At 70.7% G+C, this 115,343-nt stretch carries 88 protein-coding genes, 4 tRNA genes and 1 pseudogene (2 of these 93 cut by a window edge); 65 read left to right on the forward strand and 28 right to left on the reverse strand.

Annotation, left to right across the window (positions count from 1 at the left end; genetic code table 11):
* A protein-coding gene (gene pepN, locus ACFY2Z_RS21250) for an aminopeptidase N (protein ID WP_390745664.1) crosses the window boundary here: on the reverse strand, positions 1 to 2,559 show its 5' portion. 27 nt of this gene lie to the left of the window's left edge; only the first 2,559 of its 2,586 coding nucleotides appear in the window; it begins with the start codon at positions 2,557 to 2,559; its stop codon lies off the left edge, out of view.
* A 158-nt stretch (positions 2,560 to 2,717) separates the two neighbouring features.
* Between pepN and ACFY2Z_RS21255 the strand changes: the two genes are divergently transcribed.
* The gene (locus ACFY2Z_RS21255; RefSeq protein ID WP_390745665.1) at positions 2,718 to 3,380 is read left to right on the forward strand and encodes a DsbA family protein; all 663 of its coding nucleotides are present in this window, start codon (positions 2,718 to 2,720) and stop codon (positions 3,378 to 3,380) included.
* Positions 3,381 to 3,434: 54 nt separating this feature from the next.
* On the opposite strand, the gene ACFY2Z_RS21260 is transcribed toward ACFY2Z_RS21255, so the two are convergent.
* From ACFY2Z_RS21260 to ACFY2Z_RS21300, 9 genes are all read right to left on the reverse strand, one after another.
* The gene (locus ACFY2Z_RS21260; RefSeq protein ID WP_311696989.1) at positions 3,435 to 3,659 is read right to left on the reverse strand and encodes a hypothetical protein; all 225 of its coding nucleotides are present in this window, start codon (positions 3,657 to 3,659) and stop codon (positions 3,435 to 3,437) included.
* 154 nt (positions 3,660 to 3,813) lie between these two features.
* Positions 3,814 to 4,455: a superoxide dismutase gene (locus ACFY2Z_RS21265; RefSeq protein ID WP_311696988.1), complete on the reverse strand. Its 642-nt coding sequence runs from the start codon at positions 4,453 to 4,455 to the stop codon at positions 3,814 to 3,816.
* Between the two features lie 141 nt (positions 4,456 to 4,596).
* Positions 4,597 to 5,973 carry an amino acid permease gene (locus ACFY2Z_RS21270; RefSeq protein WP_390745666.1) on the reverse strand — a complete coding sequence of 459 codons (1,377 nt, stop codon included), beginning with the start codon at positions 5,971 to 5,973 and terminating at the stop codon, positions 4,597 to 4,599.
* 120 nt (positions 5,974 to 6,093) lie between these two features.
* The gene (locus ACFY2Z_RS21275; RefSeq protein WP_390745667.1) at positions 6,094 to 6,987 is read right to left on the reverse strand and encodes a TauD/TfdA dioxygenase family protein; all 894 of its coding nucleotides are present in this window, start codon (positions 6,985 to 6,987) and stop codon (positions 6,094 to 6,096) included.
* Positions 6,988 to 7,018: 31 nt separating this feature from the next.
* A complete protein-coding gene (locus ACFY2Z_RS21280) occupies positions 7,019 to 8,368 on the reverse strand; it encodes an LLM class flavin-dependent oxidoreductase (RefSeq protein WP_390745668.1) in 1,350 nt (449 codons plus the stop codon).
* Positions 8,365 to 9,099 carry an ABC transporter ATP-binding protein gene (locus ACFY2Z_RS21285; protein ID WP_390745669.1) on the reverse strand — a complete coding sequence of 245 codons (735 nt, stop codon included), beginning with the start codon at positions 9,097 to 9,099 and terminating at the stop codon, positions 8,365 to 8,367. Before ACFY2Z_RS21285 ends, ACFY2Z_RS21280 begins: the two co-directional genes overlap by 4 nt.
* A complete protein-coding gene (locus ACFY2Z_RS21290) occupies positions 9,075 to 9,923 on the reverse strand; it encodes an ABC transporter permease (protein WP_390745670.1) in 849 nt (282 codons plus the stop codon). The genes ACFY2Z_RS21285 and ACFY2Z_RS21290 overlap by 25 nt, the downstream gene beginning before the upstream one ends.
* Positions 9,920 to 10,993, reverse strand: a complete 1,074-nt coding sequence (locus ACFY2Z_RS21295; protein WP_390745671.1) for an ABC transporter substrate-binding protein — start codon at positions 10,991 to 10,993, stop codon at positions 9,920 to 9,922. Before ACFY2Z_RS21295 ends, ACFY2Z_RS21290 begins: the two co-directional genes overlap by 4 nt.
* Positions 10,994 to 11,273: 280 nt before the next feature.
* Positions 11,274 to 12,482, reverse strand: coding sequence for an ROK family protein (locus ACFY2Z_RS21300; protein WP_390745672.1), 1,209 nt, complete (start codon positions 12,480 to 12,482; stop codon positions 11,274 to 11,276).
* A gap of 468 nt (positions 12,483 to 12,950) precedes the next feature.
* Here ACFY2Z_RS21300 and ACFY2Z_RS21305 point away from each other — a divergent pair, with 468 nt between their 5' ends.
* Entirely contained in the window at positions 12,951 to 13,532 is a 582-nt protein-coding gene (locus ACFY2Z_RS21305; protein ID WP_390745673.1) for a biotin transporter BioY, read from the forward strand.
* Positions 13,533 to 14,083: 551 nt separating this feature from the next.
* Here ACFY2Z_RS21305 and ACFY2Z_RS21310 read toward each other — a convergent pair.
* Positions 14,084 to 15,559: an amino acid permease gene (locus ACFY2Z_RS21310; protein WP_390745674.1), complete on the reverse strand. Its 1,476-nt coding sequence runs from the start codon at positions 15,557 to 15,559 to the stop codon at positions 14,084 to 14,086.
* 274 nt (positions 15,560 to 15,833) lie between these two features.
* Between ACFY2Z_RS21310 and ACFY2Z_RS21315 the strand changes: the two genes are divergently transcribed.
* Together ACFY2Z_RS21315 and ACFY2Z_RS21320 are read left to right on the forward strand one after the other, a co-directional pair.
* Positions 15,834 to 16,319, forward strand: coding sequence for a ribose-5-phosphate isomerase (locus tag ACFY2Z_RS21315; protein ID WP_311696978.1), 486 nt, complete (start codon positions 15,834 to 15,836; stop codon positions 16,317 to 16,319).
* 110 nt (positions 16,320 to 16,429) lie between these two features.
* Positions 16,430 to 17,239, forward strand: a complete 810-nt coding sequence (locus tag ACFY2Z_RS21320) for an Fpg/Nei family DNA glycosylase (RefSeq protein ID WP_390745675.1) — start codon at positions 16,430 to 16,432, stop codon at positions 17,237 to 17,239.
* A 61-nt stretch (positions 17,240 to 17,300) separates the two neighbouring features.
* On the opposite strand, the gene ACFY2Z_RS21325 is transcribed toward ACFY2Z_RS21320, so the two are convergent.
* Positions 17,301 to 18,530, reverse strand: a complete 1,230-nt coding sequence (locus ACFY2Z_RS21325) for a GNAT family N-acetyltransferase (protein ID WP_390745676.1) — start codon at positions 18,528 to 18,530, stop codon at positions 17,301 to 17,303.
* Positions 18,531 to 18,680: 150 nt separating this feature from the next.
* Between ACFY2Z_RS21325 and ACFY2Z_RS21330 the strand changes: the two genes are divergently transcribed.
* On the forward strand, positions 18,681 to 19,862 hold the full coding sequence (locus ACFY2Z_RS21330; RefSeq protein ID WP_355912113.1) for a PP2C family protein-serine/threonine phosphatase: 1,182 nt from the start codon (positions 18,681 to 18,683) through the stop codon (positions 19,860 to 19,862).
* A gap of 148 nt (positions 19,863 to 20,010) precedes the next feature.
* On the opposite strand, the gene ACFY2Z_RS21335 is transcribed toward ACFY2Z_RS21330, so the two are convergent.
* Positions 20,011 to 21,180, reverse strand: coding sequence for an acyltransferase family protein (locus ACFY2Z_RS21335; RefSeq protein ID WP_390745677.1), 1,170 nt, complete (start codon positions 21,178 to 21,180; stop codon positions 20,011 to 20,013).
* A 554-nt stretch (positions 21,181 to 21,734) separates the two neighbouring features.
* Here ACFY2Z_RS21335 and ACFY2Z_RS21340 point away from each other — a divergent pair.
* Positions 21,735 to 21,929: a hypothetical protein gene (locus ACFY2Z_RS21340; RefSeq protein WP_026178055.1), complete on the forward strand. Its 195-nt coding sequence runs from the start codon at positions 21,735 to 21,737 to the stop codon at positions 21,927 to 21,929.
* Between the two features lie 323 nt (positions 21,930 to 22,252).
* On the opposite strand, the gene ACFY2Z_RS21345 is transcribed toward ACFY2Z_RS21340, so the two are convergent.
* Positions 22,253 to 22,323 (reverse strand) — tRNA-Gly (locus ACFY2Z_RS21345).
* A gap of 152 nt (positions 22,324 to 22,475) precedes the next feature.
* Here ACFY2Z_RS21345 and ACFY2Z_RS21350 point away from each other — a divergent pair.
* From ACFY2Z_RS21350 to clpX, 5 genes are all read left to right on the forward strand, one after another.
* A tRNA-Pro gene (locus ACFY2Z_RS21350) sits at positions 22,476 to 22,552 on the forward strand.
* A gap of 202 nt (positions 22,553 to 22,754) precedes the next feature.
* Positions 22,755 to 24,140 carry a trigger factor gene (tig, locus tag ACFY2Z_RS21355; RefSeq protein ID WP_390745678.1) on the forward strand — a complete coding sequence of 462 codons (1,386 nt, stop codon included), beginning with the start codon at positions 22,755 to 22,757 and terminating at the stop codon, positions 24,138 to 24,140.
* A gap of 390 nt (positions 24,141 to 24,530) precedes the next feature.
* Positions 24,531 to 25,142, forward strand: a complete 612-nt coding sequence (locus tag ACFY2Z_RS21360; protein ID WP_311697028.1) for an ATP-dependent Clp protease proteolytic subunit — start codon at positions 24,531 to 24,533, stop codon at positions 25,140 to 25,142.
* Positions 25,143 to 25,298: 156 nt separating this feature from the next.
* Complete coding sequence (locus ACFY2Z_RS21365; RefSeq protein WP_311696969.1) at positions 25,299 to 25,979, forward strand: ATP-dependent Clp protease proteolytic subunit; 681 nt, start codon at positions 25,299 to 25,301, stop codon at positions 25,977 to 25,979.
* Positions 25,980 to 26,161: 182 nt separating this feature from the next.
* Positions 26,162 to 27,448 (forward strand): ATP-dependent Clp protease ATP-binding subunit ClpX, encoded by a 1,287-nt coding sequence (gene clpX / locus ACFY2Z_RS21370; protein WP_150478206.1) that lies wholly within the window; start codon positions 26,162 to 26,164, stop codon positions 27,446 to 27,448.
* A gap of 124 nt (positions 27,449 to 27,572) precedes the next feature.
* Here the strand turns inward: clpX and ACFY2Z_RS21375 are convergent, their stop codons facing one another.
* Positions 27,573 to 28,529 (reverse strand): hypothetical protein, encoded by a 957-nt coding sequence (locus tag ACFY2Z_RS21375; protein WP_390745679.1) that lies wholly within the window; start codon positions 28,527 to 28,529, stop codon positions 27,573 to 27,575.
* Positions 28,530 to 28,665: 136 nt separating this feature from the next.
* Between ACFY2Z_RS21375 and ACFY2Z_RS21380 the strand changes: the two genes are divergently transcribed.
* The 12 genes from ACFY2Z_RS21380 to ACFY2Z_RS21435 all read left to right on the forward strand — a co-directional run bounded on the left by ACFY2Z_RS21380 (position 28,666) and on the right by ACFY2Z_RS21435 (position 46,938).
* On the forward strand, positions 28,666 to 31,290 hold the full coding sequence (locus tag ACFY2Z_RS21380; protein ID WP_390745680.1) for a valine--tRNA ligase: 2,625 nt from the start codon (positions 28,666 to 28,668) through the stop codon (positions 31,288 to 31,290).
* Positions 31,291 to 31,393: 103 nt separating this feature from the next.
* On the forward strand, positions 31,394 to 32,902 hold the full coding sequence (locus tag ACFY2Z_RS21385) for a bifunctional folylpolyglutamate synthase/dihydrofolate synthase (RefSeq protein ID WP_390745681.1): 1,509 nt from the start codon (positions 31,394 to 31,396) through the stop codon (positions 32,900 to 32,902).
* Positions 32,903 to 32,907: 5 nt separating this feature from the next.
* The gene (locus ACFY2Z_RS21390) at positions 32,908 to 33,267 is read left to right on the forward strand and encodes a DUF4233 domain-containing protein (protein WP_390745682.1); all 360 of its coding nucleotides are present in this window, start codon (positions 32,908 to 32,910) and stop codon (positions 33,265 to 33,267) included.
* Between the two features lie 97 nt (positions 33,268 to 33,364).
* On the forward strand, positions 33,365 to 33,778 hold the full coding sequence (gene ndk, locus ACFY2Z_RS21395; RefSeq protein ID WP_390745683.1) for a nucleoside-diphosphate kinase: 414 nt from the start codon (positions 33,365 to 33,367) through the stop codon (positions 33,776 to 33,778).
* 364 nt (positions 33,779 to 34,142) lie between these two features.
* Positions 34,143 to 35,162, forward strand: a complete 1,020-nt coding sequence (locus ACFY2Z_RS21400; RefSeq protein ID WP_234515679.1) for a rod shape-determining protein — start codon at positions 34,143 to 34,145, stop codon at positions 35,160 to 35,162.
* Positions 35,163 to 35,295: 133 nt separating this feature from the next.
* On the forward strand, positions 35,296 to 36,255 hold the full coding sequence (mreC, locus tag ACFY2Z_RS21405) for a rod shape-determining protein MreC (RefSeq protein ID WP_390745684.1): 960 nt from the start codon (positions 35,296 to 35,298) through the stop codon (positions 36,253 to 36,255).
* 24 nt (positions 36,256 to 36,279) lie between these two features.
* Complete coding sequence (gene mreD, locus ACFY2Z_RS21410; protein ID WP_390745685.1) at positions 36,280 to 36,948, forward strand: rod shape-determining protein MreD; 669 nt, start codon at positions 36,280 to 36,282, stop codon at positions 36,946 to 36,948.
* Between the two features lie 139 nt (positions 36,949 to 37,087).
* Positions 37,088 to 39,343: a penicillin-binding protein 2 gene (gene mrdA / locus ACFY2Z_RS21415; protein ID WP_390745686.1), complete on the forward strand. Its 2,256-nt coding sequence runs from the start codon at positions 37,088 to 37,090 to the stop codon at positions 39,341 to 39,343.
* Complete coding sequence (gene rodA, locus ACFY2Z_RS21420; RefSeq protein WP_390745687.1) at positions 39,340 to 40,539, forward strand: rod shape-determining protein RodA; 1,200 nt, start codon at positions 39,340 to 39,342, stop codon at positions 40,537 to 40,539. The genes mrdA and rodA overlap by 4 nt, the downstream gene beginning before the upstream one ends.
* Positions 40,540 to 40,952: 413 nt before the next feature.
* Positions 40,953 to 42,491, forward strand: coding sequence for a CHAD domain-containing protein (locus ACFY2Z_RS21425; RefSeq protein WP_390745688.1), 1,539 nt, complete (start codon positions 40,953 to 40,955; stop codon positions 42,489 to 42,491).
* A gap of 129 nt (positions 42,492 to 42,620) precedes the next feature.
* Positions 42,621 to 44,591 carry a TIGR03960 family B12-binding radical SAM protein gene (locus ACFY2Z_RS21430; RefSeq protein ID WP_390745689.1) on the forward strand — a complete coding sequence of 657 codons (1,971 nt, stop codon included), beginning with the start codon at positions 42,621 to 42,623 and terminating at the stop codon, positions 44,589 to 44,591.
* A gap of 613 nt (positions 44,592 to 45,204) precedes the next feature.
* The gene (locus ACFY2Z_RS21435; RefSeq protein ID WP_390745690.1) at positions 45,205 to 46,938 is read left to right on the forward strand and encodes a restriction endonuclease; all 1,734 of its coding nucleotides are present in this window, start codon (positions 45,205 to 45,207) and stop codon (positions 46,936 to 46,938) included.
* A gap of 104 nt (positions 46,939 to 47,042) precedes the next feature.
* Here the strand turns inward: ACFY2Z_RS21435 and ACFY2Z_RS21440 are convergent, their stop codons facing one another.
* Both ACFY2Z_RS21440 and ACFY2Z_RS21445 read right to left on the reverse strand, forming a co-directional pair.
* A complete protein-coding gene (locus ACFY2Z_RS21440; RefSeq protein ID WP_390745691.1) occupies positions 47,043 to 47,294 on the reverse strand; it encodes a hypothetical protein in 252 nt (83 codons plus the stop codon).
* Positions 47,295 to 48,272: 978 nt separating this feature from the next.
* A complete protein-coding gene (locus ACFY2Z_RS21445) occupies positions 48,273 to 48,968 on the reverse strand; it encodes a DUF899 domain-containing protein (RefSeq protein WP_390745692.1) in 696 nt (231 codons plus the stop codon).
* A 712-nt stretch (positions 48,969 to 49,680) separates the two neighbouring features.
* Here ACFY2Z_RS21445 and ACFY2Z_RS21450 point away from each other — a divergent pair.
* The 5 genes from ACFY2Z_RS21450 to obgE all read left to right on the forward strand — a co-directional run bounded on the left by ACFY2Z_RS21450 (position 49,681) and on the right by obgE (position 57,406).
* On the forward strand, positions 49,681 to 50,457 hold the full coding sequence (locus ACFY2Z_RS21450) for a TIGR03936 family radical SAM-associated protein (RefSeq protein ID WP_390745693.1): 777 nt from the start codon (positions 49,681 to 49,683) through the stop codon (positions 50,455 to 50,457).
* A 260-nt stretch (positions 50,458 to 50,717) separates the two neighbouring features.
* Positions 50,718 to 54,917 (forward strand): ribonuclease E/G, encoded by a 4,200-nt coding sequence (locus ACFY2Z_RS21455; protein ID WP_390745694.1) that lies wholly within the window; start codon positions 50,718 to 50,720, stop codon positions 54,915 to 54,917.
* Between the two features lie 333 nt (positions 54,918 to 55,250).
* A complete protein-coding gene (gene rplU, locus ACFY2Z_RS21460) occupies positions 55,251 to 55,571 on the forward strand; it encodes a 50S ribosomal protein L21 (protein ID WP_030749991.1) in 321 nt (106 codons plus the stop codon).
* Positions 55,572 to 55,585: 14 nt separating this feature from the next.
* Positions 55,586 to 55,840 (forward strand): 50S ribosomal protein L27, encoded by a 255-nt coding sequence (rpmA, locus tag ACFY2Z_RS21465; protein ID WP_311699018.1) that lies wholly within the window; start codon positions 55,586 to 55,588, stop codon positions 55,838 to 55,840.
* Between the two features lie 129 nt (positions 55,841 to 55,969).
* Positions 55,970 to 57,406 carry a GTPase ObgE gene (obgE, locus tag ACFY2Z_RS21470; RefSeq protein WP_390745695.1) on the forward strand — a complete coding sequence of 479 codons (1,437 nt, stop codon included), beginning with the start codon at positions 55,970 to 55,972 and terminating at the stop codon, positions 57,404 to 57,406.
* Between the two features lie 129 nt (positions 57,407 to 57,535).
* Here obgE and galE read toward each other — a convergent pair whose 3' ends face one another.
* Complete coding sequence (galE, locus tag ACFY2Z_RS21475) at positions 57,536 to 58,504, reverse strand: UDP-glucose 4-epimerase GalE (RefSeq protein ID WP_390745696.1); 969 nt, start codon at positions 58,502 to 58,504, stop codon at positions 57,536 to 57,538.
* 260 nt (positions 58,505 to 58,764) lie between these two features.
* On the opposite strand from galE, the gene ACFY2Z_RS21480 reads away from it, so the two are divergent.
* Genes ACFY2Z_RS21480 through ACFY2Z_RS21490 form a run of 3 tightly spaced genes read left to right on the forward strand, consistent with a single transcriptional unit; the run spans position 58,765 to position 65,047 of the window.
* Entirely contained in the window at positions 58,765 to 61,023 is a 2,259-nt protein-coding gene (locus ACFY2Z_RS21480) for a CDP-glycerol glycerophosphotransferase family protein (RefSeq protein WP_390745697.1), read from the forward strand.
* Between the two features lie 8 nt (positions 61,024 to 61,031).
* Positions 61,032 to 63,905, forward strand: coding sequence for a CDP-glycerol glycerophosphotransferase family protein (locus tag ACFY2Z_RS21485; protein ID WP_390745698.1), 2,874 nt, complete (start codon positions 61,032 to 61,034; stop codon positions 63,903 to 63,905).
* Complete coding sequence (locus ACFY2Z_RS21490; RefSeq protein ID WP_390745699.1) at positions 63,902 to 65,047, forward strand: glycosyltransferase family 4 protein; 1,146 nt, start codon at positions 63,902 to 63,904, stop codon at positions 65,045 to 65,047. The genes ACFY2Z_RS21485 and ACFY2Z_RS21490 overlap by 4 nt, the downstream gene beginning before the upstream one ends.
* A gap of 191 nt (positions 65,048 to 65,238) precedes the next feature.
* On the opposite strand, the gene ACFY2Z_RS21495 is transcribed toward ACFY2Z_RS21490, so the two are convergent.
* The 4 genes from ACFY2Z_RS21495 to ACFY2Z_RS21510 all read right to left on the reverse strand — a co-directional run bounded on the left by ACFY2Z_RS21495 (position 65,239) and on the right by ACFY2Z_RS21510 (position 72,172).
* Positions 65,239 to 67,443, reverse strand: a complete 2,205-nt coding sequence (locus ACFY2Z_RS21495; RefSeq protein WP_390745700.1) for a trypsin-like serine protease — start codon at positions 67,441 to 67,443, stop codon at positions 65,239 to 65,241.
* Between the two features lie 79 nt (positions 67,444 to 67,522).
* Positions 67,523 to 68,062, reverse strand: coding sequence for a hypothetical protein (locus ACFY2Z_RS21500; protein WP_390745701.1), 540 nt, complete (start codon positions 68,060 to 68,062; stop codon positions 67,523 to 67,525).
* A gap of 290 nt (positions 68,063 to 68,352) precedes the next feature.
* On the reverse strand, positions 68,353 to 68,742 hold the full coding sequence (locus tag ACFY2Z_RS21505) for a hypothetical protein (protein ID WP_390745702.1): 390 nt from the start codon (positions 68,740 to 68,742) through the stop codon (positions 68,353 to 68,355).
* Between the two features lie 85 nt (positions 68,743 to 68,827).
* Positions 68,828 to 72,172, reverse strand: coding sequence for an ALF repeat-containing protein (locus ACFY2Z_RS21510; RefSeq protein WP_390745703.1), 3,345 nt, complete (start codon positions 72,170 to 72,172; stop codon positions 68,828 to 68,830).
* 525 nt (positions 72,173 to 72,697) lie between these two features.
* Between ACFY2Z_RS21510 and proB the strand changes: the two genes are divergently transcribed.
* From proB to ACFY2Z_RS21535, 5 genes are all read left to right on the forward strand, one after another.
* Entirely contained in the window at positions 72,698 to 73,855 is a 1,158-nt protein-coding gene (gene proB, locus ACFY2Z_RS21515; protein ID WP_390745704.1) for a glutamate 5-kinase, read from the forward strand.
* Positions 73,856 to 73,998: 143 nt separating this feature from the next.
* Positions 73,999 to 74,484, forward strand: coding sequence for a hypothetical protein (locus tag ACFY2Z_RS21520; RefSeq protein WP_390745705.1), 486 nt, complete (start codon positions 73,999 to 74,001; stop codon positions 74,482 to 74,484).
* A gap of 61 nt (positions 74,485 to 74,545) precedes the next feature.
* Positions 74,546 to 75,832, forward strand: a complete 1,287-nt coding sequence (locus ACFY2Z_RS21525) for a glutamate-5-semialdehyde dehydrogenase (protein ID WP_388966676.1) — start codon at positions 74,546 to 74,548, stop codon at positions 75,830 to 75,832.
* A gap of 94 nt (positions 75,833 to 75,926) precedes the next feature.
* The gene (locus tag ACFY2Z_RS21530) at positions 75,927 to 76,550 is read left to right on the forward strand and encodes a hypothetical protein (protein ID WP_390745706.1); all 624 of its coding nucleotides are present in this window, start codon (positions 75,927 to 75,929) and stop codon (positions 76,548 to 76,550) included.
* Between the two features lie 100 nt (positions 76,551 to 76,650).
* A complete protein-coding gene (locus ACFY2Z_RS21535) occupies positions 76,651 to 77,718 on the forward strand; it encodes a hypothetical protein (protein ID WP_390745707.1) in 1,068 nt (355 codons plus the stop codon).
* Between the two features lie 112 nt (positions 77,719 to 77,830).
* Here ACFY2Z_RS21535 and ACFY2Z_RS21540 read toward each other — a convergent pair whose 3' ends face one another.
* Entirely contained in the window at positions 77,831 to 79,003 is a 1,173-nt protein-coding gene (locus tag ACFY2Z_RS21540) for a M48 family metallopeptidase (protein ID WP_390745708.1), read from the reverse strand.
* A gap of 151 nt (positions 79,004 to 79,154) precedes the next feature.
* Between ACFY2Z_RS21540 and ACFY2Z_RS21545 the strand changes: the two genes are divergently transcribed.
* The 10 genes from ACFY2Z_RS21545 (at position 79,155) to ACFY2Z_RS21590 (ending at position 84,677) form a co-directional block, all read left to right on the forward strand.
* The gene (locus tag ACFY2Z_RS21545) at positions 79,155 to 79,307 is read left to right on the forward strand and encodes a hypothetical protein (protein WP_390745709.1); all 153 of its coding nucleotides are present in this window, start codon (positions 79,155 to 79,157) and stop codon (positions 79,305 to 79,307) included.
* A 200-nt stretch (positions 79,308 to 79,507) separates the two neighbouring features.
* On the forward strand, positions 79,508 to 79,663 hold the full coding sequence (locus ACFY2Z_RS21550) for a hypothetical protein (protein WP_355919806.1): 156 nt from the start codon (positions 79,508 to 79,510) through the stop codon (positions 79,661 to 79,663).
* Positions 79,664 to 79,745: 82 nt separating this feature from the next.
* The gene (gene nadD / locus ACFY2Z_RS21555; protein ID WP_390745710.1) at positions 79,746 to 80,408 is read left to right on the forward strand and encodes a nicotinate-nucleotide adenylyltransferase; all 663 of its coding nucleotides are present in this window, start codon (positions 79,746 to 79,748) and stop codon (positions 80,406 to 80,408) included.
* A 16-nt stretch (positions 80,409 to 80,424) separates the two neighbouring features.
* A complete protein-coding gene (locus tag ACFY2Z_RS21560) occupies positions 80,425 to 82,197 on the forward strand; it encodes an LCP family protein (RefSeq protein ID WP_390745711.1) in 1,773 nt (590 codons plus the stop codon).
* Positions 82,198 to 82,305: 108 nt separating this feature from the next.
* On the forward strand, positions 82,306 to 82,764 hold the full coding sequence (rsfS, locus tag ACFY2Z_RS21565; RefSeq protein ID WP_390745712.1) for a ribosome silencing factor: 459 nt from the start codon (positions 82,306 to 82,308) through the stop codon (positions 82,762 to 82,764).
* Positions 82,761 to 83,429, forward strand: a complete 669-nt coding sequence (locus tag ACFY2Z_RS21570; RefSeq protein ID WP_390745713.1) for a histidine phosphatase family protein — start codon at positions 82,761 to 82,763, stop codon at positions 83,427 to 83,429. The genes rsfS and ACFY2Z_RS21570 overlap by 4 nt, the downstream gene beginning before the upstream one ends.
* A 120-nt stretch (positions 83,430 to 83,549) precedes the next feature.
* Positions 83,550 to 83,622 (forward strand) — tRNA-Ala (locus ACFY2Z_RS21575).
* 419 nt (positions 83,623 to 84,041) lie between these two features.
* Positions 84,042 to 84,215, forward strand: a complete 174-nt coding sequence (locus ACFY2Z_RS21580; protein WP_390745714.1) for a hypothetical protein — start codon at positions 84,042 to 84,044, stop codon at positions 84,213 to 84,215.
* Positions 84,216 to 84,218: 3 nt separating this feature from the next.
* Positions 84,219 to 84,452, forward strand: a complete 234-nt coding sequence (locus tag ACFY2Z_RS21585; RefSeq protein WP_016643127.1) for a hypothetical protein — start codon at positions 84,219 to 84,221, stop codon at positions 84,450 to 84,452.
* 152 nt (positions 84,453 to 84,604) lie between these two features.
* Positions 84,605 to 84,677: transfer RNA gene (locus ACFY2Z_RS21590), tRNA-Ala, on the forward strand.
* Between the two features lie 220 nt (positions 84,678 to 84,897).
* On the opposite strand, the gene ACFY2Z_RS21595 is transcribed toward ACFY2Z_RS21590, so the two are convergent.
* The gene (locus ACFY2Z_RS21595; RefSeq protein ID WP_390745715.1) at positions 84,898 to 86,511 is read right to left on the reverse strand and encodes an NADH-ubiquinone oxidoreductase-F iron-sulfur binding region domain-containing protein; all 1,614 of its coding nucleotides are present in this window, start codon (positions 86,509 to 86,511) and stop codon (positions 84,898 to 84,900) included.
* On the reverse strand, positions 86,512 to 87,801 hold the full coding sequence (locus ACFY2Z_RS21600) for a cytochrome b/b6 domain-containing protein (protein WP_390745716.1): 1,290 nt from the start codon (positions 87,799 to 87,801) through the stop codon (positions 86,512 to 86,514).
* Between the two features lie 473 nt (positions 87,802 to 88,274).
* Between ACFY2Z_RS21600 and leuS the strand changes: the two genes are divergently transcribed.
* From leuS to holA, 8 genes are all read left to right on the forward strand, one after another.
* Entirely contained in the window at positions 88,275 to 91,211 is a 2,937-nt protein-coding gene (gene leuS, locus ACFY2Z_RS21605; RefSeq protein ID WP_390745717.1) for a leucine--tRNA ligase, read from the forward strand.
* A 189-nt stretch (positions 91,212 to 91,400) separates the two neighbouring features.
* Positions 91,401 to 92,162 (forward strand): hypothetical protein, encoded by a 762-nt coding sequence (locus tag ACFY2Z_RS21610; protein WP_390745718.1) that lies wholly within the window; start codon positions 91,401 to 91,403, stop codon positions 92,160 to 92,162.
* A 72-nt stretch (positions 92,163 to 92,234) separates the two neighbouring features.
* Positions 92,235 to 93,080, forward strand: a complete 846-nt coding sequence (locus ACFY2Z_RS21615; protein WP_390745719.1) for a DegV family protein — start codon at positions 92,235 to 92,237, stop codon at positions 93,078 to 93,080.
* 105 nt (positions 93,081 to 93,185) lie between these two features.
* Positions 93,186 to 94,265: a helix-hairpin-helix domain-containing protein gene (locus tag ACFY2Z_RS21620; RefSeq protein ID WP_390745720.1), complete on the forward strand. Its 1,080-nt coding sequence runs from the start codon at positions 93,186 to 93,188 to the stop codon at positions 94,263 to 94,265.
* Positions 94,262 to 96,790 carry a ComEC/Rec2 family competence protein gene (locus tag ACFY2Z_RS21625; protein WP_390745721.1) on the forward strand — a complete coding sequence of 843 codons (2,529 nt, stop codon included), beginning with the start codon at positions 94,262 to 94,264 and terminating at the stop codon, positions 96,788 to 96,790. The genes ACFY2Z_RS21620 and ACFY2Z_RS21625 overlap by 4 nt, the downstream gene beginning before the upstream one ends.
* Positions 96,791 to 97,258: 468 nt before the next feature.
* A complete protein-coding gene (locus ACFY2Z_RS21630; protein ID WP_390745722.1) occupies positions 97,259 to 98,098 on the forward strand; it encodes an arylamine N-acetyltransferase in 840 nt (279 codons plus the stop codon).
* 123 nt (positions 98,099 to 98,221) lie between these two features.
* Positions 98,222 to 98,467, forward strand: coding sequence for a hypothetical protein (locus ACFY2Z_RS21635; protein ID WP_390745723.1), 246 nt, complete (start codon positions 98,222 to 98,224; stop codon positions 98,465 to 98,467).
* 119 nt (positions 98,468 to 98,586) lie between these two features.
* Positions 98,587 to 99,576: a DNA polymerase III subunit delta gene (gene holA, locus ACFY2Z_RS21640; protein ID WP_390745724.1), complete on the forward strand. Its 990-nt coding sequence runs from the start codon at positions 98,587 to 98,589 to the stop codon at positions 99,574 to 99,576.
* Between the two features lie 323 nt (positions 99,577 to 99,899).
* On the opposite strand, the gene rpsT is transcribed toward holA, so the two are convergent.
* Positions 99,900 to 100,166, reverse strand: coding sequence for a 30S ribosomal protein S20 (gene rpsT, locus ACFY2Z_RS21645; protein WP_311698394.1), 267 nt, complete (start codon positions 100,164 to 100,166; stop codon positions 99,900 to 99,902).
* Positions 100,167 to 100,520: 354 nt separating this feature from the next.
* Between rpsT and lepA the strand changes: the two genes are divergently transcribed.
* The 5 genes and pseudogenes from lepA (at position 100,521) to ACFY2Z_RS21670 (ending at position 108,648) form a co-directional block, all read left to right on the forward strand.
* Entirely contained in the window at positions 100,521 to 102,389 is a 1,869-nt protein-coding gene (lepA, locus tag ACFY2Z_RS21650) for a translation elongation factor 4 (RefSeq protein ID WP_390745725.1), read from the forward strand.
* A 236-nt stretch (positions 102,390 to 102,625) separates the two neighbouring features.
* Positions 102,626 to 104,500, forward strand: coding sequence for an AMP-dependent synthetase/ligase (locus ACFY2Z_RS21655; RefSeq protein ID WP_390745726.1), 1,875 nt, complete (start codon positions 102,626 to 102,628; stop codon positions 104,498 to 104,500).
* Between the two features lie 251 nt (positions 104,501 to 104,751).
* The gene (locus ACFY2Z_RS21660) at positions 104,752 to 106,692 is read left to right on the forward strand and encodes a SpoIIE family protein phosphatase (RefSeq protein ID WP_390745727.1); all 1,941 of its coding nucleotides are present in this window, start codon (positions 104,752 to 104,754) and stop codon (positions 106,690 to 106,692) included.
* Positions 106,693 to 106,737: 45 nt separating this feature from the next.
* Positions 106,738 to 107,970 (forward strand): radical SAM family heme chaperone HemW, encoded by a 1,233-nt coding sequence (gene hemW, locus ACFY2Z_RS21665; protein WP_390745728.1) that lies wholly within the window; start codon positions 106,738 to 106,740, stop codon positions 107,968 to 107,970.
* Positions 107,971 to 108,052: 82 nt separating this feature from the next.
* A pseudogene (locus tag ACFY2Z_RS21670) lies at positions 108,053 to 108,648 on the forward strand (Uma2 family endonuclease).
* Here the strand turns inward: ACFY2Z_RS21670 and ACFY2Z_RS21675 are convergent.
* Positions 108,626 to 109,435, reverse strand: a complete 810-nt coding sequence (locus tag ACFY2Z_RS21675) for a DUF3097 domain-containing protein (RefSeq protein ID WP_390745729.1) — start codon at positions 109,433 to 109,435, stop codon at positions 108,626 to 108,628. The pseudogene ACFY2Z_RS21670 and the gene ACFY2Z_RS21675 sit on opposite strands and share 23 nt — an antisense overlap.
* 46 nt (positions 109,436 to 109,481) lie before the next feature.
* Positions 109,482 to 110,216 carry an MBL fold metallo-hydrolase gene (locus ACFY2Z_RS21680; RefSeq protein ID WP_390745730.1) on the reverse strand — a complete coding sequence of 245 codons (735 nt, stop codon included), beginning with the start codon at positions 110,214 to 110,216 and terminating at the stop codon, positions 109,482 to 109,484.
* 188 nt (positions 110,217 to 110,404) lie between these two features.
* On the opposite strand from ACFY2Z_RS21680, the gene hrcA reads away from it, so the two are divergent.
* The 6 genes from hrcA to ACFY2Z_RS21710 form a co-directional block, all read left to right on the forward strand.
* Positions 110,405 to 111,421: a heat-inducible transcriptional repressor HrcA gene (gene hrcA / locus ACFY2Z_RS21685; protein ID WP_390745731.1), complete on the forward strand. Its 1,017-nt coding sequence runs from the start codon at positions 110,405 to 110,407 to the stop codon at positions 111,419 to 111,421.
* Entirely contained in the window at positions 111,422 to 112,558 is a 1,137-nt protein-coding gene (gene dnaJ, locus ACFY2Z_RS21690) for a molecular chaperone DnaJ (RefSeq protein ID WP_390745732.1), read from the forward strand.
* Between the two features lie 204 nt (positions 112,559 to 112,762).
* Positions 112,763 to 113,839 carry a nitronate monooxygenase gene (locus ACFY2Z_RS21695; RefSeq protein WP_390745733.1) on the forward strand — a complete coding sequence of 359 codons (1,077 nt, stop codon included), beginning with the start codon at positions 112,763 to 112,765 and terminating at the stop codon, positions 113,837 to 113,839.
* Positions 113,836 to 114,573, forward strand: coding sequence for a 16S rRNA (uracil(1498)-N(3))-methyltransferase (locus ACFY2Z_RS21700; protein WP_390745734.1), 738 nt, complete (start codon positions 113,836 to 113,838; stop codon positions 114,571 to 114,573). Before ACFY2Z_RS21695 ends, ACFY2Z_RS21700 begins: the two co-directional genes overlap by 4 nt.
* A gap of 16 nt (positions 114,574 to 114,589) precedes the next feature.
* Positions 114,590 to 114,982 carry a VOC family protein gene (locus ACFY2Z_RS21705; protein ID WP_390745735.1) on the forward strand — a complete coding sequence of 131 codons (393 nt, stop codon included), beginning with the start codon at positions 114,590 to 114,592 and terminating at the stop codon, positions 114,980 to 114,982.
* A gap of 85 nt (positions 114,983 to 115,067) precedes the next feature.
* Positions 115,068 to 115,343, forward strand: partial view of a hypothetical protein gene (locus ACFY2Z_RS21710; RefSeq protein WP_390745736.1) — the start only. Its footprint extends 291 nt past the window's final position; only the first 276 of its 567 coding nucleotides appear in the window; the start codon lies at positions 115,068 to 115,070; the stop codon falls past the right edge of the window.

Genomic DNA, 115,343 nt, shown 5'->3' on the forward strand with positions numbered 1-115,343 from the left:
CTGGCCGCGCAGGGCGCGCGCCAGGTCGTCACGTGCCTCCAGGACCAGCCTGCGCAGCGCGGGCGGCGCGTCCTCGTGCGCCGAGAGCCACGCGTCCGTCGCGGCGAGCGTCTCCGGTGAGTCCTGGAACACCGGGAACAGGCCCCTGACCACGTCCATCCCGATCTGGATGGACCGCTCGGCCCACACCCGCTCGATCGCCTCGAAGTACTTCGCCGTGTACGGCGCGAGCAGCTCCCGCTGCGAGGGCTGGAGGAAGCCCGCGATGGTCGCCTCCACGAGGGCGTTCGACAGCGTCTCCGACTCGACGACCTGCGCCCACGCCTGGGACTTGACCGCCGCCGAGGGACGCGCGGCCAGGCAGCGCACCTGGTGCCGCTTCCCGGAGGCCGTGTCGTCGCGGGCCAGCTCCGCCGCGAGCACCGACTCGTCCACCGCCCCGTGCGCGGCCAGCGGTCCGAGGAACGCCCAGCGCAGCTCCTGGTCCACATCCAGACCGTCGATCTGCGCCGTGCCGTCCAGCAGCGCCCGAAGCAGCTGCAGTTCGCTCTCGTCGCCGGCCACCGTCGCGAAGAACCGCGCCCAGGTCAGCTGGTGCTGACCGCCCGGCTCCGCCTGCCGCAGCTCGCGCAGCGCGCCCTGGGCCAGCAGCCGCTCGCCCGTCGTGCGCCACTCGGGCGCCGCGTAGTGCGTCAGCGCCGACTGCGCCCAGTTGTGGAGCATCTGGAGCACACCGATGTCGGACTCCCGGCCGGCGAACCGCAGCACCAGGCCGACGAAGTCCCGGGCCGGCAGCAGCGCGTCCCGGGTCAGGTTCCACAGCGCCGACCAGCACAGCGCCCGCGCGAGGGGGTCGGTCAGGGAGCCGAGCCGGTCCTTCAGGGTCGCGAGCGAGGTGTCGTCGAGGCGGATCTTGCAGTACGTGAGGTCGTCGTCGTTGACGAGGACCAGCTCCGGGGCCTCGGCGCCCGCCAGTTCACCGACCACCGTCCGCGGACCCTGGACGTCCACCTCGGCGCGCGCGTACCGCACGAGCGCGTCTCCCTCGGTGCGGTACAGGCCCACCGCGACCCGGTGCGGCCGCAGTTCGGGGTGTGACTCGGCCGCCTCCTGGAGCACGGACAGCTCGGCGACCCGGCCGTCCGTGCTCAGCAGCACCTGCGGGGTCAGCGAGTTGACGCCCGCCGTCTGGAGCCAGGAGCGCGCCCAGGCCGTCATGTCCCGGCCGCTCGTCTCCTCCAGGACCGACAGCAGATCGCCGAGACGCGTGTTGCCGTAGGCGTTCCGCTTGAAGTAGCGCCGTGCGCCCTCCAGGAAGGCGTCCCGGCCCACGTACGCCACCAGTTGCTTCAGCACCGAGGCGCCCTTGGCGTAGGTGATGCCGTCGAAGTTGAGCTTGGCGTCCTCCAGGTCGCGGATGTCCGCGGTGATCGGGTGGGTGGACGGCAGCTGGTCGGCGCGGTACGCCCAGGCCTTGCGGTTGTTGGCGAAGGTGATCCAGCCGTCGGTGAAGCGGGTCGCCTCCACCAGCGAGAAGGAGCCCATGAAGTCCGCGAAGGACTCCTTCAGCCACAGGTCGTCCCACCAGACCATGGTCACCAGGTCGCCGAACCACATGTGGGCCATCTCGTGCAGGATCACATTGGCCCGGCGCTCGTACGACGCCTGGGTGACCTTGCCGCGGAAGATGTACTCCTCGCGGAAGGTGACCAGGCCCGGGTTCTCCATCGCGCCGAGGTTGTACTCGGGCACGAAGGCCTGGTCGTACTTCCCGAAGGGGTACGGGTAGTCGAAGTGGTCGTGGAAGAAGTCCAAACCCTGCTTGGTGACGAGGAAGACGTCGTCCGCGTCGAAGTGCTTGGCCAGGCCCTTGCGGCACATCGCGCCGAGGGGGATCTCCAGCGTCGTGCCGTCGGCCAGGGTGCGGGCGTAGGTGTCCGTGACGTAGTGGTACGGACCCGCCACGACACAGGTGATGTACGTGGAGATCGGCTTGGTCTCCGCGAACCGCCACACCCCGTCGTGCTGCTCGCCGGCGCCGTTGCCCCACACCGTCCAGCCCTCGGGTGCGCGCACCTCGAAGCGGAAGGGGGCCTTGAGGTCGGGCTGTTCGAAGTTGGCGAAGACGCGGCGCGAGTCCGCGGGCTCGTACTGCGTGTACAGGTAGACCTCGCCGTCCTCCGGGTCGACGAAGCGGTGCATGCCCTCACCGGTGCGGGAGTAGGCGCACTGGGCGTCCACCACCAGCTCGTTCTCCGCCGCCAGGTCCTCCAGGAGGACGCGGGTGCCGTCGAAGACCTCGCCGGGGTCGAGGTCCTTGCCGTTGAGCGAGACGGCGGTGACGCTCGGGGCGATCAGGTCCGCGAAGCTCGTGGCGCCCGGCTCGGCGCAGCGGAAGCGGATCGTGGTGACCGAACGGAACGTCCGGGGCTCGCCGTCCGCGCTGCCGGGTGCCTCGCCCACGGCGGAGCGCAGGTCGAGCGATACGTCGTACCCGTCGACGGAGAGCAGGGCGGCCCGCTCCCGGGCCTCGTCGCGGGACAGGTTCTCACCGGGCACGGGGGGCACTCCCTGGGTCGGCTGGGTCGTCGGACAAGGACCGATCCTGCCATGTGCCCCTGACACCGGGCACCGGGGCGCACCTCATGAGCACTTGCGGGAATGGGCGGGGCGGCCTGTGATGTTGCCCGGTAAACGACCGCGTTCCTAGGAGAGTCATGTCCGAGACCGTGACCGCTTCCGGCAAGACCCCCGTCGACTTCTGGTTCGACCCGCTGTGCCCCTGGGCCTGGATGACCTCCCGCTGGGTCCTGGAAGTGGAGAAGGTCCGGGACATCGAGGTCCGCTGGCACATCATGAGCCTCGCCGTGCTCAACGAGGACAAGCTGGACCAGCTGCCCGAGGAGTACCGGGACATGCTGGCCACCAAGGCGTGGCAGCCGGTGCGCGTGGTGACCGCCGCCTGGCAGAAGCACGGCGACGACGTCCTCGGCCCGCTGTACACGGCCCTCGGCACCCGCATCCACAACCAGGGCGAGGGCCCGACCCTTCAGGCCATTGCCGCGGCGCTCGACGAGGTCGGCCTGCCCGCGGACCTGATCGACTACGCCGAGCAGGAGGACTTCGAGTTCGACGCCGAGCTGCGCGCCTCGCACAAGGAGGGCATCGAGAAGGTCGGCCAGGAGGTGGGCACCCCGGTGATCGCGGTCCCGGGTGCCGACGGCGAGCAGATCGCCTTCTTCGGCCCGGTGGTCACCCCGGCCCCCAAGGGTGAGGACGCCGCGAAGCTGTGGGACGGCACGCTGGCGGTCGCCTCCGTCCCGGGCTTCTACGAGATCAAGCGCACCCGGACGCAGGGCCCGGACTTCAGCAACCTGTAGGACACCCGGTGCGGGCCCCGGGGCGTACGGCTCCGGCGGCCCGCACCGCTGTGTTCACTCCAGGACGGGCACCCGGATGGGCCGGGCGAAGGGCTTCTTGTTCCCGCCGGTGCGCAGGTTGCGGCACTGTTTGCCGCTCTCGGTGTCCAGTACGGCCTCGCACATCCGGAACTCGCGCACGGCCGCGCGGCCGAGCCGCTCCTCGAGCCAGGACTGCTCGGCACGGTTGAGCTCGCGATGGGGCTGATCGGTGTCGCAGGTGAAGCAGTACATCGGCATTCGGCCACCATGCCCCGGAGCCCCCGCTACCGGAAGACCCCCCGCGAGTCATTCCCCCACAGGGGGCGCTCCCACTCGCGGGGGGTCTTCCTTTTATCCGCCTGCCGGTGAAACGGTGAGAAGACGATCACGGGCAGGACGCTTCACCCCGCCCTCAGGGGGCGAGCAGCAGCACATCGGCCCGGGACCTGGCCGCCGCGTACCGACGGGCCACGTCCTGCCAGTTCACGACCTGCCACATGGCCTCGATGAAGTCCACCTTCTGGTTGCGGTACTGCAGATAGAAGGCGTGCTCCCAGGCGTCGAAGACCAGGATCGGGGTGGCCGCCTGGCCGACGTTGCCCTGGTGGTCGTAGACCTGCTCGACGATCAGCCGGCCGCTGAGCGGCTCATGGGCCAGGACGCCCCAGCCCGAGCCCTGCGTGGTGGCGGCGGCCTTGGACAGCTGCGCCTTGAACTGCCGGTACGAACCGAACGACTCGGTGATGGCGTCGGCCAGCTCGCCCACGCCGTCCTGCTCCAGGGGCTCGCCGCCGCCGTCACCGCTCATGTTCTGCCAGTAGATCGAGTGCAGGATGTGGCCGGAGAGGTGGAAGGCCAGGTTCTTCTCCAGGCCGTTGATCGAGGCCCACGCTTCCTTGTCCCGTGCCTCGGCGAGCTGCTCCAGGGTGTCGTTGGCGCCCTTCACATACGCCGCGTGGTGCTTGTCGTGGTGCAGCTCGATGATCTCGGGGCTGATCACGGGGGCGAGCGCGGAGTAGTCGTACGGCAGCTCGGGCAGCGTGTAGACGGGCATGGGTCCTCTCCGTACCTCTTATTGCAACTAGCTTGCAAGTACACGCTAGCAACAAAAAGGACCGGGCGGGGCCGGGGAGGGCAACAAGAAGGCCCCCACGTGTCGACGTGGGGGCCTGCTCGGCCGGAGGAGGGGACGGCGTCAGCCTCGGGCGCGAGCCCGCTGCCGGGCGTAGCCCAGGACGGCCAGGAACAGCGTCATGCCGCCCGTCGAGTACAGCTGCACCCGGGTGTCCGACTGCCGGGCCATCAGCACGAAGATCGCCGTCATGCCCGCCAGCGCGACCCAGGTCAGCACCGGGAACGCCCACATCCGCACGACCAGCCGCTCGGGCGTCTCCCGCTCCAGACGCCGGCGCATGCGCAGCTGCGAGACCGCGATGAAGAACCAGACGACCAGGATCACCGCGCCGATCATGTTCAGCAGCCAGGGGAAGACGTCGTTCGGCCGCCAGTAGCTGAGGACGACACAGCCGAAGCCGAACAGCGACGAGGTCAGCACGGCGGCCCTGGGCACCCCGCCGGAGACCCTGCCCAGCGCCTTCGGGCCCTGACCGCGCTGCACCAGCGAGTACGCGATACGCGAGGAGCCGTAGATGTTGGCGTTCATCGCGGACAGCAGCGCGACCAGCACCACCACGCTCATCAGCCGCCCGGCGCCCGGGATGCCCAGGTGGTCGAGGGCCGCCACGTACGGGCCCTTGCCGACGACCTCCTTGTCGTGCCACGGGACGAGGGTGACGATGACCGCCATGGAGCCGATGTAGAAGAGCGCGATGCGCCACATCGCCGTACGGACCGCGCCCGCCACGCCCCTGACCGGGTCCGGGGACTCCGCCGCGGCGATGGTGACGGTCTCCAGACCGCCGTACGCGAACACCGACGCGAGCAGTCCGATGACGAAGCCCTGGCTGCCGTGGGGCAGGAAGTCGCTGAGGTTCGAGGCGCCCGGGGAGTCGGTACCGGGCAGCACCCCGGCGATCGCCAGCCCGCCGAGCACCAGGAACAGGCTGATCGCGCCGACCTTGAGCGCCGCGAACCAGAACTCGAACTCGCCGAAGTTCTTCACCGCGGCCAGGTTCGCGCCGCAGAAGACCACCATGAACAGCGCCACCCACGCCCACTCGGGCGTCCCCGGCAGCCAGCCGGTCACGATCTTCGCGGCGCCGATGCCCTCCAGGCCGACGGCCGTGCACAGCAGCACCCAGAACGACCAGCCCGCGGTGAAGCCCGCCCAGGGGCCGATCGCCCGCTCGGCGTGCGCGGAGAAGGAGCCCGAGGACGGATGGGCGGCCGACATCTCGCCGAGCATCCGCATCACCAGCATGACGAGCAGACCGGAGACGGCGTACGCGATCACGATCGACGGGCCGGCGGCGGCGATACCCGCGCCCGAGCCCACGAACAGGCCGGCGCCGATCACACCGCCGAGGGCGATCATCGACAGATGGCGCTGCTTCAGTCCGTGGGACAGGGAGACGCCGGTCTCCGGTGGTGTCTCGACTGTGGTGTGGGGCATGGGCGCCTAGTCCAATTGCAAGAGTCGGGCAAAAACCCCCACAGTCTGGGCAGCCTCTCCGCTCCGGCGAAGAGGCTGCCCACTATCCGGACGTCGACCGTACGGAAGGTGAACCCCCCGTTACGCGGCGATCGGCGTGTAGTGCGAGGCGTCCCCCTCGATCACATAGCTCTCCTTGCCCTCGACGCCGACCGGGATGTCACCGGCGACGGTCACCCGGTTCAGCCGGCGCGGCAGGCCGTCGTAGTTGTCGATGGCGTAGTGCTGGGTGATGCGGTTGTCGAACAGCACGAGCTGGTTCTCCGACCAGCGCCAGCGCAGGATGTTCTCCGGCCGGGTGACATACGCCTGGAGCAGGTCCAGGATCCTGCGGGACTCGGGCACCGACAGGCCGACGATCCGCTGGGCGAATCCGCCGATGAACAGCCCCCGCTCGCCGGTCAGGGGGTGGACGCGCACCACCGGGTGGGCGGTGCGGTACCTGATCGACGTGAACTGGGCGCGCTGGGCGGCCTTCTCCTCGTCGATCGCCTCGTCCGGCACCGCGTAGTCGTAGTCGTTGGTGTGCTCCGCCCACAGCGTGTCGGCGAGGCGGCGCAGGGGTTCCGGCAGGTCGCGGTAGGCGGCCGCGGCGTCGGCGATCAGGGTCTCGCCGCCGTACGGCGGGATCGTGAGCGAGCGCAGGGTGCTGGCCTGCGGCGGGTTGAGGACGAAGGTCACATCGGTGTGCCAGTGGTTGGCGCGGCCCCGCTCGCTGTCCACGGGCAGCACGTTCGGGGCGCCCTCGACGGCGGGCACCGTCGGGTGGGCGGTGGTGAGGTCCCCGAAGTGGCGGGCGAACGCCTGCTGGCCCTCGTCGTCGAGGTTCACCTCCTCGAAGACGAGCGCCTTGTGGATGTTGAGGGCCTCCCGGACGGCGGCGGCCGTCTCCTCGTCGAGGGGCTTGGAGAGGTCGACGCCGACGATCCGTGCGCCGATGTTCGCGGTGACCTTGTGGATCTCGATGGTCGGCATGGCTGGTCCTTCCGGACGGTGGTGAGTGCGGTCAGGCGGTGGCGAGGGCGGAGGTGCGGTCGGTGACGTACCGGTTGGCGGGCCGCGGGAGGCCGTAGCGCTCCCGCAGGGTCCGGCGGGGGCCGTACTCCGCGCGGAGCAGGCCGCGGGCGCGCAGGAGCGGGACGACGTGTTCGACGAAGGCCTCCAGACCGGAGGGCAGCAGCGCGGGCATGATGTTGAAGCCGTCGGCCGCGCCCTGGGTGAACCATGTCTCGATGGCGTCCGCGACCTGCTCGGGCGTACCCGCGAAGGTGAGGTGCCCGCGCCCGCCGCCGAGCCGTCCGATCAGCTGCCGTACGGTCAGCCGCTCGCGCCGGGCAAGCTCCACCACGAGCGTGTAGCGGCTCTTGGCGCCCTCGATCTCGCTCTCGGGCGGGAGGCCGGAGGGAAGTTCGGCGTCCAGGTCGAGGGTGCCGGGCTCCAGACGCAGCAGGTTCTCCAGCCGGTCGCGGCCGTGTTCGTGGACGATGTGCTCCTCGAGCACCCGCTCGTTCGCCCGCGCCTCGGCCTCCGTGGAACCGAGCACCGGGACGATGCCGGGCAGCACCTTGATGTGGTCCGGGTCCCGGCCGGCCGCCCCGGTGAGGGACTTGAGACCGGTGTAGAAGGCCTGCGCGCCGGCGAGCGTCTGCTGGGCGGTGAACACCGCCTCCGCGTACCGGGCCGCGAACCGCTTGCCGTCCTCGGAGGAGCCCGCCTGCACCAGCAGCGGGTACCCCTGGGGTGAGCGCGGCACGTTGAGGGCGCCCTCGACGCTGAAGTACGGGCCCCGGTGCCGCGGCGGATGGAGCTTGGCGTCGTCGCCCCACACGCCCGCCGCCTTGTCGGCGACGATCAGGTCGTCCTCCCAGCTGTCCCACAGCTTCAGCGCCACGTCGAGGAACTCGGCGGCGCGGGCGTAGCGGTCGGCGTGCGCGGGCTCGTGCTCGACACCGAAGTTGCGGGCGGCCTCGGCACCGGCGGTGGTCACGATGTTCCAGCCCGCCCGGCCGCCGCTGAGGATGTCCAGCGAGGCGAGCCTGCGGGCCAGGTTGTAGGGCGCGTTGTACGAGGTGGACGCCGTGGCGATCAGCCCGATGTGCTCGGTGGCCGTCGCGAGGGCGGTGAGCAGCGTGAGGGGCTCCAGGGCGCCGGAGGGGCGCTGGGCCACACCGCCCCACAGCTGGGGGCTGTCCGCGAGGAACAGCGAGTCGAAGGTGCCGCGCTCGGCGATCCGGGCGAGACCGACGTAGTGATTCAGGTCCACATGCGCGTGCGGGTCGCTCTCCGGGAGCCGCCAAGACGCCTCGTGGTGGCCGGTGTTCATCAGGAACGCGTTGAGATGCAGCTGACGGGTCATGCGGGATCCTCCGTGACGCCCAGTGCGGCGAGCAGCCGTTCCCGGTACGCGCCGAGAAGCGGATCCCGGTACGAGCGCGGATGCGGGCGGTCGATGGTCAGGTCGAGGCCGATCCGGCCCCGGTCGAGGACGAGGACACGGTCGGCGAGCACGATCGCCTCGTCCACGTCGTGGGTGACGAGCAGCACGGACGGCCGGTGGCGCTGCCACAGCTGCCGCAGCAGGCCGTGCATTCTGAGCCGGGTGAGGGCGTCCAGCGCGCCGAACGGTTCGTCGGCCAGCAGCAGTTCGGGCTCCCGGACCAGCGAGCGGGCGAGGGCCGCGCGCTGCGCCTCGCCGCCGGACAGCTCGCCCGGCCAGGCCCGCTCCCGGCCGCCCAGGCCCACTTCGGCGAGGGCGGCCCGGCCGCGAGCGGCGGCCTCCTTGCCGTCCGTGCCCAGCAGGACGTTGTCCAGCACCCGCCGCCAGGGCAGCAGCCGTGAGTCCTGGAAGACCACGGAGACCCGCTCCGGCGCGGTGAGCCCGCCGCTGCCCTCGACCTCGTGGTCGAGTCCGGCGATCGCCCGCAGCAGGGTGCTCTTGCCCGAGCCGCTGTGCCCGAGCAGGGCGGTGAACTGGCCGACGGGCAGATCGAGATCGACGGCGTCGAGGACCGTGCGGCCGTCGTACGACCGGGTCAGGCCCCGGATCCGGACGGCCGGCCGGGTCAGCTGCTCAGTGTGCGTCGCCATGACAGCACCCTCCGTTCGACGATGCGGACCGCGCTGTCGGAGGCCAGGCCGAAGATGCCGTAGATCGCCAGGCCGACGAGGATGACGTCCGTCTGGCCGTAGTTCTGGGCCTGGTACATCAGATAGCCGAGGCCGCTGGTGGCGTTGATCTGCTCCAGCACCACCAGACCCAGCCAGGAGCCGGTCACGCCGAGCCGCAGCCCGACGAAGAAGCCGGGCAGTGCGCCGGGGATCACGATCTGGCGGATGAACCGGTACCGGGTCAGGCCCTGCACCTCGGCGAGTTCGACGAAGCGGCTGTCGATGCCGGACAGCGCGGCGTGCGTGTTCAGATAGACCGGGACGTAGACGACGATGGCGATGATCGCGATCTTGAAGGTCTCGCCGATGCCCAGCCAGAGGATGAACAGCGGGATCAGACCGAGGGTCGGGATCGCCCGGTTGAGCTGCACGGTCCCGTCGATCAGCGCCTCACCGGTCCGGCTCAGCCCGGAGGCGAGCGCGAGCAGCACTGCGGCGGTCAGTCCGAGCGCGAAGCCGTAGGCGGCCCGCCGCAGCGAGGTCAGCACATCCGTGGAGAGCGTGCCGTCGGTCCACAGACGGACCCCGGTCCTCAGCACCGTCCAGGGGGCGGGGATCGCCGCAGGGTCCAGCTGTCCGGCGGCGGAGGCGGCGGCCCACAGGGCGAGCAGGAGCAGCGGGCCGACGAGACGGGCGGCGGGCAACGGCCTGCCGGGGGCGAGACCGCGGCGCCTGCGCCGCGCGGGCGGAGCCGAGGGCGGCGCCGGGGCCGTGGCCGTGGTCGTCGTGGTCACGGCGCTCACCTCCGGTACTCCGCGGACACGGCCTTCGCCGCGAGGCCCTCGAAGCGCCGGTCGAAGAGCGAGCGCACGTCGAACTTCTTCACGAAGCCGCCCTCCGCCAGCAGATCGGCGGTCTCCTGCTCCCAGGTGATCGCCTCGTCCCAGCTCGGCGGGAACAAGGGCTTGTTGGCGAGCCTGGTGATGGACTCGGCCTGGGCCAGGGTCAGGTTCTGCGTCCCGACGTAGAACTCCCGGTTCCAGACGTCCGGGTGCTCCCACTGCCACACCTGGCCCTTCGCCCACTGCGGGATGTACGCGGCGATCGCGGCGGCCTTCGCGGGGTCGTTCAGCACCGAGGCGGGTGCCCACAGCAGATTGAGCAGGTCGACCACGTCGGTGGGGACGGTCCGGGCGCCCTTGGACGCGTAGAGCTTCAGATACGCCGGTGCCTGGCTGTTGGCGAGCGGGGCGATGTCCACCTGGCCGGACTGCAGCGCGGTGAGGAACTGGTTGCTGGTGAGCGGCACCAGCTGGGCGTCGTCGTATTTCAGCCCTGCCCGCTTCAGCGCGCGCAGCAGCACGACTCCCTGCGCCTGCCCCTGGGAGAAGGCAAGCTTCTTTCCCTTGAAATCCGCGACCGTGCGGATGTCGCTGCCGGGCTTCGTGGCGAAGAGATAGTTGGGCTTGCGGGTGATGTCGATCGCGACGATTTTCGCGTCGAAACCCTGATAGTGCGCCTGGATCGGCGGGATTCCCGCGTTGTTGGCGAGGTCCAGCGACCTGGCGCGGAAGGCGTTGATCACGTCCGGCCCCGCCCCGATGTTCACCCAGCTCGACACGGTGAAGGGCAACGCGGACAGGTGCGCCAGTTCGAACTGCAGTTGCTGGACGTTCTGGAACGAGGCGATCTTCAGGCTCGTACCGGCCGGGACCCGGTCCGCGAGCGGGGCCGAGGAGGCCCCGGCCCTCGAGGTCCCGGCCGCGGCGCCGCTTCCCGCGCAGCCGGTCAGCCCGGCGGCACCGGCGGCGAGACCGAGCACAGAGGTGAGGAACAGACGCCGGTCGACACCGGACGCGGGCGGAGCAGGCATGGGAGGACTCCCTGGTTCACAGGACAGGCGTGACGTGACAGAGGAATTCCGGGCTCGGCAGAGCCCGGAAAGGGAAATCGCGGGGAGCGAGGAGAAGGTGAAGCGATGCGAAGGAAAAGCAAAAGGGGATGAAGGCGCCGCAGGGCATCGCCTGACGAGACGTCAGGGTGTCAATGTGTCAGCAACAAAGGGTGCGACAGATCATGCGCGGGCTCATGAACACGATGCTCCCGGCCCCGAAGAGGCCTGTCAACATTCCGAGTTTCTGAATTAATTCCGCTCAGGTGGAAGCGCCCAGCGGATCCCGGTAGAGCACGTCCAGGGCGACCGAGCCGCCCGCCACGGCCAGCACGGAGTCCGGGAAGCTCGTCGGCAGGACGGCCGCCGCCCGGTCCGTCCCGACCGCCTCCCGCAGCGCCGAGAGACAGTCCTCCCGGTGCATCACGCCTACCTCGGTGACCACGACCGTCTCCGGATTGAGCACGTCGAGCAGCAGCCCCGCCGCCCGCCCGGTCGCCCGCGCCCGGTCCACCAGCAGGCGCCCGGCCACCCGGTCGCCGGCCGCCGCGGCGGCGACCACGTGCATCGGGTTCGCCCCGTCGATGACACCCGCCTCCCGGGCCCGCCGGCACAGCGTCCGCTCGCTCAGCTCGACCTGGAGGCAGCCGACGCGTCCGCAGTCGCACGGCTCGGTCCCGCCCGGTACCGGCAGATGAGAGATCGCCCCGGCCTGGGAGCGCGGCCCGTAGTGCACCTGGCCGTGGGTGGCGAAGGCCGCGTCGACCACGTTGCCCACGAACAGATGCAGCACGCTGCGGCTGCCGCGCGCCCGCCCGAACAGCCGCTCCCCGTTGACCAGCGCCCGCGCATGCCCGTCGACGTGCACCGGCAGTCCGGTGGCGGCGCCGAGCACCTCCCGCACGGGCACCTCCCGCCAGCCCAGCAGCGCGTGTTCGACGATGGTCCCCGAGTCCCGGTCCACCCAGCCGCCGGCCGCCAGCCCCACCCCCAGGGGCGTGCCCGCCCCGCTCTCGGCGAGCAGCGCCCGCAGCCCGTCGGCGGCCCGCGTCAGCACCCGGTCCGCGTCGGTGTGCTCGTGCGCGATCCGCCGCTCGATCAGCACCCGCCCGCGCAGGTCCAGCAGGGCCACGGTGGTGTACGGCACCGCCACATGCACCCCGCCCACCACGAACCGGGAGTCGTCCAGGTCGACCGGTACGTGCGGACGGCCCACCCCGCCCGAGCGCCGGGGCGCCGCCGCCTCACGGAGCAGCCCGATGTCGGTGAACCGGGCGCAGTAGTCCGTCACCGACGCGGGCGACAGCCCGGTGAGCCGGGCGATGGTGCTGCGCGCCACCGGGCCGTGTTCCAGCACCGACCGCAGGACGACGCTCGCGTTCGTCCGGCGCCGGTCGCGGTCGGCGGCACGGGGCACGGGGGAGGGGGCGGGGGCGGGGGCGGGGGCGGGGAGGCTTGCGGTTCGGGGCATGGAGGCTTCCTCAGGGAACGGGTCCGACACTGCGCCGATTTCGAACGCTGGAGGCGCCGGAGCCGCTCCGCCCGCCTCACAGCAGGGGGCGACAGGTGGCCGTGCCCTGGCGTCGCAGGTCGACATAGCGACGCGACGTGAGATTCCGGGCCTGGGCAACCATGGGCTCGAAGCTAGCAAAACGGTTCACCACTGCCCAGACGGCGACCGACGGGCGAGACGGAAGCTCTGAGGAGGCGCCATGCGGTTGGTGGATCCCTACAGTTGCCCTCGGTCCGGCCTCACCGGAGTCACCGCCGTCACCTCAGTGACCGGAATCACGCCGTATCGCGTGTAAGCCCCAGCTTTTGTCGACAGCCCACCAACTCCCGGATCCGGCCTTTGTCGAGCGCTGACGGTGATCGGCTCCCCGGCCCTGGGATAGCGTCACCGTGTCCCGAACCGTCCCCACCGCCGGAGTGAGTTCTCATGAGCACCGCCACCGCCACAGTTGCCCGCCCCGGCGAGGTCCTCGCCGACCTGCTGCCCGCCTCCCGGGTGCGTGACGTCGCCCTCGTGGTCGGCGGTGCCGCGCTCACCGGGCTCGCCGCGCAGCTCTCGGTGCCCGTGCCGGGCTCCCCGGTGCCGGTGACCGGACAGACCTTCGCCGCGCTGCTCGTGGGCACGGCGCTCGGCGCCCGCCGCGGCTTCCTGTCGCTCGCCCTGTACGCGCTGGCCGGTGTCGCCGGCGTGCCGTGGTTCGCCGGTGGCGGATCCGGTGCCGCCGCCCCGTCCTTCGGCTATGTCCTCGGCATGCTGCTCGCCTCCGCCGTCGTGGGCGCCCTGGCCCGCCGCGGCGCCGACCGCTCGGTGCTGCGCACGGCCGGCGCGATGCTGCTGGGCGAGGCGATCATCTACGCGATCGGCGTCCCGTACCTGGCGCTGGCCACCGGCATGTCCGCGACCGCCGCGATCGCGGCCGGGCTCACCCCGTTCCTGATCGGCGACGCCCTGAAGGCCGCCCTGGCGATGGGCCTGCTGCCCACCGCCTGGAAGCTCGTCGGGAAGTGACGTAACCGCACCATCCGAGACCTGCGGTACAAGGGCCGGGCAGCACGCCCGGCCCCTGCGCTTTTCCCGGCCCCGTCCGCCGAGCCGCGACTACGGCCTGTCGGAGTCACGCCACTCGCGGCGGTACATCCCGTAGACAGCCCGGAACACTCCGGCTGAAACGGGCGGCACCGGTGAAATCCCACCGGTGTGCCACCGCGGCGACGGGAAGCCCCGAGGCCCGCCTGCGAGACAGCTCCCGCCGGCACGCTTCCAGGCGGCGCCTCTGGAGGCCAGCGGCTGACAGTGGCCTCCTCGCGCGCACACGGCAGCTCGTCGCACAGGGCGACGAGGACGAGTACGTAGTGGTGAAGCGGTTGGACAGCGGAGGCGCCCACCTGTACCGGATCCATCCGAAGCCGGGGTCACTCCCGTGGCCAGTCGCGGAAGAAGCTTCAGCCGGACGGCTGAGAACCGGATGCCGACACCCTCGGATCAGGCACCCGGAAGCACAGAAGGGCCCCGCGGCCTTGCGCCGCGGGGCCCTTCCCTTCGCTCAGCTCACCTGCCGGTCAGGCACCGACCTCGGCGCGCGCCTGCTCCGCGTCCACCGCGCTCTCGGCGGTCCGGCCGCCGCGCAGCTTCTCCTTCACCACGGCGACCACGAGCACGACCGCCGCCACCAGCAGCGACAGCAGCACCGTCTCGCGTCCGTCGTGCTCGGTGTCGGTCAGCATGTAGCCGAGGACGAACACGATCAGTGCGGCAGCGGCCCAGGTCAGGTAGGGGTACAGCCACATCTTCACGACGAGCTTCTCCGGCGCCTCACGCTGGATGATCTTCCGCATCCGCAGCTGCGAGAAGCAGATCACCAGCCAGACGAACAGGGCGACCGCACCGCTGGAGTTCACCAGGAAGAGGAAGACGGAGTCCGGGAACTTGTAGTTGAAGAACACCGCCAGGAAGCCGAAGAGGACGGAGACGACGATCGCCGCCATCGGCACGCCACGGCGGGTGGTCCGGGCGAAGGCCTTCGGCGCGTCGCCGCGCTGGCCCAGCGAGAAGGCCATGCGGGAGGCCGTGTAGAGCCCGGAGTTCAGGCAGGACAGCACCGACGTCAGCACGATGAAGTTCATGATCTCGCCGGCGTGCGCGATCCCGAGGGAGTCCAGGGCGGCGACGTACGAGCCCTTGTCCTTGATCGACGGGTCGTTCCACGGCAGCAGGGAGACGACGACGAGGATCGAGCCCAGGTAGAAGACGCCGATGCGCCAGATGATGCTGTTGGTCGACTTGGTCACCGCGCGCTGCGGGTCCTCGGACTCGCCGGCCGCCAGCGTGGCGATCTCGCTGCCCATGAAGGAGAAGACGACGAGCAGGACACCGGTGAGGATCGCGCCGGGACCGTGCGGCAGGAAGCCGCCGTGGGAGGTCAGGTTGCCGAAGCTCGCCTTGTCGCTGTGCACGCCCGGCAGCACACCGAAGATGGCGAGGGCGCCGACCACGATGAAGGCACCGATCGCCACGACCTTGATGCCGGCGAACCAGAACTCGAACTCACCGTAGGAGCCGACGGAGACCAGGTTGGTCGCGGTCAGCACCATCATCACGATGAGAGCCCAGCCCCACTGGGGCACGGCGGGGATCCAGCTCTGGAGGATCTTCGCGCCCGCGGTGGCCTCCACGGCCAGCACGACCACCCAGAAGAACCAGTACAGCCAGCCGATCGAGAAACCGGCCCAGCGGCCGAGGGCGCGGTCCGCGTGCGCGGAGAAGGAGCCGGAGGTGGGGTTCGCGGCGGACATCTCGCCCAGCATGCGCATCACCAGCACCACGAGCGTGCCGACGAGGGCGTAGGAGAGCAGGATGCCGGGGCCGGCGGTGGCGATTCCGCTACTGGATCCGACAAACAGGCCGGCGCCGATGACACCGCCGATGGCGATCATCGACAGATGACGGTTCTTGAGTCCGGCCTGGAGGCCGCCGCCGGGTTCTCCGGCGGCGCCGGTGGCATTTCCGGCCTTTGTGGGGGTCGGCTGCGAGGTCATGAAGGATATTTCCTTTGAGCCGGGTGTACGGGGATGTGGGGGACACACACCCGTACGTGTACGGGCCCCGTACGGGGCCGGGGGGCGCCGAGAGTACGGGGGCTCATACGAGCGGTGTACGAGCCGGTCCAGTGAATCGGAGGCGAAGAAATTCGGAAACCTTTGAATCCGTATTGTTACTTGAGGTTTTCTTGAGCTTCAATGGTGTAGCTCACACGTATTTCGCCCGGAACCCGGCGAAGCCGACCGACGGCGGGCGTGACACACTCGGACCATGCGCGTGTATCTCGGCTCCGACCATGCCGGCTTCGAACTGAAGAACCACCTCGTCGAGTGGCTCAAGTCCGCCGGCCACGAGCCCGTCGACTGCGGGCCCCACATCTACGACGCCCAGGACGACTACCCGCCGTTCTGCCTCCGCGCGGCGGAGCGCACCGCGGCCGACCCCGGTTCCCTCGGCATCGTGATCGGCGGCTCGGGCAACGGCGAGCAGATCGCCGCGAACAAGGTGAAGGGCGTCCGTGCGGCCCTCGCCTGGAGCGAGGAGACGGCGTCCCTCGGCCGCCAGCACAACGACGCGAACGTCGTCGCGGTGGGTGCGCGCATGCACACGCAGGACGAGGCGACGAAGTTCGTCGAGACGTTCCTGGCCACGCCGTTCTCGGGTGACCAGCGCCACGTGCGGCGCATCGACATGCTCTCGGACTACGAGACCACGGGCGACCTGCCGCCGATCCCCGCCCACCACCCGCAGGACTGACCGTCCGCCCGCCCGGCGTCCGGGGTGCCTGAACCGGGGGCCGGGGTGCCCCCGTGGCGCCCCGGCGTCCGGAGTGCCGGCGTACCGATGATCTGAAAGGTGGGGCAAGCGTGCCGGAGGGGCACACGATTCACCGGCTGGCCGAGGACTACGCGGCACGGTTCGCGGGCGGCCCCGTCGCCGTCTCCAGTCCCCAGGGCAAGTTCGCCGACGCCGCGGCCCTGCTCGACGGCGCCGCACTGCACACCGCCGACGCCCATGGCAAGCACCTCTTCCTCGGCTTCCGCGGCGGCGACTGGGTGCACATCCACCTCGGCCTGTTCGGCAAGGTCGCCTTCGGCGACGCCCCCGCGCCCCCGCCCACCGACACGGTCCGCCTCCGCCTCGCGAACCCCGCCTCGTACGTCGACCTGCGCGGCCCGACCACCTGCGCGCTGATCACGGACGAGGAGAAGGGCGCGCTGCACGCCCGCCTCGGCCCCGATCCGCTCCGCGACGACGCCGACCCCTCGGCCGCCTACCGCCGCGTCTCCCGCAGCCGTACGACCATCGCCGCCCTGCTCATGGACCAGAAGGTCATCGCCGGAGTCGGCAACGTCTACCGGGCCGAGGTCCTCTTCCGGCACGGCATCGACCCCTACCGCCCCGGCAAGGACATCTCCCCGGCCGAGTGGGACACGATCTGGGCCGACCTCGTCGGTCTGATGCGTGAGGGCGTCCGCGACAACCGCATCGACACCGTCCGCCCCGAACACGCGCCTGAGGCCATGGGCCGCCCGCCGCGTGTGGACGACCACGGCGGCGAGGTGTACGTGTACCGCAGGGCGAACCTGCGCTGCCATGTCTGTGGGGGCGAGATCCGCACCGCCGGTCTCGCCGCCCGCAATCTCTTCTGGTGCCCGGGCTGCCAGAAGGGATAGCCGCCCGGCCGGGGCCCGACCCAGCGCCGCGCGCACCGCGTGCGGCAGGTCGTGGCTCCGGTCAGAAGCCGTGCGGCAGCCAGGGCGCCACCGGGGAGCCGAACGCGAGCGACGCCTCCGCCAGCGCCCCCGGCCGCAGCTCCCGCACCCGTCCGGCCGCCGCCAGCGCCGTGAGCGACACCCCGCCCAGATACGCCGACCCCAGCTCCCGCACCGACAGCGCGAGATCGGCGGCGTCCCTCGTCCGCGCACAGGACGCGCCGTTCGCGTCCCCGACGAGCCGCCAACGCCCCTCGTTCCACGGGCAGAAGGCGTCCGCCACCTCGAACACCACGTCCACCGGCGCCTGATACGTCCGCGCCTGAAGCGCGGCCCCGACGTCGGCGAGCCGTACATAGAGCCCGTCCCGCAGCTGCGGCGTGCACCGCCGGATGTCGGACACCAGATGCTGCCAGGCCTCGTCCACCGGGCGGCCGCGCACCGCCAGCGTGGTCGTCAGATCGATGCCGAACAGGAAACGCCACAGCGCCGCGCCCGTCGCCGGATCGAGCGCGGCCAGATCCGACAGCGTGACCGTGCCGTTGTGCCCGGTGGCCCCCCAGCCGAGCCGGGTGCGGAAGCGCGCGTAGCCCGTGGTCTCGCCGTCCCGCTCGGCGACCACACACTGCAGCGCCGACGCGCCGTCCCGCTCGCCCGGCGGGTCGAGCAGCGCCACCCGCTCCCAGCCGGGCTGCCGCGCCAGCATGCCCGGGCGGCCGGGCACCAGTCCTGCGTACACCGCCTCGCACGCGTCGAGGGCGTCGGCGGGCGCCGCGTACCGCAGTCGTACGTCATCCGTACCGGGCGGAACGGACAGTTGCACCCGACTCGTGTCGATCTCCGCGCGGAGCTGCAAGGTCCCGACGCCGTACCCGAACCTGCCGTAGATCGCCGGCTCCGACGCGGTCAGCACCGCGAGCGGCTCGCCCCAGTCACGGATGTCGTCCAGCTGCCGGCGCATCATCGCCGTCAGCACCCCGCGTCGGCGGTGCGTCGCCGCGACGCTCACCATCGTGATGCCCGCCGTCGGGACCGAGGCGCCGCCGGGGACCGTGAGGCGGAATCGATACGCCCCCGCCGTGCCCACGCACACCTTCTCGTCCCATGCGCCCAAGGAACGTCCGAAATCAGAGAGTTCCTTTGAGAGTGCCCGCTCTTCGGCTGACACCTCCGTCCCGGCGAAGGCCCGGAAGAGATTGCCGTACCAGTCGTCCCACTCGTTCTGCCGCAACACCCGCACGTCCGTCGTCACAGACCATGCCTACCAGGGCAATGCGGGACGAGCGAGTGGATTTCGCCCCGGTCACGGGGGCCTGGTTCCTGTGAAGTTGAGCGCTCGGACGGGGGACAAGTGGGACCTCCCGTGCCAAGCACCTGGTCCGATGGATAGGGTCCCGAAGCAATGGCAGCAGGACGAGAGCGGCGCGGAGAGGCCGAGACGTTCACGGCCCGGTTGAAGAAGCAGTGGCACCGGGCCCGCACCGGCGTGCGCAGATCCGCTGTGGACTACTTCCGCGGGGACGGCTCGGACTGGGTGGCGCTGGCCGGTCTGCTGCTGATGGTTCCCCTCATCGCGGCCACCACCCTGGTCGATCCCGTGTGGTGCTCCCCGGCCGTCCTCGTCCTGCCGATCGTGGCCGGCGGTCTGCTGCTGCGCCCCTCCAGCCTGCTCGGCCTGTACGCCGCGGCGGCCACCGCGCTGATCGTCGAGTCGGTCAAGCTCGGGCCGTACACCGAGGGCCCGTCCCGGGTCACCCCCGGGATCGTGCTCGTGGTCGCGGCCTGCGGGTTCTTCGGGCTGCTGATCGCGCAGTTCCGCAGCCGGGTCGGCGTGCCCTGGCGGCGCGGCGGCACCATGCTCTTCGACCTGCGCGAGCGCATCCGGGTCCAGAGCAAGCTGCCGAAGCTGCCGCTCGGCTGGCACCGCGAGATGGCGCTCCGGCCCGCGGGTGGGCAGTCGTTCTCGGGCGACTTCGTGGTCGCGGCCCGCACCAACGGGGGCCGCACCCTGGAGGTCGTCCTGACCGATGTCTCGGGCAAGGGCATGGACGCCGGCTCGCGCGCCCTGCTGCTGTCCGGGGCGTTCGGCGGACTGCTGGGCTCGCTCCCGCCGCATGCCTTCCTGCCCGCCGCCAACGGCTATCTCCTCCGCCAGGACTGGGACGAGGGCTTCGCGACCTCCATCCATCTGGTCCTGGAACTGGAGTCGGGCGACTACGAGCTGTACTCGGCCGGCCATCCGCCGGGCCTCCAGCTCAGCGCGGGCAGCGGCCGCTGGGAGGAGAAGGCGGCGGACGGCCCGCTCCTCGGGGTCTACGACGGCGCCCAGTTCGACTCCGTGAAGGGCACGCTGCGCCCCGGCGATGTGCTGATGCTGTTCACGGACGGCCTGGTGGAGACGGCCGACCGCGACATCGTCGAGGGTATGGACCGCCTCATGGGCGAGGCCGACCGCTATGTGGCGAACGGCTTCCGCGGGGCCGCCTGGCATCTGATCGAGGCGGTGGCGAAGGACGTCAACGACGACCGGGCGCTGCTGCTGATCTGCCGGGAGGGTCCGACGACCCAGGCAGTGATCCGCTGAATCCACTGACCCTGCTGACCCGCTGAACGCGGCGGCACCGCCTCCGCGCCCGTGTCCCTGGCGCGGAGGCGGTCCCGTCCTCGGTCCGGAAACGGCCGGAGGCGGTGCGGGGGTGCGTCGTACGATGCCGGGGCGGCGGGCCCTGCGCTCAGGCCCTCGCCCGTTCACGGGCCGGCGCGGCCGCGTCCCTCCTGAACGCCCAGTCCATCCGTGGCTCCATCGCGAACCGGAACACCCGGCGCACCGGGGAGGTGCACAGCAGCGTCACCACCGTGCCCGCGAGCAGCGTCACGGCCACCTCGCCCAGGGGCCGGTGCAGCCAGGCCGCGTCGTACCACCCCTGGTAGTCGGCGCCCTTCACGAAGAAGCCGTGCAGCAGATAGCCGGACAGCGTGCCCGCGCCCAGCGTCGTGAACCACATCGTCCGGCGCGGCACCCAGGCGAAGAAGCAGGCGGTGAGAAGGAGCGAGCAGCCCAGCAGCGCGAGCACCATCAGCGGGCCGCACCACCAGGGCGCGCCCAACTCCTGTGCGCTGTCGCGGTGATAGAACCAGCCGGGGTTCATCCGCGGCACCGACCACCACGCGACGGCGAGCGCACCGGCGAACACCGGCACCGCCAGGATCCGCACGACGCGGCGCCGTACGAGCTGGAAGTGCTCCTGCTTCATGGACAGGCCGATGACGAAGAACGGCAGGAACTGCAGCACCCGCTGGAGGTCGAGGTCGTCGCCGATGTCGGGGGAGACGGACGCCAGCATGGCGATCACGACGGCCAGCGGGACCGGGTGGCGGACCAGCTTCCACAGCGGGGTGGTCGTCCGCCAGATGAAGAGCGCGGCCAGGAACCAGGTCAGATACCAGGGGTCCAGCAGGCTGATCGGCAGGCCGGGGTCCCCGCCGACGGTGCGCTTGAAGAGGACGTACGCCGTCTCGAACACGACGTACGGCACCAGGACCCCCGTCACCAGCCGCTTCAGCCGGTCGGGACGCATGTCGAAACTGCGCGAGAAGTAGCCGGAGATGACGATGAAGGCCGGCATGTGGAAGGCGTAGACGCACATGTACGCCGCCTGCAGGGCGCGGCTGTCGCCCTTCAGCGGCTCCCAGGAGTGGCCCATGGCCACCAGCACGATCGCCAGGTACTTGGCGTTGTCGAAGAAGGCGTCACGCTGCCTCGCGGGCGGCCCCGAGGGCTCGGCGGAACGCGGACTCGGGACCCCGTCCGCGGGTGACCGCACCGGGGGGAGGGGCGCGCGTGCGGGCGGTGCCGACGATGGGCCTGTTGCTCTTGGGGAGGACGAGGCGACGTGAAACATCTGAGGCACCCTAGCGTTGTCCGCGGGCTCTCGTAAAACCCTTGATACGAATAGTGGTTATCCCCTTCGAGCCCCGGGATTTGGGGGAGTCGGCATTGCGGCGGCATGTTCTGTCACACATCGTCGATCACTCGGGAAACGCTCGGAGCTCCGCGGATTTACCTACAGCCAACGGGCGTTGTGTCCGCATTCATCCCTACTAAATAGGGCATATCGCTCGCGGGTGACTCTGGCGGAATGTCTGAAGATGAGGGCCGTGAACGGGACATGAGGGCGACGTGAGAGGGCTATTCGAATTTCCTGCGAACGCGATGTGTGGGCATGGAAACGACCGGAGGTAATTTCTGTCGGGCATTCCCCGAATTGCTGTGCGAACACCGCGAGTTAACGGTCGGCCGGCGATGCGCTCGCGCGGTCCGCGCGGCTGAGGGGGCCGACGATGCCTCACGGGCCGCATAGGGCGGGCCTGTTGGTGGCACGATGGTTCTGGCGGGGGTGCGAGGGCTTGGCGCCCCCGGGCCGGGAGAGCGGACCGACCGAGGGTGTGATCAGTTGTGGCCATTTCGCTGTCAGTGGTGCTGCTGTTGGCGATCATCCTGGTGGTGTTGATCCGAGGGGGCTCGATCAAGGCCGGTCCGGCGATCGTGGCGATCCTGTTCGGCTTCTTCCTCGCCTCGACCGGCATGGCCCCGTCGATAAACCGCTTCCTGAACTCGATAGCGGAGACCATCAACTCGATCAGCTTCTGACGACCGCTGATCGGCTTCTGACCGGACACGGCGCGTGCGGCTCCCACCGGGCCGCCGGCTCGCGGGTCGCGGTCGGCTCCGGTGCGGCCGTCGAGGGTGCCTCCTCGTGTCCCCGGATCCAGGCCTGTCACCCTGCGTCACACGGTCGCCCGGCGTCACATGGCGTCGTCACGGGACCGCCGAGGCGAGCCCGGCGAGCTCCCGTGCGCGGATCAGTGGGTCCTGGCTGCCGGGCGCGGGGCTGCCCCGGCCGGGAGGGGCCCTGGAAACGATCAAGGCCGGGTCGGAGGATCAATCCTCTGACCCGGCCCTGAGCCGTACAGAGCGGGCGACGGGAATCGAACCCGCGTAGCTAGTTTGGAAGACTAGGGCTCTACCATTGAGCTACGCCCGCAACGGACGCGCCGCAGGTCATTGACCGCGGCACAGGAGGCATCGTAGCGGGTCGCCCGCCTCGTAGGCCAACGCGTTGGTCCGTGCCGCCGCCGGTCGGCAAAGCGGCCGACGTGGCCTGTTCGGGCATGTACCCTACGTGTCGCACCATGACGGGGTGTGGCGCAGCTTGGTAGCGCGTCCGCTTTGGGAGCGGAAGGCCGTGGGTTCAAATCCCGCCACCCCGACCATCCGGCAGGCGCCGTCCGGCCCCGCCTCGCATGATCGCCTTTTGGGGCGCCCCGTGGCTGCGGTTACTATGCAAGCTGCGCGCCCGTGTGTCTGCACTGCCACGTCTCTCAGGCAGCGGCCCGCTGATCCGCCGAAGTCGCGCCCGTCCGGGCGCAGCATCTCGGCAGAACCCCAAGAAGTCAGCCACAAGGAGACCGAACCGTGAAGAGCGCCGTGGAGACCCTGAACCCGACCCGGGTTCGGCTCACTGTTGAGGTGCCCTTCGAGGAGCTCAAGGACAGCCTCGACGCGGCGTACAAGAAGATCAACCAGCAGGTCACGGTTAAGGGCTTCCGCAAGGGCAAGATCCCGGCCCGGGTCATCGACCAGCGGTTCGGCCGTGGCGCCGTGCTCGAGGAGGCCGTCAACGACGCGCTCCCGAAGTTCTACACCGAGGCGGTCAACGAGGCCGAGCTGAACCCGCTGGGCCAGCCCGAGGTCGACATCAAGGAGCTGAAGGACAACGAGGTGCTGTCCTTCACCGCCGAGGTCGACGTCCGCCCCGCCATCGAGGTGCCGGACTACTCCGGCATCGAGGTCGAGGTCGACGCGGTCGACGTGACCGACGAGGACATCGAGAAGTCGGTCGAGCAGCTGCGTGAGCGCTTCGCGTCGACGACCCCGGTCGAGCGCGCCGCCGAGGACGGCGACGTCGTCACCATCGACCTGGAGGCCAAGGTCGACGGCGAGGTCCTCGAGGACGGCGTCGCCAGCGACGTGTCCTACACGATCGGCTCCGGTGAGCTGCTGGACGGCATCGACGACGCCGTGAAGGGCCTCTCGGCCGGCGAGTCGGGCACCTTCGCCTCGGAGCTGAAGGGCGGCTCGGCGGCCGGCAAGGAGGCCGAGGTGACGGTCAAGGTCACCCAGGTCGCCGCCCGCGAACTGCCGGAGCTGGACGACGAGTTCGCGCAGCTCGCCTCCGAGTTCGACACGCTGGAGGAGCTGAAGGCGGACAGCCGCAAGCGCCTCGCCAACATGAAGCAGTACGACCAGGCCACCCAGGCCCAGGAGCGTGTCCTGGACAAGCTGCTGGAGCTGGTCGAGGTCCCGATCCCCGAGAAGCTCCTCGAGGACGAGATCAACACCCGTAAGCACAACCTCGAGCACCACCAGCTCGCCCAGATGGGTCTGAACCTCGAGCGCTACCTGGAGATCCAGGGCAAGACGGCCGAGGAGTTCGAGACCGAGACGCGCGAGGCCGCGATCAAGGGCATCAAGACGCAGTTCGTGCTCGACGAGCTCGTCAACAAGGAGAAGCTCAACGTCAACCAGGAGGAGCTGACCGAGCACCTCATGCGGCGTGCGGCCTCCTCCGGCATGTCCCCCGACCAGTTCGCCCAGGCGGTCGTCGAGGGCGGCCAGGTTCCGATGCTGGTCGGCGAGGTCGCCCGCGGCAAGGCCCTGGCGGTCGTCGTCGAGGCAGCCACGGTGAAGGACAGCAACGGCGAGATCGTCGACCTGGACGACGAGGACGAGGACGAGGCGGAGGGCTCCACGGAGGCCGCCGAGACCGTCGAGGCCGCCGAGGAGAAGCCGGAGGCGTAACCCTCCTGGACCACCGGGCCCACTCCTTGGGACCACCGGCCGCCGACGGGCCTCGGGACGCACCACGCGTCCCGGGGCCCGTCGCCGTAGGCCGCCGTGAGGCGGCCCGAGGCCGTCGGGGCTACCGTGATCTCACAGGGGTCCGGGGCGCGGTTCGTTACGGCCGTCGGCCACCGGTCACCGCACAGCCAACCTCCATGCGCTGACAGCGAACACCCGCGGAAGCGGGATGGCACCCGACTGCCTGCGCGTTAGGGTCCATGAATACGAGGGCAGGGGAGTCCCCGAAGCCGCCCCGCAGGGGGACGCGCGGGGTCCCACGCCCCAGCAGAACACGTGAGACGGCTCCGCGCCGTCGTAAGACGAGCAGGTGGATACGTGACGAATCTGATGCCCTCCGCCGCCGGCGAGCCTTCCATCGGTGGTGGCCTCGGTGACCAGGTCTACAGCCGGCTGCTCAACGAGCGGATCATCTTCCTCGGCCAGCCGGTCGACGACGACATCGCCAACCGGATCACGGCGCAGCTGCTGCTCCTCGCCGCCGACCCGGAGAAGGACATTTACCTGTACATCAACAGCCCTGGTGGTTCCATCACGGCGGGCATGGCGATCTACGACACCATGCAGTACATCAAGAACGACGTGGTGACGATCGCCATGGGCATGGCGGCCTCCATGGGCCAGTTCCTGCTCAGCGCGGGCACCCCGGGCAAGCGCTTCGCCCTGCCCAACGCCGAGATCCTGATCCACCAGCCCTCGGCCGGCCTCGCCGGCTCCGCGTCGGACATCAAGATCCACGCCGAGCGGCTGCTGCACACCAAGAAGCGCATGGCCGAGCTGACCTCCTTCCACACCGGCCAGTCGGTCGAGCAGATCACCCGCGACTCGGACCGCGACCGCTGGTTCGACGCGGAGGAGGCCAAGGAGTACGGCCTGATCGACGAGGTCATCACCACCGCTGCCGGCATGCCGGGCGGCGGAGGCACCGGGGCGGGCTCGTAAGGGCTCACCGGGCCTCGTAAGGGCCGGCAGAGACCCCCGTGGGCAGCCCGGGGTCCCCTGCCGCCCGGTAGGCCCGTGACGGCCCTACCGGGCCCCGTACGGCCCCCAGCGCCCCTCAGCCCCCAGCCACCGCCTCAGCCCTTCTCAGGAGACATCGTGAACGACTTCCCCGGCAGCGGCCTCTACGACCGCGTGCGCGCCGAGTACACCGCCCCCGTGGCCGAGTCCCGCTACGTCATCCCGCGCTTCGTGGAGCGCACCTCGCAGGGCATCCGCGAGTACGACCCGTACGCGAAGCTCTTCGAGGAGCGCGTGATCTTCCTGGGCGTCCAGATCGACGACGCCTCGGCCAACGACGTCATGGCGCAGCTGCTGTGCCTGGAGTCGATGGACCCCGACCGGGACATCTCGGTCTACATCAACAGCCCCGGCGGTTCCTTCACCGCGCTCACGGCCATCTACGACACGATGCAGTTCGTGAAGCCGGACATCCAGACGGTCTGCATGGGCCAGGCCGCCTCCGCCGCCGCGGTGCTGCTGGCCGCGGGCACCCCGGGCAAGCGCATGGCGCTCCCGAACGCCCGTGTGCTGATCCACCAGCCCTACAGTGAGACCGGCCGCGGCCAGGTCTCCGACCTGGAGATCGCCGCCAACGAGATCCTCCGGATGCGCTCGCAGCTGGAGGAGATGCTGGCGAAGCACTCGAACACGCCGATCGAGAAGATCCGCGAGGACATCGAGCGCGACAAGATCCTCACGGCCGAGGACGCCCTGTCGTACGGCCTGATCGACCAGATCATCTCCACCCGGAAGATGAACAACACCTCGGTCCGCTGAGGCGTATCGCCACCGGGCCCGTGTCTTCTGCAGCCCCTTGGCACGGTTTGAAACGGTGCACGTCAAAGTGAACCGTGCCAAGGGGGGCCCGAACGGGGGGCCCGGCAAGGTACCGTCGGACATAAGGCAGCACCAGGAGCCGCTGGACCCAAGGCGTCTCCCAGGCGAAGGGGAAGCACACCGTGGCACGCATCGGTGACGGCGGCGATCTGCTCAAGTGCTCGTTCTGCGGCAAGAGCCAGAAGCAGGTCAAGAAGCTCATCGCAGGCCCCGGTGTGTACATCTGCGACGAGTGCATCGATCTCTGCAACGAGATCATCGAGGAAGAGCTCGCCGAGACGAGCGAGGTGCGCTGGGAGGAACTCCCCAAGCCCCGCGAGATCTACGAGTTCCTCGAGGGGTACGTGGTCGGCCAGGAGGCGGCCAAGAAGGCCCTGTCCGTCGCGGTGTACAACCACTACAAGCGGGTTCAGGCCGGTGAGAACGGCGGGGCCCAAGGCCGCGACGACGCCATCGAGTTGGCGAAGTCGAACATCCTGCTGCTGGGCCCCACGGGCTCCGGCAAGACGCTGCTCGCCCAGACCCTGGCCCGCATGCTGAACGTGCCGTTCGCCATCGCCGACGCGACGGCGCTCACGGAGGCGGGCTATGTCGGCGAGGACGTCGAGAACATCCTCCTGAAGCTCATCCAGGCCGCCGACTACGACGTCAAGAAGGCCGAGACGGGCATCATCTACATCGACGAGATCGACAAGGTGGCCCGCAAGAGCGAGAACCCCTCGATCACGCGCGACGTCTCCGGCGAGGGCGTCCAGCAGGCCCTGTTGAAGATCCTGGAGGGCACGACGGCCTCGGTTCCCCCGCAGGGCGGCCGCAAGCACCCGCACCAGGAGTTCATCCAGATCGACACGACGAACGTGCTGTTCATCGTGGGTGGCGCGTTCGCGGGCCTGGAGAAGATCATCGAGTCCCGGGCCGGCGCGAAGGGCATCGGCTTCGGCGCGACGATCCGCTCCAAGCGCGAGCTGGAGTCCAAGGACCAGTTCGAGGACGTCATGCCCGAGGACCTGGTGAAGTTCGGGATGATCCCGGAGTTCATCGGCCGTCTCCCGGTCATCACGAGCGTCCACAACCTCGACCGCAAGGCCCTCCTGCAGATCCTGGTGGAGCCGCGCAACGCCCTGGTCAAGCAGTACCAGCGGCTGTTCGAACTCGACGGTGTGGAGCTGGACTTCGAGCGGGAGGCCCTGGAGGCCATCGCGGACCAGGCCATCCTCCGCCAGACGGGCGCCCGCGGTCTGCGCGCCATCATGGAGGAGGTCCTCCAGGCGGTGATGTACGAGGTGCCGTCCCGCAAGGACGTGGCCCGCGTGGTCATCACCGCCGACGTGGTCCTGTCGAACGTGAACCCGACCCTGATCCCGCGGGACGCCCGCGGCCGGGGGCCGGGGGAGCAGAAGACGGCGTAAGCACCGTCCGGATCGCCGGACAGCGAAGGGGCCCCGGCCGGATCGGCCGGGGCCCCTTCGCGTCGCGGTCGCCTCGTCGTGTCCTCGGCGACGACGCGTCCGTCGTCGTGTCCTCGGTGACGCGTCAGGCCTTCACCCGTACGTCGTCGCGGAGCTTGGCGGCGAGGCCCGCCGTCTCCTCGACACTGCCCCCGTCGCCGGCGGCCAGGGAGGCGAGGCTGAACGCCGTGACGTCGACCACGGTGCTGTGGTCGCCCCAGATGCAGATGGGCATGGTGAAGCTCTTCGCGGTACCGGTGCCCGACGCCCCGTCGTTCTCGAACTGGGCCACCTGGCACTTCATGATGGCGTCGGAGAACCCGGACGGGTGCACCACCTCCGGGCTGCCGAGCAGCTTGCCCTTGCCCTTCTTGTCCTTCTGGGCCTGCGTCTTGATCTTGGTGAACATGGCGTCAACGACGGCCTCGGGGTCGTCGATGGTGCCGTAGACGCCGCCGAAGGTGAGGTTCTTGACCGAGAGGCCCGTGCCCTTCTCGTATCCGGCGCTGACGTCCTTGGGGTTCTTCACCCCCCACTTCTCGAACTCCGCGAGGTCGTTGTCGCTCATGGCGTCCGAGGCGTCGCTGCTCTGCGCCTTCTTGTACGTGCCGCCGATGACCGCCGCCGGCGCCGTCAGCTTGTGCGGGCCGTCGTCGGCCACCGCACCGCCGCTGCTGCCGCCGAGCACCAGATACGCGCCCACCGCGATCGCGGCCACGACCGCCACCGCCGCGACGATCAGCACCGTCCGCTTCCTCCCGCCGCCCGGCGCCGGCGGCTGAGGTACGCCGTAGGGCTGCTGGCCGTACGGGGGCTGCTGCCCGTAGGGCGGCTGGCCGTAGGGCTGCGCCGGAGGCCGGCCGTAGGGCTGGGGCGCGGGTGGCTGCTGGGCGTACGGGTTCTGCTGGGGCGGGACACCCGCCGGGGCCTGCTGGGGATAGCCGTAGCCGGGCTGTGGTGCCTGGCCGTAGGGGCCCGGCTGACCGTACGGTCCGGGCTGCTGGGGCGGTCCGCCGTACGGGCCCGGCTGGTTGCTGCTCATCGTCTGGGTTCCCCTCCAGATGCTTATGCGTATCCGACATCCTGACGCAAGCGGAGGGGGCCGACGGGGCTGAGGGCTCACCGTTACCGAAGAATCGCGTTTCGGGACGGGGCCGTGACACCTCTAAACTGACTGCGTGACCGACAACGCTCAGCAGCAGCCCTCAGCGCCCGCCACCGAACTGCCGACCCAGTACGCGCCGGCCGATGTGGAGGGGCCGCTGTACGAACGCTGGGTAGAGCGCGGTTACTTCGAGGCGGACGAGAAGAGCGACAAGCCGCCCTACACCGTCGTCATCCCGCCGCCGAACGTCACCGGCAGCCTGCATCTCGGGCACGCGTTCGAGCACACCCTCATCGACGCCCTGACCCGCCGCAAGCGGATGCAGGGCCACGAGACGCTGTGGCAGCCCGGCATGGACCACGCCGGCATCGCCACGCAGAACGTCGTGGAGCGGGAGCTCGGCAAGGAGGGCAAGTCACGCCACGACCTCGGCCGCGAGGCCTTCGTCGAGCGCGTCTGGCAGTGGAAGGCCGAGTCCGGCGGACAGATCTCCGGGCAGATGCGGCGCCTCGGCGACGGCGTCGCCTGGTCCCGTGAGCGCTTCACCATGGACGAGGGTCTCTCCCAGGCCGTCCAGACCATCTTCAAGCGGCTCTACGACGACGAGCTGATCTACCGCGCCGAGCGCATCATCAACTGGTGCCCGCGCTGTCTGACCGCGATCTCGGACATCGAGGTCGAGTACCAGGACGACGACGGCGAGCTGGTCTCCATGAAGTACGGCGAGGGGGACGACACCATCGTCGTCGCCACGACCCGTGCCGAGACCATGCTCGGTGACACCGCCGTCGCGGTCCACCCCGAGGACGAGCGCTACAAGCACCTGGTCGGCAAGCTCATCAGGCTGCCGCTGACCGACCGCTCCATCCCCGTCGTGGCGGACGAGCACGTCGACCCCGAGTTCGGCACGGGCGCCGTCAAGGTCACCCCGGCCCACGACCCGAACGACTTCGAGATCGGCCAGCGCCACGACCTGCCCGCCATCACCGTGATGGACGAGCACGCCGTCATCACCGTCCACGGCCCCTTCCAGGGCCTGGACCGCTTCGAGGCCCGCTCCGCCATCGTCGCCGCCCTGCGCGCCGAGGGCCGGATCGTCGCGGAGAAGCGGCCCTACGTCCACTCGGTCGGCCACTGCTCGCGCTGCAAGACCACGATCGAGCCGCGCCTGTCCATGCAGTGGTGGGTCAAGGTCGGCCCGCTCGCGAAGGCCGCCGGTGACGCGGTCCGCGAGGGCAAGGTCAAGATCCACCCCCAGGAGATGGAGAAGCGGTACTTCGACTGGGTCGACAACCTCCACGACTGGTGCATCTCGCGGCAGTTGTGGTGGGGCCACCGCATCCCGGTCTGGTACGGGCCGAACGGCGAGGTCGTCTGCGTCGGACCGAACGAGGAGCCGCCGAGCGGCGAGGGCTGGCACCAGGACACCGACGTCCTCGACACCTGGTTCTCCTCCGGCCTGTGGCCGTTCTCCACGTTGGGCTGGCCCGAGCAGACCGAGAGCCTCGCCAAGTTCTACCCGAACTCCGTCCTGGTCACCGGCTACGACATCCTCTTCTTCTGGGTCGCCCGGATGATGATGTTCGGCCTGTACGCGATGGACGGCACCCCGCCGTTCCACACCATCGCCCTGCACGGCATGGTCCGCGACCAGTTCGGCAAGAAGATGTCGAAGTCCTTCGGCAACGCGGTCAACCCGCTGGACTGGATGGACAAGTACGGCTCCGACGCGCTGCGCTTCACGCTCGCGCGCGGCGCCAACCCCGGTGTCGACGTCCCGATCGGCGAGGACTGGGTCCAGGGCTCCCGCAACTTCGCCAACAAGATCTGGAACGCCACCCGGTTCGCGCTGATGAACGGCGCGACGGTCCAGGGCCCGCTGCCGGAGGCCGCGCGCATGTCGGCCACGGACCGCTGGATCCTGTCCCGGCTGAACTCCGTGGTCGCCGAGGTCGACGCGCTCTACGACGACTTCCAGTTCGCCAAGCTGTCCGACGCCCTCTTCCACTTCGCGTGGGACGAGGTCTTCGACTGGTACGTCGAGCTGTCCAAGACGACGTTCCAGGCGGGCGGCGAGCCGGCCGAGGTCAGCAAGCGCGTCCTCGGCGAGGTCCTCGATGTCACCCTGAAGCTGCTGCACCCGGTCGTCCCGTTCGTCACCGAGACGCTGTGGACCACCCTCACCGGCGGCGAGTCGGTCGTCATCGCCGAGTGGCCCAAGGACAGCCGCTTCCGGGACGCGGCCGCCGAGCGGGAGATCGAGACCCTCCAGTCGGTCATCACCGAGGTCCGCCGCTTCCGCGCCGACCAGGGCCTGCAGCCCGGCCAGCGCGTCCCGGCCCGGCTGACCCTCGACGGCACGGCGCTCGCCCCGCACGAGGCCGCCATCCGCCAGCTGCTGCGGCTGCAGCCGGAGGGCGAGGACTTCACGGCCACGGCGACCCTGCCGGTCGCGGGCGCCACGGTCGCGCTGGACCTGTCCGGCACGATCGACGTGGCGGCCGAGCGCAAGCGGCTCGCGAAGGACCTGGCCGCGGCGGAGAAGGAGCGGCAGCAGGCCGAGGCCAAGCTCGGCAACGAGGCCTTCCTCGCCAAGGCGCCGGACCAGGTGGTCGACAAGATCCGCACCCGACTCGCCAAGGCGCAGGAGGACATCACGCGGATCCAGGCCCAGCTGGACCGGCTTCCCGCGGCCTGAGCAGGCCCTGACCGCCGCCCGACGGTGAACCCCGAGGCCCCCGGCACCTTACGGTCCGGGGGCCTTGGCCGCGTCTGTCACCGGCGCTCCGTAGACTGGCCTCGTGAGTGACCTGCCGCCGCGCGACCCCAACGAGAGCGATCCCTTCGAGGAGATCGTCGAGGCCGAGACCACCCGTGACCCCGACCTCGCGGTGATCGAGGCCGGCAGCCGAACCCTGCGGACCCAGGGCGGCCCGCCGCAGGCCGACGTGCCCGGGCGTCCGGCCGACCCCGAGGTCGACCAGGCCCTGCGCGAGGTCGAGGCCGAGCTGGCCACCCGCTGGGGCGAGACCAAGCTGGAGCCGTCCGTCAGCCGTATCTCGGCCCTGATGGACGTCCTCGGGGAGCCGCAGCGCTCGTACCCGTCCATCCACATCACGGGCACCAACGGCAAGACCTCCACCGCCCGCATGATCGAGGCCCTTCTCGGCGCCTTCGAGCTGCGCACCGGCCGGTACACCAGCCCGCACGTCCAGTCGATCACCGAGCGGATCAGCCTCGACGGCGCCCCCGTGTCCGCCGAGCGGTTCATCGAGACCTACCAGGACATCAAGCCGTACCTGGAGATGATCGACGCCTCGCAGGAGTACCGGCTGTCCTTCTTCGAGGTCCTCACGGGCATGGCGTACGCGGCGTTCGCGGACGCGCCCGTCGATGTCGCGGTCGTCGAGGTGGGCATGGGCGGCAGCTGGGACGCCACCAACGTCATCGACGGCGACGTCGCCGTCGTCACCCCCATCGACCTGGACCACACCGACCGGCTCGGCGGCACACCCGGCGAGATCGCCGAGGAGAAGGCCGGGATCATCAAGCAGGACGCCACCGTCATCCTGGCCCAGCAGCCGGTCGACGCGGCCCAGGTGCTGCTGAAGAAGGCCGTCGAGGTCGACGCGACCGTGGCCCGCGAGGGCCTGGAGTTCGGGGTCGTCGCCCGGCAGATCGCGGTCGGCGGCCAGCTGCTGACCCTGCGCGGCCTCGGCGGCGAGTACGACAACGTGTACCTGCCGCTGCACGGCCCCTACCAGGCCCACAACGCCGCCGTGGCGCTCGCCGCCGTCGAGGCGTTCTTCGGCGTGGGCTCCCAGCGCCCCGAGCCGCTGGACATCGACACCGTCCGCAAGGCGTTCGCGGCGGTGTCCTCCCCGGGCCGCCTGGAGGTCGTACGCCGATCGCCGACCGTCGTCCTGGACGCCGCGCACAACCCGGCGGGGGCCCGCGCCACCGCCGAGGCCGTCAGTGAGGCGTTCGACTTCAGCCGGCTGATCGGGGTCGTCGGCGCGAGCGCCGACAAGAACGTCCGGGGTCTTCTGGAGGCGTTCGAGCCGGTCTTCGCCGAGGTCGTGGTCACCCAGAACTCCAGCCACCGGGCGATGGACGCCGACGAGCTGGCCGCGATCGCCGTCGAGGTCTTCGGCGAGGAGCGCGTCCAGGTCGAGCCGCGGCTGCCCGATGCCCTGGAGGCCGCGATCACGCTCGCCGAGGAGGAGGGGGAGTACGCGGGCGCCGGCGTGCTCGTCACCGGCTCGGTCATCACAGTCGGCGAGGCCCGACTGCTCCTGGGGAAGGGCTGACTCTCGTGCGTACGCTCTGTGCTTCGACCCTGATCGGCGAGTTCTTCGTCATCGGCTTCGCGGCTCTGGTCGCCATGAAGGACCCGAACCTGTCCACGACCACGGTCTGGACCGTCAGCGGCATCGCGATGGCGCTGAGCGTCCTGCTGTGCGGGCTGATCACCCGCCCGGGCGGGGTCCAGCTCGGCTGGGCCCTGCAGATCGCACTGATCGCCTCCGGGTTCTTCGTGCCCACGATGTTCTTCATGGGCGCCGTCTTCGCGGCCCTGTGGTGGGCGTCGGTGCACTTCGGGAAGAAGATCGACGAGGCCAAGGCCCGTTTCGCGGCCATGCAGGACCACGAGAGCAGCCCGGCGGCCCCGTAGCGTTGCGGGGCCGGGCCGACCTGACGCTGTGTGACGGTCACCCGAAACCGCCCTGTACCCTCTACGCACCGCACCACCTTGATGAAGGAGCCCTCTCGTGACCTCGCGCAGCCTCGTCCTCCTCAAGCCCGACGCCGTCCGTCGCGGGCTGATCGGCGAGATCATCAGCCGCATCGAGCGCAAGGCCGGCTGGACCATCAGCGCGCTGGAGATGCGCACCCTGGACCAGGACACGCTGGAGCAGCACTACGGCGAGCACAAGGGCAAGCCCTTCTACGAGCCGCTGGTGGAGTTCATGGCCTCCGGTCCGGTCGTCGCGCTGGTCGTGGAGGGTGAGCGGGTCATCGAGGGCCTGCGCGCGCTCGCCGGGCCGACCGACCCGATCGCCGCCGCGCCCGGTTCCATCCGCGGCGACTACGGTGTTATCGTCCGCGAGAACCTGGTGCACGCCTCCGACTCGGAGGAGTCCGCCGAGCGGGAACTCAAGATCTTTTTCCCGGGCCGGTTCTGAGCAGCCCCGGACGCTTCTCCGGCGTCCGGATGATGAACTTTCGATCCCGCAGTGTGAACAATTCCTGAGGGCTTTTCACGTCACTCGGACGCATGACCAAGGGCGGCCGCGGAAGCCGGTCGAACAAACCCGGTCGCTCCCTGGCATATGCGTGCCGTTCGGGGGAACGGCTACCCCCGAACGCCCGTCTCCAGAAGCGAGGCGACGCGTCATCTGCTGACAATGGCGAAGACCCTCGCGCAGTGTTTCGTGCGGGCGAGACTACGATGTAAGCCTTCACGTCACAGCACCCACTTCGCCGCCCCAACAAAAGCCGTCACACGCTCAACTTGGGAAGGCCACACGAATCCTGATGGGGAACTCAATGTCGTTCATCGGCCGTGACATGGCTGTGGACCTCGGGACCGCCAACACGCTGGTGTACGTCAGGGGTCGCGGGATCGTGCTCAACGAGCCGTCGGTCGTCGCGATCAACACCAACACCGGAGGCATCCTCGCCGTCGGTGCGGAAGCCAAGAAGATGATCGGCCGGACCCCGGGCAACATCGTCGCCGTGCGTCCGCTCAAGGACGGCGTCATCGCCGACTTCGAGATCACCGAGCGGATGCTCCGCTACTTCATCCTGAAGATCCACAAGCGGCGCTATCTGGCGCGCCCGCGGGTCGTGGTCTGTGTGCCCTCCGGCATCACGGGCGTTGAGCGCCGCGCGGTCATCGAGGCGTCCTCCCAGGCCGGCGCGCGCCAGGTGCACATCATCGAGGAGCCCATGGCGGCCGCCATCGGTTCGGGCCTGCCGGTCCACGAGGCCACGGGCAACATGGTGGTGGACATCGGCGGCGGCACCACGGAGGTCGCGGTCATCTCGCTCGGCGGCATCGTCACCGCCCAGTCCATCCGCGTCGCGGGCGACGAACTGGACAACGCGATCATCCAGTACGTCAAGAAGGAGTACTCCCTCCTCCTCGGCGAGCGGACGGCCGAGCAGATCAAGATCACGATCGGTTCCGCGTACGACCTCGACGCCGACGAGCACACCGAGATCCGCGGCCGGGACCTGGTCTCCGGACTGCCCAAGACCGTGGTCATCTCCGCGGCCGAGGTCCGCAAGGCCATCGAGGAACCGGTCAACGCCATCGTGGACGCGGTCAAGACGACCCTCGACAAGTGCCCGCCGGAGCTGTCCGGTGACGTCATGGACCGCGGCATCGTCCTCACCGGCGGCGGCGCCCTGCTGCGCGGCCTCGACGAGCGGCTGCGCCGGGAGACCGGTATGCCCATCCACATCGCCGAGGACCCGCTCGACAGCGTGGCGCTCGGTTCGGGCAAGTGCGTCGAGGAGTTCGAGGCGCTCCAGCAGGTGCTGGACGCCCAGCCCCGCAGATGAGGCGACGCGCCGACTCCGCCGTACGAGACGATCGCCTCTCGTGCGGCGGATCGTTGATATAGAGGCATAAGCTCCCCCATACATCCCCGGGTTCCCCTACACATTCCGACAGAGGAAGGCACGGCCGCCGCACGTGAGGGACACACGAGAGAGCCGGCTGCTCCTGGTGCTGCTGATCGCCATCGCGTTCGCGTTGATCACGGTGGACATCCGAGGCGGCCAGGACTCACCGGTCGAAGGTGCCCGCCAGGCCGCCGCCACGGCGTTCGGCCCGATCGAGAACGGGGTGGCGTCCGCCGTCGACCCCGTCGGCAACGCGGTAGCGGCCGTGCGCGACTCCGCCAGGCGGCACGACCGCATCGCGCAACTCGAGCGTTCCAACGCCGCGTTGAAGGCGAAGCTCGGCAGCGACGACCGCAACCGCAGCCGCCTCAACCAGCTCGACAAGATGATCCGGGTGGCGGGCGAGGGACAGTACGGGATCAAGGGCGCCGAGGTCATCGCCATAGGAGCGGCCCAGGGCTTCTCCTGGACGGTCACCATCGACGTGGGTGCCAAGGACGGCATCAAGCGCGACATGACCGTTCTGAACGGCGACGGACTGGTCGGTCGCGTCACCACCGTCGGCCCCGACACCTCCACCGTGCTGCTGGCCAACGACCCCGACTTCACCGTGGGCACCCGTATGGAAGGCAGTGACGAACTCGGGTTCGCCGCCGGGCAGGGCGACCGCCCGCTGCGCGTCCAGCTCCTCAACGGCAAGGCCGACGTGAAGAAGGGCGACCGCCTCGTCACCTTCGGCTCCGAGGCCGACAAGCCGTTCGTGCCCGGTGTCCCGGTCGGCGTGGTCTCCCGGATCGACCCGTCCGGGGGCGGTCTGACCCGCACGATCTATGTGAAGCCGTTCGTGTCCTTCAGCAGCCTCGATGTCGTCGGCGTCGTCGTCCAGGCACCGAAGAAGGACCCGCGCGACACCGTGCTGCCCCCGAAGCCCCAGCCGACACCCATCCCGACCGTGACCGTCACCGTCACGCCCTCGGCGTCCGCCGACAACCAGGCGTCCGGCGACGGTCAGTCGTCCGACGTCGAGTAGCGGACGCCCAAGGAGCCGAACCAGATGCGCCTCAACCGGATGCTGCTCTCCACCGCCCTGGTGATCGTCGCCCTGGTGATCCAGGTGAGCGTTCTCGCTCGCCTGCATCTGCCCGGTGCCGTCCCGGACCTGGTGCTCCTGACGGTCGTCGCCCTCGCCCTGGTCTACGGCCACGTCGGCGGGTGCCTCATCGGCTTCGGCGCCGGCCTGCTCTCCGACCTGGCCCCGCCCGCCGACCACGCCGCCGGCCGCTACGCCCTCGTGCTGTGCGTCATCGGCTACCTCGCCGGACTCGCCCGGCCCGAGAACGGCCGGCTGAAGTCCGCCAGCGGCCCGATGTTCGTGGTGGTCGCCGCCGCGATCGGCTCCACCCTGCTGTACGCGGGTGTGGGCGCCCTCGTCGGCGACACCGCCGCCCGCCATGTCGGCCTCACCAGCCTGCTGGCCACGGCCGCCGCGTACGACCTGCTGCTCGCGCCCTTCGTGGTCCCCGGGATCATGGCGCTGGCCCGCCGGATCGACAACGACCCGCTCGCCGAGACCAGTTCCGCCAAGGCCGCCGACGTCTCCTCCGGCTGGCTCTCCTCGGGCACCGGACTGCGCATCGGCAGCCAGCGCGGGGTCCTGCGGGTCAAGGCCGCCAAGGCCCGGGTGGCCCGGGCCGGACGCATCAAGGGGGTCAAACGGCTGTGACCCCGCCGGAGCCGGCCGCCTGGTCACACAGCTCCACCGTGTACACCTATGACGCGTACGTGCACGGAGCGGGTGCGACAGCAGTGACCGACACCCGCCCGTCCTCCGCAACCACCCTCGACCTCAGTGGGCTTCGCCGATGACTAACATCCCCGAGACCGGACGGACGCCCCGCGTCCAGATCCGGCTGGTCGTCATCCAGATCCTCGTCCTCTCCCTCCTCGGCACCCTCGGCGGCCGCCTCTGGTACCTCCAGATCCGCAACGGCGCCGAGTACGCCAAGGAGGCCTCCGGCAACCATGTCCAGCAGGTCGTCCAGCCCGCCGTACGCGGTGACATCCTGGACGCGCGCGGCGTGCCCATCGCCGACAACGAGACCCGGCTGGTGGTCTCCGCCTCCCGCACCGACCTGCTGAAGATGAAGGACGACGGCAAGGCGGTCCTCGTCAAGCTGGCCGGTGTCCTCGGCATGAAGCCGCAGGACGTCGAGGGCAAGGTCCGCCTGTGCGACGCGAAGACGCCGCAGCCCTGCTGGAACGGTTCCCCGTACCAGCCGATCCCCATCACCGACGAGGCCACTCCCCGTCAGGCCCTGCAGATCCGCGAGCGCTCCGAGGACTTCCCCGGCATCACCGCCGAACCCGAGGCCGTGCGCCGCTACCCGGGCCCTGGTGAGACCAACACCGCCCAGGTCCTCGGCTACCTCTCGCCCGTCACCGACGACGAGATCCAGCAGGCCAAGGACACCGACTCGCCCTATCTGCGCTCCGACATGGTCGGCCGCTCCGGCCTGGAGCGCCAGTACGACAAGGTGCTGCGCGGCAAGGCGGGCGTCACCCGCTACGAGGTCGACAACCTCGGCCGCGTCATCGGCAAGGCGAAGAGCGACGCCGCCGAGCCCGGCTCGAACCTGATCACCAGCATCGACGCCCGGGTCCAGCGGGTCGCCGAGTACGAGCTGGACAACGCGATGAAGATCGCCCGCACCCAGTTCGACAAGATCACCGGCGAGAACTACAAGGCGGACTCCGGTGCCGTCGTCGTGATGGAGGCCAAGACCGGACGGATCGTCGCCATGGCGTCCGCCCCGACCTACGACCCGAACGTCTGGGTCGGCGGCATCTCCGCCAAGGACTACCAGCAGCTCACCGGCAAGGACTCCGACTACCCGCTGCTCAACCGGGCCATCCAGGGGCAGTCGGCACCCGGCTCCACCTTCAAGGTGGTCTCCACCGCCGCCGCGATCCAGGCCGGCTACCCCTTCGACGGCAACTACCCCTGCACCAGCTCGTACTCCGTCGGTGGCCAGGTCTTCAAGAACTTCGAGGGGGAGAACTTCGGCCCGATCTCGCTCGGCCGCGCCCTGGAGGTCTCCTGCGACACCGTCTTCTACGGCCTCGGGGACAACGAGTGGAAGAAGGACGGCGGCATCAACCCCAAGAAGGGGCAGCCCAAGGACTGGTTCTTCAAGACCGCTCACCAGTTCGGCCTCGGTAAGCCCACCGGCATCGACCTGCCCAACGAGGTCTCCGGCCGCGTCCCCGACCGCCAGTGGAAGCAGAAGTACTGGGAGGCCAACAAGGACGTCTGGTGCAAGACCGGCAAGAAGGACGGCGACTACGTCGAGAAGATCGCGTACGAGAACTGCCTCGAGGGCAACAAGATGCGCGAGGGTGACGAGATCAACTACTCCATCGGCCAGGGCGACACGCTCCTGACACCGATCCAGGAGGCCGACATCTACTCGGCGATCTCCAACGGCGGCACCTTGTGGAACCCGACCATCGGCAAGGCGATCGTCAGCCCCGACGGCAAGCACGTCACCGAGATCAAGCCCAAGTCGCACGGCAGGCTGCCGATCAGCCAGAAGACGCGGGACGTCATGGAGGAGGCCCTCGCGGGCGTCGTCACCCGCGGTACCGCCGCCTGGAAGTTCGGCGGCTGGCCGCAGGACAAGATCCCGCTGCACGCCAAGACCGGTACCGCCGAGGTCTACGGCAAGCAGACGACGTCGTGGCTGGCCACGTTCTCCAAGGACTACGCGGTCGTCATGACCATCGCCCAGGCCGGTACGGGTTCCGGCGCCTCCGGTGAGGCCGTGCACAACATCTACAACGCCCTGTACGGCGTCCAGAAGGACGGCTCGATCGACAAGAACAAGGCGCTGCTGCCCACCCCGCAGCAGGGCCTGCCCAAGATCCACCCTGACGGCTCGATCGAGGCCCAGAAGGTCCAGAAGTACGACCCGAGCGCCGACCAGGCGAGCCAGCAGGACCAGCAGGGGAACGCCGACACCGGCAGCCCGGCCGCCACCGTGCCCTCGCCCACCGCGAGCAACCGCCGCACCGCCCGGCGCTCGCCCCGCGCGAAGAAGAGGCGGAGGATCCTCGCATGACCGGAGCGAACAACTTCTCCGTCTCCGGGTACGGCCCCGACCGGGCGAGCTGGACCCGGATCTTCGCCCGCGACGGACTGGCCCGCCGGCTCGACTGGCCGATACTGCTGTCGGCCACGGCCCTGTCCCTGATCGGCGCCGCCCTCGTCTACTCGGCGACCCGCAACCGCACCGAGATCAACCAGGGCGACCCGTACTACTTCCTGATCCGGCATCTGATGAACATGGGCATCGGATTCGCCCTGATGATCGGCACCATCTGGCTCGGCCACCGCACCCTGCGCACGGCCGTGCCGATCCTGTACGGGTTCTCGCTCCTGCTGATCCTGCTGGTGCTCACCCCGCTCGGTGCCACCATCAACGGCAACCGCAACTGGATCGTCTTCGGCGGCGGCTTCTCCCTGCAGCCCTCCGAGTTCGTGAAGATCACCATCATCCTGGGCATGGCCATGCTGCTCTCGGCCCGGGTCGACGCGGGCGACAAGCCCTACCCCGACCACCGGACCGTGGCGCAGGCCCTGGGCCTGGCCGCCGTCCCGATGATGATCGTCATGCTGATGCCCGACCTCGGCTCGACGATGGTCATGGCCGTCACCGTGCTGGGCGTGCTGCTCGCCTCCGGCGCCTCCAACCGCTGGGTCTTCGGCCTGCTCGGCGCGGGCATCCTGGGCGCGGTCGCCATATGGCAGCTGCACGTCCTGGACGAGTACCAGATCAACCGCTTCGCCGCCTTCGCCAACCCGAGCCTCGACCCGGCGGGCGTCGGCTACAACACCAATCAGGCGCGTATCGCGATCGGTTCCGGCGGACTCACGGGCGCGGGCCTCTTCCACGGCTCGCAGACCACGGGCCAGTTCGTGCCCGAGCAGCAGACGGACTTCGTCTTCACGGTCGCGGGCGAGGAGCTGGGCTTCGTCGGCGCGGGTCTGATCATCGTGCTGCTCGGGGTCGTCCTGTGGCGGGCCTGCCGGATCGCCCGGGAGACGACCGAGCTCTACGGCACGATCGTCGCCGCCGGCATCATCGCCTGGTTCATCTTCCAGGCCTTCGAGAACATCGGCATGACCCTCGGCATCATGCCGGTCGCGGGCCTGCCCCTGCCGTTCGTGTCGTACGGCGGCTCCTCGATGTTCGCCGTCTGGATAGCGGTGGGGCTGTTGCAGTCGATCCGGGTGCAACGGCCGATGTCGGCGTGAGCGGCGTGGGCGGCGTGAGCGGCGTGGGTGGCGTGAGCATGTGGGGCGCTCGTGTCGGCCGCGGTGGTCGTGCCGGTCGTGTCGGCCGTGGTGATCGTGCCGGTCGTGTCTGCCGTGGTGGTCGTGTCGGCCGTGGTGGTCCTGCCGCTCGTGTCGGCCGTGGTGGTCCTGCCGCTCGTGTCTGCCGTGGTGGCTGGGCCGCTGATGTCTGCCGTGGTCGCTGTGCCGCTCGTGTCGCCGTGGTGGCGTAGGGGACTGTGCCGCGTAGGAGGCATGGCCCGGTGGGCCGGGCCGGGCGGTGTTCGGCCCGGCCGACCGGACGGACCGCGACCCACGTTCGTCCGGAGGGACGCGTTCCGGACGAACACCGATGAGCCCTGCCCTCCCGGCCCGATTGCCACTAGATTCGGTCCATGGCGGACACGAAACGCGAAATCGAGCGCAAGTACGAGGCCGCGATCGGGGACGACCTGCCCGACCTGACCGTCGTCGGCGGCGTCTCGGCCGTCGTCGACCGGGGCACCGCCGAACTCGACGCCACCTACTACGACACGGCCGACGCGAGGCTGGCCGGCGCCTCCCTGACCCTGCGCCGCCGCACCGGCGGCGACGACGCCGGCTGGCACCTCAAACTGCCGGTCGCCGACGGCGTGCGCGACGAGGTGCGCGCCCCGCTCTCCGACACCGTCCCTCCGCATCTCCACGACCTGGTCCGCTCCCGTATCCGGGGCGCCGAACTGGTCCCCGTGGTCCGGCTGCGCTCCTCCCGCGACATCCGCCACCTCGTCGACGCCGACGGCACCCTGCTCGCCGAGGTCTGCCTCGACCGGGTGCACGCCGAGCGGCTCAGCGGCGGCACGGGCACCGCCGACTGGACCGAGATCGAGGTGGAGCTCGCGGACGACGGCGACCCCGCCTTCCTCGACAAGGTCGACAAGAAACTCCGCAAGGCGGGCGTGAACCGCTCCTCGGCCGCCTCCAAGCTGGCCAGGGCGCTGGAGGAGACCGTCAGCCGCCCCACGCCCGCCAAGACCGGCGAGCGGCAGCCGCCCCCCGCTCCGGCCCGTGCGCCACAGCCCCCCGTCACCGCGGGCGACCACGTCCTCGCCTACGTCCGCGCCCAGCGCGACGCCATTGTCGGACTCGACCCCGCAGTGCGCCGGAACGTCTTCGACTCGGTGCACTCCATGCGCGTCGCCACCCGCCGGCTGCGCAGCACCTTCCGCTCGTTCGGCAAGATCCTGGACCGCCGGGTCACCGACCCGATCGCCGACGAGCTGAAGTGGCTGGCCGGCGAGCTGGGCCTCGACCGCGATCTGGAGGTCCTCACCGAGCATCTGACGACCGCCGTGTCCGAACTTCCCGCGACCCTGGTCTCCGGCCCCGTCCGAAACCGCCTGCGCTCCTGGTCCGAGGCCCGGCGCGACGGCTCCCGGCGTCGGCTGATCGACGTCCTGGACAGCGAGCGCTACCTGGACCTGCTGAACACGCTCGACACCCTGATCGCCGACCCGCCCCTGCTGAAGGCGGCCGCCAAGGCCCCGGAGAAGGCGCTTGCCAAAGCCGTGCGCAAGGACTTCCGCAAGGTCGCCGGCCTGGTCGGCGAGGCCCTCGACCTGCCCCCGGGCCACGACCGGGACGTCGCGGTGCACGAGGCGCGCAAGAAGACCAAGCGCACCCGGTACGCGGCCGAGACCGCCGCGCCCGCGCTGGGCAAGCCCGCCGAGTCCCTGGTGAAGTCGATGAAGTCGCTGCAGACCCTGCTGGGCGACCACCAGGACAGCGTGATGGTCCGCGACGCCCTGCTGGACCTGTCGGCTCAGGCGAACGCGACGATGGAGAGCACCTTCACGTACGGCGTCCTGTACGGGCGGGAGGAGCAGCGGGCGGCGGCCACGGAGGCGGCCCTCCCGGAGATGTGGCGGAAGGTGCGGACCGCGACCGACATCTGAGCCGGTGGGACCGGCTGTCGGTCCGGTCGCCGGGCCACCCGGCCGGCCGACCGTCCGGGGATGAGTCCGGAGCGCGTTAGGCTTGATGGTCACCCCCATCAGTTCCCTCCAGCCCACGAAAGTCGCGAGATGTCTGCCGAAGCCGCTGTATCGGTGTTCCCGCAGCTCGAAGCTCTGCTCCCGCATGTGCAGAAGCCGATCCAGTACGTCGGCGGTGAGCTGAACTCCACCGTCAAGCCGTGGGAATCGTGTGACGTCCGCTGGGCGCTCATGTACCCGGACGCGTACGAGGTCGGTCTGCCCAACCAGGGCGTCATGATCCTCTACGAGGTCCTGAACGAGCAGGAGGGCGTCCTCGCCGAGCGCACCTACAGCGTGTGGCCGGACCTGGAGACCCTGATGAGGGAGCACGGCGTCCCGCAGTTCACGGTGGACAGCCACCGCCCGGTGAAGGCCTTCGACGTGTTCGGCCTGTCCTTCTCCACGGAGCTGGGCTACACGAACATGCTGACGGCGCTGGACCTGGCGGGCATCCCGCTGGAGGCCAAGGACCGCACCGTCGACGACCCGATCGTGATGGCCGGCGGCCACGCCGCCTTCAACCCCGAGCCGATCGCCGACTTCATCGACTGCGCGGTGATCGGCGACGGCGAGCAGGCCGTCCTCGAGGTCACGAAGATCGTCCGCGCCTGGAAGCAGGAGGGCCGCCCGGGCGGCCGCGAGGAGCTCCTCTTCCGCCTGGCGAAGACCGGCGGGGTCTACGTCCCCGGCTTCTACGACGTCGAGTACCTCCCCGACGGTCGCATCGGCCGTGTCGTTCCCAACAGGTCGGGCGTCCCGTGGCGCGTGTCCAAGCACACGGTCATGGACCTCGACGAGTGGCCGTACCCGAAGCAGCCCCTCGTCCCCCTCGCGGAGACGGTCCACGAACGCATGTCCGTCGAGATCTTCCGCGGCTGTACGCGTGGCTGCCGCTTCTGCCAGGCGGGCATGATCACCCGTCCGGTGCGCGAGCGCTCCATCACGGGCATCGGCGACATGGTCGACAAGGGCCTGAAGGCGACCGGCTTCGAGGAGGTCGGCCTCCTCTCCCTGTCCTCCGCGGACCACTCCGAGATCGGCGACATCGCCAAGGGCCTCGCGGACCGGTACACCGAGGACAAGATCGGCCTGTCCCTCCCCTCCACGCGCGTGGACGCCTTCAACATCGACCTCGCGAACGAGCTGACCCGCAACGGTCGCCGCTCGGGCCTCACCTTCGCCCCCGAGGGCGGCTCCGAGCGCATCCGCAAGGTCATCAACAAGATGGTCTCGGAAGAGGACCTGATCAGGACGGTCGCCACGGCGTACGGCAACGGCTGGCGCCAGGTGAAGCTGTACTTCATGTGCGGCCTGCCGACGGAGACCGACGAGGACGTCCTGCAGATCGCCGACATGGCGACGCACGTCATCCAGAAGGGCCGCGAGGTCTCCGGCTCGGGCGACATCCGCTGCACGGTCTCGATCGGCGGCTTCGTCCCCAAGCCGCACACCCCCTTCCAGTGGGCCCCGCAGCTCTCCGCAGAGGAGACGGACGCCCGCCTGGAGAAGCTGCGCGACAAGATCCGCGGCGACAAGAAGTACGGCCGCTCGATCGGCTTCCGCTACCACGACGGCAAGCCGGGCATCGTCGAGGGCCTGCTCTCGCGGGGCGACCGCCGCATCGGCGCGGTCATCCGCGCGGTCTACGACGACGGCGGCCGCTTCGACGGCTGGCGCGAGCACTTCTCGTACGACCGCTGGATGGCCTGCGCGGACAAGGCGCTGGCCCCCTTCGGCGTGGACGTCGACTGGTACACCACCCGCGAGCGCACCTACGAGGAGGTCCTCCCCTGGGACCACCTCGACTCGGGCCTCGACAAGGACTGGCTCTGGGAGGACTGGCAGGACGCCCTCGACGAGACAGAGGTCGAGGACTGCCGCTGGACCCCGTGCTTCGACTGCGGGGTGTGCCCGCAGATGGACACGGCCATCCAAATCGGCCCGACCGGCAAGAAGTTGCTCCCTCTGACGGTCAAGAACGCTGCTCCGACACCCGCTTCGAGTGGTCACGCGCACTGAGGTGCGCTAGGCGCTCGATCGGGTGTTGAGCCCCCTCCGCATCGGAGGGGGCTCAGTGTCGTCCGCAGCGTGGTCGCGGTTCTGACCGGCCGCACGATCACGTCGCCGCGCGGCTGTGCCTCGTCACCGCACCCGAACTGCCGTGACCTGCTGGAACGACCGATTCTGGTGGCTCTGGCAAGTTGATGTCCCGGGCGACGATTGCTGGATACAGTCGCCTTGTCACTACTGGTTGTGGAGGCAACCAGAGCTTGGTCGGCGGTGCCGACGTCCTGGGGAGGGCCTGTAGCGCATGAGTCGTCGCTCTGCTGGTTTTGTCGGTGCCTGGGCTGAGATGCAGCGTGAGCATCAGCGGCAGGTGGATGCCGAGGCGAGACGGCTCCGGGAGGAGGCGCGACAGGCGCGGGCCCATGAGCGACTCGCCGCTCAGAGTCACCGAGAGTACCGGCAGGCGGAAGCCAGGCGGCGTACGGAGGAACTGGAAGTCCGGGTGGCGACCTTGCGAGGCCTGCTTGCCGCGGGCTGCCGGGTGCCGGCCTTCAGGGCGTCGTCCCTGATGTGCTCGGAAGAGAACACGCCGTTCGATCCAGGGCAGTTGGCGTGGCCTGTGCGCATGCCCGATCAGAGCCAGTACCAGGCGCAGGGAGGCTGGACCCCCAACCGGCGGGCACAGGCGCAGGCCGAGGCCCGGGCTCGTTTCGAGCGCGACTGGCATGCGGCGCAGGCTGCCGAAACGCAGAGACAGCAGCAGTTGGCCGGGTTGCAGCGCGATCACGAGCAGCGGACAGAGGCTCAGCGCGCCGAGGTGCGCCGGCACAATGCCGGGGTCATCGAGGTGACCGAGGGCGTCCGGCGTGGCGACCCCGACTCCGTGGTCGAGTACAGCTCCGCCGCTCTTTACTCGTCGAGGGCATGGCCGGAGGGGTTTCCGCGGCAGGCTGCTGCGGCCTACGACGCGGCGGGGCGGCAACTGGTTCTGAACTGGGAGCTTCCCGGGTACGGCGTCGTTCCGGAAGCCAAGTCGGTCAGATACGTACCCGCCCAGGACCAGGACAAGGAAACGGCACGTCCTGTGACCCAGCGCCGCGCGCTGTACAGGGAGGTGTTGGCGCAGAGCATGCTGCTCGTGCTGCACCAACTCTTCGCGGCGGACGAGTACGGCGCGCTCGACTCCGTGGCCCTGAACGGGTTCGTGGATGCCCACGATCCGGCGACGGGCAGGCGAGGGCAGATATTCCTGGCGACCGTCATGGCTTCTCGAGCGGTGTTCACCGATCTGCATCTGGAACAGGTGGACCCGGTCAGCTGCCTGACGGACGCGCTGAGGGGCCAACTCGCCACCCGGCCCGACCATCTCACGTCTGTACGGCCGAGCCGGCAACCGGAGGATGTCGGGAGTCACGTCGGCACGCATGGCGATGATGGGGAGCCGGATCTGTATGACATAGACCCGATTGCCTTCGAATCCCTGGTAGCCGATCTGTTCCGTGCCATGGGCATGCAGGCCGTGACGACTCAGCGCTCGAACGACGGTGGCGTGGATGTGGACGCGCTGGATCCGACTCCCGTCCGAGGGGGGAAGATCGTCGTTCAGGTGAAGCGCTACCGCAACACGGTGCCACCCACAGCAGTGCGCGACCTCTACGGCACGGTCCAGGACGTAGGCGCGAACAAAGGCGTCCTGGTGACCACCTCGGGTTTCGGGCCCGGGTCACGCACCTTCGCGCGCGGCAAGCCCCTGGAACTCATCGCAGGCGACGAACTGGTCGATCTGCTGCACAGGCACGGGCTGCACGGGCGCCTGGGACAGGCGGCACCAGCCACGTCGGCGCAGCCCGCGCCCGGTCCGGTGACCCCGCCCGAGGACCACAACGTGCTGGGCATGATGTGGACCGGCGACGTCGCACTGGACGTGTGCGCGCTTGTCTGCCAGGGCAACCGGGTGGTCAGCGAGGACCACTTCGTCTTCTTCAACAATCCGCAGACCCCGGACGGATCGGTACGTGCGGTGCCTCCTGCGGCGCCGGACAAGGCAGCGATCCGTGTCGCCTTCGACGCACTGCCGGACACGGCTGACCGTTTCGTGCTGGTGGCGGCTGTCGATCCGGAGGCGAACCCGGAGGCCGACCTCTCTGGGTTCACCGATGCGTGCATTCGTCTGCTTGACCCGGCGATGAAGGAACTCGGGCGGCTGGAGGTCTCTGACGGCCGCGTACGAGAGACGGCGTTGGTGCTTGGATCGTTTCGTCGCAGGTCTGGCGGAGACTGGGACTTCGTGCTCGGGGGGAAGGGTTATACGGGCGGCCTGGAGCAACTCGTCCGGGACTACGGCATCGAAGTGGAATGACGCACCGTTCAATCCCACGCATGGTTCGAATGACCGGAGACCGGAGACGTAGCGGCGGGGACTGGAAACGGAGCGTCAGCTACCGTGCCAGTCCCCGCCCCTACTCAGGCCGGCTCCCGGTCCAGGGTGACGTCGAGGTCCCCATTGAAATCGTGTCCAACCGTAATAATGTTGGTCTGATAGATGATCAGGCTCTCATCATCTTCGCCGAACTGGCAGGTGACCTGCGTGGATTCGTCGTCCTCGCACAGGCTGGCCCAGTCGGGGTCGACATCGTCGTATGAACGTGCGCTGGCCGTCGTGGCACCACCGAGCAGGGCAACGGCTGCAGCGACCGTTGCGACTCCAAGCTTCACGGAATGACGCACCTAAGCCTCCATTGTCTTGACCTTTTGGTTGGCAGGTTGATTATCGTTTAATTGCGGCCACACCCCTGTTGTGATCGGTGTGCAAACGAGTGAAAAATGATATGAGCAGCTCTCTTGGTCTCGCTTTGATCAGGTGAGGCCTGTCTGCACAGGACCTGAGGACGCATCAGCCCTGTGGTTCAGAAGGCTTCTGCGAACTCGCCCTTGGGAATGCGCTCAATGGCGTGTGTGACCAGGCCGGCCCCGCAGGCGGCCATGAGCGCACCGACGTGGACGGATGCCGTGGACGACTCACGGGCGATGATCCGCAGCGTGCTCGGCGAGCAGAACAGAACATGCTTCCGCGTCGGGACTCGTGCAGCAGTCAGAGGACAGGTCTCCCCCCGGTATCGGCGTGCCACGTGGCTGACCCTTCAGCGGTCAGCTCCGCCAGGACCGCGTCCCAGTCCGTCCATCAGCGGGGCGAGCAGGCGTTCGTGCTGTTCGGGGTCGGTCGACGCGAGGGCGATGCCGCTGTGGCGTGTCAGGACATCGAAGGCTGCCGGATCGTCCAGGACATCCCCTTCGGCGAGGCGGCGTCGAGGAGCTTGGTGAGGGCGGCGAGAATCCTGGCCCGGCTGTGCCACGGCGGCCCGGAGCGTGCCGGTGTCGCCACTACGCTCTTGACCCCGAGGCCGCACAGTGCCTCTGGGACCTCTCGGCACACGGCACCAGCGGATGAAGCCACGGGCGATGGCGGCCCGAGCACCGGTCCTGGGAGCCAACGTCCACGATTTCTGCGGGGTGTTGTGACGAACGAGGACAAGGCGCCCCCGCGCCGGCCGCGGTTCCTCCCACGCCCCGGACGCCTTGCCCGGCCCCGGTTCGGCGTGATCGGTGGGGCCCCCTTCCCGATGGGGAGGGGGCTCCGGGACGATGGGCTTGTGCCGGCCCACCGAGTTCGCCCGCTCGTCGGCCATGAGCGGTTCAGTCGCCGCCCGAGCCCGAGCCGTAGAGCGCGGCGATGTCCTTGGACGTCGTCCACCGGCTGTAGGTGGGTGACTGGGGCCAGCCTTCGGGTGAGTCCTGCCATTCCTCCTGTCGTCCGTACGGCAGGAGATCGATCAGCGCGAAGGTGTGACTGAGCTGCTCCGTACCCCGGCCGTCGGTGTGCCAGGTGCGATAGACGGTGTCGCCGTCGCGCAGGAACACGTTGACCGCGAACCCTCCGTCAGTCGGTGCGCCGACATCGGCCCCGAACGAGCTGTCGGCCGTCGAGTACCACGGCATCCGGTTGCCGACCCGTTGCTTGTAGGCGAGTGCCTCTTCGATGGGGCCCTGGGTGACGATGACGAATCGCGCGTCGTAGTTGTCCAGGAACTCCAGGCGGGTGTACTGCGAGGTGAACCCCGTGCAGCCCGGGCACTGCCACTCCTTGCCGGCGAACCACATGTGGTTGTAGACGATCAGTTGCCGCCTGCCTTCGAAGACGTCCGCCAGCCGAACGGGGCCGTCCTCACCCTCGAGGGTGTAGTCGGGCATCTCGACCATCGGCAGGCGACGACGCTCGGCGGCGATGGCGTCGAGCTCCCGCGTCGCGGCCTTCTCCCGGGCACGCAGTGCCTCGAGCCGGCGCTCCCAGGTCGCGGCGTCGACGACGGGTGGTAGGGCATGGGTGGTCATGGTCCCCTCACAGAGTTCGTGCGCGGCTTTCCCTTGCGCAGAGGCAGACCTCACCGGGCTCCGGAACTCATCGGTCGTCCCGCCCGATCTCATCAGCGCGGGCATCACGGTCATGGTGGACATCACCACGCTTCTGTCTGTACGAGGTCGGCTCGGCCTGACCCCGGGCCTGGCCGCGTGAGAACCTGGACGGCGTGGGGAAGCGACGGAGACCAGGCCGTCAGGAGATTGCCGGCAGCGGTCCATATCGCTGATCTCTGCGACGGGACAGTCGCGTCGGTCACCCGGTCCGAGGTGTCGGTGATCCTGGACGGGCTCGCCGGCCGCCCGCTCGGGGTGGTGGGGGCGTTGGACGGGTCCTGGCGTCAGTGCTTCGCCGAGGTCGCTGTGATCGGGCAGCGGATCATCGCATCGCCGAGCCCCCTCCGGGCCTGGAGGGGGCTCGGCGCCTGCTCTTTCTCCGGCGGTTCCTCGGGACCTCTTCCGGTGGATCTTCGTGGAGCCGGTGTAAGGGGGACACAGACGGTGCCGACGCCCGTCGGGCACATCGTCCGGGGGTGCGGTCCCGGAACCCCGCGAGTTCCGGAGGATCTCCCTCCGGGAACCGATGGCCGGGTGGACACGTAGTCTTGGTAGCAGGACCACCGCTCTCACGAAGGACTGAACGACACTGGGCAAGCGACAGCCCGAAGGCCCGCCGCCCGCACCCGCGGTGCAGCGCATCCGACTGCGCTACACCAAGCGCGGCCGCCTCCGGTTCACCAGCCACCGTGACTTCCAGCGCGCCTTCGAGCGTGCGCTGCGCCGTGCCGAGGTGCCGATGGCGTACTCGGCGGGGTTCACGCCGCATCCGAAGGTGTCGTACGCCAATGCCGCACCCACCGGCACGGGCAGTGAGGCGGAGTATCTGGAAATCGCGCTCACCGAGGCGCGCGACCCGGACAAGCTGCGTGAGCTCCTCGACGAGTCGCTGCCCGCCGGGCTCGATGTCATCGAGGCGGTCGAGGCCCGCACCTCCGGGCTCGCCGACCGGCTCACGGCATCGGTGTGGGAGCTGCGCCTGAACGGCGTGGACCCCGCGGACGCCGAGCGTGCGGTCGCGGCCTTCAGCGAGGCAGGCACCGTCGAGGTCCAGCGCATGACCAAGAACGGTGTGCGCACCTTCGACGCCCGCCCCGCGGTCGTGAGCCTCGAAAGCGTGGACACACACAGTTCGCATGCCGATAGGCCGACCGACCAGCCCTGTGCGATACTGCGGCTGGTTGTTCGGCACGTGACGCCTGCCGTACGACCCGACGACGTCCTGTCCGGTCTCCGCGCCGTGGCCGACCTGGCGCCGCCGGTCCCCGCAGCGGTGACCAGGCTGGCGCAGGGGCTGCTCGATGAAGAGACCGGCACGGTGACCGACCCGCTCGCGCCCGACCGCGAGGCAGCAGCGACCGAGCCAGTCACGGCCGGTGCGACTGCCGCCGCGACGGCGCCGGCGTAAGGAAGGTCCCGCGTAGGGACGGACGTCGTAGCGCCACCCTTGTACTCGGGAGCCACCTGGGTCGGGCAGCGCATCGACCAGAAGACTTTCGCCAGGCCGTGCGCACATGGGCGTACGGAACCGGTGAGACAAGACACAGAGAGCTCCCGTGCGGCGCCCGCGCCCCGGACGGCGGCACCGCGCATCGCGCGAGCCGCGGACGTCACCGGCGATGCCGGACCAGGCACGGCGCCCGGGAGCCTGACGGGAGAAACGCCCGCATGCTCGAACCGACCGAGCCCATCGAGGGCTCCGAGAACAACACCCCCAGCGACACTCTGCCGCCGCGCCGTCGGCGCCGTGCCGCGTCGCGCCCGGCGGGCCCGCCGTCGGCCGCGGCCGACACCGAGACCTCCGAGGGCACGACGACCGAAGTCGTGACCGGCACGGCATCGGCCATACCGACCGCACAGACCGGGCAGCCCGCCGAGGCCGCCCCGGCAGCGGAGGCCGTCGAGGCCACTGGGGCAGAAGAGAACGAAGAGACCGAGGCCGCGACCGCCGTGACCGGTGAGGCCGAGCCGACGGAACCGGTGGCCGAGGAGGCCGCTCCGACTCGTACGCGCCGTCGCGCCACGCGCCGGGCGTCCGCGCCTGCCGGTGCGCCCGAGTCCGCTGAGACGGTGGAGGTTGTGGTGGCCGCTGGTGCGGAGGGTGCCGAGGCGCCCGTGCCTGCCGTGGAGGCTCCGGCGGAGGCTGAGGAGGCGGCTCCGGCTCGTACGCGTCGTCGTGCGACGCGCCGCGCGTCCGCGCCTGCCGGTGCGCCCGAGTCCGCTGAGACGGTGGAGGTTGTGGTGGCCGCTGGTGCGGAGGGTGCCGAGGCGCCCGTGCCCGCCGTGGAGGCTCCGGCGGAGGCTGAGGAGGTGGCTCCGGCTCGTACGCGTCGTCGTGCGACGCGCCGCGCGTCCGCGCCTGCCGGTGCGCCCGAGTCCGCCGAGATCGTCGAGGCTCCCGTCGCCGAGGAGACCGCCCCCGAGGCACCGGCGGCCGCCGCGGAGACCGAGGCCGAGCCGTCGGCCGAGGAGACCGCCCCGCGTCGTACGCGTCGCCGTGCCGCGCGCCGCGCGTCCGCGCCTGCCGGTGCGCCCGAGTCCGCCGAGATCGTCGAGGCTCCCGTCGCCGAGGAGACCGCCCCCGAGGCACCGGCGGCCGCCGAGGAGACCGCCCCCGAAGCTCCCGCCGCCGAGGAGGCCCCCCGTCGCGCCCGTCGGCGTGCCACCCGCCGGGTGTCGGCGCCCGTGGACGAGACCGCCGCAGCGCCCGAGGCGGCGCCCGTGACCGCCGCCGAGACCCCCGAGGCACCGGCGGCCGCCCCGTCGCAGGCGGAGCCGGTCGCCGAGGAGGCCGCTTCGCGCCGCTCCCGCCGTCGCGTCGTGCGCAAGGCCGCCACCGGGTTCTCCGAGCCCGCGCGGTCCGCCGCCGACGAGTCGTCCGAGGCCGCACAGCGCCCGGCGCGCCCCGCCGTGGCCGTCTTCCAGGCGCCGGTGTTCGCCGAGCCGATGTTCCAGACCCCGGAGCGGGCCGCCGCCGCTGCCGCCGCCGCCGAGGCCGCGGAGCAGCACGAGACCGTCGAGGAGGAGCCGGCCGGCCAGCGCCGCCGCCGTCGTCGCCGCGGTGGTGACGAGGAGCCGGTGGCCATCGCGCCCGAGACCGCCGATGAGGCGCAGGAGGCCGAAGAGGCCGAGGAGCCGGAGGAGTCCGCCGAGGTCGAAGAGGCCGACGAGACGGAGGAGACCGGTTCGCGTCGGCGCCGCCGCCGTGGTGGCCGTCGCCGCCGTAGGGGCGAGGCCGCCGAGGGCGAGGAGGCCGAGGAGCTCGCCGCCGAGCAGGCCGCGCAGGACGCCGAGGACACCGCCGAGCAGCTGGACGAGGACGCCGAGGACGCGTCCGAGGAGCACGGCGAGGAGTCGTCGGCCGGCGGTACCAGCAGCAGCCGTCGCCGCCGTCGGCGCCGCCGCCGGGCCGGTGACAGCGGCGTCGACAGCGAGCCGTCGTCGGACGACCCGGAGCGCACGGTCGTCAAGGTGCGCGAGCCCCGTAAGAAGGACGAGCGCTCCGGTGACGCCACCGACGAGGTGCAGTCCATCAAGGGCTCGACCCGTCTCGAGGCCAAGAAGCAGCGCCGCCGTGAGGGACGCGAGCAGGGCCGTCGCCGTGTGCCGATCATCACCGAGGCCGAGTTCCTGGCCCGGCGCGAGGCCGTCGAGCGTGTGATGGTCGTGCGGCAGAGCGGTGAGCGCACGCAGATCGGCGTCCTGGAGGACGGCGTGCTCGTCGAGCACTACGTCAACAAGGAGCAGTCGACCTCGTACGTCGGCAACGTCTACCTCGGCAAGGTGCAGAACGTGCTGCCGTCGATGGAGGCCGCCTTCATCGACATCGGCAAGGGCCGGAACGCCGTCCTGTACGCCGGTGAGGTCAACTTCGAGGCGCTCGGGCTCTCCGGCGGCCCGCGCCGCATCGAGAGCGCCCTCAAGTCCGGGCAGTCGGTCCTGGTGCAGGTCACCAAGGACCCCATCGGACACAAGGGTGCCCGTCTGACCAGCCAGGTCTCCCTCCCGGGCCGCTACCTGGTGTACGTCCCCGAAGGCTCGATGACCGGCATCAGCCGCAAGCTGCCCGACACCGAGCGGGCCCGGCTGAAGACCATCCTCAAGAAGATCGTCCCCGAGGACGCGGGCGTCATCGTGCGCACCGCCGCCGAGGGCGCGAGCGAGGAGGAGCTGCGCCGGGACGTCGAGCGACTGCAGGCGCAGTGGGAGGACATCCAGAAGAAGGCGAAGAACGGCAACGCGCCGACGCTGCTGTACGGCGAGCCGGACATGACCGTCCGGGTCGTGCGCGACATCTTCAACGAGGACTTCTCCAAGGTCATCGTCAGCGGTGACGAGGCATGGGGGACGATCCACGGATACGTCGCGCACGTCGCGCCCGACCTGGCCGACCGTCTGCAGCGGTGGACCAGCGAGGTAGACGTCTTCGCCACGTACCGGATCGACGAGCAGCTCGCCAAGGCGCTGGACCGCAAGGTCTGGCTGCCCAGCGGTGGTTCGCTGGTGATCGACAAGACCGAGGCCATGGTCGTGATCGATGTCAACACCGGCAAGTTCACCGGCCAGGGCGGCAACCTCGAAGAGACCGTGACCAGGAACAACCTGGAGGCGGCCGAGGAGATCGTGCGCCAGCTGCGGCTGCGCGACCTCGGCGGCATCGTGGTCATCGACTTCATCGACATGGTCCTGGAGTCCAACCGCGACCTGGTGCTGCGGCGTCTGCTGGAGTGCCTGGGCCGCGACCGTACGAAGCACCAGGTCGCCGAGGTGACCTCGCTGGGCCTCGTGCAGATGACCCGCAAGCGGGTCGGCCAGGGTCTGCTGGAGTCCTTCTCCGAGACCTGTGTCCACTGCAACGGCCGTGGCGTGATCGTGCACATGGACCAGCCGCCCGCCGCCGGCGGCAAGCGCAAGAAGCGCGGCCGGGGCGGTGCCGAGGCCGAGCCCGAGACGCACGAGGCCGTGGCCGCGGAGGTCGAGGAGGCCGTCGAGGCGGCTCCTGCCGCCGCGGAGTTCGAGGCCGAGGTGGCCGCCGAGATCGCGGCCCCGGTCGCCCTGCCGGAGCCGGCGTTCGCCGCCGACGAGGAGCTGTACAGCAGCGTCGCCGAGGCCGAGGCCGCCGCTTCCAGGGGCCGTTCGCGGCGCCGTGCGACCCGGCGGGCATCGGCTCCCGCCGGTGCCCCGCGCAGCGAGGAGCGGGCGCCGAGGTCCCGTAAGGACGAGCGTGCTCCGAAGTCGCGGCAGGACGCCGAGGCGGAGCCGGTGGCGGTCGAGGACCCGGTCGTCGAGGTGCCCGCGCCGGTCGAGGAGGAGGCCGCGCCCAAGGGCCGTACGCGCCGCCGTGCGACCCGCAGGGTGTCGGCGCCCGCCGGTTCGCCCGCGGAGGCCGTGGTGACGGTCGGCGAGGCCGCACCGCAGGCCGAGGCCCCCGTCGCGGCGCCTGTGGCGACCGTCGAGGCCCCCGAGGCGGTCGAGGCGGTCGAGACGGCCGAGGCCGCGGCTCCGGCCCGTCCGCGCCGTCGCGCCGTGCGCAAGTCCACCGCGCCCACCTCCTCCGAGGAGGCGGCCGTCATGGTCGTCCCGTCGGCGGCCGAGGAACCGGCTCCGGCCGGGGAGCCGGCCCAGGCGGCGGAGGCCGAGGCCGAGGAGTCCGCGCCCGCCAAGAAGGCGGCCCGCAAGACCGCCAAGAAGGCGACGGCGAAGAAGGCCGCCACGAAGAAGACGACGGCCAAGAAGACGGCTGCCAAGAAGACCGCCGCGAAGAAGACCACCGCCAAGAAGGCGGCGGCCAAGAAGACGGTCGCCAAGAAGACGGCCGCCGCCGGGCAGCCGGCTCAGCCGACGGTCTCGGTGACCACGGAGGACTGACCCACCGACCCCTCCACGGTCACGGCATCGCACGACGGCGGCCCGCCCCGGGATCTCCCGGGGCGGGCCGCCGCCGTGTGCGACGCGCCGTCAGCGCGGCCGCTGTCGCCGCCTTTGGGGAGTGGCCGGCCGCTTCGTACGTCGTCAGGCCGAGCCCGGTTTGACCCGTCAGGCCCGTCCCCGTAACCTTGACCGTCGGCGTGTCCACTGATGCGCCACATCCCCGTAAACCTCTTCCTTCCGGGCGCCGGGCGCCTCGGGAGAGGCCGTTCGCGGTGCCGGACGGCTGGACTGCGGGGGTGCCGTTTCCCGAGTGATGAGAGTGAGATCCGCGTGTACGCCATCGTGCGCAGCGGTGGTCGCCAGCACAAGGTTGCTGTCGGCGACATCGTTGAGGTTGACAAGATTTCCACTGCCAAGGTTGGCGACACGGTCGAGCTCTCGACCCTGCTCGTGGTCGACGGCGACGCTGTGACCAGCGACCCGTGGGTGCTGGCCGGCATCAAGGTCCAGGCTGAGGTCGTGGACCACCACAAGGGCCAGAAGATCGACATTCTGCGCTACAAGAACAAGACCGGCTACCGTCGTCGGCAGGGCCACCGCCAGCAGTACACGGCGATCAAGGTCACGTCGATCCCCGCGGCTGCGAAGTAAGGGACTGAGGAGAAATGGCACACAAGAAGGGCGCATCGTCCACCCGGAACGGTCGCGACTCCAACGCCCAGCGGCTCGGCGTGAAGCGCTTCGGCGGTCAGGTCGTCAGCGCGGGTGAGATCCTGGTCCGCCAGCGCGGCACCCACTTCCACCCCGGCGCGGGCGTCGGCCGCGGCGGCGACGACACGCTGTTCGCGCTGCAGCCCGGTGCGGTGGAGTTCGGTACCCACCGCGGCCGCAAGGTCGTGAACATCGTTCCGGTCGCCTGAGACAGTCCCTTTCGGGTTCAGGCGCCGTAGAGCGTTGCGCGAGGCGGACCTCACTTCCCGGTCGGGAAGGCGGGTCCGCCTTTCGCTTGTTACTCAAGCACACCCCGTACGTTTCTGGAGGCACCTACCATGACCACCTTCGTGGACCGCGTCGAACTCCATGTCGCCGCGGGTAGCGGAGGCCACGGCTGTGCCTCCGTACACCGCGAGAAGTTCAAGCCGCTCGGCGGCCCCGACGGGGGCAACGGCGGCCGGGGCGGCGACGTGATCCTCACCGTCGACCAGTCCGTCACCACGCTTCTCGACTACCACCACTCCCCGCACCGCAAGGCCACCAACGGCAAGCCCGGCGAGGGCGGCTTCCGCGCCGGCAAGGACGGCCAGGACCTGGTCCTGCCGGTGCCGGACGGCACGGTCGTGCTCGACAAGGCGGGCAACGTCCTGGCCGACCTGGTCGGGCACGGGACGTCGTACGTCGCCGCCCAGGGTGGCCGCGGCGGCCTCGGCAACGCGGCGCTGGCCTCCGCCCGGCGCAAGGCGCCCGGCTTCGCGCTGCTCGGCGAGCCCGGCGATCTGCAGGACATCGTGCTGGAGCTGAAGACGGTCGCGGACGTGGCCCTCGTCGGCTACCCCAGCGCGGGCAAGTCCTCGTTGATCTCCGTGCTGTCCGCGGCCAAGCCGAAGATCGCCGACTATCCGTTCACCACCCTCGTGCCCAACCTCGGAGTGGTCACCGCGGGCGAGACCGTCTACACGATCGCGGACGTGCCGGGGCTGATCCCGGGCGCCAGCCAGGGCAAGGGACTCGGCCTGGAGTTCCTGCGGCACGTCGAGCGATGCAGCGTGCTCGTGCACGTGCTGGACACGGCCACCCTGGAGTCCGACCGCGATCCCCTCTCCGACCTCGACATCATCGAGGCCGAGCTGCGCGAGTACGGCGGGCTGGACAACCGCCCGCGCATCGTCGTCCTCAACAAGACCGACGTACCGGACGGCAAGGACCTGGCCGAGATGGTGCGGCCGGACCTGGAGTCGCGTGGCTACCGCGTCTTCGAGGTGTCCGCCGTGGCCCATCTCGGGCTCAGGGAGCTCTCGTTCGCCCTTGCCGACCTCGTCGCGAGGGCCCGCGCCGCCAAGCCGAAGGAGGAGGCGACGCGGATCGTCATCCGGCCGAAGGCCGTGGACGACGCGGGCTTCACGGTGACGCGCGAGGACGAGGGGCTGTTCCGGGTGCGCGGCGAGAAGCCCGAGCGCTGGGTGCGGCAGACCGACTTCAACAACGACGAGGCCGTCGGCTATCTCGCCGACCGGCTCAACCGCCTCGGTGTCGAGGCGGCGCTGATGAAGGCGGGCGCCCGGTCCGGCGACGGCGTCGCCATCGGACCCGAGGACAACGCGGTCGTCTTCGACTGGGAGCCGACGGTCACGGCGGGTGCGGAGATGCTCGGCCGACGGGGTGAGGACCACCGGTTCGAGGCGGCGCGGCCCGCCTCGCAGCGGCGCAAGGACCGGCAGGCCGAGCGGGACGAGGCCCTCCAGGAGTTCGACGACTTCGAGCCGTTCTGAGCGGCGCCGACCGCCCGGGGGCAGCACGGTGGCCGTGCCGGCTGCCCCCTGGTCGGCCCGAGCGGCTTCGGGGCTCCTTCGGGCCGGGTCGACGTGTCGACGGGCGCTGAGGGGCGCCCGTCACGGGGCTCACTGGTGGCGGTGCCGCCAGCCCTTCCAGGCCGACTCGATCATGTCGTCCAGGTCGTGTTCGGCCGACCAGCCGAGTTCCCGGTGGATACGGTCGGCGGAGGCCACCACACGGGCCGGGTCGCCGGGGCGGCGTTCCGACACCGCGGGCACCACGTCGTGGCCGGTGACCTTGAGGATGCGGTCCACCATCTCCCGGACGGAACTGCCCTCGCCCCGGCCGATGTTCAGGACGAGCGAGGTTCCCGCAGGAGTGTCCTGGAGGCGGCGGGCGGCCGCGAGGTGGGCGGTGGCGATGTCCTCGACGTGGATGTAGTCGCGGACACAGGTGCCGTCCGGCGTGGCGTAGTCGTCGCCGAAGATCCGGGGAGCCTCACCGGCTTCGAGGCGCTCGAAGACCATGGGGATGAGGTTGAACACGCCGGTGTCCGCGAGTTCGGGGCTGCCTGCCCCCGCCACGTTGAAGTAGCGCAGCGAGGCGGCCCGGATCCCGTGGGCCCGGGCGGCGGCGCCGATCAGCCACTCGCCGATCAGCTTGGTCTCGCCGTAGGGGCTCATGGGAGCGCAGGGGGTGTCCTCGGTGACGAGGTCCACGTCCGGCATGCCGTATACAGCGGCGGAGGAGGAGAAGACGAGCCGGTCGACCCCGGCAGCCGTCATGACGTCGAGCAGGGTCTGAAGCCCGGTGACGTTCTCCCGATAGTAGTGGAGCGGCCGCTCGACGGACTCGCCCACCTGCTTCTTGGCCGCGATGTGCACCACACCGGTCACATCATGGTCACGAATCGTCTGCGCGAGCCTCTCCGCGTCCAGCACGCTGCCGACCACCAGCGGAGCGTCGGCAGGCACGCGGTCGGCGCTGCCGGTAGAGAGGTCGTCGTAGATCACGACGCTCTCACCGCCCCGCATCAGGGCGCGCACCACGTGCGCGCCTATGTACCCGGCGCCGCCCGTTACCAGCCAGCTCATGGTCACCTCTCCTGTGCGGTGGTCAGTGTCTTCAGACTGGTCGGTGAGCCCCGGAAAATCGAATCGGGCAAAAGGGATGCGTTCTGAAGGAAAAGGTGAAAATCATCGGGACGTGCTCAGGTGGACGGACGACCGATTTCACGGAAACATCTCGTGAATCCCTTACTCTGATGGGCGGCGTGCCATCAGGTCGGTGAAGGCCGCGCCCCGGGCCCCCGCCCGTGTACCCAACGTCCGCCCCGGAGACAGGTTTGCAAAGGATGCCAAGACTCTCCCTCGTCGTCCCTGCCTACAAGGTGCAGGGGTACCTCGCCGAGTGTCTTGAGTCGGTCCTGGGGCAGGACTACGCGGACTTCGAAATCGTCGCCGTCGACGACTGCTCCCCCGACGGTTCGGGGGCCATTCTTGACGAGTACGCCGCACGGGACGCCCGTATTCATGTGATTCACCTCACGGAGAACGTCGGTCTGGGGCGCGCGCGCAATATCGCCCTGGAAAAGGTCCGCGGCGATTACGTCCTGTTCCTGGACAGTGACGACACGTTGGCCCCGGGGGCGCTCTCGGCCATAGCCGAGCGGCTGGAGGCCGCCGGCGATCCCGAGGTACTGGTCTACGACTATGTGCGCACCTACTGGAACGGCGAGGTCCGCCCGAACCAGCGGGCCCACCTGCTCAAGGAAGCCGACGGGGAGGTCTTCCCCCTCGCCGAGCGGCCACAGCTGCTCGATCTGCTGCAGATCGTCTGCAACAAGGCCTACCGCCGGGACTTCATCGCCCGGGAGGGCCTCATCTTCCCGGCGGGCTACTACGAGGACGCCCTGTGGACGTTCCGCTCCCTGATCGCCGCGGACCGCATCACCGTCCTGGACCGGGTCTGCCTGCTGTACCGGCAGCGGCGCGAGGGCGGCAACATCCTCGGCACCGTCAGCCGCAAGCACTTCGACGTCTTCGAGCAGTACCGCCGCGTCTTCGACTTCCTCGACGCACGTGAGGACGGGGCCCGCTGGCGCGCCCCCCTGTTCCGCAAGATGGTCGACCACTACCTGGCCGTCCTGGACCGCCCCGGACGGCTGCCGCAGGACGCCCGGGCGGAGTTCTTCCACCGTGCCGCCGCCGACTACCGTGACCGGAAGCCCGAGGGCTTCCGGAAGCCGGCCGGTGCCCGCGGCAAGAAGTACGCGCTGCTGGAACGCGACGCCTACGCAGGACTGGCGGGCGCCACGGCCGCGGTGAAGATCCGCAACACGGTCCGGGGCCGAGCGCGCACCACCCTCAACCGCTCCCGGCGCGGCGCCATGAGCCTGTACTACCAGTCCCGGCTGCGGCTGCCGCGCGACGAGAACCTGGCGGTGTTCTCCGCCTACTGGAGCCGCGGCGTCTCCTGCAACCCGGCGGCCATCGACTCCGAGCTCGCCCGCCTCGCACCGCACATACGCCGGGTGTGGGCGATCCACCCGGACGTGGCGGACACCGTGCCCGAGGGCGTCGACCACGTGCGGGTCGGGTCGCGCGAGTACTGGGCCGCCGTCGCCCGTGCCACGTATCTGGTCAACAACGTGAACTTCCCGAACGCCGTCGTGAAGCGGGAGGGCCAGATCCATGTGCAGACCCACCACGGCACCCCGCTGAAGACCATGGGCCTGGACCAGCAGAAGTACCCGGCCTCGACGAGCATGGACTTCGGCAAGCTCCTCGAGCGCTGCGACCGCTGGGACTTCAGCCTTGTCTCCAACCGGTTCTCGAGCGCCGTCTGGGAGCGGGCGTACCCGTGCTCGTACACCTCCCTGGCGACCGGCTATCCGCGCAACGACGTCCTGCTCAACTCCACGGCCGAGGACGTGCGCGAGGCCCGCCGCGAGCTCGGGTTGAGCGAGGGCACGACGGTTTTCCTCTACCTCCCGACGCACCGCGAGTACCAGCGCGACTTCGAACTGCGTCTCGATCCGGTGAGGCTGGCCGAGCGGCTGGGTCCGGACGCCGTGCTGCTGGTGCGCGGCCACCACGCCCACCACCGGTCCGACCGGTCGGCCGAGTTGCGGGCCGACGGCCGGATCCTCGACGTGTCCGCCCACCCCGCGGTCGAGCGCCTCTACCTCGCCGCCGACTGCCTGATCACGGACTACTCCTCGGCGATGTTCGACTACGCCAACCTGGACCGGCCGATCGTGGTCTTCGCCGACGACTGGGACATCTACTCCGCCGTGCGCGGCACCTACTTCGATGTGCTCGCGCAGGCGCCGGGTGCCGTCGCCACCACTGAGGAGCAACTGGCCGAGGTGCTCTGCTCCGACGCCTGGCGCGGCGAGCGGGCCACCCGGGCGCGGGACCGTTTCCGCCGTCGTTTCTGCGACTTCGACGACGGTCGTGCGGCCGAACGCACCGTGCGCCACATCTTCCTCGGAGAGCCCCTCGAGGCCCTGCCGCCCCTCGTCCCGCTGGACGAACGCACCCCCGCCCCGCCACCAGGACCGTCCCGCGACGCGGCGGTCCCGATATCCACCCACACGAGCCAGAGGTAGCTGCTGCAGTGTCCCAGCACCCCGACACAACGCCCGACATCAGCGTCGTCGTCATCGTCTTCAACGACGCGGCACGCCTTCCGACAGCCGTGCAGTCGGTCCTCGACCAGACCCTGCACAACGTCGAGGTGATCATCGCCGACGACCACTCCACCGACGCCTCCTTCGAGGTCGCGCAGCAGCTGGCCGCCCGGTCCGACCGCGTGCGGGCGATCCAGCTGCCGGAGAACAGCGGCGGCTGCGGCGAACCGCGCAACCAAGGCGTGGCGGTGGCCCGCGGCCGCTATGTGATGTTCCTCGACAGCGACGACACGCTGGAGCCGAACGCCTGCCGGAACATGCTGGAAGCTGCCGAGAGCACCGGCGCCGACCTGGTCTCCGGCCTCTGCCTGCGGGTCCACACGGACAACAGGCACGGCAAGACGGTCAAGTGGTACCCGTGGCTCTACCGGGAGACCCGTACCTTCGAGTCCGTCGCCGAGATACCGGACCTGCTGGTCTTCGACACCCTGTCGACGAACAAGTGCTACCGGCGCGAGTTCCTGATCGACAGCGGGCTGACCTTCCCCCGGGGCATCCACTACGAGGACCTGCTCTTCTCGGCCCAGGCCTACCTGGCCGCGTCCCGGATCACCCTGATCCCCAACACGGTGTACTTCTGGAACGTCGTCGAGAAGGCCGCCGAGAAGTCGATCAGCAACCGGCGCCATGAGATCAACAACTTCGCCGACCGGGTGGAGATCCACCGCAGGATCGACCGCATCCTCGCCGAACAGGGCCAGGACGAACTGAAGCTCCACAAGGACCGCAAGTTCCTCAAGCACGACCTCGTGCTGTACCTGCGGGACCTGCCCTTCCTGGACGACGAGTACCGGCACCTCTTCGCCGAGATGGCCCGCGACTACATCCAGGACTTCTCCCAGGAGGCCTACGAGGGCCTGTCCCCGATCCACCGGCTCTGCGCCTTCCTGCTGCTGCGTGAAGACTGGAAGAACCTCACCCCGGCGATCGACACGCTCATCAACCCGGGCAAGGTGTCCAGCTCCCTGGTGGAGCGCGACGGCCGCGTCTACTGGTGCGCGGAGCACCTCGACGACCCGGTGGGCCGCGAGATCCTCGACGTGACCGACCTCGGGTACCACGCCAAGCCGGTCCAGCGCCTCGCCCTGCGCAACCAGACGACCGCCTACACGGAGAGCCCCACGGGCGTCACGGTGTCCGGCGCGCTCGTCAACCCGCTCGGGGTGATCCCGCCGGACGCGAAGCTCAAGGCCGAGCTGGAGTTCCGCGCCCGCCGCAAGAGCCTGCAGACCTTCCGCTTCCCGGTGCAGAGCGTGCAGCACGAGGGTGCGTCCGTGTCCTGGCAGGCCACCGTGCCGCTCGCGGCGAAGCTCCGCCCGCTCGGCATCGTCGACGACGTGTGGGACGTGCGCCTCCACCTCACCGTCAACGGCGAACGGACCACCAGCCGGCTGACGGTCGGTCAAACCTCCCTGGAGGAGACCGGAGCCGTACGCGTCCGTCCCCGGCTCGGCCGGATGACGGCCGACCGCCTTCAGCCGCACGCCTCGGCCAAGGGCCACCTCGCCTTCCACCTGACCCAGCACGGCAGGCTCGCCCGCCGCACCTCGATGCTGGTGCAGCGCAACATGCAGAGTCCGCCCGCCGAGCTGGCGAAGAAGATGGCGCGCAAGGTTGTCGCGGCCCGCAAGGACCTTCACTCGGGCCCGCGCAAGATCGAGAACTACCACCGGATGATCCGGCTGCTGCCCGTCCGCAAGGGCACGGTGGTCTTCGAGAGCCACCTCGGCAAGCAGTACAGCGACAGCCCCCGGGCCATCTACGAGGAGATGCGCCGCCGCGGTGTGCCCTTCAAGGCCGTATGGTCCTACGCCGGCGAGCGTCCCACGGGCTTCCCGAAGGACGTCGAGCTGGTGCGCCGCTGGTCCTGGCCCTACCTCAGGGCGCTGGCGCAGGCCGAGTTCTGGATCGACAACCAGGGTTTCCCGCTGAAGCTGAACAAGCGCCCGGAGACCACCTACATCCAGACCTGGCACGGTTCCGCGCTCAAGCGCATGGGATTCGACGAGCCGAAGTACCGCATCAAGCCGGAGCACGAGCAGAGCGCCTACCAGGAGGCGATCGACCGGTTCGACTACTTCGTGGTGCGGGGCCGGCACGACGAGGAGACCCTGGCCCCGGCCTACCGGATCCCGGAGGAGAAGCTCCTGCGTACCGGCTACCCGCGCAACGACGCGCTGGTCCGCGCCAAGGACGCCGAGACCCTCGACCCGGCCGCGCGGGAACTCGCGGAGCGGCTCGGCATCCGCACGGACCGTCCCGTCGTCCTGTACGCCCCCACGTTCCGGGAGCAGAACGGGAAGGTCCAGAAGTTCGAGTTCCCGTTCGACATCGACGCCTTCGCGGACCGCTTCGGTGATCAGTTCACCCTGCTGATCCGGACGCACTACCTCAACAGCGTGACGCTCCCGCCCTCCGTGGCGGGCCGGGTGGTCAACGTCAGCGAGGAGCCGGACATCACGCCGGTCCTCCTGCTCGCGGACGCGATGATCACCGACTACTCCTCGGTGATGTTCGACTATGCGCTGCTCCAGCGCCCGATGGTCTTCTTCACCTACGACTGGGAGGAGTACGTCGACAACAGCCGCGGGACGTACTTCGACCTGTCCGAGAAGGCCCCCGGTCCTGTCGTCCGGACGGCGGAGGACCTCTTCGGCGTCCTGGAGGATCTTCAGGTCCTCGCCTCCGACCACGAGGCACGCCTCAAGGAATTCGTGACCCAGTACGGCGAGTACGACCGCGGCGATGCCGCCGCCCGGATCGTCGACCGCTTCTTCGGAAACCGGGGAGACGCCCGATGACACAGCGCGACATCATCTTCGTGGCCAACGAGGTCAACGAACTCGGCGGAGTGGCACGCTGGCAGGCGCTGATGGCCAAGCTGTTCGCCGAGAGCGGCCACCGGGTGACCATCGTCGGCATCGCGCCGCCCGAGGTCCCCATGGACCTGGGGGAGAACCCGCCGTTCGCCACGGTGACGCTCTACGACCAGCGCCCGCCGGGGCGCTGGCAAGCGCGGAGCCTGCACGACCGTGCCAACCTCAGGGCCCGGCGGCGCGAGGCCGTGCGTGAGGCGGGCATGCGCCGGGCCGCCGAGCGGCTGTCGTCCGTCTTCCGAGCCGCCCGGCCCGGGGCGATGATCATCGTGACCCAGGTGTGGGCCATGGAGTGGGTGGCCGTCGCCGACACCGCCGGGCACTCGGTCATCGGCATGAGCCACGAGTCCTACGAGTACTCCCGCGGATCCTCCCGCTTCCAGCGCGTCGAGCAGTACTACAAGGAGACCGACCGTCTGCTGCTGCTCACCCGCGAGGACGCCGACCTGTGGATAGGCCGGGGCCTCAACAACGTCGGCTATATGCCGAACCCGCTGCCAATGATGCCGGAGGTCCCTTCCGAGCGGACCGAGAAGGTTGTCGCGAGCATCGGCCGGCTGGGGCACCAGAAGGGCATCGACATGCTTCTGGACACCTGGGCCGAGGCGTCGCCCAAGCACCCCGGCTGGCTCCTCAAGATCTACGGCTCCGGCCCCGACGAGGAGGCCCTGCGGCAGCAGTGCACCCGGCTCGGCCTGGACGGATCGGTGGAGTGGGCCGGCCAGACGGATGACGTCGCCGGCGCGCTGCGGGGCGCGTCCGTGTTCGTGCAGTCCTCCCGGGGCGAGGGTTTCCCCCTGGCCCTGCTGGAGGCGATGGCCTGCGCCGTACCGTGCGCGGCCTTCGACTGCGCCCCGGGCGTGCGCGAGATCATCCAGGACGAGGAGGACGGCCTCCTCGCCCGCCCCGGCAATGTCTCCGAACTCGCCTACCAGCTGGGCCGTCTGATGGAGGACGCCGAGCTCCGCGACACGATGGGTGAGCGGGCGCGGACGAACGTCCAGCGGTATTCGCCCGCGGCCATCTCCGAGCGGTGGGAGGAACTGTTCACGTTCCTGGAGCGCTGAACCGTTCCGTGCGCGGCACATGACGAGGGGGACCAGCCCGTACAGGGCTGGTCCCCCTCGTCGTAGGAACTGTCGGCGGCAGCGGACCCCGCTGCCGCCGACGCACCGTGCCCGGCTGGGAAACCCCAGCCGGGCACGGTGCGGGAACCGCTCGGGCCACGGTCACCGGAGTCGTGTCCGGTGCTCTGCGGTCAGCGGACGACGTAGCCGAAGCGGCCGCCGGCGGCCGGGAGGCCGCCCGTGCCGGGCTGGTACGTGGTGATCGCGGCGTTGGTGCCGCCTGCGGTCACGTTGGACAGCGGCAGGCCGTAGGCCGTGCCGTAGCCGGACGGACCGTAGGGCATGCCCACGTACAGCTTGGTGCCGGTGAAGTGCATGCTGACACCCAGGTGCTGGTTGGCGCCCGCCGGGCCGGGGATTCCGGAGGTACCCGCCTCGATCCAGCGGTCGTTGTCGCCGCGGGAGCCGAGCAGCGAGAAGGTGGTGATGGCGCCGGCCTTGGCCGTGGTGCCGACGGCCTCGTCCGGGATGCCGACGGCGAGCTTCATCGTGGCGGCGGAGCTCACCGCGCGCGGCGCGGTGTTGACGGCGGCCAGGGTCTGGCCGAAGTGGTCGCCGGCCTCGGAGGTGCCGACCATCTCGTCGGTGGCGGAGCCCGAGTAGTACACGTTGAGCTGGCTGTACGTGCCCGTCGGGGTGATGCGGAAGGTGATCACATTGCCCGCGTCGGCCTTGTTGACGCCGTCGATGTCCAGGTCCTCGCCCGGCGCGCCGACTGCGAGGATGGACTCGGTGGCGGCCGCCGCCCCGGACGGGCGGTAGGGAACCAGGGCGAGGGACTTGCCGAACAGGTCGCCGGCCTCGGCACCGCCGGAGACGGTGTCCAGGTCCTGGTCGAGACCGAACAACGGGGTCGGGCGGCCCTCCGAGTTCAGCTTGTGGTCGAACACCGCGACGTTGCCGGCATCCGCGTCGGTGCCGATGGTCTCGTTGGGGGCGCCGATGGCGATGTGGTTGGCGTCGGCCGCGACCGTGCCGCCGAAGCCGTCGCCCTCCTCCACGGCACCCGGCACGCCGGTGCTGTCCTGGCTGATGGCCACGTTGGTGTCGCCGTGCACGTAGAAGGCCATGCCCGCCTTGGCCACCTTGCCGATGGCCTCACCGGGGTCGCCGATCACGATGAACGGATCGCCCGCGGCGGTGGTCCCGGACGCGAGGGCCTGGCCCATGCGGTCGCCGCTCTCGGCGGCCGAGGCCTTGAGGGAACCGGTGCCCGTGCCCTGCTCGAAGTGGGTGTCCTTGGTGGCGCCGGCGCCGATGCCGCCCGGCGCGCCGTACAGGAGGTCGACCATGCCCGCGTCGGGTGCGGTGCCCAGGTCTTCGGAGGGGGTGCCGACGACCAGGTCGGTGCAGCCGTCCTCGTTGTAGTCGACGGTGGCCAGGGCCTCGCCGAACCAGTCGTTCGGCTCGGCGTCGCCCGGCACCCAGCTCAGGTCCTGGTTGATCTCGGCTGTGCCCTTACCGCCGCCGTAGACGATCCGGACCACACCGGCGCCGTCATCACCGCCGACGGTCGCCTTGGGGTCGGCGATGGCGGTGTCCTCGATGCCGTCGCAGTTGAAGTCGGTGATACGGGGGGCACCGACGGTGGAGGTCACCCAGGAGGCCAGGTCGTCGACGCGGGCGGCGATGCCGCCGGTGCGGGTCTCGGAGGCGTCGATGCCGAAGCAACCGCCCTGGTACGACTGGCTGTTGAGGGCCACCAGCTGCGGCGTGCCGCCTGCCGTGCGGACCACGGGGCCGCCGGTGTCGCCCATGCAGGCGGCCGCGCCGTCCTTGCCGGTGACGGTGGCCGAGCCGGCGGCGGCCGAGTCCACGGTCAGCGCGCCGGTGTGCAGCGTCAGCGGCGCCCACTCGGTCTTGGTGCGGCCGTATCCGGCGAACTTCAGCTCCTCGCCCGCGGCGGGTGCGGTGGTCGCCACGGCGATGGGGGCGACGTTGGTGACCGGCCGGTTCAGGCGCGCAAGGACCATGTCGCGGTCGGTGCGGGGAACAAGCTGGACGATGTCGCGTACCGCCCCGTCGGAACCGCTGAGGTCGGAGCGGCCGATGGTGGCGGTGGTCGGGGTCTTCGGCTTGCCCGCGGGCACGGCCAGGCTCGCGGCGGGGTTGTCGGCGAAGCAACTGGCGGCGGTGAGCAGCCACTCGGGGTCGACCAGGACGCCGGAGCAGCCGCGGTCGTGGTCGCCGACGATGACCTGGGCGGTGTAGCTGAAGCTGTTGTCGCTGACGGACGCGCCGGTGACGGCCGCCGCGGGTGCGGCGCATACCGCGACCGGGCCGGCGATCAGGGCCGCGGCGAGCGCGGCGAGGCGCATATGTCTGGTGTGTCGCATGACGTGATTCCTTGGACGTGAGGTCCCGGGGACCGGGAGTCCCCGGTGGATCGGCTGGCGAACGACGCAGCGGCGGGCGCTACTTGGAGGTCCTGATCTCCACGAGCATGTGCTCACGGCCCTGCGGGTCCGCGCTCTCGCCGACGGCGGTCCAGGTGTTCTTCGCGATGTCGAAGCTCTTCTCCTCCGTGCCGACGGTCATGTCGACCTGGGCCGAGTAGTCGTTGCCCCGGACGGCGTAGACGGAGGGGATCTCCAGGGTCAGCCAGCCGCTGTTGCCGGTGACCTGGAAGCAGACCTTGTCCTTGCTCCGCGCCCAGACCTCGAGGAAGCCGGTGCCGCCGGCACAGTCGGCGAGCGTGATGTGGCCGTCGCCGCGCTTGAGGACGATGTTCTTCTCGGCGAGGATCTTGTCGGCCTGTGGGTAGTCGAACTTCTCGACGGCGTAGCCGGGGGCCTCTCCGGCGGCGGGCGCGACCGTTTCGGAGGCGGTGCCCTGGCCGGCGGACGCTCCTCCGCCCAGCAGCGTGACCCAGGTCAGGGCGCCCGCGGCCGCCAGGGCGGCGGTGCTTAGGAGTCTCCGGCGCAGTGGCTTTGCCGTCGTGGCACGTGCCTTCATCGCAATCCTTACTTCTCGCCTCCGGAGAACGAGCGCGAGCATGTTTCAGGCATGGAAATGAAGGCAACCGGAATTCGGCATTCTGTCTCCCCCAAGTCCCGCCGTGGAATGCTGACGGTCGGTCCGGATTCCGTTGATCGGACGCGCCAATAAAACCGTAGGTGAAGAGTGTCTGTCCACTTCGTAAAGTGGTTAAATGGGACGCAAAACCGCCGTGTTGATATGAGGTTGGTCACGCCCGTTTCGAGGTTGTGTCGTCCGCCGCAAATGATTCGACAAAAACTGTGGGGTCAGGTGGAGAGAATGAAGCCCAGGAGCTCCATGACGATCACCGAGATCAAGAGCGGCGCCCGGTATCGGGCCGGGTACTGGATGCTCGCCGGCTTCACTCCGCGGCGCTGGTCCTCCGCGTACTGGCGCAGCAGCTTCCTGGACGGGAAGAAGCCGATGGCGAGCCCCAGCCAGCTGAAGGAGTAGAGAATCAGCATCTGCGAGGTATTCCAGTGCTGATACTGGCGGGCGCCCACGGCGATCATACCGAGACAGCATCCCGCCGAAATGGCCAGGTAAAGTGCCATTGCCTTCGGCCTTCTGAACACCCACTGCACACCGAGGCCGAGAACCACGGTGGCGAAGGCCGCCAGAAGCAACAGCCAGGGCAGAGGAAGTCGGGCGAGCATAGCGGGTTCCTTTCCGCGATGGAGAAGGGCCGGCGGCGTCGGAGCCGCCGGCCCTTTACTGCGCGACTCTAACTTGCCTGCACCGTCAGAAAAGGCTCAGAAGTCCGGTGACCGGCGAGACGAGGTCGTGTCCGAACTGCGTCACCTTCGTGGCCACCTTGCCCGCGCCGAGAGCACCGATCCACTTCGACTGGCCGAAGGTGAGCAGGCCCAAAGCGGCGCTCGCTGCGGACTGCTTGAACTCGGAGCTCGTGAATCCGTAGCCGATGCCGGTGAACAGGGCACTGAGCCCACCGAGCGCGACCGAGGCCTCGCCGAAGGCGCCCGCGGCGGGTTCGAGTAGCGGGAAGGCGAGACCGGCCAGGCCGAGACCGGCGGCGATGAAGCCGGTGCCGATGCTCAGATCGTTCGTGGCGTTCGCCAGCCAGCGGGCGTCCTTCTTCCACCACGGAAGACCGCCCTTGACGGAGTCGTTGTCGGCGGTGTCGGCCGGATTCGTCCCGCTCGCCTTGGCCTGCCGCGCCGCCTCGGCCGCCTTGCGGGCCTTCTCCGCGAGCTCGGCCTTCCGCTTGGCGACGACGATCCTGTTCGCCTCGCTTGCCGCGGCCGCCGCGGTCTGCGCGTCCTGCTTCGCCTGGATGGCGGAAGCCCGGGCGGCGTTGGCGGAGGCCTGGGCGGAGTTGGCGGATGCCCTGGCGTTCTGGGCGGCGTCCACGGCACGGTTGGCGGAGTAGTTCGCCGAGCGCGCGGCCGTGCGTGCCTTGGCGGCAGCCTGCTTGGCCTGGTCGGCCGAGGCCTGCGCGCTCTGCGCCGACTTGTCGGCCGCGTCCGCGTTCGCGTTCGCCTGCTTGGCGTAGTCGTCGGCCTTCTTGGCCGACTGCGTGGCCTTGTTCGCCCAGTCCGACGCCTCCTGGGCCGCGTTGCGGGCCTTCGCCGCGGCCTCCTGGGCGCGGTTCGCGTTCTCCGCCGCCTTGTTCGCGATCTTCGAGGCAGCGGCGATGGCGCCTTGGACGGCCGCGATGTGGGCGGCGGAGTCGTAGTCGAGCTGCGCGGTCCTGTACTGCACCGAGGCGATGAAGTTGCGGCGCATCCACGCCGGACCCTCCATCGCGACCTGCGCGTGAGCCTTGGTGTACGGGCCTCCCTTGTCGATGAGGGCGGCGGTGGCGACCGCGTCGTCGTCCCGCATCGCTGTCTCGTACCCGGTGCTGAGGAACTGGTGCAGGGCTTCGGGAGTGTCGGCGTCGAGCGCGTCGTTCGCCGCCTTCTTCACCGCGCTGCCGGGGGTGCCCGCCAGGACACGGGAGATCATGACCCGGTTGTCCGCGGCCGCGGCCGTGATGACGCCGGAGCTGAGGAAGGTCGTGCCGGCGTCCGGGTCCTCGTCCGCCAGTGCCACGGCCGCCGCGTCGGCCACGTCGGGGGAGGAGACCTGGGCGATGTAGAGGGACGTCTCCAGGTCGTCCTGCCGCTGTGCGAGCCGGCGGTCGGCGTCGATCCAGCGGTGGACGTCGGCGTCGGCCCCGGACAGGGCGAACCGTGCGGCCTCCCGTGTCCAGGTCCCGGTGGCGTTCATCAAGGCGATGGCCGCCTTGCGCCCGAGCGTGGCGGACAGGCCCAGGTCGCCGCCCCGAAGTGCCGTCTCGGCCTTCGCGACGAGGTCCTGCGTGGCCTGCGTGGCCTGCGCGGCCTGCGTCCGCTTCTCGGCGTACTCCGCCCGCTCCCCGTCCTCGATCTGCGCGAGCAGGCGGGCCTCCTCCAGCGCCTGCTTCGTGTCCTCGTCGAGGCGCTGCCACTCGGCGTCCCGCGCCTGCTGTTCCACCGTGACCGCCTTGTTCACGGCGTCGATGGCGGTGTTGGCGGCCTTGGTGGCCTCGTTGGCGAAGCCGGTGGACTTGTTGGCGTAGTCGATCGCCTTGCCCGCGTACTTGACGGCCCACTCGGCGGCATCCGCGGACTTGTCCGCGTGGTCGGCGGCGCTGTTCGCGGCGTCGCGTGCGGCGGCGGCCGCCGCCGACGCCGTGTCGGCCAGAGCCTGGGCGGTGCCGGCCGCGTTGGTGGCGATCTGGGCGTTGGTGCCGGCGATCTGCGCCTGCCGCTTGGCCTCCGCGGCCTCCGCCTCGGAGGCCCCCGCGGCGGCGGCTGCCGCGGCGGAGGCGGACGCGGCGGCAGCCGCGTTGCGGGCCGCGGACGCGGCGGAGGCGCTGGCCGCCTTGGACTGGTCCGTGGAGACCTTGGCGGCGTCGGCGGCCTTCGCGGCACTGCGGGCCTTGGCAGCGGCGTTGCGTGCGGCCACGGCGGCGTTCTTGGCGGCGGTCGTCTTGGTGGCGTCCTTGGACGCGGCGATGGCGGCGTTGTACGCCTGGGCGGCGGCGTTGCCGGCGGTGGCGGCCGCCTGACTGGCTGCCGTGGCGGCGTAGGCGGCGCGGCGCGAGGCGTCGACGGCGGCGCGGGAGGCGCGGATGGCGACCCGGGCCGAGTCCGCCGCGCCCTGAGCGGCCTGCGCCGCCTTGCGGGCCGCCTGGCCCGACTTGATCACGTCCTGCTGAGCCGCCTGGGCCTCGGCGGCGGCCTTCTCGGCGGCCTCCTTGGCCTTCTCTGCGGCCTCCGTGGCGCGAGCGGCGGCCTCCTGGGCCTCCTTCGTCTTCGCGTCGGCCTTCTTGCCCTCGCGCTCGACGACCGCGACGAGTTCGTCGATGGTTGCGGACTCCTGGTCACGGGCGCGGGCGATGTGCTGGCCGGTGTCGAGGAACCACTCGACGTCCTCGGCGGTGCCGGACAGCGCCCGGGTGGCGTACTTCTGCACCTCCGGGCCCGCGTTGACGGTGAGCCTGGTGGCCTCGAAGCGCATGTCCTCGTCGCGCGCCGTGTACTGGCCGTCGAGCAGGTACTGCTCCAGGGCGTCCTGGGTGCCCGTGCTCAGCGCCGTGTTGCCGTCCCGGTTCACGGCCTTGCCGCCCGTGGCCATCACCGTGGTGGTGGCCACGCGCAGGTCCTCCAGGACCGCGCTGTGGAAGCCCCCGTCGAGGAAGGCGGCGATGTCGGCGTCACCGCCGCCCAGGGCCGCGGCGGCCTCCCGCCGGACACCCGTACCGCCTCCCGCCAGGGAGGTGACGATGGCGACGCGGTTGTCCTCCGCCGTGGCCTTGGGAAGGTCCACCGTCAGGAAGGTCTGGATGTCGGTGTCGGTGCCGCTGAGCGCCGCTTCCGCGGCGGCGCGGGTGGCGGGGCCGCCCAGCAGCCAGGCCTGGACGGTCTTCGCCCGGTCGGTTTCGGGCAGGTCGAGCGGGTCGCCGTCGTCACCGTCGGACGGAGGGGCGTCGGCCCAAGCCGCCACGGGGTTGAGGACGAGGCTCGAGGCCGCGGCGACGGCTGTGGTGGCCGCGAGGGCGCCGAGCACACGCCGCCGACTCCAGTAGGTGGTGTCCAAAGTGGTCCTTCGGTTGGGTGCCCGACGGCTGCGCACTTGTGACGGCGAGCCGCCAGGCAGACTCGTGGTCCGCCGTGCACATGTCCCTTTGGGGGTGCGGAAGTTCGGGCTTGCGCCAGGGACACGACAAAGCGCTCAGAGATCTTACATAAGTGAAGAGATGGTTGACTATGGGTTTGCTCTTGGTGGACGAACGATAAAGAACGCGTGGGTGTTTGGACCAATTTGACGAGCTGTCACCTATTTATCGAGTGGCGTGAAAGGTGAACGCGCGGTAAGCAGCGACAGGTTCACCGACGCCGACCTCCGCCGGGGCGGAGAGCCGTGTGGGCGGGTCGGCTCGCCCCCGGCGCCCGGAACCCGATCGCCGTCCCGGCGCCGAGTGCCGCTTCCCCTGCACCCGTCGGCGATCCCGTCCGCCTGCCGGACCGATGCGCGCCGCCGGTCCCTCTTCGCGTAGATTTCGAGGGGCAGGTGAACCGATGCGAGGGGACAGCAGGCAAGGTGTCAGGGGCAAGGCAGGCAGTGAGCGAGGCCCACAGGATCGTCGTCAAGGTGGGCTCGTCGTCGCTGACCACGGCCGCGGGCGGGCTCGACGCCGACCGTGTCGACGCCCTCGTGGACGTCCTCGCCAAGCACCGCAAGCAGGGGGTGCCCCGAAGGGTCTCGGTCGAGGCGGGTGGGAGACGGGTGGGCGGGGGAGAGAAGGAGATCGTCCTCGTCTCCTCCGGCGCCATCGCGGCCGGCCTCGCCCCCCTCGGGCTGCGCCGCCGGCCCCGGGATCTGGCCAGGCAGCAGGCCGCCGCCAGCGTCGGACAGGGCCTGCTGGTGGCCCGCTACACGGCGTCCTGCGCCCGCCACGGCATCCGCGTCGGCCAGGTGCTGCTCACCTCCGACGACACCAGCCGCCGCGCCCACCACCGCAACGCCTCCCGCACCCTCGACAAGCTCCTCGCGATGGGCGCCCTGCCGGTCGTCAACGAGAACGACACGGTCGCCACGGACGAGATCCGCTTCGGCGACAACGACCGGCTCGCCGCGCTCGTCGCCCACCTCGTCCACGCCGACCTGCTGGTCCTGCTGTCGGACGTGGACGGTGTCTACGACGGGGACCCGAGCAGGCCCGGCACCTCGCGGATAGCGGAGGTGCGGGGGCCGGAGGACCTCGCGCACGTGGAGATCGGCAGCGCGGGCAAGGCGGGCGTCGGCACCGGAGGCATGGTCACCAAGGTCGAGGCGGCCCGGATCGCGGCGGCGGCCGGCATCCCCGTGGTGCTCACCTCCGCCGTGCACGCCGCCGACGCCCTCGCGGGCCGCGACACGGGCACCTACTTCCACCCGACCGGCAAGCGCTCCGCCGACCGGCTGCTGTGGCTGCAGCACGCCTCCACCCCGCAGGGCGCCCTCATGCTCGACGACGGGGCCGTGCGCGCGGTCGTCGAACGCCGCACCTCGCTGCTGCCGGCCGGTATCGCGGCGGTCGAGGGCGAGTTCGCCGCGGGGGACCCCGTGGAACTGCGCGACAGCCAGGGGCGGGCGGTGGCGCGCGGGCTCGTGAATTTCGACGCCAAGGAGATCCCCCGGCTGATCGGCCGCTCGACGCGAGAACTGGCGCGCGAATTGGGCCCCGCCTACGAACGTGAGGTCGTCCACCGGGACGACCTGGTCCTCCTGCACCCGTAACGGCTCGAAAAGCCCGCATCGCGGGCCGGTCCGGCGGGGGACGTTCCGTAAAACCGCCCCGCGGACCCGTGCGGCCTGCTCAACTTTGTCTCGGGAACCCATTCCGCACGAGCCCGGACACGAGCACTGCAAAGGAGGCCGTCGTGAGACGAGTGCGCCCTGGAGCGGCGACGTCCCGCGGTCGTGGCACCTCCGGCACCGTTCGCGGCGGTGTCCCCCGTGCGGCGGGCGAGGAGCGCGCACTGACCAGCGTCGCGGCCGGTCACGCCTGCGACGAGCCCGGCGATGTCCCCCGTCTGTGGCATGTCACGCTCAGCCTCGCCGGGGACGAGGCGCCGCTGACCGAGGTACGGCGCGCCCTGGAACAACTCGCCCACGACCACCCCTTCCTGCTGACCAGCCGCTATGCGGGCGACCACGCGGAGATCCGCTACTGGGAGGAGGCCCGCGACCTGCACGACGCCGCCGCGGTCGCGCTGCGGCTGTGGGGCGAGCACCGCCGCAGCGCGGGACTCCCGCCCTGGGAGATCGTCGGCCTGGAGGTCATCGACCGCGACACCTACCACCAGCGGGTCGCCGAGGGGCAGGGGCCGCCGCGGGCGACACCGGTCGGAGTTCACCCGTTTTGAGGGCGTCTCGGGGTGTAAGACGTGCGCCGGTCGGCCGCGCCCGGCGCACTACCCTTCCCTCATGACCACGCTCCTGCCGTACGACTCCATGTCCCCGGTCGCCCAGACCGCCTACCGGGCCCGGGCCGCCGCCGCCGACCTCGCGCCGCTGCCGCGTGCGGACAAGGACGACGCGCTGCTCGCCGTCGCGGACGCCCTGGAGGTCCGTACGAGTGAGATCGTCGAGGCGAACGCCAAGGACATCGCCAAGGCCCGCGAGGCCGGCACCAGCGAGGCGATCATCGACCGGCTGACCCTCACGCCCGAGCGGATCCGCGCCATCGCCTCCGATGTGCGGGACGTCGCCGCCCTGCCCGACCCGGTCGGCGAGGTCGTCCGCGGCTCCACCCTCCCCAACGGCATCGACCTGCGCCAGGTCCGCGTTCCGCTCGGTGTCGTCGGCATCATCTACGAGGCCCGGCCGAACGTGACGGTCGACGCCGCCGCCCTGTGCCTGAAGTCCGGGAACGCGGTGCTGCTGCGCGGCTCGTCCTCGGCGTACGAGTCGAACACCGCCCTCGTACGCGTGCTGCGCGACGCGGTGGGCGGCGCGGGGCTGCCCGCCGACGCCGTCCAGCTCGTCCCCGGGGAGAGCCGCGAGTCGGTGCACGAGCTGATGCGCGCCCGCGGTCTGGTCGACGTGCTCATCCCGCGCGGCGGCGCCTCCCTGATCCGCACGGTGGTGGAGGAGTCCACTGTCCCGGTGATCGAGACCGGCACCGGCAACTGCCATGTCTACGTCGACGCCCAGGCCGACATCGACATGGCGATCGAGATCCTGATCAACTCCAAGGCCCATCGGGTGAGCGTGTGCAACGCCGCCGAGACGCTCCTCGTCCACCAGGACATCGCCCCCGAGTTCCTGCCGCGCGCCCTGGACGCCCTCGCGGACGCCGGGGTCACCGTGCACGCCGACGCGCGGGTGACGGCCTACGCCAAGGACTCCCGGGCCACGGTGGTGGAGGCCACGCCGGAGGACTGGGACACCGAGTACCTCTCGTACGACATCGCCGCCGCGGTCGTGGACTCCCTGGACAAGGCCGTGCAGCACATCCGGCTGTGGAGCTCCGGTCACACCGAGGCGATCGTCACCACCTCGCAGCAGGCCGCCCGCCGATTCACCCAACTGGTCGACTCGACCACGGTCGCCGTGAACGCCTCGACGCGCTTCACCGACGGCGGCCAGTTCGGCTTCGGCGCGGAGATCGGCATCTCCACGCAGAAGCTGCACGCCAGGGGCCCGATGGGCCTGCCGGAGCTGACCAGCACCAAGTACATCGTCACCGGCGACGGGCACGTACGGCGCTGAGCGGGCGCTCAGTCAGGGGCGGTCCGTCGCCCTCGGCAACCACCTGTGAATCCCGTCTCGCCAGGCGGTTGAATTTCCTTACCGTCTGCCCAAATTGACCCCTCAGGTCTACTCTGGATCCGTGCCGGAGGACGTGGGGGGCACGCCGTTCGCTGACGGCCGGGAGCCCGACGACGACCGCGACCGCGGAGGTATGGACGAAGAGTTCGCCTCCGTGGTCTTCGACGAGGCCTTCGTACGGGCGGCCGTGGTCCACGAACCGACAGCCGTGGAGAGACTCCTCGCCGCCGCACAGGCTCGCGCGGAGGCCCAGGAGGCCGAGGCCCGCCGGGCGCACGGCCGGGGCACCCACGGCGACGACGGATTCGGCCCCGACGAGGACGCCGTCTTCGCCCACCACCGCGAACTCGACGACCTGGACGACGCGGAGTTCCCGGAAGGCCGTTACGGCCCGTCGGGCTACTGGGGCAGGCCGTACGGCAAGGGCGCCCGCTGGCACCGTCCGGTCGCCTGGATGCTCGCCCTCGTGATGGGTATAGGCATGGTCGCGCTGGCCTTCACCGCGGTCTACCGGGGCGGGGCCGCGGGCCGGCAGGAGGTCCCGCCGACCGCCCCGACGGGTCTGGAGCAGGGCCAGGGCACCAGTGTCGGCCCGGGCCCCTCGATCTCCGCGGAGAGCTCACCCCCGGCCTTCTCGGCCGTACCGCGGACGCCCTGAGATCTCCTCGGGATTCCGTTCGAAAACCTGGTGAGAACCTGTCAGAAGTTGTCGTGTACCAGGGCGTTTACCGGAGCTCCGGGAGACCTACTCTGAAAGTATGGGCGGGCCTGGAGACCCACCTGAGGGGACGCCCGAGGGTGCTCCCGGTGGTGGCGAGGACGAGTACCGATCCGTCGTGTTCGACGAGTCGTTCGTCCGTGCTGCCCGTCTCCAGGAGTACTCCGCGCAGGAGCGCATGGCCGACCACGCCCCGGCCGTCCGACGCCGTCCGCCGCTGCACCGCGGACTGCCCCGGCAGGCGCTGGTCCTCGTCCTGCTGATCGCCCTCGCCTTCGGCACGGCCGTCTACATGGGAGTGCGCCACCCGTCACAGCTGCCCAAGGCCCAGATCGTCGAACAGCTGCGGATGACGGTGATACCGCTGGCCCCCCAGTCCGCCGTGCCCGGCGCCACGAACCCCGAGGCCCTGTACGACCACAGCCCCGCCGCCCAGTTCCGCATCGGCGCCGATGGCTTCACCCTGCCCCCGATCCGGCGCACCGCGCACTTCTCCGAGAGCCAGGTCGTCGCCGCCGTCACCATCGCGAAGGACTACCTCGTGGCGTCCTCGCTCGACCCGGACGTCCTCACCGGCGACACCGTGCGCGGCGTGCGCCTCCTGGTCGCCCCCCAGCAGCTCGACCAGTTCGACCAGAGCTTCTACCGCCCGGCCGCCGACGGGCGGCACTCGCCCACCGGCTGGCTCGTCCGCTTCGACCCCGCGCACGCGCAGCTGGCCGACCACCGGATCCGCGTCCAGGGCACGCTCCAGGCGGTGGAGCCCAGCTCCGACGCCCTGGAGGTCACCGCCGACCACACCCTCGTCTACGCGCTGAAGCCGGCCGCCGCGGATGCCAGGGCGAAGGCCTCGCTGGTCATCGTGCGGCGCGAGCTGACCTTCCGCTTCGACCGCGACGACCTGCGGACGCACCAGGCCGAGCTGCTCACCTCGTACGTCCAGGCGGGCCCGCTCGCATGCGGCGGGGACACCGCGGACCACCTCAGCCCGCTGCTCGCGGGGCAGATCGCCAAGGCGGGTGCACCGCCGGGCACCAACCCGTACGAGACAGACAGCGCCACGGCCCTGTGCGGCACCATGTCCTCCGGCGCGCAGCCGAGGGTCTGAGGCCGGGGAGACCCCGCGGAAGGCATCCCGGCCCCGACGGATGCCCCAGGGGCCCCAGCGGGCGCCCAGACCCCGGGCGGGGCGCCCGGAGCCGTGCCCGGCCCGCCCGGGCTCAGCCCTTGCCGCTGCCGGTGTCGTCGTCCGGGTGGCTGTCGCCCGGACGGCTGTCGTCGGGGCCGCCGTCCTCGTCACGGTGGTCGCCGTGGTCGTGCGGGGCGTCCTTGGGGGCGCCGCCCGCGAAGCCCGTGAAGCCGCGCCGTACCCGGCCCCCGAGGTCGCCCGCGCCGCCCGCCAGGTCGCTGACCAGCTTCATCAGAGGGTCCTTGGACTGCTTCACATCGTTCGCGTAGTGGGCGGCCGACTGGCGGAAGGAGTCCGACACCGAGGTGTCCTTGTCCTCGCTGCGCCGGTCGTAGTGACCGTCCATGATCCGCTGGTGGTCACGGGACGCGGCCCACTGCTTCAGCTCGGCCGCGCGGACCGCCGCGAAGGGGTGCGTACGCGGCAGGACGTTCAGGATCTTCAGCACGGAGTCACGCAGATCGCCACCGGCCTCGTACTCCGCGGCCTGCTCCAGGAAGGCGTCCACGTTCATCTCGTGCAGATGGTTGCCGCCCGCGATCTTCATCAGCCCGCGCATCGAGGCCTGAAGATCCTGCCCGACCAGGAGCCCGGCCCGGTCGGCCGACAGCTCCGACTTGCGGAACCACTCCCGCAGCGCGGTCACGATCGCCATGATCGCGAGGTTGCCCAGCGGGATCCACGCGACCCGCACCGCGAGGTTGGTCAGGAACAGCAGGATGGTCCGGTAGACGGCGTGGCCGGACAGGGCGTGCCCCACCTCGTGGCCCACGACCGCCCGCATCTCCTCCTCGTCGAGGAGTTCCACGAGCCCGGTGGTCACGACGATGATCGGCTCGTCCAGTCCGATGCACATCGCGTTCGGCTGCGGGTCCTGCGTGACGTACATCGGCGGGACCTTGTCCACGTCGAGGATGTGACAGGCGTCCCGCAGCATGTCGTTGAGGTGGGCGAACTGCGCGTCCGAGACCCGCACCGAGTCGGAGAGGAACAGCAGCCGCAGGCTCCGCTCGGGCAGCAGGCCGCTGAGCACCTTGAAAACCGTGTCGAAGCCGCTCAGCTTGCGCAGGGCCACCAGGGCCGAACGGTCCGCCGGGTGTTCGTACGTGCGTGAGGAGATCCCCGGAAAGCGCCGGCGCCGCCTGCTCGGCACGGTGCCGTGCCCCTGGCCGGACGGGTTCTGCCCAGGACCGTCGTCGGACATGTGTTCCCCCATGTGTCTGAAGGCCGGATGGTTCGCGGGTCCCTCGCAGATCGCGACCGCGCGATGAGCGACGACCCTATGTGCCCCCGAAGCGGAGTCCAGCCTAGGCGGAGATACCGTGGCAGGGCAGCACACCGTAAGGAGCGATCCCATGGAGCACATGCCAGCCGCCTGGCTCACCGAGGCCGCGCAGGCCGCAGATCGACAGGGCCCGGGCAATCTGCTCCGTGTCGTGCTGATCGTGATGATCCTCGGCTGCATCCTCACCGCGTGGTTCCTGCTGCGCGGCTACAAGCGCAAGTGACGGCCCGCGGGCGCACGGCCACCGACGGCCCGTGCCCCGCCCCGGCGCCGGAGCCGCCTGACCGGAGCCGACCTGCCCGGAGCCGGCGCGCGACGGCGGCGGCGGCCTGAACGGCGGAGTCGGCGTGATCGACGCGACGGCACCCGCATACGATGAGCCGACGTCTTTATCCCGCCCACACCGGATAGGTTCTGCTGAAGATGAGCTTCCACAGCACCGCTGCCCAGTTGGCCACCCTCGCCGAGGGCGAGACCGAGCGCCACGCGAGCATCAGCCCCTTCATGACGGGTGGCGCCGCCCTCGTCATCCTTCTGCTGCTGCTGTGGATCACCACCCGCTTCAACCGCGACCGCTGAGTCCGGCCCCGGGCCCGGCCCCGGCCGCCCGCGGGGACCTGTCGGCCGGTACCCGTCGGCCGGGCCGGTAGGGTCTGCACGCATGGGAGAGCACCACATGCCCACCGGTCTGGCGAAGGGCACGCGAACCGGCCCCGGCGGCGGCCCGTCCAACCCGGGCAAACGCCGGCTCGGCGTCATGGGCGGAACGTTTGACCCGATCCACCACGGGCACCTTGTCGCGGCCAGTGAGGTCGCCGCGCAGTTCCACCTCGACGAGGTGGTGTTCGTGCCCACCGGGCAGCCGTGGCAGAAGACCGACCGCAAGGTCTCCGCGGCCGAGGACCGCTATCTGATGACGGTCATCGCGACCGCCGAGAACCCCCAGTTCTCGGTCAGCCGCATCGACATCGACCGCGGCGGTCCCACGTACACCACGGACACCCTGCGCGATCTGAAGGCGCTGAACCCGGACACCGACCTCTTCTTCATCACCGGTGCCGACGCGCTGGGCCAGATCCTCACCTGGCGCTACACCGACGAGTTGTTCTCGCTGGCGCACTTCATCGGCGTCACCCGCCCCGGCCACACCCTGGCCGACCCCGGCCTGCCCGAGGGCGGCGTCTCGCTGGTCGAGGTTCCCGCGCTGGCCATCTCGTCCACAGATTGCCGTGCGAGAGTCGCCAAGGGTGATCCCGTCTGGTATCTGGTGCCGGACGGTGTGGTGCGTTACATCGACAAACGCCAGCTGTACCGCGGCGAGTGAGCCGAGAGGGGCACCGGTGAACGACCGATACGACGGGTACGCGGGCGGCGACCAGTACGAACTCGTCGGCTACGACGAGTTCGGGCAGCCTGTGTACCAGCAGGTGCCGACCCAGCGCACACCGCAGGGCTACGACCCTTACGGCACGCAGGCGCACCAGCAGCCCCAGGGCCATCAACAACCCCAGGGCTACGGCTACGACCCCTACGCGAGCGGCCCCCAGCAGCCCCAGCAGCCGTATCACCACGGCCAGCAGCAGCCCCCTTACGACACCGACACCGGCACGCAGCCGTCCACCGGGTCGTACGACGCCTACGCCCCGTACGGCACCACCACGGCCGGCGGCTACGACCCGTACGGCCGGGCCTCAACCAGCGGACAGCAGCCGCGTGTTGCCGAGCAGACCGCCTACATCCCCCAGCAGGCGGGCCCGGCCGACAACGACTCGGCCGACCCCGCGGGTGCCACCGAAGGCGGCGCGACCGGACGGTCCGGAACCGCCCAGAAGAAGCCGCACGGCGACCGCGACGCGGGCGACGAGCAGTTCGCCTTCGCCGAGGAACCCGACGGCGACTCCGAAGACGTCATCGACTGGCTGAAGTTCACCGAGAACCGCACCGAGCGCCGCGAGGAGGCCAAGCGCCGCGCCCGCAGCCGGGTCGTCGGCCTCGTCGTGGTCCTCGCCCTGGCCGCCGTCGGCGGCGTCGGCTACCTCTGGTACTCGGGCGTGCTGCCCGGCACCTCCTCCGGCGGCAAGTCCGCCACGACCACGGCCACCGGCGCCCAGAACCGTGACGTGCTCGTCGTCCATCTGCACAACACCAAGGGCGGCGGCACCTCCACCGCGCTGCTCGTCGACAACACCACCCTCAAGCAGGGCGCCACCGTCCTGCTGCCCAACTCCCTCGGGCTGACCTCCGACGACGGCTCCACGACCACCCTCGCCAAGTCGGTCTCCGACGACGGCTCCTCGGGCACCAGCGACGCCATCGACTCCGCCCTGGGCACCAAGATCGAGGGCTCCTGGCGCCTCGACACCCCGTACCTCAACAACCTCGTCGAGCTGGTCGGCAACATCGAGGTCACCACCAACGCCGACGTCCCCGACCCCGACAGCAAGAAGAAGGGCGGTTCCCTCCTCGTCCACAAGGGGGAGGACCAGACCCTCAGCGGCAAGATGGCCGTCGCCTACGCCACCTACCGCGCCTCCGGAGAGTCCCAGGACGCCCAGCTGGAGCGGTTCGGCCAGGTGATGCAGGGCGTGCTGCGCAAGCTGTCCTCGGACCCGCAGGCCGCGACGACCACCGTGCAGACGCTCGCCCAGATCCTCGACCCGCCCCTGACCGACAAGGACCTCGGCAGCTTCCTCGCCAAGCTCGCCGACCGCGCCAAGGAAGGCGCCTACAAGACCGCGCTGCTGCCGGTCGGGTCGGACGGCACCGTCGACAACAACGACTCCGTGGTCAAGACGCTGCTCGGCGGCACCGTGAAGAGCCCCCAGGCCGGCGACGCCGTCCGGGTCGGCATCCAGAACGCCACCGGCTCCAAGGCCACCGCGGCACAGGCCCGCGTCGCCCTCGTCAACGGCGGCTACACCTTCGTCGACGGCGGCACCGGAGCCGTCCAGGCCGCGTCCCGGGTCATCTACGCCGACGACGGCGACAAGGAGAACGCGATCGAGGTCGCCAAGACCCTCGGCCTGCCCACCAGCGCCGTGCAGAAGGGCAAGGTCGCCTCGAACGCCAACGTCTCCGTCGTCCTCGGCCAGAACTACAAGGCGGGCTCGTGACGGGGGCCACACTCCGGGCGCAGGGCGTGCCCCGTTAATCACATGCGGTGCCGTCGGCGGTCCGTGAGACCCTTGAGGTATCACTGACCGCCGACCGAAAGCCTCGTAGTGACCGCCACGGACCGTTCTCTGGAGCTCATCAACGCCGCCGCCCAGGCGGCGGCCGACAAGCTCGCGCACGACATCATCGCCTACGACGTCAGCGATGTGCTGTCGATCACCGACGCCTTTCTGCTGGCCTCGGCGCCCAACGACCGCCAGGTCAAGTCGATCGTCGACGAGATCGAGGAGCGGCTGCTCAAGGAGCTCGGCGCCAAGCCGGTGCGCCGCGAGGGCGACCGCGAGGCCCGCTGGGTGCTGCTGGACTACGTCGACATCGTCGTGCACGTGCAGCACAGCGAGGAGCGCGTCTTCTACGCCCTGGAGCGGCTGTGGAAGGACTGCCCCGAGCTGGAGCTGCCCGCCGACGCCCGGGCCACCCGCGGCAAGGCCGAGGAGCACGCCCGGCTGCAGGCCGCCGGAGAGGCCGCCGCGCTGAACGCCGAGCTGGGCGGGGAACTGCGGTGACCGGCCCGGGCGCCGAGACCGGGAGGAAGGGCCGGGGCCGCCGGCTCATCCTCTGGCGCCACGGCCAGACGTCGTGGAACGTGGAGCGCCGCTTCCAGGGCTCCACGGACGTCGGGCTCACCGAGACCGGCGTCGGCCAGGCCCGCCGCTCCGCCCGCCTGCTCGCCTCCCTGAAGCCGGACGCCATCGTCGCGTCCGACCTCAGGCGTGCCGCCGACACGGCCGCCGAGCTGGCCGCGCTCACCGGCCTGGAGGTCACCGTCGACGAGGGCCTGCGCGAGACGTACGCGGGCGTCTGGCAGGGCCTGACCCACGAGGAGATCATCGCCCGCTACGGCGACGAGTACGCCGCCTGGAAGCGCGGTGAGCCCGTCCGCCGGGGCGGCGGCGAACTGGAGACCGAGGTCGCCGACCGCGCCGCCCCCGTGGTGCTGCGGCACGCCGAGAAGCTCCCCGAGGACGGCACCCTCGTCGTGGTCAGCCACGGCGGGACGATCCGCACCACCATCGGCCGTCTGCTCGGTCTGGAGGCCCGCCACTGGGAGAGCCTCGGCGGTCTCTCCAACTGCTGCTGGTCGGTCCTCGGTGAGGGCGTGCGCGGCTGGCGGCTCCTGGAGCACAACGCGGGCACCCTGCCGGAACCGGTCCTCGGCGACGACGACTGACACCGCCTCACGGGGCGCGCGACCCGGATTTCACTTTCCGGCAGGTCGCAGGCTAAAGTTCTTCTTGTTCGCCCCGCCGAGCGGAGCGAAACACCAAGCGGCTTCACCGCATGGTAGCGAGGGGCTATAGCTCAGTTGGTAGAGCGCCTGCATGGCATGCAGGAGGTCAGGAGTTCAATTCTCCTTAGCTCCACGGATCGACACTCTCGAGTGTCAGAGATCGACAGAAGATCCCGTCCCACGAGGGGCGGGATTTTTTCTTGCCGGATATCCGGCCGAGCGTCACGTCCCGCTGTGTTCCGCCTCACACCGACCGGGCCTGATCCGGTGTCACCTCCCAGGTGAGGCGGAGAGGACGCGACGAGCGGGCGGTTCGGCCGGCCCCGGGCCGCGGTCCCTCGGCACACCGTTCTCGAACCGGCTTGAGCACTTGGGGCCTCCGGGGCGTATACCTCTACGGACGCGCTCCTCCTGTGCACGTACGCGCTGGCCCCGGCGGCCACGCCGGGGGCCGTGTCCGGACTGGTACGAAGGCGTCGCTGACCGTATTGGTCCGGCCGTGGCAGAATCAAACGGCCGGAAGGGGGCGCGGCCCGACGGGAGGGAGTAGCGATGCCTGCGAGCATCCGCGGGGAGGTCCACGATCTCTCCGCAGTGGCGGTGGCACGTCGGAATGCGACCCTCCTCGACTGCCCTTACTGCGGCTCGTCCCATGTCGCCCAGGTCCTCGGCGACAACGGTGGCATCTCGTACGTGTGCACGGCCTGCGGCCACAGCTGGAGCTGATCGATGGGTGCACACAGGCGGAAGTGCGACTGGTGCGGCAGCGGCACACCGATCGTGCGGGACATGGAGCCGGTCAACCCGGACTACCAGTACTGGTGTGAGGAATGCGCGCGGGCGCTGATCATAAAAGGCGACCCGATCGAGACCTACCGGGAGCTGGAGGGCGAGCCGATCTACGGCCGCCTCCTCGACGAGCACTGCACGCTCAAACGCTTCTACTCGTTCGCCACGGCTTGACCCGGGGCGCGCCCGGCGACGGCCGCCGGCCCGCGTTCGCGCGCCCCAGGGAAACGATTTGGTGTTCCACCCGGTGGACCGTGTAATGTTGGCGTCGCCGCCAGGGAAACCGGGCGACACGGTGAACATCCGGTTCCGCCGGGTGGCCACGAGGGGCTATAGCTCAGTTGGTAGAGCGCCTGCATGGCATGCAGGAGGTCAGGAGTTCAATTCTCCTTAGCTCCACAGGATTTGAAGGCGGTCCGTCCGATCAGGATGGGCCGCCTTCGTCGTATGGGCCGCCCTTCGTCCCATGGACGCTGCCGGCCTCGTCGGAGGCGCCCCGCCCCCGCCCTGTGAGCCCGTGGAACGCCGTCGGCGGGCCGCCCCCGAGAGGGGGCGGCCCGCCGACGGCGTTCTCGCGTCCGTACGGGTCCGTAGGCGTCCGTACGCGTCCGTGTCGGGCTCAGCGGCCGAGGGCCCGGCGGCCGCGCCCCTGCGACAGCACCGGGAGGTTGCTGCGGGACGGCGCCGACCGGGTGTCCTCCTCGATCCGCAGCGCGAGCGCGGGACAGCGGCGCACCGCCCGCAGCGCCTTGGCCTCGGCGTACAGCGGCACCGGCGCCTGGGCGACCGTGGGGAAGCCGTCGGCGCCCAGTTCGAAGACCTCCGGGAGGATGTCCGCGCACAGGCCGTGGCCGCGGCACAGCGTCCAGTCGACGTAGATCTTCTGCCGGCTGGCGCCCGCCTCGGGCTCGGCCTGGCCGCCGCCCGGGATCCCCGAGGGGGCCCGGCCGCCCTCGAAGAGCGGCAGCACGCCCTCCACGGGCCTGCCGCAGCCGTTGCCCAGGACATGCGCCGCGAGGTCGTCCGTGAAGGCCTTGATGGTCGACTCCAGGAACATCGCCGAGCCGTCCGGGTGCGAACAGGCACCACGTCTCTTCACGGCCTTGGCGACCTGCTTGAGGGCCTCCAGGGCGGCCGGACCGCCGCCGTTGAGGATGTCCTCCATGCCGCGCGCCGCGGCGGGCAGTCCGAGGTAGCAGGGGCCGCACTGGCCCGCGCTCTCCTCGGCCAGCCACTTGGCCACCTGCAGGGACTCGCCGAGCGGACAGGTGTCCTGGCTGATGGGCAGGATCGCGCCGGCGCCGAGCGCGCCGCCGACGGCGTCCAGGTTGTTGCGCGAGACGATCGCCTCGTTGACGGTCGCCGCGTCGATCCACTTGCCGTGGTAGCCACCGGTCAGCACGCCCTGCGGAACCGGCGGGGCGCCGGCCAGCTGGAGCACGTACCGCAGCGGCACGCCCGTGGGGACCTCGACCACCATGGGGCGGTTGACGGCACCCGAGACGGTGAGCATCACGGTGCCCGGCTCGTCGTACAGACCGGTGTTGCAGTAGCGCTCCGCGCCGATCCGCGCGGCGATCGCCAGCTGTGCGAACGTCTCGGCGTTCGACAGCAGGGTGGGCGCGCCGCCCACACCGCTCTGGGAGGCGCTGGTCTTGCGGCCGGGCGGGATGGCCGGCCCGCCGTCGATGGAGCGGATCAGCGACGCGGCGGCGCCGGTGACCATGCGCACCGGGTTGCGCTGCACGCGCGCGCGTATCGGCGCGCCGCGGCGGTCGCTGAGGCCCCGCTCGGCCAGCGCCTGCTCCATCGAGCGTTCGGTGGAGGCCCGGGTCACGCCGACCACGAGCTGCCGAGCGCCGAGGGCCTCGGCGACCAGCAGCGCGCCGTCCAGGATGAGGTGCGGGGCACGGTTGATCAGCACCGTGTCCTTGCGGCAGGCCGGCTCGTCCTCGCTTCCGTTGACGACCACCACGGGCCTGATGCCCCGCCGGATCGCCGACTCGGCGACCGAGCGCAACTTCTTGTGGAAGGGGAAACCGGCGCCGCCGCGCCCCTTCAGGGAGATCTGCTCGGCCAGCTGTGCGAGCTGTTCGCCGCCCACCGGTTCGAGCGGGCCGTGCACTTTGAGGTGCATCGGAAGGTCGAGTCTCTCGACAAGGTCAAAGCCCGACGTGAGCTGCGGAAGTCCGACCACGCGGACTTCCGGGACGTCGGGCAGGGCCTCGTTCACTTAAAAACCTCCGGAAGGCGCGTTCCAGGGTTCGCCGGCCCCCGGCGTGGAGCCGGGGAGCGTTTCCGTCGCGGGACCGCTGTTGTACGTGTTGTTCGAGTTGTACGTGCCGTAGGCGGCGTTCGTCTCACCCGTGTCGTACATCTCACCCCCGCCGTACCCGTTGTATCCCGAATTGCCATAGGCCGGGATGTTGTTGTAGCCGGTGTCCTGGAGCGGGTCGTACGCGGAGGGCGGTGCCTCGCCGACGGGCGGCGGGGAGGGGATCGGCCAGCTGCCGGAGGTGCTGCTCGCTCCGTCGATCCGGGGCATCGCCTCCGTGACCTGCATGTCGAAGCGCTGGGTCGCGTCGGGGCTCATCGGGCCCTGTGCGGTCGGGGTGCCCGACATGGCCCGGTAGGCCGCCGCGAAGCCGTTGCCCTGCTCCGGGGTCATCGTGCGGGCCGGAGGGGCGTCGTAGAGGGGCGCGGAGGGCTGCGGAGGAATCAGACCCTGGCCGGCGCCGCCACGGCTCGCGGAACGCGCTCCCAGGCCCGCCAGAGCGGCCGCCGCCTCCGCGTTGCGGGCGCGGCTGGCGTCCAGCTCGTCCCGTCCGTACCGGTTGTCGGTCCCGATGATCGCGAAGATCTGGTCGGCGACCTTGCGCTTGAACGAGCGCGGGGCCGCGCGCAGACCCAGCGCCGCCATGACGCCGAGCAGGCACAGCTCGTACGACACCATGAAGAACGGCTTCGCCGCGCGCCCCGCGTACAGGCCGTGGACCAGTGCGGCGCACCAGGACGGGTAGGCCAGCATGTGCATCGCCCGCCAGCGGGCGGCGACCGGCGCCGGGGCGGCGAAGTTGCTGCGCAGGGCGCCGGTGACGCCGACGAAGATCATGAGCAGTCCGGCCAGGGAGCCGAGGCCGATGAGCCCGCCCGCGCCGCTGATGCCCGTGCTGAAGGGGATCAGTGCGGCGATCAGCACGGTGTGGTCGAGTGCGAGCTTGACCGTGACGTGCACCAGGAGGAACACGATCGAGGCCACCGCGGTGGTCCGGTGCACGGCCTGCGCCACGATGCGCTGGCGGATGTTGAGGAAGATCCGGTCCTGGGCGACGAGTCCCCAGATCACGGAACAGCTGAGGGAGACGAGCGAGAGCACGCCCGCTCCGAAGTTGAGGAAGTCCCGGACTGCGTTCCCGCCCGCGAGCACGATGACGGGTATCAGCAGCAGGACCACAGCCGACGCCACGCCGTAGGCCGAGCGGCCCGGCTTGGGTAGCGAGCTGTTACTACGTGGAGGGTTCATGGGGGCAACTCCGAACAGTTTCGGGAAGGCGGTCCCGCTGCCGCACTCTAAGGGGCTCCAAACCGAGCAGTACGAGGTTTGAGTTATTGCGTTGTTATCAAGAGGTGGCGGCGCGGTAGTGTTGTCCGATTAGCTGCTGTTACGCGAAGTAACCAGTTGAACTTTGTTCAGCTTTTCGGGACCTTCACAACCAGACCGTCGGTGACTGAGTACGGTTCCGCTCCCCGTTGAGTTCAGTCACCTTCGCACGCGGGCGTGCCGTCCCCGGCCCGTCGCGGTGCGCTCGGGCGCTGGGGTACCCTAGCGCCATGCGTGCCGTACGCCTTCTGCTTAGCGGGCCGCGCTGATCAGTCCCGACCACCGGTGCATCGGATGGTCGGCATCGGCGCGGCGTCCCCTCCTGTGCGAGGGGATTTTTCGTTTCTTGGATGTCACAGCCGCAGGCAGAGACGATCGATGGAGCTTTGAGGACCATGAGCGAGACGAACCCCGCTGCCACCGCCGCCGCGTCGGCGGAGGCCGCGCCGCACCGCTACACGGCCGCCATGGCGGCCGAGATCGAGGCACGCTGGCAGGACTTCTGGGACGCCGAGGGCACCTACGAGGCGCCGAACCCCAAGGGTGACCTGGCCGGCGACCCGGAGCTGGTCGCCAGGCCCAAGAAGTTCATCATGGACATGTTCCCGTACCCCTCCGGTGCGGGCCTGCACGTCGGTCACCCCCTGGGCTACATCGCCACCGATGTCTTCGCCCGGTTCCAGCGCATGACCGGCCACAACGTCCTGCACACCCTGGGCTTCGACGCCTTCGGCCTGCCCGCAGAGCAGTACGCCGTGCAGACCGGCACGCACCCGCGCGTGTCCACCGAGGCCAACATCGAGAACATGAAGGCGCAGCTGCGCCGGCTGGGCCTGGGCCACGACAAGCGCCGGTCGTTCGCCACGATCGACCCGGACTACTACCGGTGGACCCAGTGGATCTTCCTGCAGATCTTCAACTCCTGGTACGACGAGGAGGCCCGCAAGGCCCGCCCCGTCTCCGAGCTGATCGCCCAGTTCGAGTCCGGTGAGCGCGCCGTACCCGGTGACCACGGGCGGGCGTGGAACGAGCTGACCGCCGCCGAGCGCGCCGACATCCTGAGCGAGTACCGCCTGGCCTACGCCTCCGAGGCCCCGGTCAACTGGTGCCCCGGCCTGGGCACCGTCCTGGCGAACGAGGAGGTCACCGCCGACGGCCGCTCCGAGCGCGGCAACTACCCGGTCTTCAAGGCCAAGCTGCGCCAGTGGAACATGCGCATCACCGCCTACGCCGACCGGCTGCTGGAGGACCTGGACGGGCTGGACTGGCCCGAGGCCATCAAGCTGCAGCAGCGCAACTGGATCGGCCGCTCCGAGGGCGCCCGCGTCGACTTCCCGATCGACGGCGAGCACATCACGGTCTTCACCACGCGCCCCGACACCCTGTTCGGCGCGACCTACATGGTCCTGGCGCCCGAGCACCCGCTGGTCGACAAGTTCACCCCGGCCGCCTGGCCCGAGGGCACCCACGAGGTGTGGACCGGCGGGCACGCGACCCCGGCCGAGGCCGTCGCCGCGTACCGCTCGCAGGCCGGGGCCAAGTCCGACGTGGAGCGGCAGGCCGAGGCCAAGGAGAAGACCGGCGTCTTCACGGGCGCGTACGCGACCAACCCGGTCAACGGCGACCGCATCCCCGTCTTCATCGCGGACTACGTCCTGATGGGCTACGGCACCGGCGCGATCATGGCCGTCCCGGCGGGCGACCAGCGCGACTTCGAGTTCGCCCGCGCCTTCGAGCTGCCGATCCACTGCATCGTCGAGCCGACCGACGGCCGGGGCACCGACACCTCGACGTGGGAGGACGCCTTCGGGTCGTACGACGCGAAGATCATCAACTCCTCCAACGACGACATCAAACTGGACGGTCTGAGCGTCACCGACGCCAAGGCGCGCATCACCGAGTGGCTGGAGCGCAAGGGCATCGGCCAGGGCACCGTCAACTTCCGTCTGCGCGACTGGCTGTTCAGCCGCCAGCGCTACTGGGGCGAGCCCTTCCCGATCGTCTACGACGAGGACGGTGTCGCCCACGCGCTGCCCGAGTCGATGCTGCCGCTGGAGCTGCCCGAGGTCGAGGACTACTCGCCGCGCACCTTCGACCCGGACGACGCCGACACGCAGCCCGAGACCCCGCTGTCGCGCAACGAGGAGTGGGTCAACGTCACCCTGGACCTGGGCGACGGGCCGAAGAAGTACCGCCGCGAGACCAACACCATGCCCAACTGGGCCGGTTCCTGCTGGTACGAGCTGCGCTACCTGGACCCGCACAACAGCGAGAAGCTGGTCGACCCGGAGATCGAGCGCTACTGGATGGGCCCGCGCGAGGGCATGCCGCACGGCGGTGTCGACCTGTACGTCGGCGGCGCCGAGCACGCCGTGCTGCACCTGCTGTACGCGCGCTTCTGGTCCAAGGTCCTGTTCGACCTGGGCCACATCTCGTCGCCCGAGCCGTTCCACAAGCTGTTCAACCAGGGCATGATCCAGGCCTACGTCTACCGCGACAGCCGTGGCATCGCGGTGCCGGCCGCCGAGGTGGAGGAGCGCGACGGCGCGTACTACCACCAGGGCGAGAAGGTCACCCGTCTGCTGGGCAAGATGGGCAAGTCCCTGAAGAACGCGGTCACTCCGGACGAGATCGCCGCCGAGTACGGGGCCGACACGCTGCGCCTGTACGAGATGGCGATGGGCCCGCTGGACGTGTCGCGGCCGTGGGACACGCGCGCGGTGGTGGGCCAGTTCCGGCTGCTGCAGCGGCTGTGGCGCAACGTCGTCGACGAGACGACCGGCGAGGTGACCGTCGTCGACGCCGAGCCCGACGAGGACACCCTGCGCGCGCTGCACAAGGCGGTCGACGGTGTGCGCCAGGACCTGGAGGGGCTGCGGTTCAACACCGCCATCGCCAAGATCACCGAGCTGAACAACCACCTGACCAAGGCATATGGGGGTGGGGCCGCAGGCCCCTCGGTTGAGGGTGGTGGGCGACGGGCGGGCGGGGCGCTGCCGCGTCCGGTCGCCGAGGCCCTGGTGCTGCTGATCGCGCCGCTGGCCCCGCACATCGCCGAGGAGCTGTGGCGCCGGCTGGGCCACACCGACTCGGTCGTCCACCGGGATCTGCCCGTCGCGGATCCGGCGTATGTCGTGGGCGAGACCGTGACCTGCGTGGTCCAGGTCAAGGGCAAGGTCAAGGCGCGCCTGGAGGTTCCCCCGTCGATCTCCGACGAGGAGCTGGAGAAGGTGGCGCTGGCCGACGAGAAGGTCGTCGCCGCGCTGGGCGGCGCCGGGATCCGCAAGGTGATCGTGCGCGCGCCGAAGCTGGTGAACATCGTCACGGCGTAGCCTCCGGCGGCCGGTCGGGTCCGTGACGGTCACCGCCGTGGCCGGGGTGCCGGTGTCGGCATCGCGGTGCCGGTCCCGGCGGTGGTGCCGACCGGTGTCGGGGTGGTTCCCTAAGGGCAGGTTCGGGGTTCTGACGGAACCCCGGACCTGCCTGCTGCGTTTACCGTGGAGAGCGGTGCAGCCGCCGTCATGGCCGGCCGGAGGAGGAGCGTCGTGGAAACCGTGTTGATCGTCATCGCGCTCCTGTTCGTCCTGTGCGTCGTGCTCGGGGCGTACGCGACGGTGAAGGCGGTCGGCGCCGCCAAACGCGGCGTGGACCGTACGATCGCCCAGGCCCGGCGCACGGTCGAGGACACCACCCTGCGGGCCAGAACCCTCGCCCAGCCGGGTCCGGCGGGTGAACTCGCGCAGCTCCGCCTGACGCTGCGCATGTCGATGCGGGCCACCCAGGACGCGTTGCACGCGGGGGTCACCGAGGACGAGTCGCTGAAGGAGTCGCTGGGCCTCTTCGAGCGCCTCGACGTGCACGGACGCGAACTGGACGCCGAACTGCGCCGCCTGGAGACCGAGCCGGACCGGGGCACGCTCGCCTCCCGGCTGCCCGACCTGCGCGAGCGCACCGAGCGGATCACACGGTCCGCGGACGCGCTGCGCTGGGCGGCGCACGACCGGGCCCGCCGGTTCGCGGACGACGATCTCGACAGCCTGAGCGCGCAGATCGACGTGGAGGCGGGCGCCCTGCGCCACTGGACCAAGGAGCGGCCGGCGTCGTCCGCCACCCCCTGGCCGGAGGCACCGGCGCCCGAGGCCGCGGCCGCCGACCGGCAGACCTGGCCGGAGACACCCGAGTCCCGTGCGGCGCACGAGTCGTCCCGGCCCGCTCTCACCCCGCCCGGACAGCGGCCCGTACACCCCTGGCAGAGGAAGCACCGGCCCGAGAGCACCACATGATTCCGCCAAGGTACGACCAGCTCGGAGGGGGCGGACTGCCCCCCGCGCATTTCGGCAGGTAATCTCCAGCACATGTCCCGCCATGTCGCTGTCGTCACCGATTCAACGGCCTATCTGCCGCCGTGGACGATCGAGCGCCACGGCATCACCGCGGTGCCGCTCACGGTGGTCCTGGGTGACCAGGCGCTCGAGGAGGGGACCGAGATCTCGGCCCGCTCCCTCGCCCAGGCCCTGCAGAAGCGACGGCCCGTCACCACATCACGGCCCAGCCCCGAGACGTTCGCCGAGACCTACCGCAGGGTCGCCGAGGCGGGCGCGACCGACGTCGTCTCGCTGCATCTGTCCTCCGAGCTCTCCGGCACGTACGACGCCGCCGTGCTGGCCGGGCGCAACGCGCCGGTGCCGGTACGGGTGGTGGACACCGGGATGGTCGCGATGGCCCTCGGCTTCTGCGCGTTGGCCGCAGCCGAGACCGCGGAGGCGGGGGGCACGGTCGACGAGGCGGTCACCGCCGCACAGAAGCGGGCCGCGGACACCTCCGCCTACTTCTACGTCGACACGCTGGACTACCTCCGGCGGGGCGGCCGGATCGGGGCCGCACAGGCGCTGCTGGGCTCGGCGCTCGCGGTGAAGCCGCTGCTGCAGCTGAACGGCGGACGCATCGAGCTCCTGGAGAAGGTGCGCACCGGGTCCAAGGCGATCGCCCGCCTGGAGGAGATCGTGGCGGAGCGCGCGGGCAGCGGGCAGGTCGACATCGCGGTCCACCATCTCGCCGCTCCCGAGCGGGCGTCGGTCCTCGCGGACCGGCTGACCACACGGGTGCCCGGTCTGGGCGATCTGCATGTGAGCGAGGTCGGCGCGGTGATCGGGGCGCACACGGGGCCCGGCCTGCTCGGGGTCGTGGTGTCGCCGCGCTGAGGGTCCATCCCTCGCGCGGGTGACGGAGTTATCCACAACTGGCAGGTAATCCCCGGGAATTGACCAAGATCATCACGGGATGGCGGTCTGCCCGATCCTCGCCGTATGGCACTTCGATCACGTTCACGCACGGTTGTCCCCACCAGCGGTCCAGGCCGCGGCCCCGGCTCCGACGGCCGCACCCGCCACCGCCCGCACCCCGCGCGGGAAGGCCCGCGGCGGTATCACAGCACCCCCTCGGCCGACACACTGCGCCTGCGCGCGGAGGCCCTCTTCAGCCCGGCGCCGACGGACGGACGGACCGGGGGGAAGGGTCCGCCGAGGACGGCCCGGGAGAAACCGGCAGTCCGCGACGTGGCCTTCCCGGCGACCGGTGGCCTGGCCTTCCCAGCGGTTGACGCCTCTGCCGCCCCTGTGGTCCCTGCCGCCCCTGAGCGCCCGGCGACGGAGATGGCGTGGCGGGAGCGGTTCGGTCCCGCTCTGCGGGAGCGGATGCCGCTGTGGCTGCAGTCGAGGTGCGGTCTGGAGCGCCGGAGCGTGGCCGCGCTGGGGGTGTTGCTCGTGGTGTCCGTCGTCTTCGCCGCGCAGCACTTCTGGTCCGGCCGGACGCAGCAGGTGCGCGCACCGGAGGTGGTACGAGCGGCGCCGTACGGAACCCCGGACGCACGCGCGGCCAAGCGGCCCGCGGAGCTCGCGGCAACGCCCGGCCCCGGCCCCGCGGCCGGTACCGGGTCGGCGGGTGCGGTGATCGTCGTGGATGTCGCCGGCAAGGTGCGCAAGCCCGGACTGCTGAGGCTCCCGGCCGGGTCCCGGGTCGCGGACGCACTGCGGGCGGCGGGCGGGGTGCACCCGGGCACGGACACCGACGGCCTCAACCGCGCCCGGCTGCTGGTGGACGGCGAGCAGATCGTGGTGGGCGGCCCCGCACCCGCGCCGGGTCCGAGCCCGGCGGCCGCGACCACCGGCCGCTCGTCGGCCGGTGCGGCACCCGCCGGTCCGGTCTCGCTCGGGACGGCGACCGTGGACCAGCTCGACACGCTGCCCGGGGTGGGGCCCGTGCTGGCCCAGCACATCATCGACTACCGCTCCCAGCACGGCGGATTCCGCTCGGTCGACCAACTCCGCGAGGTCAACGGCATCGGCGAGCGCCGCTTCGCCGACCTACGGAATCTCGTCCGGCCATGAGCCCGCCGCAGAAGCTGCGCGACACGGCCCCCGGCGGGCTCGGGGACGCACATCCCCGCCAGGAGGGGCCGGTGGACCTTCGATTGGCGGGGCCCGCGGTGGGAGCCTGGGCGGCGGCCGCCTGGGCCCTGGGCGCCCCGGCCGGATCGGTCACCGTCGTGGTGGTCGTCGCCCTGGCCGTGGCCGGAGGGCTGCTGGCGGTGCGCAGGCGTGAGGCGGGGGGAGGCCGCCACCGCATCCGGGGCTCGTGGTCGACGGTGTCCGCGGCGGCGGCACTGCTGTGCGTCGCGGCCGCGGCGGCTTCCGCCGGGCTGCAGGCGGCGGATCTGCGGCGGGGGCCGATTCCCGCGCTGACGCGTCGGTACGCCGAGGTGACCGCGGACATCGAGGTCACCTCCGATCCACGACTCACCAGGCCCAGGATCACGGGGGACCACCCGACGCAGACCGCCGTGCTGCTCGACGGGGAGATCCGGCGGCTGACGAAGGCGGACGGAACGGTGGTGCTGACCCGGACGCCGGTGCTGATGGTCGTCGACCTGAACACCCGGGCGGCCCGGCGCGGTTCGGCGGATTCCGCCGGGGGAGCCGTGCGGTCCCCGTGGCTCGCTCTGCTGCCCTCCACACGGGTGCGGGTCACCGCCCCGCTGGCCCCCGCGCTGACCGGAGGCGACCGCGTCGCCGCCGTGGTGCGCCTACGCGACACACCGCCCCAGGTGGTCAACGGCCCGTCCCCGACGCAACGGTGGGCAGGACGGCTACGGGCCGGGCTGCGTACGGCGACCGACGGCCTTGCCCCGGACGCGCGGGCGTTGCTGCCCGCACTGGTCGTCGGAGACACCTCGCGGGTCGCGCCCGAGCTGGACGACGCCTTCCAGCGGACGGATCTCGTGCATCTGCTCGCGGTGAGCGGGGGCAACTTCACGATCCTGCTCGCCCTGATCGTCGGCCCGGCCGGGCTGGCGCAGCGCGTGGAGCGTCGGGGGCTCGCACCCCGGCTCGGCATCCCGCTCCGGGGAACGGCACTGCTCGGCGGAGTGCTCACGCTCGGGTTCGTGGTCGTGTGCCGGCCGGACCCGAGTGTGCTGCGGGCCGCGGCCTGCGGGGCGATCACGCTGCTCGCCCTCGCGACCGGGCGCCGTAGATCCCTGATCCCCGCGCTGGCCGCGGCGGTGCTGCTGCTGGTGCTCTGGGATCCCTGGCTCGCCCGGAGCTACGGCTTTCTGCTCTCCGTGCTGGCGACCGGTGCCCTGCTCACCGTCGCCCCGCGCTGGAGCGCGGCGTTGCAGCGGCGGCGTGTGCCGCCGCGACCGGCCGAGGCGCTGGCCGCCGCGGCCGCCGCGCAGGCACTGTGCGCGCCGGTCGTCGCGGTGCTGTCGGCGCGGGTGAGCCTGGTCGCGGTGCCGTGCAATCTGCTCGCGGAGTTCGCCGTGGCTCCGGCCACCGTGCTGGGGTTCGCCGTGCTGGCGGTGGCCCCGGTGTCGATGCCGGTCGCCAAGGGGCTCGCATGGTGCGCGAGTTGGCCCGCCCGATGGATCGCGGACATCGCACGCACCGGTGCCTCGCAGCCGGGCGGCTCGGTGGACTGGCCGGGCAGCTGGGCCGGAGCGGTGCTGCTGGCGGTGGTGACGGCGGCCGTCGTCCTCGTCGGTCGGCGGCTGCTGCGGCGTCCCTGGGCGGCCGGGGTCTGTGTCGTGGCGCTGCTGCTCGTGGTGGTTCGGCCGCCGCCGCTGACCCGGGTGATCACCGGGTGGCCGCCGGCGGGCTGGCGGTTCGCGATGTGTGACGTGGGGCAGGGAGACGCGACCGTGCTCGCGGCGGGCCGGGGCACGGCGGTGGTCGTGGACACCGGTCCCGATCCGGCGCTGGTCGACCGATGCCTGACCGCTCTCGGCGTCACCCGTATTCCTCTGCTCGTGCTGACCCACTTCCATGCCGACCATGTGGCTGGGCTGCCGGGGGTGCTGCGCGGCCGGTCGGTGGGGGCGATCGAGACGACCGGGTTCGAGGAGCCGCGGGAAGAGGCGGCGTTCGTCCGCGCCCGGGCGGCGGCCCGGCACATCCCGCTGACGCGGGCTCTGGCCGGGGAGCGGCGCCGCATCAACGCCCTCGACTGGCGGGTGCTGTGGCCTCCGGCGGACCCGGCCCCCGCGCCGGACGGTCCGAACGACGCGAGCGTCGTGCTGTCCGTACGGTCGGCGGGCCTGACCCTGCTCCTGCTCGGTGACCTCGAACCTCCCGCGCAGGAGGCCCTGTTGAGATCGCCCGAGGGTGCCGGACTGGGGCCGGTGGACGTGCTCAAGGTCGCGCATCACGGGTCGGCGTTCCAGGCCCCCGAGTTGATACGGAGGGTCGCGCCACGGCTCGCGCTGATCTCTTGCGGTAGGGACAACCCGTACGGTCATCCGTCGCCGAATACGGTCGCGGCCCTGCGGGGGGAGGGCGCGCTGGTGCTGCGGACGGACCGGGACGGCGCGATCGCGGTCGTCGGGGCGGCCGATGAGCTGAGGGCCGCGAGAGACTGAAGCCGTCATCAACCGCCGTTGTCCACCTCGGTGTCGTGCGGCCAGGCGCGGCGACTCGGTACCGGACGACCCGGTACCGGCTGTCTCCGAAGACGTCCTCACCCTCGCAGTCGTGATCGGGGTCCTGGTCGTCGTACCGGTCGGCGGGCAGTCCTCCTCGTGCGGACAGCCGTGACCGGCGCTGCCACCGTCCCGGAGGCACTTGCGTGGCTCACCCGGTTTGGTGACGGGAGCTCCCGGGATGCGGTCGGCGGCGTGGGCGGCGGTCGGAGGAGCGACCGCGCCGAACAGGCCGACGGCCAGGGCGGCGGTGACCGCCGCAAGGAAGACGCGCTTCGTGCGCGACGCCTCTCGTCGGGGAAGTCGTCCCTCTAACGGCACCAGTCGGGGGCGCCTTGAGACCGATCACCGTGGCGGACGAGGTCGTCGGAGCAGGCAGGGGGCCGACGGCCGCGAGAGACTGGGGCCATGGACTCCGCACAGGTTGACGCGTATGTCGACAGGATCGGCTCGGACCGTCCCGCATGGCCCACCATCGAGGTGCTGCGTGAGCTGCACCTCCGTCATCTGCTGACCGTCCCGTTCGAGAACCTGTCGATCCATCTCGGCGAGGAGATCGTGCTGGAGGAGAAGCGGCTGATCGACAAGATCGTCGGGGCCCGCCGGGGTGGCTTCTGCTACGAACTCAACGGCGCGTTCGCGGCGTTGCTGACGGCGCTCGGCTTCGACGTCACGCTGCTCGCGGGGCGGGTCCACGGGGAGAAGGGGCGGCTCGGGGTGCCGTACGACCACCTCGCTCTGCGGGTGCGGACGGTGGACGGGGGCGACTGGCTGGCCGACGTCGGCTTCGGGGCGCATAGCCACTTTCCGCTGGAGATCGCGGCGCGGGGCGAGCAGCGGGACCCGGGCGGTGTGTTCCGGGTCATCGAGGCCACGGTGGACGCGGCGGGGGTACGAGGGGGCGGGGGTTCGGCGGAGTCCTCGGACCTCGATGTGCTGCGGGACGGCACGCCGCAGTACCGGCTGGAGATGCGCCCGCGGGTGCTCGAAGACTTCGTGACCGGGGCCTGGTGGAACACCACCTCGCCGGCCTCGCACTTCGTGCGCTCGCTGGTCTGCTCACGGGTGACCGAGGACGGAGGAAGGATCACGCTCAGCGGCCGCCGTCTCACGGTGACCGCTCCGGGCGGGCGGAGGGAGGTGTCGGACCTGGCGAGCGACGGGGAGGCGCTGGAGGTGTACCGGGAGACGTTCGGGATCGTGCTGGACCGGGTGCCGACGGTGCGGCAGGTCCGCCGGAACGACTGACCGGGACCCGGGTTCACGGCGTCGGGACGGCACGACGACGGCGCGTTCCGTGTGCGGGAAGGTGCGGGTCCCCGGGGCGCACCCCGGAGTCGGCGGTGTCCTTTCGTAGCGGAAGATGTCCGCGTGAGCGATGTGAGACATGTGCTGGTGCTGCCCGACCGCGACGCGGCGGAAGAGGCGGCGGAGGCACTCCGGGAGCGGTTCGCCCTGGATGAGGAACCGCGGATCGTGCGGGACGCGCTGGCCGGTGAGGACGACGCCGAGGACGCGCAGTGGCTGGTGGTGCTGCGGGACGAGAACGAACGTCTCGACCCGGAGGCGCTGGACACGTTCGCGGCCGAGTGGGACGGCTGGCGGGAGGAGCCCTAGGGTCTGTCGGCAGACTCCCGCCTGCCCCGCGACGCCATGCACGCACTCTCGCCGCCCCGGGGGCCGGGTGGGGCGGGGGCGGGACCGCGATGTCAGTGGCGCGTGCGATGCTGTCCGTGATGGCCAAGAAGACCGCGAATGACGACCCTCTCGCCCCCGTCACCCTTGCCGTGGGCCAGGAGGACCTTCTGCTCGACCGTGCCGTGCAGGAGGTGGTGGCCGCCGCCCGGGCCGCCGACGCCGACACGGACGTGCGGGACCTGACCTCGGACCAGTTGCAGCCCGGCACGCTCGCAGAGTTGACGAGTCCGTCGCTCTTCGCCGAGCGCAAGGTCGTGGTCGTGCGCAATGCGCACGACCTGTCGGCCGACACGATCAAGGAGCTGAAGGGGTACTTCGGCTCGCCCGCCGAGGAGATCACCCTCGTGCTGCTGCACGCGGGCGGAGCCAAGGGCAAGGGCCTGCTCGACGCCGCCCGCAAGGCGGGGGCGCGCGAGGTGGCCTGCCCGAAGATGACGAAGCCGGCGGACCGGCTGGCGTTCGTGCGGGGGGAGTTCCGTGCGCAGGGCCGTTCGGCGACGCCGGAGGCGTGCCAGGCGCTGGTCGACTCGATCGGCAGCGATCTGCGGGAGCTGGCGTCCGCGGTGTCCCAGCTCGTCGCCGATGTCGAGGGCACGATCGACGAGGCGGTGGTCGGGCGGTACTACACGGGACGGGCCGAGGCGTCGAGTTTCACGGTCGCGGACCGGGCGGTCGAGGGACGTGCCGCGGAGGCGCTGGAGGCGCTGCGGTGGTCGCTGGCCACAGGGGTGGCGCCGGTGATGATCACGAGTGCGCTCGCGCAGGGCGTGCGGGCGATCGGCAAGCTGTCCTCGGCCCGTGGTGGGCGTCCGGCGGACCTCGCCCGGGAGCTGGGCATGCCGCCGTGGAAGATCGACCGAGTGCGGCAGCAGATGCGGGGATGGACGCCGGAGGGCGTGGCGGTCGCGCTGCGGGCGGTGGCCGAGGCCGACGCGGGCGTCAAGGGCGGCGGTGACGACCCGGAGTACGCCCTGGAGAAGGCGGTCGTCACGATCGCGAGGGCGGCCCGGTCCAGGGGCCGGGCGTAGCCCGAGGCCCGGGGCTCGACAGCGCGCCGGGCGAAGCCCGAGGCCCGAGGCCCGGGGCTCGACAGCGCGCCGGGCGAAGCCCGAGGGTTCGGCCGCGCGCCGGGCGTGGCCCGATGCCCCAGGTCCACCCGCCGCCCCCGTACGGTGGCGCACATGTTCGAAGGCCCCGCCGTCCGTCCTGGGGAAGGACGGGAGGCGGGGCCTTCGGTCAAGCTCGTGGGTCCGTACCCGCGTGGCGAACGCAGGCCGCGTACGGACCCGGGTGCCGGGTGGGAGCGGATGAGAGAGGGCCCGCTCGGTTCCCTCCGGCGTCAAATCAAGTGTCAGCCCTTGAGGGCACCGACCTTGGAGGCCAGCGCCGACTTCTTGTTGGCAGCCGCGTTCTTGTGGATGACGCCCTTCGAGACGGCCTTGTCGAGCTGACGCGCAGCGGCGCGCTGGAGCTCGTTGGCCTTCTCGACGTCACCCGCGGCGGCGGCCTCACGGGCCTTGCGGATCGCGGTGCGAAGCGAGGACTTGACGGCCTTGTTGCGCAGGCGCGCCTTCTCGTTCGTCTTGTTCCGCTTGATCTGGGACTTGATGTTCGCCACGAATGAGCCTTTACAGGTTCAGGCACGCGAGACGGACCGTCCCACGCGCCGGTGATTTCTTGAGACGTGCCTCGCGCTGAGAGGGCATGAGACACAGCCACCCAGGCTACCAGCCGCCTTCCGGCCCACCCAAACCGGTCTCGCCGAGCCCCGCCCCGGACGGCCCCCGCACACCGCAAAACGACAGCAAACCGGTCACAGTGCCCCCGAGAGCATCCCCGCGCCCGCCACCACGGCCGGTCCCGGCACGGCCCTCACCGGTCGCAGCCTCCCGCGCGTGGGACCATGGAAGCTACGTATAGATCCGACCCGAGACCGCAGACACTGCGGACGCCTCAAGAATCAGGACCCTGCGTGCCCGCGATCCCTAGCCATGTGCCCGAACCGAGCCGTACCGACCCGGCTCTGATCCGCAATTTCTGCATCATCGCGCACATCGACCACGGCAAGTCCACGCTCGCCGACCGGATGCTCCAGCTGACCGGCGTCGTCGAGCAGCGGCAGATGCGCGCTCAGTACCTCGACCGCATGGACATCGAGCGCGAGCGCGGCATCACGATCAAGTCCCAGGCGGTGCGTCTGCCGTGGGCCCCGACCCACGATCCGGGCAACACGCACATCCTGAACATGATCGACACCCCGGGGCACGTCGACTTCACGTACGAGGTCTCGCGGTCGCTCGCCGCCTGTGAGGGCACGGTCCTCCTCGTGGACGCCGCCCAGGGCATCGAGGCCCAGACCCTCGCGAACCTCTACCTCGCGATGGAGAACGACCTCACGATCATCCCCGTGCTCAACAAGATCGACCTGCCGGCCGCGCAGCCCGAGAAGTTCGCCGAGGAACTGGCCAACCTCATCGGGTGTGAGCCCGACGACGTCCTCAAGGTCTCCGCCAAGACCGGCCTCGGCGTCGAGGCGCTCCTCGACAGGGTCGTGGAGCGGATCCCGGCGCCGGTCGGCGTCGCGGACGCGCCCGCCCGCGCGATGATCTTCGACTCGGTCTACGACTCCTACCGCGGCGTGGTCACGTACGTCCGTGTCGTCGACGGCCGGCTCAACAAGCGTGAGCGCATCAAGATGATGTCCACCGGCGCGACCCACGAGCTGCTGGAGATCGGTGTCAGCTCGCCCGAGATGCTCCCGGCGGACGGGCTCGGCGTCGGCGAGGTGGGCTACCTCATCACCGGTGTGAAGGACGTCCGCCAGTCCAAGGTCGGTGACACGATCACCAGCCTGTCCAAGGGCGCCACGGAACCCCTCGGCGGCTACAAGGACCCGAAGCCGATGGTGTTCTCGGGTCTGTACCCGCTCGACGGCTCCGACTACCCGGACCTGCGCGAGGCCCTCGACAAGCTCCAGCTCAACGACGCCGCGCTCGTCTACGAGCCGGAGACCTCCGCCGCCCTCGGCTTCGGCTTCCGCGTCGGCTTCCTCGGCCTGCTCCACCTCGATGTGGTCCGCGAGCGGCTGGAGCGCGAGTTCGGGCTCGACCTGATCGCCACCGCGCCCAACGTGGTCTACCGCGTGATCATGGAGGACGGCGAAGAGCACGTCGTCACCAACCCGAGCGAGTTCCCCGAGGGCAAGCTCGCGGAGGTCTACGAGCCGGTCGTGCGGGCCACGATCCTCGCGCCCACCGAGTTCATCGGCGCGATCATGGAGCTGTGCCAGACCCGCCGCGGCACCCTGCTCGGCATGGACTACCTGTCCGAGGACCGCGTGGAGATCCGCTACACCCTCCCGCTCGCGGAGATCGTCTTCGACTTCTTCGACCAGCTGAAGTCCAAGACCCGCGGATACGCGTCGCTGGACTACGAGCCCACCGGCGAGCAGAACAGTTCCCTGGTCAAGGTGGACATCCTGCTGCACGGCGACAAGGTCGACGCCTTCTCGGCGATCACCCACAAGGACCAGGCGTACGCGTACGGCGTGCGGCTCGTCGCCAAGCTGAAGGAACTCATCCCGCGGCAGAACTTCGAGGTGCCGGTGCAGGCCGCCGTCGGCTCCCGGGTGATCGCCCGCGAGACCATCCGCGCCATCCGCAAGGACGTCCTCGCCAAGTGCTACGGCGGTGACATCTCCCGTAAGCGGAAGCTGCTGGAGAAGCAGAAGGAGGGCAAGAAGCGGATGAAGATGGTGGGTTCCGTGGAAGTTCCCCAGGAGGCCTTCATCGCGGTGCTCTCCAGCGACGACAGCGCAGGCTCCGCAAAGGGCAAAAAATAGACGCCCTCAGCGGTGCAAACCGGGTGGAACGAGGCCCGTCGTACGCGGTACGGCGGGCCTCCGCGTGTGTCTCCGGCGGCTCCTCGGGCGAACCGAGTGACCTGTGCCTCTTACAAACCGGCTGGTCGGGCTCTACCCTGATCCCTGCTCGAACGTTACTCGCGAGTTAAACAATCGCCCGCGAGCAGAAACAGCAGGAATGAGCCAGCCGCACCGACGCGGGCCCGGAGGATGTCGTGAGCCACACACAGACTTTGATCGAGAACCGTCCGCCCTCTGTCGCGGCCCTCTTCCTGGAGCGTGTGGCGGCCACACCGGACACCGAGGCCTATCGCTACCCCGTGCCGTCGGCCACCGGCCAGGGCCCCGACGACTGGAAGTCGCTGAGCTGGGGGCAGGCCGCCGAGCGGGTCCACGCGATCGCCGCCGGACTGATCGAGCTGGGTGTACGGCCCGAGGAGCGCGTCGCGCTCGCCTCCTCCACCCGTCTGGAGTGGATCCTCGCCGACCTCGGCATCATGTGCGCCGGTGCGGCCACGACCACCATCTATCCGCAGACCAACGCCGAGGAGTCGGCCTTCATCCTCTCCGACTCCGACAGCAAGGTCCTCGTCGCGGAGAACGCCGACCAGCTCGCCAAGGCCCTGGAGAAGCGCTCCGAGCTGCCCCAGCTCCACCATGTCGTCGTCATCGACCCGACGGGCGTCGAGTCCGGGGACTGGGTCCTCACCCTCGCCGAGCTGGAGACGCGTGGCGCGGCCTATCTGGCCAAGCACCCGGGGCTGATCAAGGAGCGGGTCGGTGCGATCACCAAGGACCAGCTCGCCACCCTCATCTACACCTCCGGCACCACCGGCCGGCCCAAGGGCGTGCGCCTGCCGCACGACAACTGGTCGTACATGGCCAAGGCGATCGCCGCGACCGGACTGCTCGGCGCCGACGACGTGCAGTACCTGTGGCTGCCGCTCGCCCACGTCTTCGGCAAGGTGCTCACCTCCGGGCAGCTCGAGATCGGGCACGTCACCGCGGTCGACGGCCGTGCCGACAAGATCATCGAGAACCTTCCGGTGGTGCAGCCGACCTACATGGCGGCCGTGCCCCGCATCTTCGAGAAGGTGTACAACGGCGTCGCGGCCAAGGCCCGCGCGGGCGGGCCGGCCAAGTACAAGATCTTCCAGTGGGCCGTCGGGGTCGCCCGCGAGTACGCCAAGGTCACCCAGGACAGCTTCCGGCGCACCGGCACCGCCTCCGTGCCCTTCGCCCTCGCCGCCAAGCACAAGGTCGCCGACACGCTCGTGTACGCCAAGATCCGCGAGGCGTTCGGCGGCCGGCTGCGGGCCTGTGTCTCCGGCTCCGCCGCCCTCGCGCCCGAGATCGGCTACTTCTTCGCCGGCGCCGGCATCCACATCCTGGAGGGCTACGGCCTCACCGAGTCCTCCGCGGCCTCGTTCGTGAACCCGGGCGAGGCGTACCGCACGGGCACGGTCGGCAAGCCGCTGCCCGGCACCGAGGTGCGCATCGCGGACGACGGCGAGATCCTGCTGCGCGGCCCCGGGATCATGGAGGGCTACCACGGGCTGCCCGACAAGACCGCCGAGGTGCTGGAGGCGGACGGCTGGTTCCACACCGGGGACATCGGTGAGCTGTCGCCCGACGGCTATCTGCGGATCACCGACCGCAAGAAGGACCTCATCAAGACCTCCGGCGGCAAGTACATCGCGCCCGCCGAGGTCGAGGGACAGTTCAAGGCGGTGTGCCCGTACGTCTCCAACATCCTGGTGCACGGCGCCGACCGGAACTTCTGCACCGCGCTGATCGCCCTGGACGAGCCCGCGATCCTCGACTGGGCGAAGGAGAACGGCCTGGGGGGCAGGTCCTACGCCGAGATCGTCGCCGCTCCCGCCACGGTCGAGATGGTCGACGGCTATGTCCGGGAGCTCAACGCCGGTCTCCAGCGCTGGCAGACCATCAAGAAGTTCCGGCTGCTGCCGCGGGACCTCGACGTGGAGCACGGTGAGATCACGCCGAGCCTGAAGCTGAAGCGTCCGGTGGTGGAGCGGGAGTACAAGCACCTCATCGACGAGATGTACGCGGGGACACGCGAGTCGTAGGGCCCCACTCCCGGACCCGGGCCCGTGGTGGGGTCGGGTCCGGGGTCCCGACGGGCATATTCCGCACGAGCAGAGGACGTAGATCCGTTGCTCGAATCCGACCGTCTTCGGGCACATCCGTAGCACGGTTCTCACCCATGACGGCCCACTTCGGTAACTCGGTGCTTATGAGCGGGTCCGGTCTGTCACTCTGTCCGCATCGCCGGAGGCGTATTCGTCGGAGTTCACCGGAACCGCTCGGGGAGCCGTCCATGGGGGCCATTCCCACGCAACGGGAGACCATCTCACGTGCCTCTGACATGCCCGTGCACGAGGGCGCGGCGCTGCACACGGTGGTCCGTACGACGTTGCCGGGCGGACCGCTCGCGCCGGGCGCCGCCCGCCGTTTCGTGCGCGCAGCCCTCTCCGCGTGGGCCGAGGCGGCCGAGCCCGACACCTTCACCGAGCGGCTGGCCGACGACGCCCTGGTCGTGGTCAGCGAACTGGTGACCAACGCGGTCGTGCACGCGGGCACCGACGTCGACATCGTCTGCCGCCTCCACGAGACGGACGACGAACCCCCCGGCCTCCTCGTCGAGGTCTCCGACCACCACCCCTCGCGCCCGGTACGGGACGAAGCTCCCGAACACACCTACGGCATACCCGAGTACGGCCGCGGGCTGCGCCTCGTCGGCGCGCTCGCCACCGCCTGGGGGATCACCTACCGCACCGCCACCAAGACCGTCTGGGCACAGCTGCCCCTCGACGGCGCCGCGGCCGACGAGGACGGCATCGAGGTCTACGCCGGTGAGGACGTCCTGGTGGGCGGGCTCGGCACGGCCGAGATCCTCGGGCCCGAACCCGCCGCCTACGCCGAGCCCGGACGCGGTGTGCCCGACCGGGAATGGCGGGGCCGCGGCGCGCTCTCCTTCCTCGCCGAGGCCTCCGACCTGCTCGCCGGACAGCTCGACGAGGACCTGGTCGCCGCGCTCACCGGGCAGCTCCTCGTGCCGCGGCTCGCCGACTGGTGCGCGGTGTGGCTGGAGGACGAGGCGACGGGCTGGCACGGGCCCGAGACGGCGGTCGCGACCGGGCCGCGCCTCGCCCGGGTCTGGCACGGCAGCGAGAACCGCATCGAGGAGCTGCGCCGGGTGCTGGAGAAGGACCCGCCGCGGCTGCCGGAGTCGGTGCGTTCCCGGGCGGTGCCCGTGCCCTGGCCCGGGGAGGCGCTCGGCCCGCGCGGCGCGACCGGGGCGGCGCTCGCCTACCGGCTGATCGCCGGCGGCCGGCCGCTCGGCACGCTGGTCATCGGCCGTACGGGACTGCTGCGCTTCCCCGACGAGGTCACCGGGCTCGTCGAGGACCTCAGCCGCCGGGTGGCGCTCGCCATCGGGGCGGCCCGGCAGTACGCGCGCCAGGCCACCATCAGCAGGGTGCTGCAGCGGGGCCTGCTGCCGGGGGCCGTCGCCGAGATCCCCGGGGTGAGCAGCGCGCTCGTGTACGAACCGTGCGACAAGGGCGGCGGCCCCAGCGGCGACTTCTACGACCTCTTCCCGGCCGGCCGCGGACGGTGGTGCTTCGCCCTCGGGGACGTCCAGGGCAAGGGCCCGGAGGCGGCGGTCGTGATCGGGCTGGCCCGCCCCTGGCTGCGGCTGCTGGCTCGCGAGGGATATGCGGTCCCCGACGTCCTGGACCGCCTCAACCAGCTCCTCCTCGACGACGCCACGGAGGCGGCGGACGCGGCGGCGCGGGCGCTGGTGGCGGCGGGCGCCCCCGTGCCGGTCGCCGACGGCGGCCCCCACGCGCGCTTCCTCTCCCTGCTCTACGGCGAGCTGGTCCCCTTCGACGGCGGGGTGCGGTGCACGCTCGCCTCCGCCGGGCATCCGCTGCCGCTGCTGCTGGGCCCGGACGGCGACGTACGGGTCGTGGCCCAGCCACAGACCCTCCTCGGGGTCGTCGAGGACGTCACCTATGTGTGCGAGACGTTCGAGCTGTACTCCGGCGACACGCTGCTGTGCGTCACGGACGGGGTGACCGAGCGGCGCAGCGGGTCCCGCCAGTTCGACGACGGGGACGGGCTCGCGGCGGCGCTGGCCGGCTGCGCCGGCCTGAGTGCCGAGCTGATCGCGGAGCGGATCCGGACCCTGGTGCACGAGTTCGGGGGGCAGCCCCCGGAGGACGACCTGGCACTGCTGGTGCTGCGCGCCGAGTGACGTGCCCCGAAACGGTCACGTCCCCGGTGCTGGACAATGGAGGACATGCCTTCCGCACTCCCCGACGGCGAGCCCGTCCCCCACGACGGCGCACTGCCCGCGCACGCCCTCGCCGGAGCCGCCGAGCGCCCCCTCGGGTTCTACCTGCATGTGCCGTACTGCGCGACGCGCTGCGGCTACTGCGACTTCAACACGTACACGGCTACGGAGCTGCGCGGCACGGGCGGGGTGCTGGCGTCCCGCGACAACTACGCGCAGACGCTGATCGAGGAGATCCGGCTGTCCCGCAAGGTGCTGGGCGACGACCCGCGCGAGGTCCGCACGGTCTTCGTCGGGGGCGGCACCCCGACCCTGCTGGACGCGGCGGACCTGGTACGGATGCTGGGGGCGATCCGCGAGGAGTTCGGGCTCGCGGCCGACGCCGAGGTCACGACGGAGGCGAACCCCGAGTCGGTCGACCCGGCGTATCTCGAGACCCTCCGGGAGGGCGGCTTCAACCGCATCTCCTTCGGCATGCAGAGCGCCCGCCCCCACGTACTGAAGATCCTGGACCGCACCCACACCCCGGGCCGCCCCGAGGCCTGTGTGGCCGAGGCGCGGGCGGCGGGCTTCGAGCACGTCAACCTCGACCTGATCTACGGCACCCCGGGCGAGAGCGACGACGACTGGCGGGCCTCCCTGGACGCGGCGCTGGGCGCGCGCCCCGACCACGTCTCGGCGTACGCGCTGATCGTCGAGGAGGGCACCCAGCTCGCCCGCCGCATCCGGCGGGGCGAGATACCGATGACGGACGACGACGTGCACGCGGACCGCTATCTGATCGCGGACGAGGTGCTCGGCTCGGCGGGCTACGACTGGTACGAGGTCTCCAACTGGGCCACCTCGGAGTCCGGCCGCTGTCTGCACAACGAGCTGTACTGGCGCGGCGCCGACTGGTGGGGCGCGGGCCCCGGCGCGCACAGCCATGTGGGCGGCGTGCGCTGGTGGAACGTGAAGCACCCGGGGGCGTACGCGGCGGCGCTCGCCGAGGGCCGCTCCCCGGGGGCCGGACGGGAACTCCTGTCGGAGGAGGACCGCCGGGTGGAGCGCATCCTGCTGGAACTGCGCCTGAGGGAGGGCGTCCCGCTGTCGCTGCTCCGGCAGGAGGGGCGCGCGGCCGCACGCCGGGCCCTGACGGACGGACTCCTGGAGAAGGGCCCGTACGACGAGGGCCGGGCGGTCCTCACCCTGAGGGGACGGCTGCTGGCGGACGCGGTGGTGCGGGACCTCGTGGACTGATCACTCCCGCGGGTGAGTCGGTGCGGAACGCCGCTTCGGTCCCTGACCTGATTCGTGGGCTGCCGCCGACAGGACGCGGCGGATGTGGAGGGCCACGGAGATGACCGCGGTGGACGAGCGTGGGATGACCAGGTACTTCGAGGAGCTTGAGCCTCCCGAGGGCGTCAGGGTCGAGAGCTTCTCCGGGGGGAAATCGTGATGATGGCCAGTCCCGACCTGGTGCACAACATGATTGTGGAAGACGTGTCGGACCAGATTCCGCGCAACCGGTGGGCTCGCCTCCAGACCCAGGATGTCGATGTCCTCGACGAAGCCAGTGAGCCCGTACCGGACCTGGTCCTGGAGCGTGACCTCATGCCCCGCTCCGGGCGCCTGCTGCCGTCGCCACTGATCACGATGGTCGTCGAGGTCGTCGCCGAAACCAGCGTCGCACGGGATCACGAGGTCAAGAGGTCGATCTACGCCGCAGGCAAGGTGCCCGCTCATCTCGTCGTCGACCCGGTCATGGCGCAGTGTGTCCTGCTCACGAACCCCGATGGCGAGGGCGAGAGAGCCGACTACCAAACGCAGCACGTGACGAAGTTCGGCGCCGGCCTGCCGCTGGCGATCCTGGGAATCGAGCTGGACACCGGCGAATTCGGGACGTTTCCCGGAGTCAGGCCCCACCGCTATCCGTGACGAAGTCGATCAGCTCCTCCACCCGCCCCAGCAACTCCGGCTCCAGGTCCTTGTAGGACCGCACCCGGGACAGGATCCCCTGCCAGGCCGCACCCGTGTTCTCCGGCCACCCCAGCGCCCGGCACACGCCCTTTTTCCAGTCCTGCCCGTGCGGAACCCGCGGCCACCCCGCGATCCCCACGGCCGCCGGCTTCACCGCCTCCCAGATGTCGATGTACGGATGGCCGACGACCAGCGCGTGCTCGCTGGTCACCGACTCGGCGATACGCCACTCCTTCGTACCCGGCACCAAGTGGTCCACGAGCACGCCCAGCCGCGCGTCCGGACCCGGCGCGAAGGACGACACGATCGACGGCAGGTCGTCCACGCCCTCGAGGTACTCCACCACCACGCCCTCGATGCGCAGATCGTCGCCCCACACCTTCTCGACCAGCTCGGCGTCGTGGCGGCCCTCCACATAGATACGGCCGGCGCGGGCCACCCTCGCGCGCGCTCCCCGGACGGCCAACGAGCCCGACGCCGTACGCGTGGGACGCACCGGCGCGCTCGACGGGCGCACCAGGGTCACCACCCGGCCCTCCAGCAGGAACCCCGGCGGCTCCAGCGGGAACACCCGGTGCTTGCCGAAGCGGTCCTCCAGGGTCACCGTGCCCGCCTCGCAGCGGATCACCGCGCCGCAGAAGCCGGTGCGCGGCTCCTCGACCACGAGACCGGGGTCCGCCGGGATCTCCGGCACGGGCTCGGGCTTCTTCCACGGCGGGGTCAGGTCCGGCGAGTACTGGCGCATTCGGATGACGATAGGAGAAGCCCCGCCGTGACGGATGGGGAAGCCCTCACGACACGCCGAAGCGGGACGCCAGTTCGTCGCGCTGCGCCCGGACGAACGCCGCGTCCACCACGGCACCGTGCCCCGGCACGTACACCGCGTCCGGGCCGCCCAGTCCGAGCAGCCGGTCCAGGGCCGCCGGCCAGTGCGCGGGAACCGCGTCCGGGCCCGCCTGCGGCTCGCCGGACTCCTCCACCAGGTCCCCGCAGAACACCACCTCACGCTCGCCGGGGACCAGAACCACCAGGTCGTGCGCCGTGTGGGCCGGGCCCGGATGCGCCAGCAGCACCTGCACCCCGCCCAGGTCCAGCGTCCGTTCACCCGACACCTGATGGCGCGGGCGCACCAGCACGTCCCCGGCCTCGGCCGCCTCAGCCGCGTCCAGGCCGTGCCGCACCGCGTCCGCGACCAGCACGTCGCGCTCACGGTCGAACACCGCGTCCGTGCCCACCGCCCCGAACACCTCCACGCCCGCGAACGCCGCCGACCCGAGGACATGATCGAAATGGGGGTGCGTCAGGGCGAGATGTGTCACACGCCGGTCCCCGCCGAGCGGCGCGAGCAGCCGCCGTGTCTCGGTGCGCAGCCGCGCGCCCTCACGGAGACTCGACCCGGCGTCGATCATGAGCGCTCCGCGCTCGCCGACCACCAGTCCCGCCGTGCAGTCCCATCCCGGCAGCCGTGTACGCCCTGCCCGGGCGCCGAGCGCCTCCCACCCGGACTCTTCCCACCTCACCGTCATGGGGTGACGCTATCCGCAGGCGCCCGGACAGGACAGGGCGGGACAGGTCGGTACACGTCGGCGCGGCACAGGCGCCCGCCCTTGCCGGGGGCGTACCCGACGGCCGTACACTTGGCCCGGGGATGCTGGCACTCACCCGCGCAGAGTGCCAGGGAAGCGCAGGGGAACGGATCGCTGGAGGTGTGCGCATGCTGAGTGAACGCAGGCTCGAAGTGCTGCGCGCGATCGTCCAGGACTATGTGGGCACCGAGGAGCCGGTGGGCTCCAAGGCGCTCACCGAGCGGCACAACCTCGGCGTCTCCCCGGCCACCGTCCGCAACGACATGGCCGCGCTGGAGGACGAGGGCTATATCGCCCAGCCGCACACCAGCGCCGGACGCATCCCCACGGACAAGGGCTACCGCCTCTTCGTCGACAAGCTCGCGGCCGTCAAGCCGATGACCCCGCCCGAGCGCCGCGCGATCCAGAACTTCCTGGAGGGCGCCGTCGACCTCGACGACGTCGTGGCGCGTACGGTACGTCTGCTCGCGCAGCTCACCCGGCAGGTCGCCGTCGTGCAGTACCCGTCGCTGACCCGCTCGACGGTGCGGCACGTGGAACTGCTGGCGATGGCGCCCGCGCGGGTGATGCTCGTGCTGATCACCGACACCGGCCGGGTCGAGCAGCGCATGATCGACTGCCCCGCGCCCTTTGGAGAAACGTCACTCGCGGATCTGCGGGCGCGGCTCAACAGCCATGTCGCCGGCCGCCGTTTCGCGGACGTCCCGCAGCTCGTGCAGGACCTGCCCGAGGCCTTCGAACCGGAGGACCGGGGCACGGTCACCACGGTGCTCTCCACCCTTCTGGAGACCCTCGTGGAGGAGACCGAGGAGCGGCTGATCATCGGCGGCACCGCCAATCTCACCCGCTTCGGGCATGACTTCCCTCTCACCATCCGCCCCGTGCTGGAGGCGCTCGAGGAGCAGGTCGTGCTCCTCAAGCTACTGGGTGAGGCGAAGGATCCGTCCATGCGGGTGCGTATCGGTCACGAGAACGCTCACGAGGGACTCAACTCCACGTCGGTCGTCTCCGTGGGCTACGGTTCGGGCGGCGAGGCAGTAGCGAAACTCGGCGTGGTCGGACCGACCCGCATGGATTACCCGGGAACGATGGGAGCGGTACGAGCGGTGGCACGGTACGTCGGACAGATCCTGGCGGAGTCGTAAGTGGCCACGGACTACTACGCCGTACTCGGCGTGCGCCGCGATGCGTCGCAGGAAGAGATCAAGAAGGCGTTCCGCCGGCTCGCCCGCGAGCTGCACCCGGACGTCAACCCTGATCCCAAGACGCAGGAGCGGTTCAAGGAGATCAACGCCGCGTACGAGGTGCTCTCGGACCCGCAGAAGAAGCAGGTCTACGACCTCGGTGGCGACCCCCTGTCCCAGGCGGGCGGCGCGGGCGCGGGCGGCTTCGGCGCGGGCGGCTTCGGGAACTTCTCGGACATCATGGACGCGTTCTTCGGCACGGCGTCGCAGCGCGGACCGCGCTCGCGCACCCGCCGGGGCCAGGACGCCATGATCCGGCTGGAGATCGAGCTCGACGAGGCGGCCTTCGGCACCACGAAGGACATCCAGGTCGACACGGCCGTGGTGTGCAACACCTGCAACGGCGAGGGCGCCGCGCCCGGCACCTCCGCGCAGACCTGTGACATGTGCCGCGGCCGCGGCGAGGTCTCCCAGGTCACGCGGTCCTTCCTGGGCCAGGTCATGACCTCCCGGCCCTGCCCGCAGTGCCAGGGCTTCGGCACGATCGTCCCGAACCCGTGCCCGGAGTGCGCGGGCGACGGACGGGTGCGCTCCCGCCGGACGCTCACCGTCAAGATCCCCGCGGGCGTCGACAACGGCACCCGGATCCAGCTCGCCGGCGAGGGCGAGGTCGGCCCCGGCGGCGGTCCGGCCGGCGATCTGTACGTCGAGATCCACGAGCTGCCGCATCCGATGTTCCAGCGCCGCGGCGACGACCTGCACTGCACGGTCACCCTCCCGATGACGGCGGCGGCCCTCGGCACCAAGGTGCCGCTGGAGACGCTGGACGGCATGGAGGAGGTCGACATCCGCCCGGGCACGCAGTCCGGCCAGTCGATCCCGCTGCACGGCCGGGGCGTCACGCATCTGCGCGGCGGCGGCCGGGGCGACCTGGTCGTGCATGTCGAGGTGCAGACGCCGTCGAAGCTGGACCCCGAGCAGGAGCGCCTGCTGAGGGAGCTGGCGCAGCTGCGCGGCGAGGAGCGGCCGCAGGGCCAGTTCCAGCCGGGACAGCAGGGCCTGTTCTCGCGCCTGAAGGACGCCTTCAACGGGCGCTGACCCTCCGTGGACACCACAGCGGCGCCGGTCCCCTCGAACCGGCGCCGTTGTGCTTCCCGGGGCTGCTGTCGGCTGCCGCTCCCGGCCCCGTTCCGGCCGCTCGTGAGCACCCTCCCACCGCCCTGACCCGCGGACCTTTCCCGGGGCATATGCCAGCGGAAGCCCGGATTCGGACTTGTTCGAAGGACGTGACAACATGCCGTCATGTCCTCCGTGCTGACCGATCTCCTCCGCCATCCGATCGTGCAGGCGCCCATGGCGGGCGGAGTCTCCGTGCCACAGCTCGCGGCCGCCGTGTCCGAGGCGGGCGGCCTCGGGTTCCTCGCCGCCGGTTACAAGACCGCCGACGGCATGTACCAGGAGATCAAGCAGCTCCGCGGGCTCACCGGCCGTCCCTTCGGCGTGAACGTGTTCGTCCCGCAGCCCGACCTGGCGGACCCCGCCGCCGTCGAGGTCTACGCCGAACAGCTCGCCGGCGAGGCCACCTGGTACAAGGCCGGACTGGGCGACCCCGACAGCGGCCGCGACGACGGCTACGACGCCAAGCTCGCCGTCCTGCTCGACGACCCGGTGCCGGCGGTCTCCTTCCACTTCGGCGTCCCCGCCCCCTCGGTGCTTCAGTCCCTGCGCCGCGCGGGCACCTTCACCCTGGTCGGCGCGACCACCGCCGAGGAGGCTCTGGCCGTGCAGGAGGCGGGCGCCGACGCGGTGATCGCACAGGGCGTCGAGGCCGGCGGCCACCAGTGCACCCATCGCGACAGCGCCGAGAACGACGGCTCCGGCATCGGGCTGCTCACCCTGGTCGCCCAGATCCGTGAGGCCGTACGCATCCCGATCGTCGCGGCCGGCGGCCTCATGCGCGGCAGCCAGATCGCCGCGGTGCTCGCGGCGGGCGCGAACGCGGCCCAGCTCGGCACCGCGTTCCTCGCCACCCCCGAGTCCGGCGCGCACCCCCTGCACAAGCAGGCGCTGACCGACCCCCTGTTCGTCCGTACGGAGCTGACGCGCGCGTTCTCCGGGCGCCCGGCCCGCGCCCTGGTCAACCGGTTCATGCGGGAGCACGGACCGTACGCGCCCGCTGCCTACCCCGAGATCAACCACCTCACCTCGCCGCTGCGCAAGGCGGCCGCCAAGGCCGACGACCCGCAGGGCATGTCGCTGTTCGCCGGCCAGGGCCACCGTCTGGCCCGTGACCTGCCCGCCGGACGCCTGGTGGAGGTCCTGGCGGCGGAACTCCGCGAGGCCGCGACAGCGTTGTCCACGGGCGGTGCCGGTCGATGACGGCGCCCGTGTTCGTCGTGGACCGGCTCGACGCCGTCGGTCCCGAGTTCGTGCTCGACGGCCCCGAGGGGCGGCACGCGGTCTCGGTGAAGCGGCTGCGGCCGGGGGAGGCCGTCGTCCTGACCGACGGCGCCGGACGCCGGGCGGAGTGCGAGGTCGTCGGCACCGAGGGCAAGGACCGGCTGGTCGTCCGGGTGACCTCGGTGTCCGAGGAGCCGCCGCAGACACCCCGGATCACCGTCGTCCAGGCCCTGCCCAAGGGCGACCGGGGCGAGCTGGCCGTGGAGACCATGACCGAGGTCGGCGTCGACGCGATCGTCCCCTGGCAGGCCTCCCGCTGCATCACCCAGTGGAAGGGCGACCGGGGACTGAAGGCTCTCGGCAAGTGGCGGGCCACCGCCCGCGAGGCGGGCAAGCAGTCCCGCCGGGTGCGCTTCCCCGAGGTCGCGGACGCGGCGACGACCAAGCAGGTTGCGGCACTTCTCGCCAAGGCCGACTTCGCGGCGGTCCTGCACGAGAGCGGCGAGGACCCCCTCGCGACCGTGGAACTCCCCACCGAGGGTGAGATCGTGCTGATCGTCGGGCCCGAAGGGGGCGTCGCCCCCGAGGAGTTGACCCTGTTCGAGGAGGCGGGCGCACGGGCCTTCCGGCTGGGCCGCACCGTGCTGCGCACCTCGACCGCCGGCACCGCGGCGGCCGCGCTGCTGCTCGGCCGCACCGGACGCTGGTCCTGACCTTCGGGGGTACACCATGGAACTCGCCCAGGTACGGCTGCTGGTCTCGGACTTCGCCGCCTGCTACCGGTTCTACGCCGACGTCCTCGGCCTCAAGCCCCAGTCGGGATCCGGGGAGGGGCCGTACGAGAAGTTCTCTCCCGCCGTCGGCTCGGCGGGCATCGCCCTGCAGGACCGGGAGATGATGGCCCGCGTCCTGGGCGAACTGGGCGACGCCGCGACGGGGCACCGCTCGCTCGTGGTGCTGCGCGTCGACGACCTGGACTCCTACTGCGAGAGCATCGTCTCCCGCGGTGCGACCCTGCTGCACGGTCCGGTCCCCATGACCGACCGTATGCGCGTCGCCCACCTCAAGGACCCCGAGGGCAACCTGGTCGAACTCCAGGAATGGCTTCTGCTGCGCGGCTGACGGCGCGTCGGGGGTGTGACGCGGGAGCGCTGGGTGGCCGTATGCGCTCTACCGCCGGCGGCGGGAGAGTGGCAGGCTGCCCTCCATGGGGGCATTGAGGCGGATTCGGTGGCGCCCGCGGGGACGGCGGGCCCTGGCGGCGACCGGACTCGTGGCGGTCGCCGTCGGCGGAGCCGTGGCGTGCCAGCCCGGTGACCTGAGCACCGTGGCGGCGGCGTACACCACCGACCAGACCGCGACCGAGGAACTCCAGCAGCACCATGTGAAGGTGCGCTGGCTCAGCTGCACGGGCGGCTACGGCACCGGCGCCTCCGCCACCCGCTCCGCGAGGACACCCGCACCGACCGAGACCACCGTCGTC

This window comes from Streptomyces sp. NPDC001222, assembly GCF_042896945.1.
GTDB classification, from domain to species: domain Bacteria; phylum Actinomycetota; class Actinomycetes; order Streptomycetales; family Streptomycetaceae; genus Streptomyces; species Streptomyces gibsoniae.

Bases quoted from the DNA above. Each gene is read 5' to 3' on its own strand.
- ACFY2Z_RS21255 (WP_390745665.1), top strand. From the start codon at position 2,718: ATGTCCGAGACCGTGACCGCTTCCGGCAAGACCCCCGTCGACTTCTGG.
- ACFY2Z_RS21260 (WP_311696989.1), bottom strand. From the start codon at position 3,659: ATGCCGATGTACTGCTTCACCTGCGACACCGATCAGCCCCATCGCGAG.
- ACFY2Z_RS21265 (WP_311696988.1), bottom strand. From the start codon at position 4,455: ATGCCCGTCTACACGCTGCCCGAGCTGCCGTACGACTACTCCGCGCTC.
- ACFY2Z_RS21270 (WP_390745666.1), bottom strand. From the start codon at position 5,973: ATGCCCCACACCACAGTCGAGACACCACCGGAGACCGGCGTCTCCCTG.
- ACFY2Z_RS21275 (WP_390745667.1), bottom strand. From the start codon at position 6,987: ATGCCGACCATCGAGATCCACAAGGTCACCGCGAACATCGGCGCACGG.
- ACFY2Z_RS21280 (WP_390745668.1), bottom strand. From the start codon at position 8,368: ATGACCCGTCAGCTGCATCTCAACGCGTTCCTGATGAACACCGGCCAC.
- ACFY2Z_RS21285 (WP_390745669.1), bottom strand. From the start codon at position 9,099: ATGGCGACGCACACTGAGCAGCTGACCCGGCCGGCCGTCCGGATCCGG.
- ACFY2Z_RS21295 (WP_390745671.1), bottom strand. From the start codon at position 10,993: ATGCCTGCTCCGCCCGCGTCCGGTGTCGACCGGCGTCTGTTCCTCACC.
- ACFY2Z_RS21300 (WP_390745672.1), bottom strand. From the start codon at position 12,482: ATGCCCCGAACCGCAAGCCTCCCCGCCCCCGCCCCCGCCCCCGCCCCC.
- ACFY2Z_RS21305 (WP_390745673.1), top strand. From the start codon at position 12,951: ATGAGCACCGCCACCGCCACAGTTGCCCGCCCCGGCGAGGTCCTCGCC.
- ACFY2Z_RS21310 (WP_390745674.1), bottom strand. From the start codon at position 15,559: ATGACCTCGCAGCCGACCCCCACAAAGGCCGGAAATGCCACCGGCGCC.
- ACFY2Z_RS21315 (WP_311696978.1), top strand. From the start codon at position 15,834: ATGCGCGTGTATCTCGGCTCCGACCATGCCGGCTTCGAACTGAAGAAC.
- ACFY2Z_RS21330 (WP_355912113.1), top strand. From the start codon at position 18,681: ATGGCAGCAGGACGAGAGCGGCGCGGAGAGGCCGAGACGTTCACGGCC.
- ACFY2Z_RS21335 (WP_390745677.1), bottom strand. From the start codon at position 21,180: ATGTTTCACGTCGCCTCGTCCTCCCCAAGAGCAACAGGCCCATCGTCG.
- ACFY2Z_RS21360 (WP_311697028.1), top strand. From the start codon at position 24,531: ATGCCCTCCGCCGCCGGCGAGCCTTCCATCGGTGGTGGCCTCGGTGAC.
- ACFY2Z_RS21375 (WP_390745679.1), bottom strand. From the start codon at position 28,529: ATGAGCAGCAACCAGCCGGGCCCGTACGGCGGACCGCCCCAGCAGCCC.
- ACFY2Z_RS21400 (WP_234515679.1), top strand. From the start codon at position 34,143: ATGTCGTTCATCGGCCGTGACATGGCTGTGGACCTCGGGACCGCCAAC.
- mreD (WP_390745685.1), top strand. From the start codon at position 36,280: ATGCGCCTCAACCGGATGCTGCTCTCCACCGCCCTGGTGATCGTCGCC.
- mrdA (WP_390745686.1), top strand. From the start codon at position 37,088: ATGACTAACATCCCCGAGACCGGACGGACGCCCCGCGTCCAGATCCGG.
- rodA (WP_390745687.1), top strand. From the start codon at position 39,340: ATGACCGGAGCGAACAACTTCTCCGTCTCCGGGTACGGCCCCGACCGG.
- ACFY2Z_RS21425 (WP_390745688.1), top strand. From the start codon at position 40,953: ATGGCGGACACGAAACGCGAAATCGAGCGCAAGTACGAGGCCGCGATC.
- ACFY2Z_RS21430 (WP_390745689.1), top strand. From the start codon at position 42,621: ATGTCTGCCGAAGCCGCTGTATCGGTGTTCCCGCAGCTCGAAGCTCTG.
- ACFY2Z_RS21435 (WP_390745690.1), top strand. From the start codon at position 45,205: ATGCCCGATCAGAGCCAGTACCAGGCGCAGGGAGGCTGGACCCCCAAC.
- ACFY2Z_RS21445 (WP_390745692.1), bottom strand. From the start codon at position 48,968: ATGACCACCCATGCCCTACCACCCGTCGTCGACGCCGCGACCTGGGAG.
- ACFY2Z_RS21455 (WP_390745694.1), top strand. From the start codon at position 50,718: ATGCTCGAACCGACCGAGCCCATCGAGGGCTCCGAGAACAACACCCCC.
- rpmA (WP_311699018.1), top strand. From the start codon at position 55,586: ATGGCACACAAGAAGGGCGCATCGTCCACCCGGAACGGTCGCGACTCC.
- obgE (WP_390745695.1), top strand. From the start codon at position 55,970: ATGACCACCTTCGTGGACCGCGTCGAACTCCATGTCGCCGCGGGTAGC.
- galE (WP_390745696.1), bottom strand. From the start codon at position 58,504: ATGAGCTGGCTGGTAACGGGCGGCGCCGGGTACATAGGCGCGCACGTG.
- ACFY2Z_RS21480 (WP_390745697.1), top strand. From the start codon at position 58,765: ATGCCAAGACTCTCCCTCGTCGTCCCTGCCTACAAGGTGCAGGGGTAC.
- ACFY2Z_RS21490 (WP_390745699.1), top strand. From the start codon at position 63,902: ATGACACAGCGCGACATCATCTTCGTGGCCAACGAGGTCAACGAACTC.
- ACFY2Z_RS21495 (WP_390745700.1), bottom strand. From the start codon at position 67,443: ATGCGACACACCAGACATATGCGCCTCGCCGCGCTCGCCGCGGCCCTG.
- ACFY2Z_RS21500 (WP_390745701.1), bottom strand. From the start codon at position 68,062: ATGAAGGCACGTGCCACGACGGCAAAGCCACTGCGCCGGAGACTCCTA.
- ACFY2Z_RS21505 (WP_390745702.1), bottom strand. From the start codon at position 68,742: ATGCTCGCCCGACTTCCTCTGCCCTGGCTGTTGCTTCTGGCGGCCTTC.
- ACFY2Z_RS21525 (WP_388966676.1), top strand. From the start codon at position 74,546: ATGACCACGCTCCTGCCGTACGACTCCATGTCCCCGGTCGCCCAGACC.
- ACFY2Z_RS21535 (WP_390745707.1), top strand. From the start codon at position 76,651: ATGGGCGGGCCTGGAGACCCACCTGAGGGGACGCCCGAGGGTGCTCCC.
- ACFY2Z_RS21540 (WP_390745708.1), bottom strand. From the start codon at position 79,003: ATGTCCGACGACGGTCCTGGGCAGAACCCGTCCGGCCAGGGGCACGGC.
- ACFY2Z_RS21545 (WP_390745709.1), top strand. From the start codon at position 79,155: ATGGAGCACATGCCAGCCGCCTGGCTCACCGAGGCCGCGCAGGCCGCA.
- ACFY2Z_RS21550 (WP_355919806.1), top strand. From the start codon at position 79,508: ATGAGCTTCCACAGCACCGCTGCCCAGTTGGCCACCCTCGCCGAGGGC.
- nadD (WP_390745710.1), top strand. From the start codon at position 79,746: ATGGGAGAGCACCACATGCCCACCGGTCTGGCGAAGGGCACGCGAACC.
- ACFY2Z_RS21580 (WP_390745714.1), top strand. From the start codon at position 84,042: ATGCCTGCGAGCATCCGCGGGGAGGTCCACGATCTCTCCGCAGTGGCG.
- ACFY2Z_RS21585 (WP_016643127.1), top strand. From the start codon at position 84,219: ATGGGTGCACACAGGCGGAAGTGCGACTGGTGCGGCAGCGGCACACCG.
- ACFY2Z_RS21600 (WP_390745716.1), bottom strand. From the start codon at position 87,801: ATGAACCCTCCACGTAGTAACAGCTCGCTACCCAAGCCGGGCCGCTCG.
- leuS (WP_390745717.1), top strand. From the start codon at position 88,275: ATGAGCGAGACGAACCCCGCTGCCACCGCCGCCGCGTCGGCGGAGGCC.
- ACFY2Z_RS21610 (WP_390745718.1), top strand. From the start codon at position 91,401: ATGGCCGGCCGGAGGAGGAGCGTCGTGGAAACCGTGTTGATCGTCATC.
- ACFY2Z_RS21615 (WP_390745719.1), top strand. From the start codon at position 92,235: ATGTCCCGCCATGTCGCTGTCGTCACCGATTCAACGGCCTATCTGCCG.
- ACFY2Z_RS21620 (WP_390745720.1), top strand. From the start codon at position 93,186: ATGGCACTTCGATCACGTTCACGCACGGTTGTCCCCACCAGCGGTCCA.
- ACFY2Z_RS21625 (WP_390745721.1), top strand. From the start codon at position 94,262: ATGAGCCCGCCGCAGAAGCTGCGCGACACGGCCCCCGGCGGGCTCGGG.
- ACFY2Z_RS21630 (WP_390745722.1), top strand. From the start codon at position 97,259: ATGGACTCCGCACAGGTTGACGCGTATGTCGACAGGATCGGCTCGGAC.
- holA (WP_390745724.1), top strand. From the start codon at position 98,587: ATGGCCAAGAAGACCGCGAATGACGACCCTCTCGCCCCCGTCACCCTT.
- ACFY2Z_RS21660 (WP_390745727.1), top strand. From the start codon at position 104,752: ATGGGGGCCATTCCCACGCAACGGGAGACCATCTCACGTGCCTCTGAC.
- hemW (WP_390745728.1), top strand. From the start codon at position 106,738: ATGCCTTCCGCACTCCCCGACGGCGAGCCCGTCCCCCACGACGGCGCA.
- ACFY2Z_RS21675 (WP_390745729.1), bottom strand. From the start codon at position 109,435: ATGCGCCAGTACTCGCCGGACCTGACCCCGCCGTGGAAGAAGCCCGAG.
- ACFY2Z_RS21680 (WP_390745730.1), bottom strand. From the start codon at position 110,216: ATGACGGTGAGGTGGGAAGAGTCCGGGTGGGAGGCGCTCGGCGCCCGG.
- hrcA (WP_390745731.1), top strand. From the start codon at position 110,405: ATGCTGAGTGAACGCAGGCTCGAAGTGCTGCGCGCGATCGTCCAGGAC.
- ACFY2Z_RS21695 (WP_390745733.1), top strand. From the start codon at position 112,763: ATGTCCTCCGTGCTGACCGATCTCCTCCGCCATCCGATCGTGCAGGCG.
- ACFY2Z_RS21700 (WP_390745734.1), top strand. From the start codon at position 113,836: ATGACGGCGCCCGTGTTCGTCGTGGACCGGCTCGACGCCGTCGGTCCC.
- ACFY2Z_RS21705 (WP_390745735.1), top strand. From the start codon at position 114,590: ATGGAACTCGCCCAGGTACGGCTGCTGGTCTCGGACTTCGCCGCCTGC.